The organism is Bradyrhizobium prioriisuperbiae, from assembly GCF_032397745.1.
Taxonomy (GTDB): Bacteria; Pseudomonadota; Alphaproteobacteria; order Rhizobiales; family Xanthobacteraceae; genus Bradyrhizobium_A; species Bradyrhizobium_A prioriisuperbiae.
Map to the genome: position 1 here is coordinate 8,826,546 of NZ_CP135921.1, position 115,343 is coordinate 8,941,888.

General features: G+C 63.5%; 103 protein-coding genes and 1 tRNA gene. 40 read left to right on the forward strand and 64 right to left on the reverse strand.

Features of this window, described 5'->3' with window-relative positions:
• Window positions 1-32: 32 nt before the first annotated feature.
• The 14 genes from RS897_RS40990 to RS897_RS41055 all read right to left on the reverse strand — a co-directional run bounded on the left by RS897_RS40990 (window position 33) and on the right by RS897_RS41055 (window position 17,120).
• Window positions 33-1,271, reverse strand: coding sequence for an acyl-CoA dehydrogenase family protein (locus RS897_RS40990; protein WP_315834347.1), 1,239 nt, complete (start codon window positions 1,269-1,271; stop codon window positions 33-35).
• 55 nt (window positions 1,272-1,326) lie between these two features.
• Complete coding sequence (locus RS897_RS40995) at window positions 1,327-1,845, reverse strand: flavin reductase family protein (protein WP_315834348.1); 519 nt, start codon at window positions 1,843-1,845, stop codon at window positions 1,327-1,329.
• A 316-nt stretch (window positions 1,846-2,161) separates the two neighbouring features.
• Entirely contained in the window at window positions 2,162-2,743 is a 582-nt protein-coding gene (locus tag RS897_RS41000; protein WP_315834349.1) for an adenylate kinase, read from the reverse strand.
• A 237-nt stretch (window positions 2,744-2,980) separates the two neighbouring features.
• Complete coding sequence (locus tag RS897_RS41005; RefSeq protein WP_315834350.1) at window positions 2,981-3,907, reverse strand: alpha/beta fold hydrolase; 927 nt, start codon at window positions 3,905-3,907, stop codon at window positions 2,981-2,983.
• 10 nt (window positions 3,908-3,917) lie between these two features.
• A complete protein-coding gene (locus RS897_RS41010; RefSeq protein WP_315838913.1) occupies window positions 3,918-5,864 on the reverse strand; it encodes an acyl CoA:acetate/3-ketoacid CoA transferase in 1,947 nt (648 codons plus the stop codon).
• Window positions 5,865-5,874: 10 nt separating this feature from the next.
• The gene (phaC, locus tag RS897_RS41015) at window positions 5,875-6,972 is read right to left on the reverse strand and encodes a class III poly(R)-hydroxyalkanoic acid synthase subunit PhaC (RefSeq protein ID WP_407654395.1); all 1,098 of its coding nucleotides are present in this window, start codon (window positions 6,970-6,972) and stop codon (window positions 5,875-5,877) included.
• A complete protein-coding gene (locus RS897_RS41020; RefSeq protein WP_315834351.1) occupies window positions 6,969-7,631 on the reverse strand; it encodes a poly(R)-hydroxyalkanoic acid synthase subunit PhaE in 663 nt (220 codons plus the stop codon). The genes phaC and RS897_RS41020 overlap by 4 nt, the downstream gene beginning before the upstream one ends.
• Window positions 7,628-8,818, reverse strand: coding sequence for an iron-containing alcohol dehydrogenase (locus RS897_RS41025; protein ID WP_315834352.1), 1,191 nt, complete (start codon window positions 8,816-8,818; stop codon window positions 7,628-7,630). Before RS897_RS41025 ends, RS897_RS41020 begins: the two co-directional genes overlap by 4 nt.
• A gap of 42 nt (window positions 8,819-8,860) precedes the next feature.
• The gene (locus RS897_RS41030; protein ID WP_315838915.1) at window positions 8,861-10,243 is read right to left on the reverse strand and encodes an aldehyde dehydrogenase family protein; all 1,383 of its coding nucleotides are present in this window, start codon (window positions 10,241-10,243) and stop codon (window positions 8,861-8,863) included.
• Between the two features lie 28 nt (window positions 10,244-10,271).
• Entirely contained in the window at window positions 10,272-11,924 is a 1,653-nt protein-coding gene (locus RS897_RS41035) for an acetolactate synthase large subunit (RefSeq protein WP_315834353.1), read from the reverse strand.
• 53 nt (window positions 11,925-11,977) lie between these two features.
• Entirely contained in the window at window positions 11,978-13,021 is a 1,044-nt protein-coding gene (locus RS897_RS41040; RefSeq protein ID WP_315834354.1) for an isocitrate/isopropylmalate dehydrogenase family protein, read from the reverse strand.
• Window positions 13,022-13,081: 60 nt separating this feature from the next.
• Window positions 13,082-14,407 (reverse strand): MFS transporter, encoded by a 1,326-nt coding sequence (locus RS897_RS41045; RefSeq protein WP_315834355.1) that lies wholly within the window; start codon window positions 14,405-14,407, stop codon window positions 13,082-13,084.
• Window positions 14,408-14,481: 74 nt separating this feature from the next.
• Entirely contained in the window at window positions 14,482-15,882 is a 1,401-nt protein-coding gene (locus RS897_RS41050) for a 2-hydroxycarboxylate transporter family protein (RefSeq protein WP_315834356.1), read from the reverse strand.
• 155 nt (window positions 15,883-16,037) lie between these two features.
• A complete protein-coding gene (locus RS897_RS41055; protein ID WP_315834357.1) occupies window positions 16,038-17,120 on the reverse strand; it encodes an ABC transporter substrate-binding protein in 1,083 nt (360 codons plus the stop codon).
• Window positions 17,121-17,191: 71 nt separating this feature from the next.
• Here RS897_RS41055 and RS897_RS41060 point away from each other — a divergent pair, with 71 nt between their 5' ends.
• Both RS897_RS41060 and RS897_RS41065 read left to right on the forward strand, forming a co-directional pair.
• A complete protein-coding gene (locus RS897_RS41060; RefSeq protein WP_315834358.1) occupies window positions 17,192-17,857 on the forward strand; it encodes a response regulator in 666 nt (221 codons plus the stop codon).
• Window positions 17,854-19,263 carry a sensor histidine kinase gene (locus RS897_RS41065; RefSeq protein ID WP_315834359.1) on the forward strand — a complete coding sequence of 470 codons (1,410 nt, stop codon included), beginning with the start codon at window positions 17,854-17,856 and terminating at the stop codon, window positions 19,261-19,263. Before RS897_RS41060 ends, RS897_RS41065 begins: the two co-directional genes overlap by 4 nt.
• Before the next feature lie 14 nt (window positions 19,264-19,277).
• On the opposite strand, the gene RS897_RS41070 is transcribed toward RS897_RS41065, so the two are convergent.
• Both RS897_RS41070 and RS897_RS41075 read right to left on the reverse strand, forming a co-directional pair.
• Entirely contained in the window at window positions 19,278-19,997 is a 720-nt protein-coding gene (locus tag RS897_RS41070) for a hypothetical protein (RefSeq protein WP_315834360.1), read from the reverse strand.
• Window positions 19,998-20,067: 70 nt separating this feature from the next.
• Window positions 20,068-20,886, reverse strand: a complete 819-nt coding sequence (locus tag RS897_RS41075; protein WP_315834361.1) for an SDR family NAD(P)-dependent oxidoreductase — start codon at window positions 20,884-20,886, stop codon at window positions 20,068-20,070.
• Between the two features lie 160 nt (window positions 20,887-21,046).
• Between RS897_RS41075 and RS897_RS41080 the strand changes: the two genes are divergently transcribed.
• Complete coding sequence (locus RS897_RS41080; RefSeq protein WP_315834362.1) at window positions 21,047-21,994, forward strand: GlxA family transcriptional regulator; 948 nt, start codon at window positions 21,047-21,049, stop codon at window positions 21,992-21,994.
• A gap of 168 nt (window positions 21,995-22,162) precedes the next feature.
• Here the strand turns inward: RS897_RS41080 and RS897_RS41085 are convergent, their stop codons facing one another.
• The 5 genes from RS897_RS41085 to RS897_RS41105 form a co-directional block, all read right to left on the reverse strand.
• Window positions 22,163-23,110: a substrate-binding domain-containing protein gene (locus RS897_RS41085; protein ID WP_315834363.1), complete on the reverse strand. Its 948-nt coding sequence runs from the start codon at window positions 23,108-23,110 to the stop codon at window positions 22,163-22,165.
• A gap of 65 nt (window positions 23,111-23,175) precedes the next feature.
• Window positions 23,176-24,180: an ABC transporter permease gene (locus RS897_RS41090; protein ID WP_407654396.1), complete on the reverse strand. Its 1,005-nt coding sequence runs from the start codon at window positions 24,178-24,180 to the stop codon at window positions 23,176-23,178.
• A 2-nt stretch (window positions 24,181-24,182) separates the two neighbouring features.
• Window positions 24,183-25,727: a sugar ABC transporter ATP-binding protein gene (locus RS897_RS41095; RefSeq protein WP_315834365.1), complete on the reverse strand. Its 1,545-nt coding sequence runs from the start codon at window positions 25,725-25,727 to the stop codon at window positions 24,183-24,185.
• Window positions 25,724-26,899: a Gfo/Idh/MocA family protein gene (locus RS897_RS41100; protein ID WP_315834366.1), complete on the reverse strand. Its 1,176-nt coding sequence runs from the start codon at window positions 26,897-26,899 to the stop codon at window positions 25,724-25,726. The genes RS897_RS41095 and RS897_RS41100 overlap by 4 nt, the downstream gene beginning before the upstream one ends.
• A 33-nt stretch (window positions 26,900-26,932) precedes the next feature.
• Complete coding sequence (locus RS897_RS41105; protein ID WP_315834367.1) at window positions 26,933-27,985, reverse strand: sugar phosphate isomerase/epimerase family protein; 1,053 nt, start codon at window positions 27,983-27,985, stop codon at window positions 26,933-26,935.
• A 149-nt stretch (window positions 27,986-28,134) separates the two neighbouring features.
• On the opposite strand from RS897_RS41105, the gene RS897_RS41110 reads away from it, so the two are divergent.
• Window positions 28,135-29,136, forward strand: coding sequence for a LacI family DNA-binding transcriptional regulator (locus tag RS897_RS41110; protein WP_315834368.1), 1,002 nt, complete (start codon window positions 28,135-28,137; stop codon window positions 29,134-29,136).
• Window positions 29,137-29,153: 17 nt separating this feature from the next.
• On the opposite strand, the gene RS897_RS41115 is transcribed toward RS897_RS41110, so the two are convergent.
• The 4 genes from RS897_RS41115 to RS897_RS41130 form a co-directional block, all read right to left on the reverse strand.
• Window positions 29,154-29,819, reverse strand: coding sequence for a hypothetical protein (locus RS897_RS41115; protein ID WP_315834369.1), 666 nt, complete (start codon window positions 29,817-29,819; stop codon window positions 29,154-29,156).
• Window positions 29,820-29,906: 87 nt separating this feature from the next.
• Window positions 29,907-31,961: a phospholipase C gene (locus tag RS897_RS41120; protein WP_315834370.1), complete on the reverse strand. Its 2,055-nt coding sequence runs from the start codon at window positions 31,959-31,961 to the stop codon at window positions 29,907-29,909.
• Window positions 31,962-32,180: 219 nt separating this feature from the next.
• The gene (locus RS897_RS41125; RefSeq protein WP_315834371.1) at window positions 32,181-33,560 is read right to left on the reverse strand and encodes a cytochrome c peroxidase; all 1,380 of its coding nucleotides are present in this window, start codon (window positions 33,558-33,560) and stop codon (window positions 32,181-32,183) included.
• Entirely contained in the window at window positions 33,557-34,348 is a 792-nt protein-coding gene (locus RS897_RS41130; RefSeq protein ID WP_315834372.1) for an EfeM/EfeO family lipoprotein, read from the reverse strand. Before RS897_RS41130 ends, RS897_RS41125 begins: the two co-directional genes overlap by 4 nt.
• A gap of 100 nt (window positions 34,349-34,448) precedes the next feature.
• On the opposite strand from RS897_RS41130, the gene RS897_RS41135 reads away from it, so the two are divergent.
• The 3 genes from RS897_RS41135 (at window position 34,449) to RS897_RS41145 (ending at window position 37,191) form a co-directional block, all read left to right on the forward strand.
• Window positions 34,449-34,616, forward strand: a complete 168-nt coding sequence (locus RS897_RS41135; protein WP_315834373.1) for a hypothetical protein — start codon at window positions 34,449-34,451, stop codon at window positions 34,614-34,616.
• Window positions 34,617-34,734: 118 nt separating this feature from the next.
• On the forward strand, window positions 34,735-36,591 hold the full coding sequence (locus tag RS897_RS41140; RefSeq protein ID WP_315834374.1) for a phospholipase C: 1,857 nt from the start codon (window positions 34,735-34,737) through the stop codon (window positions 36,589-36,591).
• A 132-nt stretch (window positions 36,592-36,723) separates the two neighbouring features.
• Window positions 36,724-37,191: an A24 family peptidase gene (locus RS897_RS41145; protein WP_315834375.1), complete on the forward strand. Its 468-nt coding sequence runs from the start codon at window positions 36,724-36,726 to the stop codon at window positions 37,189-37,191.
• Between the two features lie 20 nt (window positions 37,192-37,211).
• Here RS897_RS41145 and RS897_RS41150 read toward each other — a convergent pair whose 3' ends face one another.
• Window positions 37,212-38,021: an amidohydrolase family protein gene (locus tag RS897_RS41150; protein ID WP_315834376.1), complete on the reverse strand. Its 810-nt coding sequence runs from the start codon at window positions 38,019-38,021 to the stop codon at window positions 37,212-37,214.
• A 76-nt stretch (window positions 38,022-38,097) separates the two neighbouring features.
• On the opposite strand from RS897_RS41150, the gene RS897_RS41155 reads away from it, so the two are divergent.
• Both RS897_RS41155 and RS897_RS41160 read left to right on the forward strand, forming a co-directional pair.
• The gene (locus RS897_RS41155) at window positions 38,098-38,535 is read left to right on the forward strand and encodes a MarR family winged helix-turn-helix transcriptional regulator (RefSeq protein WP_315834377.1); all 438 of its coding nucleotides are present in this window, start codon (window positions 38,098-38,100) and stop codon (window positions 38,533-38,535) included.
• Between the two features lie 122 nt (window positions 38,536-38,657).
• Window positions 38,658-39,143: a PaaI family thioesterase gene (locus tag RS897_RS41160; protein WP_315834378.1), complete on the forward strand. Its 486-nt coding sequence runs from the start codon at window positions 38,658-38,660 to the stop codon at window positions 39,141-39,143.
• Window positions 39,144-39,188: 45 nt separating this feature from the next.
• On the opposite strand, the gene RS897_RS41165 is transcribed toward RS897_RS41160, so the two are convergent.
• The 10 genes from RS897_RS41165 to RS897_RS41210 form a co-directional block, all read right to left on the reverse strand.
• Window positions 39,189-39,863, reverse strand: coding sequence for a hypothetical protein (locus RS897_RS41165; protein WP_315834379.1), 675 nt, complete (start codon window positions 39,861-39,863; stop codon window positions 39,189-39,191).
• Window positions 39,860-40,432, reverse strand: coding sequence for a type II secretion system protein GspM (gene gspM / locus RS897_RS41170; RefSeq protein ID WP_315834380.1), 573 nt, complete (start codon window positions 40,430-40,432; stop codon window positions 39,860-39,862). The genes RS897_RS41165 and gspM overlap by 4 nt, the downstream gene beginning before the upstream one ends.
• Entirely contained in the window at window positions 40,429-41,508 is a 1,080-nt protein-coding gene (locus tag RS897_RS41175) for a PilN domain-containing protein (RefSeq protein ID WP_315834381.1), read from the reverse strand. The genes gspM and RS897_RS41175 overlap by 4 nt, the downstream gene beginning before the upstream one ends.
• Entirely contained in the window at window positions 41,495-42,370 is an 876-nt protein-coding gene (locus RS897_RS41180; protein ID WP_315834382.1) for a type II secretion system minor pseudopilin, read from the reverse strand. The genes RS897_RS41175 and RS897_RS41180 overlap by 14 nt, the downstream gene beginning before the upstream one ends.
• Window positions 42,371-42,435: 65 nt before the next feature.
• Window positions 42,436-43,170, reverse strand: coding sequence for a PulJ/GspJ family protein (locus tag RS897_RS41185; RefSeq protein ID WP_315834383.1), 735 nt, complete (start codon window positions 43,168-43,170; stop codon window positions 42,436-42,438).
• Window positions 43,167-43,580, reverse strand: coding sequence for a PulJ/GspJ family protein (locus RS897_RS41190; protein WP_315834384.1), 414 nt, complete (start codon window positions 43,578-43,580; stop codon window positions 43,167-43,169). The genes RS897_RS41185 and RS897_RS41190 overlap by 4 nt, the downstream gene beginning before the upstream one ends.
• Complete coding sequence (locus tag RS897_RS41195) at window positions 43,552-44,016, reverse strand: prepilin-type N-terminal cleavage/methylation domain-containing protein (RefSeq protein WP_315834385.1); 465 nt, start codon at window positions 44,014-44,016, stop codon at window positions 43,552-43,554. The genes RS897_RS41190 and RS897_RS41195 overlap by 29 nt, the downstream gene beginning before the upstream one ends.
• Window positions 44,009-44,485, reverse strand: a complete 477-nt coding sequence (gspG, locus tag RS897_RS41200) for a type II secretion system major pseudopilin GspG (RefSeq protein ID WP_407654397.1) — start codon at window positions 44,483-44,485, stop codon at window positions 44,009-44,011. Before gspG ends, RS897_RS41195 begins: the two co-directional genes overlap by 8 nt.
• 33 nt (window positions 44,486-44,518) lie before the next feature.
• Complete coding sequence (locus tag RS897_RS41205) at window positions 44,519-45,733, reverse strand: type II secretion system F family protein (protein WP_315834387.1); 1,215 nt, start codon at window positions 45,731-45,733, stop codon at window positions 44,519-44,521.
• Window positions 45,734-45,741: 8 nt separating this feature from the next.
• On the reverse strand, window positions 45,742-47,418 hold the full coding sequence (locus tag RS897_RS41210) for a GspE/PulE family protein (protein WP_315834388.1): 1,677 nt from the start codon (window positions 47,416-47,418) through the stop codon (window positions 45,742-45,744).
• A gap of 357 nt (window positions 47,419-47,775) precedes the next feature.
• Here RS897_RS41210 and gspD point away from each other — a divergent pair, with 357 nt between their 5' ends.
• Window positions 47,776-50,091: a type II secretion system secretin GspD gene (gspD, locus tag RS897_RS41215; RefSeq protein ID WP_315834389.1), complete on the forward strand. Its 2,316-nt coding sequence runs from the start codon at window positions 47,776-47,778 to the stop codon at window positions 50,089-50,091.
• A gap of 35 nt (window positions 50,092-50,126) precedes the next feature.
• Window positions 50,127-50,612 (forward strand): tetratricopeptide repeat protein, encoded by a 486-nt coding sequence (locus tag RS897_RS41220; protein ID WP_407654398.1) that lies wholly within the window; start codon window positions 50,127-50,129, stop codon window positions 50,610-50,612.
• A gap of 6 nt (window positions 50,613-50,618) precedes the next feature.
• Here the strand turns inward: RS897_RS41220 and hutC are convergent, their stop codons facing one another.
• On the reverse strand, window positions 50,619-51,350 hold the full coding sequence (gene hutC / locus RS897_RS41225) for a histidine utilization transcriptional repressor HutC (RefSeq protein WP_407654603.1): 732 nt from the start codon (window positions 51,348-51,350) through the stop codon (window positions 50,619-50,621).
• 2 nt (window positions 51,351-51,352) lie between these two features.
• Window positions 51,353-52,708 carry a formimidoylglutamate deiminase gene (locus RS897_RS41230; RefSeq protein WP_315834391.1) on the reverse strand — a complete coding sequence of 452 codons (1,356 nt, stop codon included), beginning with the start codon at window positions 52,706-52,708 and terminating at the stop codon, window positions 51,353-51,355.
• A gap of 102 nt (window positions 52,709-52,810) precedes the next feature.
• Here RS897_RS41230 and hutI point away from each other — a divergent pair, with 102 nt between their 5' ends.
• The gene (gene hutI, locus RS897_RS41235) at window positions 52,811-54,019 is read left to right on the forward strand and encodes an imidazolonepropionase (RefSeq protein ID WP_315834392.1); all 1,209 of its coding nucleotides are present in this window, start codon (window positions 52,811-52,813) and stop codon (window positions 54,017-54,019) included.
• 66 nt (window positions 54,020-54,085) lie between these two features.
• Window positions 54,086-55,750 (forward strand): urocanate hydratase, encoded by a 1,665-nt coding sequence (gene hutU, locus RS897_RS41240; protein WP_315834393.1) that lies wholly within the window; start codon window positions 54,086-54,088, stop codon window positions 55,748-55,750.
• Between the two features lie 7 nt (window positions 55,751-55,757).
• On the opposite strand, the gene RS897_RS41245 is transcribed toward hutU, so the two are convergent.
• The gene (locus RS897_RS41245; protein ID WP_315834394.1) at window positions 55,758-57,044 is read right to left on the reverse strand and encodes a Zn-dependent hydrolase; all 1,287 of its coding nucleotides are present in this window, start codon (window positions 57,042-57,044) and stop codon (window positions 55,758-55,760) included.
• On the opposite strand from RS897_RS41245, the gene RS897_RS41250 reads away from it, so the two are divergent.
• The 3 genes from RS897_RS41250 (at window position 57,034) to RS897_RS41260 (ending at window position 59,320) form a co-directional block, all read left to right on the forward strand.
• Window positions 57,034-57,162: a hypothetical protein gene (locus tag RS897_RS41250; protein WP_315834395.1), complete on the forward strand. Its 129-nt coding sequence runs from the start codon at window positions 57,034-57,036 to the stop codon at window positions 57,160-57,162. The two genes, RS897_RS41245 and RS897_RS41250, sit on opposite strands and share 11 nt — an antisense overlap.
• Window positions 57,163-57,200: 38 nt before the next feature.
• Window positions 57,201-58,244, forward strand: a complete 1,044-nt coding sequence (locus RS897_RS41255) for an alpha/beta fold hydrolase (RefSeq protein ID WP_315834396.1) — start codon at window positions 57,201-57,203, stop codon at window positions 58,242-58,244.
• A gap of 206 nt (window positions 58,245-58,450) precedes the next feature.
• A complete protein-coding gene (locus RS897_RS41260; protein ID WP_315834397.1) occupies window positions 58,451-59,320 on the forward strand; it encodes a DUF3313 domain-containing protein in 870 nt (289 codons plus the stop codon).
• Between the two features lie 9 nt (window positions 59,321-59,329).
• Here RS897_RS41260 and RS897_RS41265 read toward each other — a convergent pair whose 3' ends face one another.
• Window positions 59,330-60,703: an ATP-binding protein gene (locus RS897_RS41265; protein WP_315834398.1), complete on the reverse strand. Its 1,374-nt coding sequence runs from the start codon at window positions 60,701-60,703 to the stop codon at window positions 59,330-59,332.
• Window positions 60,700-61,431: a response regulator transcription factor gene (locus tag RS897_RS41270; RefSeq protein ID WP_315834399.1), complete on the reverse strand. Its 732-nt coding sequence runs from the start codon at window positions 61,429-61,431 to the stop codon at window positions 60,700-60,702. The genes RS897_RS41265 and RS897_RS41270 overlap by 4 nt, the downstream gene beginning before the upstream one ends.
• A 427-nt stretch (window positions 61,432-61,858) precedes the next feature.
• Here RS897_RS41270 and lpxD point away from each other — a divergent pair, with 427 nt between their 5' ends.
• From lpxD to RS897_RS41295, 5 genes are all read left to right on the forward strand, one after another.
• Entirely contained in the window at window positions 61,859-62,887 is a 1,029-nt protein-coding gene (gene lpxD / locus RS897_RS41275; RefSeq protein WP_315834400.1) for a UDP-3-O-(3-hydroxymyristoyl)glucosamine N-acyltransferase, read from the forward strand.
• Between the two features lie 131 nt (window positions 62,888-63,018).
• A complete protein-coding gene (locus tag RS897_RS41280) occupies window positions 63,019-63,867 on the forward strand; it encodes a 3-hydroxybutyryl-CoA dehydrogenase (RefSeq protein ID WP_315834401.1) in 849 nt (282 codons plus the stop codon).
• A gap of 90 nt (window positions 63,868-63,957) precedes the next feature.
• Window positions 63,958-64,965, forward strand: coding sequence for an iron ABC transporter substrate-binding protein (locus RS897_RS41285; RefSeq protein WP_315838917.1), 1,008 nt, complete (start codon window positions 63,958-63,960; stop codon window positions 64,963-64,965).
• A gap of 10 nt (window positions 64,966-64,975) precedes the next feature.
• Entirely contained in the window at window positions 64,976-65,977 is a 1,002-nt protein-coding gene (locus RS897_RS41290) for a FecCD family ABC transporter permease (RefSeq protein WP_315834402.1), read from the forward strand.
• Window positions 65,974-66,771 (forward strand): ABC transporter ATP-binding protein, encoded by a 798-nt coding sequence (locus tag RS897_RS41295; RefSeq protein ID WP_315834403.1) that lies wholly within the window; start codon window positions 65,974-65,976, stop codon window positions 66,769-66,771. Before RS897_RS41290 ends, RS897_RS41295 begins: the two co-directional genes overlap by 4 nt.
• Window positions 66,772-66,796: 25 nt before the next feature.
• On the opposite strand, the gene RS897_RS41300 is transcribed toward RS897_RS41295, so the two are convergent.
• Entirely contained in the window at window positions 66,797-68,026 is a 1,230-nt protein-coding gene (locus RS897_RS41300; RefSeq protein ID WP_315834404.1) for an LLM class flavin-dependent oxidoreductase, read from the reverse strand.
• A 207-nt stretch (window positions 68,027-68,233) separates the two neighbouring features.
• Between RS897_RS41300 and htpX the strand changes: the two genes are divergently transcribed.
• Window positions 68,234-69,154, forward strand: coding sequence for a zinc metalloprotease HtpX (gene htpX / locus RS897_RS41305; protein WP_315834405.1), 921 nt, complete (start codon window positions 68,234-68,236; stop codon window positions 69,152-69,154).
• A gap of 26 nt (window positions 69,155-69,180) precedes the next feature.
• Here the strand turns inward: htpX and RS897_RS41310 are convergent, their stop codons facing one another.
• The 7 genes from RS897_RS41310 to RS897_RS41340 form a co-directional block, all read right to left on the reverse strand.
• On the reverse strand, window positions 69,181-70,506 hold the full coding sequence (locus tag RS897_RS41310; protein WP_315834406.1) for an aminotransferase class III-fold pyridoxal phosphate-dependent enzyme: 1,326 nt from the start codon (window positions 70,504-70,506) through the stop codon (window positions 69,181-69,183).
• Window positions 70,503-72,092, reverse strand: coding sequence for a hydantoinase B/oxoprolinase family protein (locus RS897_RS41315; protein ID WP_315834407.1), 1,590 nt, complete (start codon window positions 72,090-72,092; stop codon window positions 70,503-70,505). The genes RS897_RS41310 and RS897_RS41315 overlap by 4 nt, the downstream gene beginning before the upstream one ends.
• A complete protein-coding gene (locus tag RS897_RS41320) occupies window positions 72,089-74,089 on the reverse strand; it encodes a hydantoinase/oxoprolinase family protein (RefSeq protein ID WP_315834408.1) in 2,001 nt (666 codons plus the stop codon). The genes RS897_RS41315 and RS897_RS41320 overlap by 4 nt, the downstream gene beginning before the upstream one ends.
• 16 nt (window positions 74,090-74,105) lie before the next feature.
• On the reverse strand, window positions 74,106-75,710 hold the full coding sequence (locus RS897_RS41325) for an ABC transporter substrate-binding protein (RefSeq protein WP_315834409.1): 1,605 nt from the start codon (window positions 75,708-75,710) through the stop codon (window positions 74,106-74,108).
• 21 nt (window positions 75,711-75,731) lie between these two features.
• Window positions 75,732-75,884, reverse strand: a complete 153-nt coding sequence (locus RS897_RS41330; protein WP_315834410.1) for a hypothetical protein — start codon at window positions 75,882-75,884, stop codon at window positions 75,732-75,734.
• Window positions 75,885-75,896: 12 nt separating this feature from the next.
• The gene (gene pdxR, locus RS897_RS41335) at window positions 75,897-77,399 is read right to left on the reverse strand and encodes a MocR-like pyridoxine biosynthesis transcription factor PdxR (protein ID WP_315834411.1); all 1,503 of its coding nucleotides are present in this window, start codon (window positions 77,397-77,399) and stop codon (window positions 75,897-75,899) included.
• A 38-nt stretch (window positions 77,400-77,437) separates the two neighbouring features.
• A tRNA-Gln gene (locus tag RS897_RS41340) sits at window positions 77,438-77,512 on the reverse strand.
• Window positions 77,513-77,844: 332 nt separating this feature from the next.
• Here RS897_RS41340 and RS897_RS41345 point away from each other — a divergent pair.
• The 8 genes from RS897_RS41345 (at window position 77,845) to RS897_RS41380 (ending at window position 87,427) form a co-directional block, all read left to right on the forward strand.
• Complete coding sequence (locus RS897_RS41345) at window positions 77,845-79,626, forward strand: acyl-CoA dehydrogenase family protein (RefSeq protein WP_315834412.1); 1,782 nt, start codon at window positions 77,845-77,847, stop codon at window positions 79,624-79,626.
• 110 nt (window positions 79,627-79,736) lie between these two features.
• Window positions 79,737-80,492 (forward strand): crotonase/enoyl-CoA hydratase family protein, encoded by a 756-nt coding sequence (locus RS897_RS41350; protein WP_315834413.1) that lies wholly within the window; start codon window positions 79,737-79,739, stop codon window positions 80,490-80,492.
• Window positions 80,493-80,559: 67 nt separating this feature from the next.
• Window positions 80,560-81,489, forward strand: coding sequence for a histone deacetylase family protein (locus tag RS897_RS41355; protein ID WP_315834414.1), 930 nt, complete (start codon window positions 80,560-80,562; stop codon window positions 81,487-81,489).
• Between the two features lie 67 nt (window positions 81,490-81,556).
• The gene (locus RS897_RS41360) at window positions 81,557-81,808 is read left to right on the forward strand and encodes an exodeoxyribonuclease VII small subunit (RefSeq protein WP_315838918.1); all 252 of its coding nucleotides are present in this window, start codon (window positions 81,557-81,559) and stop codon (window positions 81,806-81,808) included.
• Between the two features lie 99 nt (window positions 81,809-81,907).
• Entirely contained in the window at window positions 81,908-83,176 is a 1,269-nt protein-coding gene (locus tag RS897_RS41365) for a hypothetical protein (RefSeq protein ID WP_315834415.1), read from the forward strand.
• A 245-nt stretch (window positions 83,177-83,421) separates the two neighbouring features.
• Complete coding sequence (gene dxs / locus RS897_RS41370) at window positions 83,422-85,368, forward strand: 1-deoxy-D-xylulose-5-phosphate synthase (protein WP_407654399.1); 1,947 nt, start codon at window positions 83,422-83,424, stop codon at window positions 85,366-85,368.
• A gap of 102 nt (window positions 85,369-85,470) precedes the next feature.
• Window positions 85,471-86,196 carry a TlyA family RNA methyltransferase gene (locus RS897_RS41375; protein ID WP_315834417.1) on the forward strand — a complete coding sequence of 242 codons (726 nt, stop codon included), beginning with the start codon at window positions 85,471-85,473 and terminating at the stop codon, window positions 86,194-86,196.
• Complete coding sequence (locus RS897_RS41380; protein ID WP_315834418.1) at window positions 86,189-87,427, forward strand: class I SAM-dependent RNA methyltransferase; 1,239 nt, start codon at window positions 86,189-86,191, stop codon at window positions 87,425-87,427. The genes RS897_RS41375 and RS897_RS41380 overlap by 8 nt, the downstream gene beginning before the upstream one ends.
• A 27-nt stretch (window positions 87,428-87,454) precedes the next feature.
• Here the strand turns inward: RS897_RS41380 and RS897_RS41385 are convergent, their stop codons facing one another.
• Window positions 87,455-88,294, reverse strand: coding sequence for a DUF1194 domain-containing protein (locus RS897_RS41385; RefSeq protein ID WP_315834419.1), 840 nt, complete (start codon window positions 88,292-88,294; stop codon window positions 87,455-87,457).
• A 401-nt stretch (window positions 88,295-88,695) separates the two neighbouring features.
• Between RS897_RS41385 and RS897_RS41390 the strand changes: the two genes are divergently transcribed.
• Window positions 88,696-90,378 (forward strand): methyl-accepting chemotaxis protein, encoded by a 1,683-nt coding sequence (locus RS897_RS41390; RefSeq protein ID WP_315834420.1) that lies wholly within the window; start codon window positions 88,696-88,698, stop codon window positions 90,376-90,378.
• Between the two features lie 277 nt (window positions 90,379-90,655).
• Entirely contained in the window at window positions 90,656-92,338 is a 1,683-nt protein-coding gene (locus RS897_RS41395; protein ID WP_315834421.1) for a methyl-accepting chemotaxis protein, read from the forward strand.
• Window positions 92,339-92,402: 64 nt separating this feature from the next.
• On the opposite strand, the gene RS897_RS41400 is transcribed toward RS897_RS41395, so the two are convergent.
• From RS897_RS41400 to fabI, 4 genes are all read right to left on the reverse strand, one after another.
• Window positions 92,403-92,777 carry a hypothetical protein gene (locus RS897_RS41400; RefSeq protein WP_315834422.1) on the reverse strand — a complete coding sequence of 125 codons (375 nt, stop codon included), beginning with the start codon at window positions 92,775-92,777 and terminating at the stop codon, window positions 92,403-92,405.
• 174 nt (window positions 92,778-92,951) lie between these two features.
• Window positions 92,952-94,040 (reverse strand): chorismate synthase, encoded by a 1,089-nt coding sequence (gene aroC, locus RS897_RS41405; RefSeq protein WP_315834423.1) that lies wholly within the window; start codon window positions 94,038-94,040, stop codon window positions 92,952-92,954.
• A 40-nt stretch (window positions 94,041-94,080) separates the two neighbouring features.
• A complete protein-coding gene (locus RS897_RS41410; RefSeq protein WP_315834424.1) occupies window positions 94,081-94,680 on the reverse strand; it encodes a histidine phosphatase family protein in 600 nt (199 codons plus the stop codon).
• Window positions 94,681-94,691: 11 nt separating this feature from the next.
• Entirely contained in the window at window positions 94,692-95,510 is an 819-nt protein-coding gene (fabI, locus tag RS897_RS41415) for an enoyl-ACP reductase FabI (RefSeq protein WP_315834425.1), read from the reverse strand.
• Between the two features lie 158 nt (window positions 95,511-95,668).
• Between fabI and RS897_RS41420 the strand changes: the two genes are divergently transcribed.
• Entirely contained in the window at window positions 95,669-96,157 is a 489-nt protein-coding gene (locus RS897_RS41420; RefSeq protein ID WP_315834426.1) for a sigma-70 family RNA polymerase sigma factor, read from the forward strand.
• A gap of 30 nt (window positions 96,158-96,187) precedes the next feature.
• Complete coding sequence (locus tag RS897_RS41425; RefSeq protein WP_315834427.1) at window positions 96,188-96,955, forward strand: anti-sigma factor family protein; 768 nt, start codon at window positions 96,188-96,190, stop codon at window positions 96,953-96,955.
• Between the two features lie 21 nt (window positions 96,956-96,976).
• On the opposite strand, the gene RS897_RS41430 is transcribed toward RS897_RS41425, so the two are convergent.
• From RS897_RS41430 to RS897_RS41440, 3 genes are all read right to left on the reverse strand, one after another.
• Window positions 96,977-97,285, reverse strand: a complete 309-nt coding sequence (locus tag RS897_RS41430) for a hypothetical protein (RefSeq protein WP_315834428.1) — start codon at window positions 97,283-97,285, stop codon at window positions 96,977-96,979.
• A gap of 190 nt (window positions 97,286-97,475) precedes the next feature.
• A complete protein-coding gene (locus RS897_RS41435) occupies window positions 97,476-98,438 on the reverse strand; it encodes a DnaJ C-terminal domain-containing protein (RefSeq protein WP_315834429.1) in 963 nt (320 codons plus the stop codon).
• Window positions 98,439-98,550: 112 nt separating this feature from the next.
• Window positions 98,551-98,997 (reverse strand): RT0821/Lpp0805 family surface protein, encoded by a 447-nt coding sequence (locus RS897_RS41440; protein ID WP_407654400.1) that lies wholly within the window; start codon window positions 98,995-98,997, stop codon window positions 98,551-98,553.
• Window positions 98,998-99,099: 102 nt separating this feature from the next.
• Here RS897_RS41440 and pdxH point away from each other — a divergent pair, with 102 nt between their 5' ends.
• Together pdxH and RS897_RS41450 are read left to right on the forward strand one after the other, a co-directional pair.
• Window positions 99,100-99,738 (forward strand): pyridoxamine 5'-phosphate oxidase, encoded by a 639-nt coding sequence (gene pdxH / locus RS897_RS41445; protein WP_315834431.1) that lies wholly within the window; start codon window positions 99,100-99,102, stop codon window positions 99,736-99,738.
• Window positions 99,739-99,821: 83 nt separating this feature from the next.
• Window positions 99,822-100,577, forward strand: coding sequence for an SDR family NAD(P)-dependent oxidoreductase (locus RS897_RS41450; RefSeq protein WP_315834432.1), 756 nt, complete (start codon window positions 99,822-99,824; stop codon window positions 100,575-100,577).
• A gap of 218 nt (window positions 100,578-100,795) precedes the next feature.
• Here the strand turns inward: RS897_RS41450 and RS897_RS41455 are convergent, their stop codons facing one another.
• On the reverse strand, window positions 100,796-101,434 hold the full coding sequence (locus RS897_RS41455) for an HAD family hydrolase (RefSeq protein WP_315834433.1): 639 nt from the start codon (window positions 101,432-101,434) through the stop codon (window positions 100,796-100,798).
• Between the two features lie 9 nt (window positions 101,435-101,443).
• Window positions 101,444-102,418: a magnesium transporter CorA family protein gene (locus RS897_RS41460; RefSeq protein ID WP_315834434.1), complete on the reverse strand. Its 975-nt coding sequence runs from the start codon at window positions 102,416-102,418 to the stop codon at window positions 101,444-101,446.
• A gap of 538 nt (window positions 102,419-102,956) precedes the next feature.
• On the opposite strand from RS897_RS41460, the gene RS897_RS41465 reads away from it, so the two are divergent.
• Together RS897_RS41465 and RS897_RS41470 are read left to right on the forward strand one after the other, a co-directional pair.
• A complete protein-coding gene (locus RS897_RS41465; RefSeq protein ID WP_315834435.1) occupies window positions 102,957-103,628 on the forward strand; it encodes a L,D-transpeptidase in 672 nt (223 codons plus the stop codon).
• Between the two features lie 270 nt (window positions 103,629-103,898).
• The gene (locus tag RS897_RS41470; RefSeq protein ID WP_407654401.1) at window positions 103,899-104,576 is read left to right on the forward strand and encodes a L,D-transpeptidase; all 678 of its coding nucleotides are present in this window, start codon (window positions 103,899-103,901) and stop codon (window positions 104,574-104,576) included.
• Between the two features lie 222 nt (window positions 104,577-104,798).
• On the opposite strand, the gene RS897_RS41475 is transcribed toward RS897_RS41470, so the two are convergent.
• Window positions 104,799-106,082, reverse strand: a complete 1,284-nt coding sequence (locus tag RS897_RS41475) for an extensin family protein (protein ID WP_315838919.1) — start codon at window positions 106,080-106,082, stop codon at window positions 104,799-104,801.
• A gap of 351 nt (window positions 106,083-106,433) precedes the next feature.
• On the opposite strand from RS897_RS41475, the gene RS897_RS41480 reads away from it, so the two are divergent.
• The gene (locus RS897_RS41480) at window positions 106,434-108,062 is read left to right on the forward strand and encodes a fatty-acid--CoA ligase (protein WP_315834437.1); all 1,629 of its coding nucleotides are present in this window, start codon (window positions 106,434-106,436) and stop codon (window positions 108,060-108,062) included.
• Between the two features lie 459 nt (window positions 108,063-108,521).
• A complete protein-coding gene (locus RS897_RS41485) occupies window positions 108,522-109,388 on the forward strand; it encodes a DUF1499 domain-containing protein (protein ID WP_315834438.1) in 867 nt (288 codons plus the stop codon).
• Between the two features lie 316 nt (window positions 109,389-109,704).
• On the opposite strand, the gene RS897_RS41490 is transcribed toward RS897_RS41485, so the two are convergent.
• The 4 genes from RS897_RS41490 to RS897_RS41505 form a co-directional block, all read right to left on the reverse strand.
• Entirely contained in the window at window positions 109,705-110,637 is a 933-nt protein-coding gene (locus RS897_RS41490) for an MBL fold metallo-hydrolase (protein ID WP_315834439.1), read from the reverse strand.
• 470 nt (window positions 110,638-111,107) lie between these two features.
• On the reverse strand, window positions 111,108-112,322 hold the full coding sequence (locus tag RS897_RS41495; RefSeq protein ID WP_315834440.1) for an acyl-CoA dehydrogenase: 1,215 nt from the start codon (window positions 112,320-112,322) through the stop codon (window positions 111,108-111,110).
• A gap of 388 nt (window positions 112,323-112,710) precedes the next feature.
• Complete coding sequence (gene ribB / locus RS897_RS41500) at window positions 112,711-113,787, reverse strand: 3,4-dihydroxy-2-butanone-4-phosphate synthase (protein WP_315834441.1); 1,077 nt, start codon at window positions 113,785-113,787, stop codon at window positions 112,711-112,713.
• Between the two features lie 498 nt (window positions 113,788-114,285).
• Window positions 114,286-115,203 carry an Ntn hydrolase family protein gene (locus RS897_RS41505; protein ID WP_315834442.1) on the reverse strand — a complete coding sequence of 306 codons (918 nt, stop codon included), beginning with the start codon at window positions 115,201-115,203 and terminating at the stop codon, window positions 114,286-114,288.
• Window positions 115,204-115,343: the final 140 nt, after the last annotated feature.

Consider the following 115,343-nt stretch of genomic DNA (forward strand, 5'->3'; position numbering starts at 1 on the left):
TGCATCACAGCACAGCACGCCAATGCAGCCGATCAGTATTGACCGAGCGGAGTCAAACCGAGAGCCTGCTGGCCATACATGGTCCCGACGGCGTCCCAGTTCATGCTGATGTGCCGCCCGACGGCATTAGCATCGCGCCAGGCCCTCTGAACGGGATTGCTCAAGTCAAGCCCCAAGCCTCCGGTCGACGCGTTCAAGGCCTCGCTGGCCCGGATAGCGAGCGACACCGCAAAGGCCTGCCCGCGGCGGCTCTTGATGCGATCCTCGATTGTGACCTCCGTCCGATCATGAACCGTCGCCGTGCGATCGCGGAGATCGCGCAGCAGGATTTCGCGCGCCGCATCGGTGCAGGCCGCAGCATCCGCCACCCGCAGCTGAATGGTCGGAAATTCTGCCATGCGGTTGTTGCTGCCGGCCACCGCGCCGCGGGTGACCCGGCGGCTGGTCACGGCGAGATAATCATCAAGCGCCCCGGCCGAGGTCCCCACCGCAACCGACGCGAGGCATGACGGGATGGCGCACAACATCGGTATCGCGAACGAAGGATTTTCTGCGTAAAGCGCGGCTCCGGGGGTCTGGCCCGACGTCGTCTGCGGAAAGGTCAGACTGCGATGCACCGGCACGAACACATTCTCGAGCTGCAACGTCTTGCTGCCGGTCCCAGCGAGCCCGACGACATCCCAGGAGTCCAAAACCGCGTACTGCGCGGCCGGAACCAGCAGGAATGCCGGTACCATCGCAGCACCTTCGGTCTCGGCCGGCAGCAATGCCGCACACAAGCCCCAGTCCGCATTTTCGCATCCGCTGGCAAACGACCATCGGCCGGAGATGACATAGCCTCCCTCGGCAATCGATGCTTTCGCGGCCGGAGCGTAGGACCCGCACACCAAAGCGTTCGGATTTTGGTCCCAGACATCGTGCTGCGCCTGGCTGGGAAAGGCGGCCACCAGCCACTGGTGCGCGGACAGCAGTCCTCCGACCCAGGCTGTGGACGCGCATGCCTTTGCGAGTTCGATATTGAGGTCGACGAGCACGTCGAAATCATGCTCATAGCCGCCGAAGCTGCGCGGCCTGACGATCTCGAAATAACCGATGCCGCGCAGCAACGCGATATTGTCGTCGGGAACCCGCTGCAGCATTTCCGTCGACCGTGCGTGCGCCTTGATCGCGGGCGCGATGTCGGCCAGCCGCTGCTTCAATTCCCCGAGAGTCGGCCGCGACAGAGAATCGCTGATGCTCTCGTTTCGCGCAATCCTTGCTGATGCCGCCATGGGGGTCCTCCGTGACTGTTGTTGTTTCGAGATTTTTCGCCGAGACGCCGGATTCTCAGACCGCCGAGCTGTCGACCGGGATCGACGAACAATAAGCAGCGTCCTGATAGATCAGCGGATCGATCGGGTCACGGGCATGCACCCGCTCCACCTCTCCGATAAAAATCGAATGCGATCCGAACGGAATGGCTGCGACTTTCCGGCAGAACATGTTCGCCTGCGCGTTGGTCAGGAACGTTATCCCGTCGGTCGAAATGTCCCACGCCCCCACGCGAAAACGCTGATCGGGTGGCATGCCCCCGCTGAATGCTGCCGACAAATTCACCTGCTCACTGCGCAGGACGTTTACGCAGAAACCCCTGGCCAGCAGCAGAATGTCATGAAGCAGCGTCTTGCGATTGAGACAGACGATGAGGGACGGCGGGTCCATCGACAGCGAGGTAACGGCGGTGACGGTCATGCCGTGCCGCAGCGTTCCTTCCGCCGATGTGATCACGGTGACGGCGGCGGGCACGCGGCGCATGGCCGTCTTGAAGGCGGTGCTGACGTCCTGAACTTCGGGCACGATCGCCATGATTTTCCCCCGACATCGTCGTTCTTGTGTTTGAATATTATTTGCAAATGCAAATAATTGTCAAGCGTGGCTTGAGACAGCCGCGCGCGGCCACGCCGCGGCGGCGACCTCAACCCGTTGCAATTACTTGCAAAATCAAAAGATTTAAGGAGACAGGACGCAGCGTGAAAGACCGCTCAAGGCTCGAAGGCGCTTGGCATCAGGACGACAGGACTCGGTCTGTAGCCAGCATGCGCGAAGCGACATGCGGGAGCAGCGTTCAAAGGGTCCGGGGGTTCGCTTCGCTCACCCTGGCTACGGATGGTCGATACCAGCGTCAGGCGCCGATCGCCTCGACCAAGGCTGCGGTGACGAGATCGATCGACTGCAAGCCATCGACACTCGTGAGCAGCCCCCTGTTGCTGTAGTAGTCAATCAAGGGGCGCGTCTGATCGCCATAAGCGGTCAGGCGGACGCTGAGCGCGTCCTGGGTGTCGTCCTTTCTGACCGGAAGACCATTGGCCTTCGCTTCGGCCGCACGCCGCAGCACGCGATCGAGCAACACCTTCTCATCGACCTTGATCTCCAGTACGCGGTGTAGCTCGTGAGCATTGATCGCCAGAACGCCGTCAAGCGCCTCGGCCCGTCCCACCGTGCGCGGGAAACCGTCGAGGATGAATCCATCCGCCGCATCGGGCTGCTCGATCCGCTCGACAATCACGGCCACGACGACGTCATCGGGAACAAGCTCGCCCCGCTTCATGATGTCATCCGCCTTGTGGCCGATCGGCGTGCCGGCGGCGACCGCGGCGCGCAGCATGTCGCCGGTCGACAATTGGGGAATGGCGAACCGCTCGGACAACCGCTCCGCCTGAGTTCCTTTCCCCGCCCCCGGCGGCCCCAGCAATACGATCCGCATCCTGTTCTCCCCTCGAACCGATTGTCCCGATGTCAGCCTATGCCATCGCGCCGTGGACGCAATGCATCAGTCCTAGTGCCCCGCATCCGAAGCTCGTGATACATCGCAGCACTCTCTGACACGAACTTCGGATGCATCAGGGGCACTAGCAAATCTATGATTCTAGTGCCGCTTCTCGATCTGAAGTCCCTGGGACGAGTTTGCAGCAAGTGGTGCAGGGACTTCAGATCGGCGGTACTAGTCCCTGAGAAGGAACCGCGTCACCACATCGATCTGATCCGCCGCCATCAGCGGCGGCACATGGCCGCAATCGTCGAAGCTGAACACACTGGTGTGCCGGTTGCGCTTCTTCATTTCCTGGGTCAGATCGAACGAGAGCAGATCCGAATGCGCGCCGTGCAGCACCAGCACCGACCCGCCGACCGCTTCCCAGTAGTTCCACAGATTGAGCGGATAGAACCAGGTCGAGCGGAATGCCGTGGCGATCGCCGGGTCGCACAACATCCGGTAACGCTGCTCCCCGTCGTCCCGCAACACGCTATGCTCGGCGAGATGGCGCCAGTGCGCGTCAGCGAGCGCGCCATAGGGCGCCAGCACGTTCCGCAAATAAGCTTCCGCCTCGTCAATGGTGGCGAACGACGACGGCATGCTGCCGATGTATTGACCGATCCGCTTCAGTCCGGTCGCCGACACATACGGGCCGATGTCATTGATCACCAGCCTGCGCACCATGCTGCCGGAGAAGCCGGCCATGATCATGCCGATCATCCCGCCCAGCGACGTGCCGACCCAATCCACCTCGCTGACGCCAAGGCGAGCGATCAGCGCATTCATATCCGCGCAATATTGCGGCAGCGCATAATCGTCGGAATTGGCAAGCCAGCCGCTGCGGCCACGCCCCGGCAGATCCGGACAGATCACGCGCCGCCCGGCGGCCGCCAGGCTCCGGGCGAGATAATCGAAGTCCCGCCCCTGCCGGGTCAGGCCGTGGACACAGATGATCGGCCTGGCATCATCGAGCGGCCCCCAGTCGGTGTAGGCGAGATCGTGAAAACCTTTGGGCGATAGACCATGCAGCCTGCCGACGCGGTGCGCCGGGGCGGGAGTTTCAGGGTCGATTGCACGCACAGCCACACTCATAGCAGTATCAGCGTCTTGACTCATCGCTCTCTCGTCAGGCGGGGATGGCCCGCCGATGGGCATCGGCGAAACCCTGGGCCTCGGCTTGGGTTTCGAAAATATGCGGCGCGACATGACGATCAGCCAGGCCTTCGCCCAGCTTCAGGCGCATGAAAGCGCTGGTGGTGTAGCGCGACGCCGAGCTGTAATAGCGCTTCTCCAGATAGGCGATCATGGAGAAATACGTGTCGCTGACAATCGGGTCGAGGTAGAAGCCGTCATAGTTGGCGACCAGTGCCACCGGCTTGCCGACGCTCTGGCACAGACGCTCGACCTCGCGCCGCACCAGGTCGACGTCATCGAAGGTCTTGACCTCGAAGCCTTCGAAATTGACGAACATGGTGTTGCGCTCGGTATCGTAGCTCAGTCGGTCAGCCAGGCTGCGGCCCAGCAGGGCATGCATCAGGCCCATCGGGCCGTCGCGGAAGATGCGCGCATCCATGGGCCGCACGTTGCGAATCAACGGCTTGAAGTCCATCTGCCCCAGAATATCCCGCTCGATATCGATCCCCGGCGCGACCTCGATCAGTTCGACGCCGGCGGGCGTCCGTTGCAACACGCAGCGCTCCGTGACGTAGTACACCGGCTGGCCGATCTCGGCCGCGTAATCGCCGCTGAATGTTACCTGCTCCACCTTGTCGATGAACTTCTTCGAGGAGCCTTCGCGCAGAATGTGAACGGCGCCGTCTTCGATCGCGATTTTCAGGCCGCCGCAGGTAAAGGTGCCGGCGAATACCAGTTTCTTGGCGCTTTGGGAAATATTGATGAAACCGCCAGCGCCTGCGAGCCGTGGCCCGAAGCGGCTGACATTGACATTGCCGGCGGCGTCCGACTGCGCCATGCCCAGGCAGGCTAGATCGAGCCCGCCGCCATCATAGAAATCGAACTGCTGGTTCTGGTGAATCACCGCATCCGGATTGAGCGCGGTGCCGAAATTCAGGCCGCCTTGCGGCATGCCGCCGATGATGCCCGGCTCCGCAGTCAGGGTCAGGTATTTCAGCATATGCTCTTCGGTCGCGACCGCGGCAACGCTTTCCGGCATGCCTATGCCGAGATTGATCACCCCGCCGGGCGGCAGCTCGAACGCGCAGCGGCGTGCAATGACCTTGCGTTCGTCCAACTCGAGCGGCTGAACGCGATCCATCGGCACCCGCTGCCGCCCCGAAAAAGCATGGCTGTATCCGGTGCCATAGGTCTGCACATGGTTCTCGGGCTCAGCCACCACGACGCAGTCGACCAGGATGCCGGGGATCTGCACCTCGCGGGGATTCAGGGAATTGGCGGCTGCGATCCGCTCCACCTGGACGATGACAAAGCCGCCGGAATTCTTCGCCGCCATCGCCATGGCGAGATTATCCAGGGTCAGCGCTTCCCGCTCCATGGTGATATTGCCGGCGGGATCGGCGGTGGTGCCGCGCAGCAGCGCGACATTGATCGGGAACGCCTTGTAACGCAGCCATTCCTCGCCATTGATCTGCAGCAGCTCGACCAGATCTTCGGTGGTCGCTTCATTCAGCTTGCCACCCTCCAGCCGCGGATCGACGAACGTGCGCAAGCCCACCTTGGAAATGGTGCCGGGACCGCGTGCGGCGATGCTGCGGTACAAATGCGAGATGCAGCCGAGCGGCAGATTGTAGGCCTCGATGCGATTGGAGAGCGCGAGTTCGCCGAGTTTCGGCACCAGCGCCCAATGGCCGCCGATCACGCGTTTCAGCATGCCGTCCTGGGCCAGGCGATTGAGCCCCCGCTCCTTGGAATCGCCCGGCGCGGCCGCAAACATCAGCGTCAGCGCAGCCGGATGGCGATTCTCGCGGTAACGTTTGGCCAATGCGATCAGCAGTTCGTCCGGTGTCCCCACACCGACAAAGCCGGACGTACAGACGGTGTCGCGATCCCTGACAATGGCGACGGCTTCATCGGCCGAAACGATCTTGTTTTTCATCATCGCGATATCAATCCCGCGCTGCCAGCCACCCGGAAATGTCCTTGCTCAAGACCCCCTGTGACTTGCTGGAGACGAACAGGCCGACATGACCGCCCGGCAATGGAATTTCGGAATAGTCTCCACCGCCGACATGACCGCGCAGCGCCTGGGAGCAAGTCGGCGGGATGATGTGATCGTTGAGCGCGTACACGTTCAGTACCGAGGCCGAAATCGCCCCGAGGTCGACGCGGCGGCCGGACATCTCAAACTCGCCCTTGACCAGCTTGTTGTCCTGATAGAGATCCTTTAGCCACTGCTTGGCGGCTTCGCCCGGATGGGCGGGCCGGTCGGCGAGCCATTTTTCCATGCGCAGGAAGTTCATCAGCTTGGCTTCGTCATCGACGACATCCAGCAGGTCGACATTGTATTTGGTCAGCGACCGCATCGGCGTCATCATCGAGAACACCGAGCTCATGAACTCGCCGGGAAGCCCGCCATAGGTGTCCACCAGCTTGTCGACATCGGCGCTGCTGAGGCTCCGGGTCCAGACATTAAGGAAGCCATGGTGGATTGCCGGATCGTCGCGATCGGCATGAAAGTCGATCGGCGTGATGGTGAGAACGAGATTTTTGACCTTGTCGGGATGCAGTGCCGCATAACATGTCATGAACACGCCGCCCTCGCAGATGCCGAGCAGCGTGATCTTGTCATGGCCGGTCTCGCGGCACACCCGCTCCACCGCCGCATGGATATAGTCGTCGACATAATCGTCGATGGTAAGCCAGCGCTCGGTCCGGTTCGGCTGGCCCCAATCGACCAGCCACAGATCGAGCCCCTGCGACAGCAGGCTGCGCACCAGCGAGCGATCCGGCTGCAGGTCCGCCATGGTGTAGCGACCGATCAGGCCGTAGGCGACCAGCACCGGCGTTTTGACCGCCTGCGGCGCGATCGGCTCGTAACGAAACAGCTCCACCTTGTCGCGGCGCATCACCAGCTTCTTGGGCGTGGCGCCGACATCGACATCCTCGTCCTTGATCTCGGACAACAGTTTGGTCGCCTTCAGCATCTTGTCGGCGAATTCGGAAAATTCGCGCGCGCTGCGCTCCACCGTCCCCTCGTTGCTCACGATGCGGCTCCCTTCTCGCTGTTCGCGTCGACCCGGCGTGCCAAAGCCCGCACTTCGCGCCGCAACTCGGTGAGCTGACGCGTGACGTCGTCGAAGTCGCTCTGGGTCGGCAGTCCGAAAATCCTGGCGATGGTTTCGTTGATCTCGGTTTGCCGTGCGCGAAATTCGGTCGCGGACTGCAGTAGTTCTTTCTGGGCGCTGAGAAAATCATCCGAGCGCTGGTTGCGGATCATCTCGTCATTGGCAAGGGCATTCCAGGCGCCGAGGCGGTCGCGCCAGCCATCGGCGGGTTCCCCGCCCTTGGCGCCCGATGCCGCGTACTGCTCGGCCGCGCGTATCCAGGGACGCGAGGCGATCACATTGTAAGCGGCGAGCTTGCGCTGCATCTCGCTCCAGGCCGCGAAGGTGCCGGCGAGCTTGCGGTCGAAATCCATCACGTCGGCGAGCCGCGGCCCCTGCGCCAGGCGCTCGATCGCCTCGCCCAGGTCATTGCCGGCGCCGGAGCGGCTTTCCGCCGCGCGGGTCATGATGAACGGCAGCACCGATTTCGACCAGGCGTCGCCCATCTGGGTCGAGGCTCCGGCCATCGATTTCCAGAATTCGCCCCACTGCGCGGTGGTCTGCGCGATGGCGTCAATGCGGTCGTCGCCCTCGCTCATGGGACCGCCCGCACGGAACGGTTGCTGCGCTCGTCATAAGCGGCGCTATAGATGGCGTAAGCGTCGTCATAGGTGAGAGGCCGCGGGTTGTTGACCAGCAGCCGGGTCTGTTTCATCGCGTCTTCCGCCAGCTTCTTCAGATCGTCCTGGCCGATGCCGACGGCGGCGAGCGACACCGGCACATGGCAGTCACGGCCGATCGAGACCATCTCATCAATGAAGACCCGCGCGCGGTCGGCCTGCGAGGTGGCGCCCGACCCGGGTTTAACGAGCTCGGCCAGCTCCGCATAAAGCGCCTCCGCCGCCGGCAGGTTGAACTGCAGCACATGCGGCAGCACCAGCGCGTTCGACAATCCGTGCGGCACATGGAAAATGGCGCCGATCGGATAGGCCAGTGCATGTACCGCGGCGACGGGAGAGTTGGCGAAGGCCATTCCCGCCAGCATCGACCCCAGCAGCATCTGCGAGCGGGCCTCGATATCCCGGCCGTTACGGCAGACCTGCCGCACATTGGCCGCCAGCAACGTCAGCGCCTGGCGCGCCAACTGGTCGGACATCGGGTTCTTCTTGACCTTACTGGTGTAGGCTTCGATGGCATGCACCATGGCATCAATGCCGGTGGCGGCGGTGACATTGGCCGGCAGCCCCAGGGTCAACTCCGGATCGAGCACCGCCCAATCCGGAATCAGTTTCGGCGAGACCACGCCCTTCTTCTCTGTCGTCGGCGTGGTGACGATAGCGATGGGCGTGACTTCCGAACCGGTGCCCGCGGTGGTCGGCGCCAGGATCAGCGGCAGCCGCTGGCCCTTGGCGAGGCCGACACCATAAATGTCGTCAAGCCGGTCCGGCGTCTTGGCCAGATAAGCCACGAGTTTGGCGGTGTCGAGTGCGCTGCCACCACCGATCGAGACCACGAGGTCGACCTTGTTGTCCCGGCACTGCCCAACCGCGGTCTCGATGACATGCGATGGCGGATCAGCCACCACATCTTCGAACACCGTCAGCGAAATCCCGGCTGCGGTGATAGCGGCTTCGGCGTCCCTGGTCAGTCCGGCGGCGCGCACGCCCTTGTCGGTCACCAGCATGACGCGTTCAGCGCCATACTGCTGGACGAGGTCGGCGATTTTGCGCGAAGCGCCGGCTTCAAACAGAATGTTGGACGGCGACTGGAAGGTGAAAGGCGTCATGATGCGTGATCCTGCTGTGGTCTGACAACGTAGGCGAGCCGGTCAATGCCGTCGCAAAACAATCATCTTCTCCTGGCTCATTTCTCTCATCGTGAAGGGAATGCCGCCGATGCCATAACCCGACTGCCGATGACCGGCGAACGGCATCCAGTCCACCCGGAAGGCCGTATGGTCGTTGATCATCACCGCGGATCCGGCAAGCCGCTCCGCCGCACGCAGCGCCTGATCGATGTCTTGCGAGAAGATGCTGGCCTGGAATGCCACCGGCAGGCTGTTGGCAATCTCGATGGCCTGATCCAGCTCCCTGAATTTGTAAACGCAGGTCAGCGGACCAAACACCTCTTCCCGTGACACCTTCGCATCCAGGCTCGGGCCACGCAGGATCGCGGGGGCCAGCGTCGTCTGCGAGAGCCGTTCGCCGCCGACAACCAGTTGCGCGTCGCCGGCCACGGCTTCGCTGATCCAGGACGCGACCCGATCCGCTTCCCGCGGCTGGATCAGCGGACCGACATCTGTCTGCGGAGATTGCGGATCGCCGACATGCAGAGCTTTCACCGCCGCGGCAAAACGCTCGACAAACTGGCTCTCGATATCCTCGTGAACAAAGATGCGCTGGGTCGACACGCACACCTGTCCTGCATGGTAATAGCCGCCCTTGACCAGCAGCGGCACGATCCGCTCGATATCGGCACTGCGATCGACAATGGCCGGTGCGGCGCCACCATGCTCCAGCGCGGACCGCGTGCCGGGCGCCAGCATGCTGTGCAGCCGCCAGCCGACCTTGCCCGACCCGATGAAACTGAGGAACGAAACACGCGGGTCCGTCGCCAGACGTTCCGCCAGGTCGACCTGCGCGGGCACGAAACTCTGGCACCAGGGCTCCGGCAGCCCCGCCTCCCGGACAAGCTTGACGAACTCCAGGCAGCACAACGGCGTCGCGGAGGCCGGCTTGACAATGACCGGGCATCCCACCGCGATCGCAGGCGCGACCTGATGAACAATCAGATTGAGCGGATGGTTGAACGCCGAAATGGCGAAAACGACGCCGATCGGCTCCTTGGTGGTGAAGGCCCACCGGCCGTCGCTCGCCGCGGTCAGCGCCATCGGAATTTCGCGGCCGCTGAAATTGCGCAATTCATCGGCAGCGTTGCCGACACCGTCAATGGCGCGGTCCACTTCGACGCGCGCGTCGGTGATGGGCTTGCCGCCCTCCTCCGCAATCAAATGACTAAAATGGTCGCGTCGCTCTCGCACCAGCTCCGCCAGCCGGCGCAGGATCTCAATGCGCTGGAACGGCTTCAACCAGCCGCCGCGATTGCGGAACGCACGCTCGGCCGCGCTCAATTTCAGTTCGAGCGCGGCGGCGTCATCGGTGGCAATTTCGGTGACAGGTGATCTGTCGAAGGCACGCACGACCGTCAGCATCACTCAGCCCTCCGAACCGACGATCCGCTCAAGTCCCGGGTGCTACGGGCAAGCGGGCACGCAGCTCATCGACAAGGACGCGCATATTCTCGGAATAGTCGATCGGCACCGCGATCAGATGAACGCCGCCGCTGTTGAACGCATTCTCCAGCGTCGGGATGAAGTCGTCCAGCTTCTCGACCCGTGCCCCCTTGGCCCCGTAGGACTCCGCATACTTGACAAAATCCGGGTTGCCGAAGGTAAGGCCGAAGTCCGGGAAATTATCCACTGCCTGCTTCCAGCGGATCATGCCGTAGGCGCTGTCGTCGAGGATCAGCACGACCAGGTTCAGCTTGAGTCGGACGGCCGTCTCCATCTCCTGGCTGTTCATCATGAACCCGCCATCGCCGCACACCGCCATGACGCGGCGCTTGGGATAGAGCATCGCCGCCATCATTGCCGAAGGCAGCCCGGCGCCCATGGTAGCGAGCGCGTTGTCGAGCAGCAGCGTGTTGGCGACGAAGGTGCGGTAGTTGCGCGCGAACCAAATCTTGTACATGCCGTTGTCAAGCGCGACGATGCCATCACTGGGAATGACCTGGCGCACATCGTGCACCAGCCGCTGCGGCGTCGGCGGCCAGCGGTCCTCGGTGTTGCGATCGGCGATCCGGCTCAGGATGCCGTCGCGCAGCGACAGCAGCGCGCCGGCGCGTGGCAGCTTGCCCTCGACACGGTCGGCCAGCAACTCCAGGCTGGGTCCGACATCGCCGACCACTTCGGCATCCGGAAAATACACCTGCTCCACGTTCGCCGGGGTGTAGCTGACATGGATCACCTTCGGTCCGTTCGGCCCCATGATGAAGGGCGGCTTCTCGATGGTGTCATGGCCGATAGCGATGATGAGATCGGCCTTGTCGACCGCCTCATGCACATAGTCGCGCTCCGACAGCGCCGCGGTGCCCATGTAGAGATTGGTGCCACCGGGCACGGTGCCCTTGCCCATTTGCGTGGTGAAAAACGGAATGCCGGTGCGGCGCACGAAGCCGGCCAGCCCGAACGTCGAGCGCGGACGGCTGGCGGCGGCGCCAAGCATGATCAGGGGACGCTCGGCGCGCATGATCATCTCGGCGGCGCGATCGAGCGCGGCGCGGTGGGCCACCGGAATCTCGATCGGATGGATCGGTACCATCGGCACGTCCGCCACCTCCTCACCGGCGATATCCTCCGGCAGTTCCAGATGCACCGGACCCGGGCGCTCTTCCATCGCCACCCGGAACGCGTCGCGCACCAGGGTGGGAATGCTGGCAGCGCTGACGATCTGCCGCGACAGTTTGGTCAGCGGCTTCATCGACGCGATGACGTCGACGATCTGGAAACGCGCCTGGCGGCTGCTCATGATCGCCTTCTGGCCGGTGATCATCAGCATCGGCATGGCGCCGAGATGGGCATAGGCAGCGCCAGTGGAAAAATTCAGCGCGCCGGGGCCAAGCGTTGAAATGCAGACGCCGGGCTTGCCGGTGAGCCGGCCATGGGTGGCTGCCATGAACGCAGCGGCCTGCTCGTGGCGCGTCAGCACCAGCTCGATCTTGGAGTTGCGCAGCGATTCGACGACGTCGAGATTTTCCTCCCCCGGCACGCCGAAGATGCGGTCGACGCCTTCATTTTCCAGCGCTGCAACGAGCAGATCGGAGCCCTTGGTCATTCTGAAGTCCTCTTGCTAGGTCGTCATCGATCGGTGAATTGGAATAAGTGTCGTCATCCGTTCGCCAGCCGCTTGATGATGGCGGCCGCGAAATCGTTGGTGCTTGCCTTGCCGCCGATATCACCGGTGCGCACGCCGTCGACTTTCAGGGTCTGGTCGACGGCGGTCTGCAGTCGTGCGGCGAGATCGGCCCTGTCGACATGTTTCAGCATCAGACAGGTAGCCAACAGCAAGGCGAGCGGGTTGGCAATGCCCTTGCCCGCGATGTCGGGTGCCGAGCCATGAACCGCCTCGAAGATCGCGGCCTTCTCGCCGATGTTCGCGCCGGGCGCCATGCCGAGGCCGCCGACCAGCCCCGACATCTGGTCGGACAGGATATCGCCGAACAGATTGGTGGTGACGATGACGTCGAACTGCCAGGGATTCATCACCAACTGCATGGCGCAGGCATCGACGATCCGGTCGTCCATTACGACCCGCCCCTCGTATTCTTTCGCCATCTCGCGCCCGACTTCGAGGAAAATGCCGGTGAGCGCCTTCAGCACGTTGGCCTTGTGCACGACAGTGACTTTCTTGCGCCCATGGCTCAGGGCGTATTCAAACGCATAACGAATGATGCGCTTGGCCCCGGCGCGGGTGTTGACCCCCGACGAAATCGCCACCGCATGCGGATCGTCGCCGACTTCGATGTAATGCTCGAACGCCACATAGAGGCCTTCGAGATTCTCGCGGATCAGAACCAGGTCGATATCGTCGTAACGCTGGCCCGGAATCATGGTGCGGACCGGGCGCAGATTGGCATACAGATGAAATTCCTCACGCAGCCGCACGTTCACCGAGCGGAATCCGCCGCCCACGGGCGTGGTCAGCGGTCCCTTCAGCGCAAGTTGTGTGCGGCGGATGCTGTCGATCAGCGCTCCAGGCAACGGATCGCCGGCGCTCTTGATTCCGGCCAAGCCGCCCTGCTGCACATCCCAGGCGAATGGCGCACCGAGCACGTCGAGGATGCGGACGACCGCGTCCATGATTTCCGGGCCGATGCCATCGCCGGGAATCAGCGTTGCCGGGATTTTGTTCTCGATGTTTGCGAAGACCATGGCGGCAATCTCTCCGTGGCTGGACGATAATCGTTTGCGGGACTTAAGTTGCGTGAACGTTCAATGGACGGCTTCCAGACTTGCGGCAGGCTCCCGCCGCTGGCCGCGACCGAGCAGCATCACAAGAATGCATCCGGCAGCCGACAGCCCGGCGAGCGGCAGCAGGCCCAGCGCGTAGCTGCCCGTGGCGTCCTTGATGGCGCCGAGGAGGTAGCTGCCGAAGAACCCGCCAAGATTTCCGATCGCATTGACCTGGGCGATCGCCGCCGCGGCGACGCCTGCCGACATCCATTCCGTCGCCAGCGCCCAGAACGGGCCCTTGACGATGTAGGTCGCGGTGACCGCGACGCAGAGCACAAGGATAGTCGCGGACAGCGAGTCGACCAGCGGCGCGACAGCGAGGCTGCCGGCGAGCAGAAACAACGGCAACGCCGTATGCCAGCGGCGTTCCTGCGACCGGTCGGAACTGCGTCCCCACAGGATCATCAGCACCGATGCGACGCCGAACGGAATGGAGTTCAGCAATCCCGTCTGCATGTTGGTCAGGCCGAACGACTTGATGATCTGCGGCTGCCACAATGACAGGCATTGGCTGGCGCCGGACGCACCCGCATAGATCAGCGATGCTGCCAGCACGTATTTGTTGGACATCACCTGCCAGAGCGACAGATGCTTCGCCGTCGCCTTGGGCGATGAATTCTCGTCGGCGAGACGGCTCGCCAGCCATTGCCGTTGGGGATCGCTCAGCCAGCGCGCGCTCGCCGGCCCGTCGGCGAGGTAAAAGAACGAGATCACGCCCAGGATGATGGCCGGAATAGCCTCCAGCACGAACATCCACTGCCAGCCATGAAAACCGAGCGCACCATCGAGCTGCAGCAGCGCCGCCGAAATTGGCGAGCCGAAAAAGCTCGAGAGCGGGATCGCTACCATGAACAGCGCGACGATGCGGCCACGATACTTCGCTGGGAACCAGTAGGTCAGGTACAGAATCACGCCAGGGAAGAAGCCCGCTTCCGCAGCGCCCAGCAGCAGGCGAACAGCATAAAACGAATAAGGACCGACCACGAGCGCCATGCAGGCCGCGACAATGCCCCAAGAGATCATGATCCGCGCGATCCAGAGCCGCGCGCCCACCTTGGCCATTGCCAGATTGCTCGGCACCTCGCACAGCACATAGGTGATGTAGAACAGGCCGCCGCCGAGCCCGAACGCGGCGGCGGACAAGCCGATGTCATGGTTCATCTGCAGCGCGGCGAAGCCCGCATTGACGCGATCGACAAACGCGATGAAGTAGCAAAGCATCAGGAACGGAATGATGCGCCAGGTCACCCGCCGCATGGTTTCGACTTCCAGGGGCGACGTTTCCGCTGTGGCAAGGGTTGCCATGATCTGCAAATCCTCGAAGAAGTTTGAGAACGCCAGGAGGCGGATCGCGAGATCCGTCCGCCGGCGTCAGGGGGTCATCTGAAGTAGCCGAGGATGATCAGCACGGCGGTGACCGTGATGGCGCCTCCGATACGGGTCGCGATCTGGGCGAACGGCATCAGCTGCATGCGGTTGGCGGCGGTCAGGATCGCGACGTCACCGGTGCCGCCCTGCCCGCTGTGGCAGGCGTTCACGATCGCGGTCTCGATCGGATACATGCCCATGAAGCGACCGACGAAGAAGCCGGTCACCATGATGGTCACGACCGTCGAGACAATGGTGATGATGTTGGCGATATGAAACGCCGCCACCAGCTTGTCCCACGGCGTCAAAGCGACGCCGATCGCGAACAGCAGCGGATAGGTCATGGTGGTGCGCACGAAATCGAACACCACAAGACCGCCCTGCTGTAATTGCGGCGAGACCGCGCGGGTCAGTTTGGCCAGCACCGCCAGAAACAGCATGGCCACCGGCGCCGGCAGCCCGAACAGATGGTGACAGATCACACCGAGCAGATAGAGCGTGATCGCCGTGAGCCCGGCGGCCGCGATCACCGACACGCCGACATGGCCGACGCCTTGTTCCTTGCCGTCTTCCTCACGCACCGCCTGGATGTCGATCTCGCCCTCCTTGAGCGGCTGCAGCCGCCCTTCACCGGTGAGATGGGGATACTTTTTGCCGACGAAATTCAGCAAGCCGGAGAGCAGGATCGCGGTCAGGCTGCCGAGCATCACCGGGGGCAGGACCTGGGCGAACACCTCGCCCTGGGGCACGCCGGTCAAGGCTGCGTAGCCGATCGACAGCGGGATGGCGCCCTCGCCGACCCCGCCGGCCATGATCGGTACCACCACGTAGAAGAAGGTGTGATGGGTGCCGAGCCCGAGTGCGGTACCGACGGCGGTGCCGACAATGGCGGCGGCGATCGAGCCAATCACCAGCGGCGCGAAAATCTTGACAAAACCCTTGATCAGCACGTCGCGATCCATCGCGAAAATGCTGCCGACGATAATCGAGGCGATGAAGAGATAGAGGAAGTTGGTGGCCTTGGTGAAGTCGACGATCGAACGTTCGATCTGGGCTGGGATCAAATGATAATAGGCCAGCGCCGAGGGAATGAAGGTCGCAAAGATCGCACCGGCGCCGATGCTGCGCAGGATCGGAGTGCGTTTGCCGATCTCGGCACAGGTGAAGCCGCCCAGCACCAGGACCGCGATCATGGTCGGGCCGTCGGACTTGACCTCGCCGGTCAAGACCAGCGTGGCAACGAGAATGACCAGAACAATATAGATCGGGAGGGGGATGATTCCGACGCGGAAGTCCACCAGCTTCCACCACCGCTCCGGCCAGAACCGCGACGACGGCTTGTCAAGAGAATCCGGAGTCGATTGAAGATCACCCGCCCGTGTCGGGATTGCGCCCGCATCATGTGCCGACATGTCGTTTCCCCTGATGTTTTTAAGCGGAAGGCCGGTCACGCGCGGGCTGCCTGAACGGCAGGAATGCTGACCCTTCCATCTCTATTTAGACGCCACGATAGATCGGCTTACCTGTCACTAACCTGTCGCGCCGGCTAACCGAAGTTTATCAGGTCTCATTGTCCCTGGAGCGTCTTCTTCCATTGCGCCAGAAACCGGTTTCGCTTGGCCCGGTCGAGGTATGTCAACAGATCGATGTTGAGTGCAATCGGCCGCAGCGACTTTGCGACCCGATCGGGGACGGCCGGCTGAATATCGGTGCGCACCGAACTCAGGGAATGCCCGGCCAGTTGTGCCTGCCCCGCGCGGGACAGCAGATAATCCATGAACCGCCGGGCCGCGGCGGGGTGCAGCGCGGAGCGGGGAATCAAGGCAATGCGCGACATCAGCAGGGTGTAATCGGCGGGAAAGACGATGCCGAGATCCGGATCCTGCTTGGCACGTTCAAGCGCATAGGCGCCGAGCACGTTGTATGCCAGGACGAATTCACCTGTGATCACACGATCGATCATCGGGTTGGACGACGTATAGAGTTTCACGCCGGCCCGCCCGAGCGCGGACACGAGCTTCCATGTCAGCGGCGTGATGCGGACATCCTGGGTGATGAACAGCAATCCCGTTCCGCTGAGTTCCGGATCGTAAGTCGCGATCCGGCCTTGGAAGACAGCGGGGTGATCGGTCAGGACCTGCAGCAGCCCGGCGCGGTCCTTCGGCACCATGTCGTCGCGCAGCAACCGTTTATTATAGACCATCACCACCGGTTCGGTGGTGATGCCATAAGCGATGTCCTTCCACTGCGCCCAGGCCGGAATGCTGTCGGCCTCCGCGGAGCGATATTCCGATGCAAAGCCGTCATTGGCGAGCTTGATCTGCAGGTCCATCGCCGAGCTCCAGACCAGATCGATCGGGTCTTTCGCGTCGGCCGGCCCGGCCACGCCGTCGAACAGGCTGGTCGACAGGGTCTTGGAATAACGAACGGTGACGTCCGGATTGAGTTTCATGAACCCGGCGATCAGGTCCGCGGCCTCGGGACTGTTGGTTGTCGATTTGACGAAAAGATCGACCTTCGCCGCAGCCCCGGACTCGCTCGCGTTTTCAGCCGCCGCGCAGCCTGCCACGAACACGCAGGCGAAAACGAAGGCGCGGGCGATGGTGCGATACATCAATGCAGCTGGATTCCGTGATCCGATGGACGACATCAGGCTTTTGACCTAACGGTAAATTTGAACGTACATTACCGACTTGGCAATGGTGCAGTGCGGCGACCGTCTTGCGAATTCTCATCATCGAAGATGACTTCTCTCTGGTGGCCGGCCTGAAGAAGGCGCTGGCGCCGGCGGGCATTGCGGTCGACCACGAAGCCAGCGGCGCGGGCGGAATCGAGATCGCGCCGTCGGAAGCCTATTCGCTGATCGTGCTCGACCTCGCACTGCCGGACATGTCGGGCGAAGAGGTGCTCAGCCGGCTGCGCGGCCGCGGATCGGACGTGCCGATCCTGATCCTGACCGCACAAGACGCTGTGGCCGAGAAGGTCAAATGCCTGAATCTCGGCGCCGACGACTATCTGACCAAGCCATTCGATCTCCACGAATTCGAAGCGCGGGTGAAGGCACTGGCACGGCGCGGCAAGGGGCGGCCCGCTCCGGTTCTCAAATGCGGCTCCCTGGTGTTCGAGACTTCGACGGCGACGGCCAGTGTTCGTGACATCCCGTTGTCACTGCGCCGGCGCGAAGCCGCCGTTCTCGCTATCCTGATGTCCCATTCCGGCAAGCTGGTGCGCAAGGATCGACTGATCTCCGAGGTGTTCGGCTTCGACGAGCCGGTCGCGCCAAATGCGATCGAGCTCTACGTCGCGCGCCTGCGCCAGAAACTCGGACCGGATGGCCCGCCGATCCGGACCATTCGCGGACTTGGCTATCTGCTGGAGGAGAGGTGACGCAGCACGCTCCCTCGCTTCGCCGTGTCCTGCTTATCAATCTGTTGGTCCCCACGAGCGTCCTCGCGATCGCGCTTGGCGTCGCCGGCGCACTCTTGATTGACCGCACCGTCGAGACGGCGTTCGATCGGGTGCTGGACGGCTCGGTCCGGGCCATCGCTGAGCGCATCACGGTGGAGGACGATGAAGTGAGCGTCGACCTGCCCCAAGTCGCGCTGGGCATGCTCGAGACCCGCGCCAACGACAGCGTCTATTACAGCGTCTCCTACAACGGGGTCCCGGTGACCGGCTACCAGGACCTGCCGCTCGCCGAGTTGCCACGGCAGGCGCGAAGCGCGGTCACACATTTCGATTTCATCTACAAGAACGCGCCCATCCGCCTCGCCGCCCTCGCCCAGCCGGTCTATGGCAAGCCGGAGCCGGTGCTGATCGAAGTCGCCGAAACCCGCAACGGACGCAACGCCACCCGGCGCGAACTGCTGCTAGCGCTGGCTGGCCTGGAAGCCGGGATCATCCTCACCGCTGCGCTGCTCGGATGGCTCGCCGTCAAACGCGGACTCGCCCCGCTGGTCGATCTCGGCCGCGAGATCGACGCCCGCCAGATCAGGACCGGCGAACGCCTGCAGCCGCTCAATCTCGCGGCAGTGCCCGAAGAGGCGCTTCCGCCGGCGCGCGCGATCAACCAGCTGTTCGAGCGGCTCGAGGCCGCGATCAAGGTTATTCGCGACTTCATCGGCGACGCGTCGCATCAAATGAAAACGCCGCTGGCCTCGTTGCGGGTGCACCTCGCTTTGCTCGAGCGCAGCGGACCGCGGCCGGCCGACCGGGACACCATAACCGAGATCGAGAAATCGACCCGGCACCTGGACCGGTTGGTGGCGCAATTGATTGCGCTGGCGCGCGCCGAGGAAAGCGCCATCAATGACGACAGCGGCCAGGCGCGATGTGACCTGGTGGCGGCAGCGGCGGATGCGGTCAGCGCGCTGGCGCCGATCGCCGCAACCAAGGATGTCGAGATCGCGTTGGAAGCCGGAACGCTGCCGGTGTTTGCACAGATCGAACCGACGGTGCTGCACGAGGCGCTGATCAATTTGATCGACAATGCGATTCAGTACAATCGCAGCGGCGGCTCGGTCATTGTGCGCGTGCTGGCTGGCGAGCGAAACGCGATTCAGGTTTGCGACGACGGACCGGGCATTGCACCCGAGCTGCGCGCGCGGGTGTTCGATCGGTTCTATCGGGTGCCGTCGGTGGACCGGCCGTCCGGTTCGGGCCTTGGACTGTCGATCGTGCGAACGCTGCTGCAGCAGAGCTCCGCCGCGATCCAATTGGCCGATGGTCCCGATGGCAAAGGGCTCACGGTCACGATCGACTTTGTCGCGTCGATGCATGCCCCTCAGCCATAGTCCGGCTCACTACGTCATGTGAAGCTGATATCGCTGAGATCGATGGCGACCATGACCACGTCGGTCAGCGCCCGGCCATCCGGCCCGCGCCGGTAGGCCCGCCGCCTGGTCTGCACACGGATGCCATCAGCATCGACGGTGTCATCGACATACTGAGCAGCATCGAAACCGCCAGCAACGTCGACATTATAGTCATGGCGGCGGAGATTCAGCTCAGAATCGAAAAAGAAGTCCTGCTTGTCGCTGTGCGTGGCGATGCCAGCGGGAAACGTCGCGCGCAGCCGGCGCCACACCTGTCCGCCTTCATTCCACGGTTCGACTTCCTCGACCCCAACGCCGGGCAACGCCAGCAGGAACGGCGAGGTCAGATAGGTCCATAATGCATAGCCGTTGAAATAAGCGCGATGCAGCGGAGACCATGGCGTGGTCATCTCGTGGCCGTCAAACATGGCGCGCGGATTGGAACGCTCCGCGACGATCGTTCCGTCCAGCTTCTCGATCGCGATGCGATCGGCGCTGAACGCTGTCTTCTGGTCCGGCGCACCGAACGGCGTCACCGACGCACGCTGCTGACGGAGCCCAACCGTCATCCGACGCGGCGCCTGATCCTGCACCAGGCCTTTGATGCCCCAGAACGCCCCATCGGTCACGATGGTCGCGCGCACTTCCGTGAAGTTTCTCCAGCGCGCGAGGCCGCCATGGGCCGTGAGAATCCTGTCCAGCAATTCGTTCATGTCGATGCCCCCCATTTGTGGCTGGGATGTCGACCCCAGCCACTGCTGTTTTGCGATTGAACCCGGCGTCTCAGGCAGCCGCGCCGATCTTGACGCCATAACGTTCCGCCGGCGTCTGCCGCGACAGATTTGGCTTCAGCTTCTGCCGCGCCGCCTCGTACGCCTCCCAGTCCGCCGCATCCGGCAATGAGGGGATGGTGACGAGCTCGCCCTGGTCAAAGCCGGCCAGCGCGGCGTCGACCATGTCCTCGGCTCGCATCACGATCTGTCCCGGCAGATGCTCCACCGGCGTGCCGGCCAGTTGCCAGAAATCCGTTGCGGTGGCACCGGGCAGAACGGCCTGCACACGCACATTCTTGTCGGCGAGCTCATGCTTGAGCGACTGCGTGAACGCCAGTACGAAAGCCTTGCTGCCGCCGTAGACGCCGTTGAGGAGCTCCGGCGACACGGCAACGATCGAAGCGATGTTGATGATGGTGCCGCCGCCCCGCGCAACAAATCCTGGGGCCACCGCATAGGTCAGGTGTGTGAGCGCACGCACATTCAGCGTGATCATGTCATCCATCTTGTCGATATCGGACGCGAGCAAGGGGGCGGTGGCGCCGACACCGGCATTGTTGACCAGCAGCGTGATGCTGGTGTCGGTGCGCAGCAGCTGCTCGATCCGCGCGAGATCGGCCTTGTCGTTAAGATCCGCTGCGACGACCTCGATGCTGCGACCGGTCTCGCTCGCCAGCCGCTTTGCCAGCGCATCGAGACGTTCGCGCTTGCGGGCCACGAGGATCAGGTCATAGCCGCGGCGCGCCAGCCGGTCCGCATAGATGGCGCCGATGCCCGAGGACGCGCCTGTCACAAGCGCGGTGCCCTGCTTGGCTGAGGTGACGCTCATTGTCGTTCTCCGTTGTTTTTGCCGGGCGGCCCGGACCCGGAATTGGACCTCAGGACGTCGCCCTACCCGTCCAAGCTAGGCGCTCTGGCCTTTGTCTTAAATGTCATATATACACCTTTTTAGGACATTCCGGTTTCACGGCCAGTGAAGAGACCACGCCATGCAAGAGATTGGTTTTGTTGTCTTTCCAGGCTTCCAGGTGATGGGCTTTGCCGCCATCACGGTGTTCGAGGTCGCCAACCTCGCCACCGGGAACGAGATCTACAGAGTGCATCTGCTGTCCGAACATGGCGGCCCGGTGCGGGCCTCGGCCGGCTTCAATGTCGAGACCGAAGCGTTTGGCGTCCGCGCGTTCGACACAGTCATCATCGGCGCCGGCACCGACCTGCATTCCACCACGCCGGGGCTGGTCAAATTCATCCAGCAGGCGATGACATCGGCGCGACGGGTGGCGGCGCCCTGCACCGGCGCATTTTCGCTGGCGGAAGCCGGCGTTCTCAACGGCCGGCGCGCCACCACCCATTGGGCCTTCGCGCGTGAGCTGCGAATGCGGTACCCCGAGATCGACATCGACGAAGACCGCATCTTCATCATCGACGGCCAGGTCTGGACCTCGGCCGGCATGACGGCGGGTGTCGATCTTGCGCTCGCCATGGTCGAGAAGGATCTCGGCGCGGAGGTCGCACGATCGGTGGCGCGCAAGCTCGTGGTTTATCACCGCCGCGCCGGCGGCCAGTCGCAATTCTCGGCGCTGCTTGAGCTCGAACCGAAGTCGGATCGTATCCAGAGCGCGCTGGATTATGCCAAAAACCACCTGCGCAACGAATTGTCGGTGGAGGAACTGGCCAATGCCGCGCGCCTCAGTCCGCGCCAGTTCAGCCGCGCCTTCCGCGCGGAAACCGGACAGTCGCCCGCCAAGGCGATCGAGAATTTACGAGTCGAGGCCGCACGGATGATGATGGAGCAGGGACGGCTTTCGATGGATGTGATCGCCAACGAGACCGGCTTTGCCGACCGCGAACGGATGCGCCGCGCATTTCTGCGCGCATTCGGCCAGCCGCCCCAGGCGATGCGGCGCAATGCCAAGGTGATTGCTGAAGTCGCTTAGAGCGCAGTCTCATAAAATAAGAGATTGACGCAGAGTCTGTTTTCGAGATGTGTGAATCCTGTAGGGCTTGTCCCGGCCATCCACGTCTTTCTTATTCGCGATGCTGCTAAGACGTGGGCCCGGCACAAGGCCGGGCATGACGCAGAAAACGATCGCAACCGCCCTCGATCAGAACGGCGAATCCGGGAAATAGAATTCCTTCGCGTTCTCCTTGGTGATCAGCGTCGCATCCAGGATGTAGCTGCCGCGAACCGGGACCTGGCCGTAGAGGTTGGCGACGGTCAGCTCCAAAGCGGTGCCCACCATGGCCGGCGGATAAAGCACGTCGACCGGAATCAGCTTGTCGCCGTCCAATACCTTCTTCACCATCTCCTTGGAGCCGGCACCGGCGATGACGTACTGGATATCCGTGCGTTTGGCCTGTGCGATCGCCTGCAGCACGCCCACCGCCATGTCGTCGTCCTGGCACCACACCACGTCGATCTTCGGGAACTTGGTCAAATAGTCTTGCATCACCTTGAAGGCATCGTCGCGATTCCAGTTGCCGAACTGCTTGGCCAGCACCTTCACATTGCTGCCGGCGACGGCCTTGTCGAAGCCATCCTGGCGCTGCTGGTCGATCGGGATCGGCAGGCCGCGGATCACCGCCACCATGGCCTCCGGTGTGCGTGACTTGATATACTCGCCGGCCGTGGCGCCGAGCGCGGGGTTATTGCCGGCGACATAGAGATCGCGCACGGAGTTGTCGTTGTTGCTGGGCGCACGATCGACCAGGGTCACGAACACGCCCTTGCCCTTCACCCGCTTGATGGCATTGACCAGCGGATCGGGATCGGACGGCAGGATCACCAGGGCGCCGATGCCCTGGGTCGCCAGGTCTTCCAGTGCATTGGCCTGTGTCGCCGCATCCGGCGATGTCTTGACGATCACGTTGAGGCCGGGGTGCCGGGCCATCAGCGCCTTGGCGACACGCTGGGCATGAAAGACCACGCCGGCTGTCCAGCCGTGATCGGCGGCCGGGATCGATACGCCGATCGTCACCTTCTTGTCTTGCGCGTGAGCCGCGCCGGCCAGCGTAGCCAGAGCGACCGTCAAACCGATAAGTGCCTTCCGCATGCCGTCCTCCCATTCGACCCGGACCTTTTGCATTATCGCCAGGCGACCCGGTTGGCCTGACTCATTCAGGATTTTCGCATCAGCGACCGCTGCACCAGCATCGCAATGATGATGATCGCCCCCTGGATGGCGCCAATCAGGTACTCGCTGACGAAATTCGACAGCAGCATGATATTGCCGACGATTTCGAGAATGAACGCACCGCAGACTGTGCCCCAGATACGCCCGACGCCGCCGCGCAGCGCGGTGCCGCCGATCACCACCGCCGTGATCGCCTGCAATTCCCAGAGTGTGCCGCTGGTCGCCGAGGTGGAGCCCAGCCGCGGCACGTACAACAGAACCGCGATGGCTACGCAGAGGCCCTGGATGACATAAGTGACGGTGCGAACCCGATTGACCGAAATGCCGGAATAACGCGCGACCTCTTCGTTCGAGCCGACCGCGACGACATGGCGGCCAAAACGCGTGCGGTAGAGCACGAAGGCGCCGATCAGAGCCACGGCGAAGATGACAATGATGGGCACCGGCACGCCCAGCACCGCGCCGAAATAGGCCGGGTGATACAGGTTCTGGATTTCCGGCGAACGCAAGGTGATTGCGCCACCTTGCGACAGCCAGGTGGTGAGGCCGCGGAAGATCCCCATGGTGCCGAGCGTCACGATAAAGGGTTCGATCCCCCCGATCGTCGTAATCCATCCATTGGCCAAGCCGCAGACCGTGCCGATGGCCAGAGACAACAGCATCGCCGCGACGAGCATCATCAAGGGATCAGCGATGACACCGCTGTTCATGAACATGATCATCAGACTGGCGACGAATGCCATCATCGATCCGACCGATAGATCGAGCCCGCCGGCAGCAATGACGAAGGTCGCGCCGACGGCGATGATCGCGATGAAGGCGCTGCGGGTCGCCACATTGAGCAGGTTATCGAGGCTGATCACGTTGGGATTGGCGAACGCACCAACGGCCAGCAGCAGCGCGAGCGCAACAAATGGCGCAACGGCCCTGAGGTCGACATCGATCGGAAATCGACGTGCAGTCGTATCCCGGGCTAAGGTGTCGGCCATGGTCATTCCGCCACCAGGGCGGCCTCCTGCGATGTCGCTCCGGTCGCCATCATGACGATGTCATGCTCGGTCATCCCTGCTCCCGCGACGTCACCAACCGTGCGACCCGCGCGCATGACAACGACGCGATCACAGAGGCCGATCAGTTCCGACATCTCGGACGAGATCACGATCACCGCGCGCCCCTGCTCCGCCAGCGGCGCGATGAACTTGTAGATCTGCTCCTTGGTCCCGATGTCGATGCCGCGGGTCGGCTCGTCGATGATGACGATGTCGGGGTCGAGCATCATCATCTTGGCCAGGAACAGCTTTTGCTGGTTGCCGCCGGACAGCTGGCCCGCGAGCATGCCCTGACGCGCGGCGCGGATGTCGAATTCGGCGATCGCCGTGTCCAGCGCAGTACGTTCGCGCGCGCGATCGACCTGCAAAGCGCCGATAAATTTCTGCAGCGCCGCGAGTGTCAGGTTGACGCGCAGGTTCTGGGCGAGCAACAAGCCTTTGCCCTTGCGGTCTTCGCTGAGATAGACGATGCCGGCCTGCATGCTGTCGTGAACGTTCGAAAAATGCACCGGCGAGCCGTTGAGCCTGACCGTGCCGCGGCCGCGCTTCAAGCCCACGATGCCTTCCATCAGTTCGGTCCTGCCCGCGCCGATCAGCCCGGCAAAGCCGAGGATTTCGCCCTTTCCGAGTTTAAACGAGGCATGGCTGACAAAGCCGGGAACGGAAAAATCCTCAACCTCCAGCACGCGATCCTGAGCGATCGACACCTCTCGGGCCGGATAGAGTTTCGACACATCGCGGCCGACCATCAGCCGCGCCATGTCGGCTGGTTGCAGATCATTTGCCGAACGGCTGGCGACCAGGCGCCCGTCCCGCAGCACCGTCACCTGGTCGGCGATGGCCTTCACCTCCGGCAGGCGGTGCGAGATGTAGAGAACCGCGGTGCCCTTCGCGCTGATGTCGCCGATCACCTCGAGCAGAGCCTCGGTCTCGGTCGGAGTCAGCGAGGCGGTCGGCTCGTCGAAGATCACAACGCGGCGCGGCACCAAAAGCGCCCGTGCAATCTGCACCAGTTGCCGCTGTGCGATCGACAGCCGGCCAACCAGCGCTTTCGGATCCAGCTCCGAGCCAAGTTCGCGGATCGCGCGTGACGCACGGGCGTTCATCGCGCGATCGTCGACCACAAGGCCTTTGCGCAGCTCACGCCCAAGAAACAGGTTCTGCGCCACGGTGAGATCCGGCGCGAGCAGGATTTCCTGGTGCACCAGCACGATGCCGCGCCGCTCGGCATCCGCCGGGCCGTCAAACGTCACCAGTTCGCCGTCAAGCCGAAGCGCGCCCGACGTCGGCACCAGCAGGCCGGCCAGGATCTTCATCAGGGTCGACTTGCCGGCGCCGTTCTCGCCGATGATCGCATGCACCCGGCCGGCATCGATGGACAGCGCGATGTCCTTCAGCACCTCGACCGGTCCGAAGGACTTGCCGAGCCCGTCGGCTTGCAGAAGCGGCGGCGATGCCGATGGGGATGTGAGCGTGTCCGGCCTCATGCGAGCCTGGTCCAGACGCTGCCCTTGCGGGAAGATTCGACCGCGGCCTCGATGAACAGCATGCCTTCGAGCCCATCCTCCACGGTCGGATAGAGGACATCCCGATCGGGCGTGCCGCCGGCACGTGCCGCGCGAATGGCGCGGGCGGCCTCGGTATAGATGGTGGCGAATGCTTCGAAATAGCCTTCCGGGTGGCCGCTCGGCAGGCGCGTCACACGGATGGCTTCAGCACGGGCACCCGCGCCGCCGCGCGTCAGCAATTGCTTGGGTTCGCTAAACCGCGTGAACCACAGATAGTTCGGATCGGCCTGCGTCCATTCGAGACCTGCTTCGGTACCGTAGACCCGCAGCTTCAATCCATTTTCGTTGCCGACCGCCACCTGGCTCGCCCACAGCATGCCGCGCGCGCCGCCGCGATACCGCAGCAGGATCTGCACGTCGTCGTCGAGCTGCCGTCCCGGCGCGAAGGTTGTCAGTTGCGCCAGCAGTTCCTCGATTTCCAGCCCGGTGACGAACGCGGCAATGTTGTAGGCATGGGTGCCGATATCGCCGATGCTGCCGCCTGCGCCGGAGCGCTTTGGATCGGTGCGCCATTCCGCCTGCTTGCTGCCGGATAGCTCTGCGCGCCGGGTGAGCCAATCCTGCGGATATTCCACCTGCACCAGGCGGATGGTCCCGAGCTCGCCGCTGGCAACCATGGCGCGCGCCTGCCGGATCATCGGGTAACCGGTATAGTTGTGGGTGAGACAGAAGATCTTTCCGGAACGGCCCACCAGATCCACCAATTCCCGCGCCTCCGCCACGGTCGTGGTCATAGGCTTGTCGCAGATGACGTGGATGCCCGCATTGAGGAAGGCGCGCGCGGCGGGCGCGTGCAGATGGTTCGGTGTCACGATCGACACCGCCTCGATGCCGTCGGGACGCGCCGCTTCGGCTTTTGCCATCTCCTCATAGGAGGAATACGTGCGGTCCTCCGCAAGCCCGATCTCGCGCGCCGAGAGCTTGGCCCGTTCGGCGTCGGACGATAGCGCGCCCGCCACCAGTTCGAACTGATCGTCGATCCGCGCCGCAGTGCGATGGACGGCGCCGATGAAAGCCCCCTGCCCGCCGCCGACCATGCCGAGACGGATGCGTCCGCTATGGGCCTGCTGCTGACGTCCTGCGATGGTCATTCCGCGCGCTCCTCTCGATCAAAGCCCAATCTCTTAGAGTCCAAGCATCTTGCGATTGGCTGCGTCGTCGGAGCCGGCGCCGGCGAAATCATCAAAGGCGCGTTCGGTCACTCGGATGATATGCCCGGCGATGAACTCCGCGCCCTCGCGCGCGCCGTCTTCCGGATGCTTGAGGGCGCATTCCCACTCCAGCACGGCCCAGCTGTCGTAGTCGTAAGTCGCGAGCCTGGAGAAGATGCCGCCGAAATCGACCTGCCCGTCGCCCGGCGAGCGGAAGCGCCCGGCGCGATTCACCCAGCTCTGAAAACCACCATAGACGCCCTGGCGACCGGTCGGATTGAATTCCGCATCCTTGACGTGAAAGGCCTTGATGCGCTGGTGATAGATGTCGATGTAGTCGAGATAGTCGAGTTGCTGCAGCACGAAGTGCGAGGGATCGTACAGCAGATTGGCGCGCGCATGCCCGCGCACCCGCTCCAGGAACATCTCGTAGCTGACGCCGTCGTGCAGGTCTTCGCCGGGATGAATCTCGTAACAGATGTCGACGCCGTTCTCCTCGGCGCAATCCAATAGCGGAGTCCAGCGCTTTGCCAGCTCATCGAAGGCGGCCTCGACCAATCCGGCCGGTCGCTGCGGCCATGGATAAATATAAGGCCACGCCAGCGCGCCGGAGAATGTCGCATGTGCATTCAGCCCTAGATGCTGCGAGGCGCGCAGCGCCCGCTTGACCTGGTCAACCGCCCATTCGGTGCGCGCCTTCGGATTGTCGCGGACCTCGGCCGCTGCAAAACCGTCGAAGGCGATGTCGTAGGCCGGATGTACAGCCACGAGCTGGCCCTGCAGATGGGTCGACAATTCGGTGATGACGAGGCCATGGTCGGCGGCAATTCCCTTGATCTCATCGCAATAGGTCCTGGAGTCGGACGCCTTGACGAGATCGAACAAGCGCCCGTCCCAGGTCGGGATCTGCACGCCCTCGTAGCCGAGCGACGCCGCCCAGCCGCAGATCGCATCGAATGAATTGAACGGCGCGGCATCGCCGGCGAACTGCGCCAGAAAGATCGCCGGGCCCTTGATCGTTTTCATTGATTGCTCCTCCGGGCATCTCGAACCGATTTGTAATCGATTACATTTTTGCCTAGATTGCCATAGGCATTGACCGTGTCAATCCTGCCGTGAAGGGATGACAACACGCCAAGAAGGAACCAGGACGATTTCCGTTGATGGATAAGCGGTTGAACAGGCCAACGATCGGCGATGTCGCGGCACGCGCGGGGGTGTCCACCGCGACGGTCAGCCGCACGCTTGCGACCCCCGAGCAGGTCACGCCCAAAACCCGCGATGCCGTTTTGAAGGCGGTGCGCGAGACCGGCTACGTGCTGAATCTTGCGGCGCGGCATCTGCGCACCAACCGCGCCCATGCGGTGCTAGCGGTTCTGCCCGACGCCTCGAACATCTTCTTCTCGCAGGTGTTGCGTGGCATTTCCGATACCCTGCACCAGGCCGGCTATAGCCTCGTGATCGCCGACACCGCCAACGACCCGGAGCGCGAACGCGAACACGGCGAGTTCATCCAGGGCGGACGGGTCGATGGTGTGCTCCTGCTCAATGGCAGGCTGCTGCCTTCCCTTTCCGCAAAACGTGGCCGCACCATCCCCACCGTGAGCCTGTGCGAGCGGATCCCCGGCTCGCACCTTCCCCATGTCGAGACTGCCAACCGCGAGGCGGCGCGCGCCATCACCGAATGCCTGATTGCGCAAGGGCATCGCCGGATCGGCTATATCGCGGGGCCACCCACCAACGTGCTCGAGCATGACCGGTTCGCCGGCTATCGCGATGCACTCACGGCGCGCGGCATCGCATTCGATCCGCAGCTGGTCTGTCCCGGTGACTATTCGATTAGGGCTGGCGAAGCCGCGGCGACGGCCTATCGGGCGCTTCCACAGCTGCCGGACGCGGTGTTCGCCTCCAGTGACACCATGGCGATGGGCCTGATCCGGGGTTTCACCGCTGCGGGACTCTCGATCCCCGACCAGATTTCGATCGCGGGTTTTGACGACATCGAATTTGCCGCCGCCTACAATCCCGCCCTGACCACCGTGCACCAGAACCGCCACGACATCGGCGCGCGCGCGGCCGGCATGCTGATCGACCTGATGGCGGGCAAAAAGCTCAGCCAGCGCGAGATCCAGCTCCCCGCGGAGATCGTGATGCGCGAGAGTACGCGCGCGCGATAAGGACAGTGGCTTGCGACTCACCGCGGGGGTTCAACCCACACATCGCTCTGCTTGATCCGCTCGATCAGCAGCCGGGGATCGAATTTGCGGAAGGTCGCCGGAATTTCGAACATCTCCGCCGGCTGCGGCGCTTGCCGGAGATTGGCGGCCGAGATGGTCAAACCGTCGTCCATACGGATCTTCAGCGGAAATCTCAGCTCCGGATCGATCCAGCCCACGATGGTTCGATGCGGCGGCACGGTGGCGCGCACGACATCGACGCTGCGGCCATCGATCGTCGCCTGACCGGTCCGTTCACAGTGCCAGCCTTCGCCCTGCTCTGTTGCGCCTGATAGTTTTGCCATGTCCTGCCATTGCCGGCAGGGATCGGATGGATCAACCGACACGAACATCTGAGTCAACCGGCTCGATTGCCTGGCATCCATGAACGTCCGCACCACCGGCCGTGCGAAATAGGCGTGATCGGTCGCCTCGACCAGGAAAAACCCGTCGGCGAAATCCGGTGTCTCGATCCGCACCTTGTCGCCCGACACCCACAATTTCGCGGTTCGCGACTCCGCGCCGCCGTGATCCGACATGGTGACGAGATCGGCTGAGAATTGCTGAGCCGACGCCGACGCGCTGAACAAGCCGCCGACAACACCGAACAACACAGCGCAAGCGAGGGTAGGATATCCAGGCATCGGATCCAGCCTTGATTGACGTTAAGAAAACCGTGACGCCGGCCGAGCCGTCAGGCCCGGTCGGCGTCACAAGATCAGGGTCATGCCTTATTGAACGAGGGCCTGGGTGACGGCGTGATCGAAGTCGAAGGCGTCGAACAGATCAGACAGCGCCGGGCTGTTGGTCGGCACGTACGGATTGTTCTTCTTGACGATCGGGTTCGGGAAATTGTCGCGGCTGCGAACGGTCAGCGGCTGCAGTTTCCAGTTGCGCTCGATGAACTTCAGGATCGACGCGTGGTCCGCGTAACCGTGGTTGACCTTTCCGCCAGTCGAATAAGGCGAAACGATCAGCAGCGGAATGCGCGGCCCGTCACCGAAGAAGTCCATCGGCTGAACAAAACCCGAGTCCCAGTAACCGCCGGCCTCGTCCCATGCAACGAACACCACGGTTTCCGCCTTCAGCTTCGGATTGTCGTCCAGCGCCGCGAGCACGTTGAGCACGTAGGCCTCGAACAGATCGACCTTCGAGCTTTGCGGATGACCGTCGAGCAGGCCATCGGGCTTGCCGAACGACACCGCAGGCAGGGTGCCCTTTCCGATCGACGTGATCAGATCAGCCGTGTCCTTGATATGCTCACTGCGGACCGCGGGGTCTGCCATGATCGACTTTGCGTACTGGAACGGATTGCAGATCTGGCAATAGGCCACGCCGAGGGCATGGGCCGGGTCCGCAAGCGCTGCCGCACTCAAATTCGGACTGGTCGGATTCGCCGCGACAGCTGCATTCGAGAGCGCCACGGCGTCATTATACGCACCGCCGTAGTAGGCCCACGAAATCTTCTTCTCGATCAGGGCGTCACCGATCGTCCGCACGCTCGACGGAGGCAGGTTGCTGCCACCGGCAAGCGCACCGTTCGGCAGGTAGCCGGGATTGGTGTTGTTGAGCATGTAGTAATAACGCGGCTTGCAGTTCGGTTCCGCGGCATAGGGCAGATGCGAGAGGAAGTTCACGATCGGCTTGACGCCGGGCTGGAACACGTCGGCGCAAGCGCTGAAATTGCCGTCGACGGTGTACTGGTTGATGGTGTTCGGCTTCGGATTCGGATTCGCGATCACGTTGGCGGGCGGCGTCACGGCGTTGCCGTTGCCGTCGCTCCAGAATGCCGCGTCGCCGGTGCCGAGCATGAAGTGGTTGGCACCGGTGCCACCATGGAACGACTGATGGAAGTTGTCGCTCAGGGTGAAGCGGTCAGCCAGCGACTTCAGGATCGGAGCCTGCTCCTGCTCCGCATTGTAGAAGCCCATCGAGTTCCCGAGGCTCTTGTTGGTCGCGGAATAGGTCGCCATCACGAACGGGAACAGATCGTTCTTGCAGCCCGAGGGATTGTCCTTGGATGCGTTGTCGATGCTGCAGTCACCCTGCTGCCAGTCCTGGTAGAAGCGGTGAGTGGTGTCGGCGGTGTAGTCGTCGTCGGAGAGGATCGGCCCCTGCAGCGGGAACGGACCCGCCAGAGTGCCGGCGCCGGGAACGCGGGTATCCAGCGAGTTCGCCGGCAGGTTGGTGGCGCCTGTGGTCAGGATATCGAGATCGGACGGATCCATGTCCTTTTCGACGCTGGCTTCGGCGACGGTCTTGAACGGCGGCGAGGTGTCGCTCTGCTGCGACGGCGTTCCCGACGTGTTGGGCTGCGGCATCAGATTGGCCGGGCTGTACGGGAACTTGGCGACATTCGGCGCGCCGACATAATAGGCGGACTGAGCGGCGGCCGAGTACTGCTGCGCCAGCGCATAGTTCGGGCCGGGCGAGCCGTCCTCGTTGACAATGCCCTTCGACAGCAGGTTGGAGATCGTCTGCCCCTTGCCCTTCGGACGATACACACCGAAGGTGTGATCGAGACCGCGATTTTCGCCGATCAAAACGATAACGTGCTTGATCGGAGTTTCGGTCTTCGCATCGGCGTCGCCGCCATGATGGCGATCGTTATCATGATCGCGACCGAAATCCGGCAGCACGCGATGATGCGGATGGTGCGGACGCTTGTCCCAGCTGCTGCGGCCCCACTCAGCGCCGTAGCTGGCATTGGCAAACGTCATTGTCGAAACGAGACAGAGCGCAGTGGTCGCGCGCAGCCTTCTCTTCACATCGAACGTGATTTTCATAGGTCGACCCCAAAGGTAAAAGTTAACCTTTGCAGCAGTAATGATCGAACATGACGCGTGCGTTTCGTTGCTGTGAAACGCGATGAAAAACTTAGAACGATCCCAAAATATTTTTCGTTGAAGACATTCCAACGAACGAGACGTTCGCAAAACAAAAATCCGCGCGATTCAATCGCGCGGATTTAACTCACAAAATAAAGGGATAAACGTGATTCTCGATCAGCGCGCGGAATTTTTGCTCTGCAAAATTTCTCGCAACGCAGTGTAGTGCGCGTCGTGCACTTCAGGATTGAACAGCGAAAATTTTTCGGCATTGCTCAGCAATGCAGGAACTGCTGCGAACATCAGGTAACGATAGCTTTTGTATTCGGCGGCCGCGTCAGCGAAGCGCCCTTCGCCGGCGGCAAGATCGATTCGACGCAATGTCAGCACGAGTTCCTTGAGCGACAGGCGCGCAAGCCCGCGCTCGTTCTGTCCTCCCGACACATTGGTGTTCTTGCGATCCGGATAACGCTCGGTCAATTCGCGCAACTCGTTGCCGAGCGTGTCGACAGCAAGCGAGATGATCTCCTTGTCCTTGGCGGGGATCGCAGTTTCCAGCACGGTTCCGAAATCGTTGATCTCCTTGAGCACGGCGCCGGCGCCGTCGCGCTCATAAGGCTGCACGCCGTCGCCGACCGCAGTCAGGTAGGCAACCAGATCGCGCCGGTCCTGCACCGACAGCCCGAGCTTGAAGATGCGATCGAAATACTCCACGACCTGATCGTAACTGTCGAAGCGGCCGTCATGAAAATACGGCGCATTGAAATCGGCATTGCGCAAGGTCGGCGTCTTGAACAGCCCGCCCGAACCGATGTCGTGCTGCTGATGATCGACAAACGCAGCTGACGGCACGTGGCAGCCGGCGCAGCTCAGGCCGGGATTGTGCGGAAACGGCTTCATGAAGAGCGCTTCGCCGCGGCGCTCGGCGTCGCTGATTTGCCCGGTCAATCGACCGCCCGGCCCCAGATTGGGGTTGGGCAGGAAATCGATGTCATGGATGTAGGCCACGATGGCATCGAGCACGACCGGCGTCGGCTCCGACCCGGCAAATTCATTGACGATGACGTTGCGCACGAAATCACGCAGCGATCCCATCCGGCCGTCGTGGCCATAAGGCGCGAGGTAGCGCGCGCCACGCAGCGACGGAATCCTGATCGGATCGAGCTTCTGGTTGTCGGCCTTCGGATTGAACAGCGGACCGGTGGTGTCGAAATTGCCGGGGCGCGTCGACATATTCGGAACAAAGAGCTTGGCGTTGCCGGCGCCGTTGACGTGGCAGGTCTCGCAGCTCATGCCGGCCTGCCGCGCGACACCGCCCAGGATCGACGGCGAGCTGAACGCCAGGTTTCCCAGATTGACCAGGTAAGACCTGCGCGCATCCACCGTATCGGATTTGAACACCTCGCGCGGCTTGTCGAGCGCATCCTCGTTGAGCTCGGTCGATTTCGGCAGCGTTGTCTGATCGCCATCGACCGGAAATGCGTCGACCTGCTGATGCCATCCAACCAGCATCACGCCGAGCGCAACAACGGACAGCCATGATTTCCGAATCATCATCGCGACGCAGCCTCCAGGGTCGGCCGGCGCAGTCCGAGCTTTTGCGCGGCCATCTGCAGAGCGACGATCAATTCCTCGGTGGTGCGGCGCAGCTGCGGGATATCGACATGCTGCAAATCACGCACGACCAGCAAATTCTTCAGATCCGAGATCTTTCCGTCTGCCGTATCGGCCAGCTTGCCGTCGCTGGCCCGCAACGAGGCGGCAAAGATCGTGTGGTAGGCAAAGTCGATGCCGGCCACGTTGTTGCGCATGTCATCCAGCGATGTGCCGCTGATCCGGGACTCGCCGCCGTCAGCCTTGCTCTCACCCACCTCGTAGGTCAGCCGCACCGTGCCGTCGAGAAGGCCCTGCGGGGTCAGCGGCATGTCGCGCAGTTTCTTGTGCAGATCGTCGAGATGCCCGACCAGCGCATCGGTTTCGCTCATCGCGTCCGTGCTCTTTGCGCCAAAAAGCTTGGCCTCGATGGCATGAAAGCCGGTGACGCCGTTCGGCCAGGCGTCGATCTGCTCGTCCAGCTCGGGAACGAAACCGGCGGTGAACACTTCCGACCGTTCCCAGCCGGCCCGCGCCGAAAGCCAAGCTTTCCTGGCTCCTGCCAGATCGCTGGCCGCCAATCGCGCACGTAAATCACGCACACCCGCCAGCGCCTGCCCGATTCCCTCGATCATGTAGGGCCGATAGCGCTCCGCCGCGTCATCAAGCGGCGCCGCACGCACCGGCTGCATGTGTCCCGCAAGCACAACGAACAGGACGCCGGCTAGAAATCCGGGACAACGGCGAATCATGATTCTCAAAACCCATCGGCAGCGCAGCGCAGGTGCTGCGACTGAGTGTCGCTGATGTGCAATATTGTCGCATTCCTTTGCTGTTTTGTGACGAGACGGTGTGCTCGACAGTTTTCACACCACCAAAAATTTTTATTTGACCGTGCTCGCGCAGCACCGAATGACCCGCGCAAGACGTCGCGTGCGCATCTACTTCCCTTATCATTTCAAACAGAAGGCTGACGCAGCGCGCGGCAACTGCGATTGCGAAATCCAGCGCCACCTCTGACTCACCTACACTGCGTGTCATCGCTCTGAAAAATTTTTCGCGCATGAGGTCAATGCCTGCGACCAAAAGACCCAAGCACTCAGTTTTCATCAAACCGCAATAAATGGGGCAAATCTCAATGCGCTTGCCAACACTTCTCGGATGCGTGTCGGTTCTGGCACTAGCAGCCGCGACGGCGGCCGTAGCGGCCGACGACTACCGCGGTCATGGTAACAATGACCCGCTCAACAACGACCCGCGCCGTGTGCACACGGCGACGCCGATCAAGCACCTGGTCATCATCTTCCAGGAGAACATCTCGTTTGACCATTATTTCGGCACCTATCCCAAGGCGCTGAACTTGCATGGTGAAACGCGGTTTGTGGCGTCACGCAACACACAGAAAGTCAACAATCTCGTCACGCCGCTGGATGTAAATCACGACTTCCGGCCGCTCAACGGCGTCGACCTGCTCAACCACAATCCCAACAATAACGCCGATGGACCTGTCGCGCCCAATAACACCGTGAAGAACGCAGCCGGCGCATCAAACCCGTTCCGGCTGTCGCCGTCACAAGCCCTCACGGCCGATCAGGGCCACTCCGAAGGTCCCGAGCAGAGCGCCTACAACAACGGCCACATGGACGGCTTCCCAGCCTTCGTCGGCCGCGGCGGCCCGCCGCCCACCGGAATCGGCACCAAGGCGCTGGTGATGGGTTATTTCGACGGCAACACCGTCACCGCGATGTGGAACTACGCCCAGAACTACGCCATCAATGACAATCACTACACCTCGCAGTTCGGCCCATCGACGCCCGGCGCTCTCAATCTGATCTCCGGACAGACTGATGGTTTCTCCTTCACCTTGAACGTGCTCGACGGTTCCGGCGGCATCATCAACGGCAACCAGGTGTATGCCGACACCTCGCATCTGCCGAGCCACCTGACCATGGTGGGTGACGACGATCCGATCGACGATGTCTGCTCAAATCCGAAGGGCGCGCAGGTCACGATGGCCGGCCGCAACATCGGCGACATGCTCAATGACCGCGGCCTCACCTGGGGGGCGTTCATGGGCGGCTTCGACCTGAGCCTCGTCAACGCCAACGGCACCACCGGCTGCCTGCGGCAGACCAACCCGGCAGCGCCCGGCGAGCCAGCCTCCACCTCGGTCGACTACATCCCGCATCACGCCTGGTTCCAGTATTATGCGTCGACCCGCAATCCCACTCACGCCCGCCCGAGTTCGGTGCAGGCGATCGGCCACAGCATGATTCCGAACACCAACAAGGCCGAGCCGGCCAACCACCAGTATGACATCAACGACTTCTTCACGACACTGAAGGCCGGCAATCTCCCGGCGGTCAGCTTCCTCAAGGCGGCGGCGTTCGAAGATGGCCATGCCGGCTATTCGGATCCCACCGACGAACAGCATTTCATCGTTCGCGTCGTCAATGCCCTGCAGAAGAGTCCGGAGTGGGAGGACACCGCCGTCGTCATCATGTATGACGATTCCGACGGCTGGTACGATCACCAGATGCCGCCGATCGTGAATCCGTCGTTTACCACCGGTGACAACCTCAACGGCCTTGGTGTCTGCAAGGACAGCAACGGCTCCCAGCAGGGCATCCGGACTCCGACCACGCCGCTCAACGGCGCGTTCGGTCAGCCGGCGTACGGCCGCTGCGGCTACGGAACCCGCATGCCGCTGCTGGTGGTGTCGCCGTTCGCCAAACGCAACCATGTCGACCACACCCTGACCGACCAGAGCTCCGTGCTCCGCTTCATCGAGGACAACTGGCTCAATGGCGAGCGCATCCAGCCCGCTGGCTCGTTCGACACCATTGCCGGCTCGATCGAGAACATGTTCGACTTCCATGGCTGGGACGAACGGGGTCCGCGCAAGCTGATCCTGGACGAGAACACCGGCGCGGTGGTCTATGCCTCTCACGGCGACGACGATCATGACCATCACGATCATGACGGCCACCGCTAGGCTGTTTGCTTAAATAGGGGCTCATCCACGGGACTGGTGGATGGGCCCTCTGTGTTCCGGCCGCCGGGGGCTTGCAATCGGCGGCCGGGCCTGTTTCTGCTGCGGCAGCAACCTGGCCCCGAGCCCGCACGCATGGATATCGCCACCGGATTTTTTGCCGTCCTCTGCCTGCTGGGCGGCGTGCTCGCCTGGATCGATATCCGCCACGGCATCATTCCGAATGAACTGAACCTGACTATCGCGGCGCTGGGGCTTGCCAAAGCCGTCCTGCTCGGCGGCTGGCACGCCGGCCTGCTCGCGGTCGTCACCGGCGTGGCCATCGGCGTCATCGTGTGGCTGTTCCGGCGGCTGTATTACGCGCTGCGCCGCGTGCAGGGCCTCGGGCTCGGCGACGTCAAGTTCCTCGCCGCCGCCGGCACCTGGATCAGTGTCTTCGAACTGCCGATGCTGCTGCTGGTCGCCTCCCTCGTCGCATTAATCGCGATCGGCGTTTTGCGCCTGACCGGACGATCGATGACACGCCAGACCATGATCCCGTTCGGGCCGTTCCTCGCGCTCGGCCTGCTGGTCACCGTAGCGCTCCAGCTCTGGCCACGCTGACGAGCGATCCCGTCAGATCTTCACAGCGCGAACACGCGACGCGCATTGCCGGACAGAAACGCCTCCGACTGCTCCGGCGACAATCCCAGGCCACGCAGACCCTCCAGACACTTGCGTGGCGACAGCATCGGCCAGTTGGTGCCGAACATCACGCGCGACCTGCCTACGCCCTTCATCCAGTCGACGAACGCCGGCGGCAGCCGGTGCAGCGCATAAGCCGATGTGTCGACATGGAAATTGGGAAACTTGATCGTCAGCGTCACCAGTTCATCCAGCCAGGGGAAGCCGACATGACCGCCGACTACCACAAGCTCGGGAAAATCCAGCAGCACGTCTTCGAGATAGGGAATAAGCCGGCCGGTCTCCGATCGCTTGAGCGGCCCGGTGTGGCCGATCTGGGTGCAGAATGGCACGCCGGCCTCGATGCAGGCAGCGTAAATCGGATAATAGCGCCGGTCGTTCGGCGGCAGGTCCCACAGCCAGGGCACCACGCGCACGCCGACGAATGTTTTCCGGTCCACCCAGCGGCGAATCTCCCGCACGGCCGACATCGGGTTGTGGAGATCGACGCTGGCGAGGCCGCGAAACCGCGTCGGCGCGGCCGCGATCTGGCGCGCGACCTCCTCATTGCTGATGAGATCGCCCTCAGGGCCATGCCACGCCGAGAGCAGCGTGATGTCCACGCCGGCGGCGTCCATCGCCTGAAGCGTGCTGTCGACGCTCTCCAGCATCCCCTGCTCGCGTCCGGTCCAGCGCATCAGCGTCTTCAACCAGGGCCGGTTCGCCATCCGCTCCGTGGTGATCTGCGCCCACACGTCGATCGCACCCATCGCACACCTCCAAATTACTTCATTAGTGAAGTATAAGCCGATGGATGCCGACACGCAAGCGGGTTATTGAAGTGGCATGTCCTCCGCTTCGAAGACGCGCGTTTATCACCGCCTGCAGCTCGCGGCGCACCGGGCGCAGAAGTCAGCCGACCGCGCCCTGATGGCGGCCGCCGACATCACCACGGCGCAGTCCGCGGTGCTGCTGCTGACGTCAGCCAAGGACGGCGGTGTCACCCAGCGCGAGGTCGCCGCCCAACTCGGTGTCAATGAATCCGGCATGACCGCCATGGTCCGCCGTTTGCTCGACATGGGCTTGCTGGAGCGCATCCGCGACGAGACCGACGCGCGCGCCTGGCGGCTGCAGCCGAGCGACGAGGGGCGCGCGGCGCTGAAGCGGATGGAGCAGCCGTTCCGCCGGATCAATCAGACCATCGAGGCGGCGCTGAAGCCCGATGAGATCGCGCAACTCGCCGATTACCTGACCCGCATCGCCAGTGCATTCGAGGACGGCTAGCGGCGGACTGCAAGAGTGCAGCCGTTTTCGGACCTCATCATCGCCGGCAACTCGCGTGATCGCCGCAAGCGGCATATAACGATGCCCGTTCGAGGTTATCTTTCAGCAATGCGGTTGAAACCATGCCGGGTGGCATCGCCAGCAAGACATATGGAACCGTCAGCGCCGACCGCCAGAAAGAGATGAGCGGCCTGGAGTTCGTTCGGGGATTGGTCGACGGCACACTGCCTCTGAACACAATCGCACAGACCCTGGGTTATGATGTGAGCGAGGTGGAGCGTGGGCGCGTCGTGATCACCGCGGAGCCGAGCAACCTCCATCTCAATCCAGCCGGCACTGTGCATGGCGGCTTCACCGCCACTTTGCTTGACAGTTGCATGGGGCTCGCTGTCCAGTCGACCCTGGAGAAAGGCATCGGCCAGACGACGCTTGAGTTCAAGATTTCGCTGGTGCGGCCGATCACGCCTGAGACAGGAACGATCAGGGCCGAGGGTGTTGTGTTGAATTGCGGCCGTCGCGTCGGCACCGCCGAAGGACGCGTCACCGATGCCAGGGGTCGCCTGCTCGCCCATGGCACGACCACATGCCTGATTTTCGGTAGTACATAGCCTGGCGTGGTCATATACGCGATCCCAGCCTTGCCACTATGAAGCCTAGCGGGCCGGCGCTGCGGATTGTTGCGACGACAGCGGCCTGACCGCGCTCACCGGCATCAAGTGAACTTCGCCCTCACCCGTTCCATCGGGTTGCGGCAATGTCATGACGGCTGCCTGCTGATCCCTGACCAGCGTGGCTTCGCGGCCCCGAACGGAACGCAATTTCCATCCCTGATAGTCCTCGCCGACTTTCAGCCGCAGCGGCGTCTTGGTCGATTGATCGAGAAAAATCCCGAACCCTTCATCGCCGCTGGCAATGGTGCCGACCAGTTCGAGATCCGGGCGTTCCGGCTCCCGCGGTGGCGGCGGTGGGCGCGGCGCTTCGGCAACGAGGTCGGCGGCGACCGCGGTGGGCGGCGGGCGCCGCGATGGCGAAAAGATCGGTCGCTCCCGTGTCACCGGCAATTGAGCGAGAGGAAGCGACCACAACGGATTGGCGCTCAGCGGGCGTTGGGGGGCCGGTGCCAGTGCCGAGGGTCGTGGCATCACCATCGACGGCACGGCCGGCGCGGGATCCGCGGCATCGATCCTGGGCGAAACCGGCAATCCCGAGATCGGCGCATCGTCGGACAGATCAATGTCCATCGGATTGGTCGATACGGCGAAAGCTGCCTGCGCCCCCAGTGCCGACAGCCCCACAATCACGACATAACGCGCGAGCTTTCGGATCATTTCGCGCCCCGCCATTGGCCGGACACCGCCAGCAGGATGCGCAGCCGTCCCTCGCCGGCCGATGATGAGGGCGCCTGCACCGTCAATTGATCGACAAAGAGGAACGGCATCGCAGCCTCCAGATCGTACAGCAGCGGCTGCAGCGCCGGCTGGTCGATTTCGCAACTGGCGATCACGCTGATGAAGCCGGCCTTGGCCTGACCATTTTGGGACTGGCTGCCTTGCAGGTCGACTTGCGACGACAGCACATTGCCTCCGACCTTGGTCACCGCGCCGGCAACCCGCTGCAGCAGCGCGGCGCCCGCGACGGTGACCGTCGCGCCTTCCAGGAACGCCGAGCCCGCGGGCATCGCGGCATTGGCGGATCCGCCCGCGACCGCGGGACGGCCATGCCCTTCGAGCTGCGCCAGCATCGCGGCCGACGACGCGACCGCCGCGCGCTGATCGAGAAGATCGGAGATCGCACCGATAGCCGTCACCAGCAGCAGCACCACAACCCCGGCATAAACCGCCACCGCCAGAATTGGCGATGTGGTCAGTGTCTTCCTCATGAGAACGGTCGCGTTCATGTGCCGGATCCGAAATAGGGCTTGAGGCGCGCCTCGATGTGGAAACGCTCGGCGGGATCGTTCTGCGAGCGGGTGGTCGGCGCGAAGAACGTGGCCTGGCTGAACTGCGGCGACTGCTCCATCAGCCGGACCAGCGACGGCGCATCCTGGGTCAGACCGACGACCTGGACCTTGTCGCCTTCGATGCGGAATTCGGTGACATAGGTGCTGTCGGGCAGCACACGCGACATCGCTTCGAGCACGATGACACTGGATGGCGTGGTCTGCTTGCGCTTCGCCAGCAGATCCAGCGCCGATCCACCGTCGGCTCTGTTCAGACGCAATGCCGCCCGTCGCTCCGTGATGCGGCGCTGCAATTGCTGCTGCTCGGCGTCGAGCCCGCTGCCGAGATAAGCCGCCACCAGCATCGAGGCGACGGTCGCAAGACCGCCACCCAGCAGGACGAGACGCAGCAGCCGCGGCACGTCGATCCTCTGTCCGGCGGTCCGCTGCAGCGATGTTTCGAACATCTTGATTCTGGCTGAACCGCCCTCACCGCCCGCGGGTTCTGCAAATGCCGCAACCGATGCCACGCGAAGACCGGTAGCGAACTGGACAAGCGGCTGTATCCGCGCCTTTGATGTTGCGGCGAGTTGCAACTGGATGCGCTCGTTGGCAAGCTCAGCCGGCGGACTCCAGCCAAATATCGCATCGCCCGCCGCCCACGGCGTCAGGCGATCGATCTGCGAGCGGATCATGCCGTCGAGGAAATCGACGGCACGCTTGGGAAAATCGAGCGAGCGCAAGAGCACCTGATCGGGCTTCAGCAGCACATCGAGGCGGCTGCCACGCAGCGCAGCGTCCCAATCCGCCGATAGCGCCGGTTCGGGGTGGCCGTTCGCCAAACGGAAGACCGCGTCGGGCAACACCGCGCCTTTTGGACCGGCGGTTGCGGTAGCCGTAAAGGTGTTGTCCTCACCTTCGACCAGTTGCACCTGACGCGGACGCACCACACGACCCACGGCCGTATCGATGGCCGCAGCAACGGCGGTGATCCAGTCACCGAACAGGATCTTCGCATCCTCAATTATTGCCATCAGAAGTCCTCCGGCTTGCGTGAGCGCGTATCGGAACGCCGTCCTGCCATGCCAGCACGCGATAGGGATCGTCGTCGTTGCCCCGGGTAATGACCGCCTCTGACGCGGCAAGCCGGCCGTCGTCGAACCTGATTGTGGTCAGTACCCGATAGGCGTCGCTGAGCTGCAGGGGCGTATCCTTCGCCGCATCTGGGTTTGTCGAGGGACCGTTCGGCGAGCCTGAGCGCTGCCTCGGGGCGAAGTCCTGATCGGATGGTGTCGCGCCGGACACCGCGGCCACCACCTCCGGCGCCGCAACCGTCTTGTCGACATCACTCACGCCGCTGAACACCGTCACGAAGGACAGCGCCCGCTCGACCATGGCCGGCGGCAGACCAAGGACCAGATGCAGCTCATTGACGTGAGTAAACAAACTCTGACGTGGCGGATAAGGCAGGCCGGCGGCGGCATAAAGCGCCGCCTCCTGATTGGCGGTATTGGCAATCGGGCGCGTCCGCCATCCAACGATACGCTCGGCATATTCCTTGGCATCCTCCTTGCGCGCGCCCAGCACGACGAACAAGCCGGCCAGCGTCTCTTTCGACCCAACGTTGAGGTCGATGCGGGCCGCTTCCGAGGTGAACGCCACCTGGACGCCGGCGCCATTCATCCGAAACCGGAATGACCCGCTCGGAGGGCGCTTCTTGTCACCGGCTAACAACAATTGATAGGCGGTGAGTTCGAGGCTCGCCGACACCAGTGCTTCCGTGCGCAGCCCGCGGTCGCCGACGGCCAAGGCCTGCGCCGAATTGGACATATAGGCGGCGAAGATGCCGGCAAGGCCGGCGAGCGCCGCCAGGATCCACAACACAGCGACAATCACAAAGCCCTGCTCCGAAAAGCTCTGTTTAAGAGAGAATCGCCTGGAGATATCTTGCGGGCATCGTGTCATAACGATCTCCTCTGCCCGGTCGTGGCGTCCTCCGCCGAGGGATCACGCTGGCCCGGCACCTTGCCGCAATCGCCGCCGGCCTGTGCGCAATCGCTGCTCGCCGGCGCCTGCACATGGACCGGCGTCACCGTCGAGACCGAGAGCACCCGCTCGGTCGCGGCATCGCGCACCGTCAGCCGGACCGCGACCGGCAAGCGATTGCTGTCGCGCCAGCTGCCTTTCCAGACCCGATCCTTGCCGGCATAGGCGAACGACAGGCGGAATGGCGCCCGCAACAGCACGACCGGATCGCCGAAAGTGACCTGCTCGGACAGCGTCGACGCCGCGGGCAGAGGCCGGAACGGCGTGCGCGAACGCACGGTGGCCAGTCCCTGGCGATCGGAGCCCTCGCCGATCCGCACCACTTCGAGACCCGGCTTGGTGTTCGGGCCAAGCGCGACACGCACGAAGGTCACCGACAATTCGGTGCCGTCGAACAGCGGGCGCGGCGTGTCGCGATTGGCGGAGACATATTCGGCCGCCGCGAGATCGGCGCCGATCCGTTGCAGCGCGATGCCGACCGCCTCGCTGCGCTGGATACGGTCGAAACCGCGGTTCCAGTTCGGCAGCCATTGCGCGGTGATGTGAGCCAGCGCCGAGAGCAGCAGCCCCATCAGCGCCAGAGCCACCAGGGTTTCGATCAGCGTGAAGCCGCTCTCGTCCCTTCCCGCTTGAATACGCACGCCCGTCATTGCGTGGGCCTCCGCATTAGGCGAACCGTCGAGACATCGACGGCCGCGCCAGAGGGCGATCGGACCCGAACCTTGACCAGTTCGGGCATCCAGGCCACGTCCGCGCCCGGCACCACCCAGTCTTCGCCCAGTGGCGAGACGTCGATCTGCCATCGATAATCGCCGGTTCGCCCGGACGACGTGCCGGAGGCGAGATCGGCGTGGGGTGCAATCTCCGACGTCATCACGGCTCGCGTGGTCTGCATCAGCGCGACATGGCGCTCCATCGACCCGACGCCGCGCATGTTGGTCGCCATCACCGATCCGATCGCAACAATGCTCACGGCAACGATCGCCAGCGCAATCAGCACCTCGATGATCGTGAAGCCGGCTTCGCTGCCCTCAATTGATGGCGGTGTTGCGCGAGACAATCTCGATCCTTCCGGTCAGCCAGTTGACGCGCACCTCGTAGCCGGCATCGAACCGCGTCAGCGCGATGGTGCCGCCGCACGACATGCCGTTGGCGAAAAAATCGATGGTCGACAGCGCCGCACGCCGGTTGCAGGTCTGCGGCAGCAGGGTGTCGAAGCGAACATCGTCGGGAATGCGCAGCACCGCCGACGTCGCGCCGGAACGGATCGAGCGCGTGCCGGCGTCGACCAGGGTCGCAACGTCGATCTGGCGCCGGATTGCCGCATTACGATCCGCCTTCAGCAGTGTCGCGGCTTCCAGCGCATAAGCCTGCAACCGCGAGCGTGAGGTCTGGCGGGGAATGAAGGGCAGCAGCACGGCCGCGAGCATGGCGATGATCGCCAGCACGCACACCATTTCAAGCAGGGTGAAGCCCTGCTCTGCCCGGTCACTCATTTTTCGCGCTGGTCTGGGTGTCGGAGGAAAGATCCGCCGCAGTGCCGCTGCCGCCCTCCTGACCGTCCGCTCCGTAGGAGACGATTTCATAGGGCCCGCGCTCTCCGGGCGCGCGATAGACATAGGCATGGTTCCAGGGGTCGGCGGGCACGTTGCCGCCCTTCAGATAGGGGCCGTTCCAGGCGGCGACGCCGGGTGTCCGTCGCACCAGGGCAGCCAATCCTTCCGAACTCGACGGAAACCGGCCGGCATCAAGATAGAACAGGTCGAGCGCGCTGCCGAAGCTCTGCAACTGGATCTTGGCCGCCTTGACCTTGGACTCGCTGAGATAGTTGAGCACGCGCGGACCGATCAGGCCCATGATCAGGCCGATGATGGTGATTACCACCAGCATCTCGACCAGCGTAAAGCCCTGCTCGCTCTCTCTGCTACGCACCGAGCGTCTGTCGAATTGACCTGCCGACTTCATCGCAAACCTACTTTCATGTCGTATAGTCTCGTCCTAGCCGACGAGTTGGGTGACTGACAGCAGCGCCGTCATGACCGAAACGATCAACCCGCCGACAACCGCACTGATAAAGACGATGGCGAGCGGACCGATGATTCCCACGATGCGGTCGAGATTGCGCTGCAGTTTCGCTTCATAGAATTCGGCAACTCGTCCGGAGAGAGTCGGCAACTGCCCGGTTTCTTCGCCCAGCCGCAGCATCCGCAGCGCCATCGGCGGCAGGCTGTTCGAGGCGGATAAAGCATCCGACAGTTTGCCGCCATGCCGCACCCGATCGGCGACGGCCATCCAGGCCGACGCGCTACCGGTCACCGACATGATGTCGACAAGGATACGTAGCGTGGCCGTGAGATTGACTCCGCTGCCAAGCAGCACGCCGAGATTGCGGCAAAACAGACTGGTGCGGTAGAACTGGAAGATGCCGGCGATGCCAGGTATTTGCGAGATCGCATTCACCATCGCCGCGCGGGTGTCTGGCCGGCGCAACAGCCACCACATGGCGGCAATCACCGCGACCGACCCCAGCATCATCACGGCGCCGTTGTCGCGAAGAAAATCGGACAGCTTCATGAAGACGCTGAGCGCGGAGTCCGATTTGGAGCCGAAGTCCTGCAGCACCGAGGAGAATTGCGGCAGCACGAACAGGATGAAAAACAGCATGACGCCGACGGCGGCGACCAGAACGAACGCCGGATATTGCATCGCGTCCGTCAGCTTGCGGCGCATCTGTTCGGAGCGCGCGCGTTCGGTTCCCAGCATTTCCAGCACCTGGTCGAGAGTGCCTGATACCTCACCGACTTTCACCAGCGCCACATACATCGCGGGAAACAGCGCCGGATGGGCCGCCACCGCGCTTGCGAAATTCTCGCCACTGAGCAGCGCGGCCCGCAATTTCGCAACCACCGGGCGCAACCGCCCGACATCGGCATCGCTGGCGAGCAGTTCCAGCGCATCGTCGAGGCGCGCGCCGGCTTTCAACAGCAATGCCAGGTCACGGGTAAATGTCGTCACTTCGGCCGCGGACGGCTTGTTGAACAAACTGAATCCGCCGGACGACGCCGCAGCTGCGCCCTTCTCCTCGATGGTCTCGATCGGCAGCAGCTTGAGATATTCGATGCGCTGGGCGACCTCCTTCGCGGTCGGCGCCGACAGCGTGCCGTGCACGATCTCCCCGTTCTGTGTCAGCGCCCGGTAGCGGAAATTTGGCATGATTGGCCTTACCGCACGGTGGTGACGCGGAGGATTTCCGCAGGCGAAGTCAGACCGGCGCGGCATTTGGCGATGCCGTCGTCGAGCATGGTGGTCATCCCCTCGCGGATCGCGGTCTGGTCGATCTTCAGGCCGTCGGTCCGCTCGCCGATCAGTTCCCGAATCTCGTTGCTCAGTTCGAGCACCTCGAACACACCGAGCCGGCCGCGATAGCCGGTGCCGCCGCAGCGCTCGCAACCGCAGGGATCATGCAAGGTTTCGCCGGCCTGAAAGCCGAACGCACTGAGCCGGGGATCTTCGGTGATATCGGCCGCAGTCAGAACTCTCGGTGTCTTGCAGCGCTCACACAACTGGCGAACCAGACGCTGGGCGATCACCGCACGCAGGGTGGAGCGCAGCAGATAGCCTTCGACACCGAGATCGAGCAGGCGGGGCACCGCCGCGGCGGCGGTTTCGGTGTGCAGCGTCGTCAGCACGAGATGCCCGGTCAGCGCGGCGTGAACGGCAACATGGGCGGTCTCGGTGTCGCGGACTTCGCCGACCATGATTACGTCAGGATCCTGGCGGACGAACGAGCGCAACGCCGCGGCGAACGTCAGCCCGATGGCGGGCTTGATCTGTGCTTGATTGACGCCGGGAATTTCATACTCGACCGGATCCTCGACGGTGAGGATTTTCCGGGTCGGTTCGTTCAGGATCGACAGGATGGTCGCCAGTGTCGTGGTCTTGCCGCTGCCGGTCGGACCGGTGATGACGATCAAACCGTGGGGCAGCTTCAGCAGCCGCCGCAGCTTGACGTCGTCGGCCGACGAGAACCCCAGCTTCTCGACCACCAGCAGGCCACGATCCTTCGGCAACAGGCGGATCACGGCGGATTCGCCGTGCTGCATCGGCATGATCGCAACACGGATATCGATGTCGGAGCGCCCCGCCCGCAGCCGCGCCGCGCCATCCTGCGGCAAGCGCCGTTCGGCGATATTGAGATTGGCGAGAATCTTGATGCGGGAAATCACCGCCTGCGGCAACACACCGGCTGGCGCCGCCACCGGCCGCAGCAGGCCATCGATCCGCATGCGAACAACAAGCCCGCTCTGAAAAGGCTCGATGTGAATATCGCTGGCGCGCAACTCGACAGCTTTTTCCAGGAGATCGCTGACGGCCCGAACCACCGGCGCGCCACTGGCGAGATCGCGCAGGCTCTCGATGTCGTCTTCGCGCGGCTGATGGGCTTCACCGGCGCCATGGGTCTCGACCGCCTCGTCGCCGAGGCGCTGGTTGAACGCGACGTTGAGATCCTCGACCGACGCCACCTTGATCGCAATATTTGCGCCGAGCACGATTTCAGCCGCCCGTCGCGCCGCCAGATCGGTCGGATCGGCCATGGCCAGCACCGCGCGGCCATCGTCGGATCGATAGGGAAACACCATCATCTCGCGCAGGAAGCGCTGCGAGAACGACGCCGCCAGAGGAGCCGCGGACAGGATGTTTTGCAAAGCGACCCGCTCGAGCTTCAAGAACCGCGCTGCCTCGTCGGCGAATTCATTCGCGGTCAGGTCGGTCAGTTCCCACAGTTTGCCTGCGAACTGTTCCGCGCCGCCGCGATCCACCGGCGCATCGCCAGCCGGCGCCAGACGATTGATCTGGCGAAGGTGCGCAACGAATTGCAAGGACTCGTCGCTGGTCATGCGTCTTTCCAGGCGTAATCGATCGCTCCCGCGCCCATGCGTCGGGTCGCGGAGTGTCGGATCGCGAAGCTTCGGCCGGCCATCCTGCCGGTCTCGGTGGAAGGTGTTTTATTGATCCGAAGTGTGACACCTGTACGAAGCAGGCCACTTGGCGCGTCTTAAAAAAAATTTACCACAGCTCATTGATACGAATTTCTAGCAGGATGTTTGACGCAAATTGCTGGAACCCGGCGAGTGTAGCCTGCAACCCGCATCACCAATTTATTACTGTCATACTCCATCGCTAAGGATTGCCTACACGTTTGGATCAATCGCTCGCATGATCCGTCAGGCCGAGCATTAGAGAGCGGCACAAGCATGGTATGCGTCGGCAACCGAAGCCGGTACCCGACGGCGGGTCGAAGCATCTGCACGGCATTCGTGCTGCTGTGTGTCGGCCTGCTGGCATCCTGCAACTCCGCGACGGTGACGTCGAACACCTCAGGCGATATCGATGTGCTCGACAAGGTGCGCTCGATCGACACCCTGCCCCGCAATCCACAGCCGATCGGCAATGACACCACGAACACCGCGTCGCGCAGCCGCGCGGCCGTGTTCGAAGGCACCGAGGTCTCCGAGATTCCCGAGGCGCGACCGCGGCCGACCGCAAGTGGAAGCGGCTTCGACCTGAATTTCGAGAACACGCCGGTCGCGACCGTGGCAAAGGTGGTGCTGGGCGACATTCTGGGCACCGGCTACACCATCGATCCGCGGGTGCAGGGCACCGTGAGCCTAGTGTCGGTCAAACCTGTGCCTAAATCGGACATCCCTTTCGTGCTGGAAAACGCGCTGCGACTCAGCGGCGTCGTGCTGGTCCGCGACACCGCCGGTTATCGCCTAACGCCGCTCGGTGATGCGGTCGGTGCCGGCCGTGTCGACGGGGTTGCCGCGAACCCGGAACCCGGCTACGGCGTCTCCGTCGTTCCATTACAATATGTGTCTGCGCCGACGCTGCTGAAGCTGATGGACAGTTTCGCGACCAAGCCCGGCATGGTGCGCGCCGATTCCACCCGAAACATCCTGCTGATTCAGGGCAGCGGCGCCGAGCGTCGCACCGCAGTGGATACCGCACTGAGCTTCGACGTCGACTGGATGCGTGGCCAGTCGGTCGGAATCTACCCGATCTCCAGCAGCAGCCCCGAGCCGATCATTGCCGAACTCGAGAAGATCGTGGACTCCGGCGAAAATGGCCTCAGCCAGAACGTCATCAAATTCCAGCCGGTCAGCCGCCTCAACGCCATCATGGTGGTGAGCCGGAAGCCCGCCCTGCTGCAGACCGCCGCGACCTGGATCAAGCGGCTCGACCGCTCCGACACCGCCCGCACCAGCGTGCACGTCTACCGGGTAAAATACGGCGACGCCAAGCAGATCGGCAAGGTTCTCTCCGACATGTTCATCGGTGGATCGTCGTCGGGCTCGCTCGACAGCTCCGATAGCCAGATCGCCCCGGGATCCGGCACGTCGTCGAGTTCCAGCACCGATCGCCTGTCGATGAATCAGAACTCGCAGTCATCACCCGGTGGATTCGGCGCCCGTGGCGGAGCCGGCGGCAGCGGCACATCGGGCTTCGGGTCAGGCTTCGGCGCCTCGCCGGCAACGGTCCCGGCTGCCGCCGCGGCCGGCACGGGAACCGACACCACCGCCCGAAGCTCGGGTTCGGGCTCCCCGATGATGCAGGGCGTGCGGATTACACCTGACGTGGTCAACAACACCCTGTTGATCTATGCGGACCAGCAAAACTACCAGATCATCGAAGCGACGCTGCGGCAGGTCGACCAGCCGCAGCTGCAGGTGGCGATCGAAGCCACCATCGCCGAGGTCACCCTCACCAACGAGCTGGCCTACGGGGTCCAGTTCTATCTGAGGAACAAAAACGGCTCGCTCCTCAACACTCAAGCGGCATCCGCGCCGGCCACCACCACCGACCCCGTCACCGGCGTTGTATCGGCCGCGGGATCGCTGACCAATGCGTACATCAACCAGGCCTTTCCGGGATTCAACTTCCTGGTCGGTTCGGCGACACAGCCCAACGTGATCCTGGATGCCCTGCACACCGTCACCAGTGTCAAGGTGCTGTCCAACCCGTCTCTGGTCGTGGTCAACAACCAGAAGGCAACGCTGCAGGTCGGCGACGTGGTGCCGGTGTCCACCGGCAGCGCCACGGTGCTGACCACCAGCAACACCGTGGTCAACACCATCGACTATCGCAACACCGGCATCATCCTGAACGTGTCGCCCCGCATCAGCGTCAACGGCACCGTGCGGCTCGACGTCGAGCAGGAGATCAGCAACGTCTCCACCGCGACCGCCGCCAGCCTGACGCCGACGGTGTCGGAGCGGAAGGTCAAGAGCTCGATCTCGGTCGCGAACGGCCAGACCGTGCTACTGGCAGGCCTGATCAGCGAGCAGCAGAACGGCAATCGCAACGGCATTCCCGGGCTGGACCAGATTCCCGGCCTCGGCGACGCCTTCGGCCATCAGGACAAAAAGACCACCCGCACCGAGCTGATCATCTTCATCCGCCCGCAGATTATCCGGGATGGCACAGACGCTCATTCCGTGGCGGAAGAACTGCGGTCGAAATTGCGCGGCAATATCGGCGTCAGTTCGGTATCGGGCCCCAGTATTCGCTGACGTCGCGCACCCCAACGAGTCGAAGGATCAATCCCGTGTTACGCGCCGCTTCCGTACTGTTGTTGGCGATTTGGCTGCTCGGCATTGCGCCGATACAGCCGGCTGGCGCCGGCGGGCTGTCGCGCGGAACCAGCGCTTATGCGCAAGGTGACTATGTCCGTGCTGCGAAGGAGCTGTCCCCGCTAGCGCGGCGCGGCAATGCGCGAGCACAGGCGATGCTCGGCTTCATGTACGAGCACGGCTTCGGCGTACCTCAGGCCTATGAGGTGGCCGCCGATCTCTATATGCAGGCGGCACAACGCGGCGATCCGTTTGCGCAATGCGCGATCGGGCTGCTGTACGACAAGGGCCATGGCGTCCCGGAAAACGTCGAGCTCGCCTACATGTGGCTGTCGCGGGCGACCGCCCACGCACCCAGGCGCCAGCGCGACTATTATCAGCGGCTGCGCGATGCGGTGGCATCCAAGATGACACCGGGCCAGATTCGCGAGGGGCAGCGGCTGTCCTTGATGGTGTATTGAGGCCGGTCAGCCGGCCGGCGTGAAACGCGCGACCAGATCGTACAGATGCCCGGGATGGGTGATGCGCACCGCGGTGATCGGCTCGCCGCCGCGCCAGGTCCGCCGCTCGATCACCAGGCATGCGGCGCCGACATCGATTTTCAGCGCGGCCGCCAGCCGTTTGTCGGCATTGCCGGCGGTGATCCGGTGCTCGGCTTCGGTCCACGGCACATGGCCGACCAGCCAGGTGTTCGGTGGCGTCACCGTAAAATCCTCTTGCTGGGCTTCGGGCACGGCGCGCAGATTGATCAGCCGGTCTTCCAGCGCGAACGGCTGGCCATGCGCATCATGGCGGCACTGCAACGCCAGCACCGGCGCACGCACGGCAACGCCGAGCCGGGCCTTGTCATGTGACGAGGCCGGACGCTTGGTAAATTCAAGCAGCCGATAGCCATATTGCTCACCACGCTGCTCGACCTCCGCCTTCATATCCGGAATCTGCAGGATGGCGGACTGCACCCGCGGCCGCGCCACGAAACTGCCGGCACGGCGACGCCGCTCGACAAGCCCCGCCGCCGCAAGCCCGGACAACACCTTGTTCACGGTCATGCGCGAGCAGGCATAACGCACCATCAGCTCATGCTCGACCGGTACGCGATGTCCCGGGGGCCACGCGCCGGACAGGATCTTGCCTTCGAGATCGCTGCGAATGCGCTGGTAGAGCGCGGTCACCCCGTTCGTCACCGGCTTCGGTCGCATCGTCATGCCGCAAGCAGCCGTTCCAGCCGCTGACGGAAGCGCGCGGCAATCTTGTCCTTGTCGTGATGCCGACCGCCAGCCACGACCTTGCGGCCACCAACCCAAACGCAATCCACGGCCGCCCGCCCGGCGGCAAAAATCCAGCTGTCGAGAATCGCATCATGCGTGCGGCCGGCGAAGGCAATATGCCCGGTTTCGAGGCTGGCGATGTCAGCGAAATGTCCGACGGCCAGTCCCGCCTCAGCGCCGAGCGCCTGCGCCCCACCCGCGAGTGCGCCATCGAACAGCGTGCGGCCGGTCGAGACCGACGCTCCGGTGACGACATTGCGCGCCCGGTTCCCGAGACGTTGTGAATATTCCAGTAGCCGCAATTCGTCGGCAGCCCCGATCAGGACATTGGAATCCGATCCCACGCCATAACGTCCGCCGTGCGCGAGGAACTCGGGTGCATTAAAAATGCCGTCGCCGAGATTGGCCTCGGTGATCGGGCACAGGCCGGCAATGGCGCCGGCCTCGGCCATGCCGCGCAACTCGTCAGGCGTGGTGTGGGTGGCGTGGATGAAGCACCAGCGACGATCGATCGGTGCGTGATCCATCAGCCAGGCGACCGGCCGCTGGCCACTCCAGGCCAGGCACTCCTCGACCTCGCGCGTCTGCTCGGCGACATGGATGTGAATCGGGCCGTTCTCGGCCAGCGGCACGATCGCGATCAGCTCATCGGGCGTGACCGCACGCAGCGAATGCGGCGCGATGCCGACGATGGCGGCCGGCTGTCCGGCAACCGCTTGCCGGCTCTCCTCCATCAGCCGGGAAAAACGATCGAGATCGTTGATGAAACGCCGCTGGCCAGCATCCGGCGCTCGCCCGCCAAAGCCAGCATGGGCATAAAACACCGGCAGCAACGTCAAAGCGATGCCGGTGGCCTGTGACGCCGTCGCGATCCGCACCGCGAGCTCGGCGATGTTCTGGTACGGCGTACCGGAAACATCATGGTGTACATAGTGAAATTCACCGACCCGGGTGAATCCTGATTCCAGCATCTCCACATAGGCCTGCGCGGCAATCGCCTCGATATCGTCCGGCGTCATCCGCTCGACGAACCGGTACATCACCTCGCGCCAGGTCCAGAAACTGTCGGACGACGATCCCCGCACCTCCGCGAGGCCGGCCATGCCGCGCTGGAAGGCGTGACTATGAAGATTCGGCAGCCCCGGCAGCGCGAGCGCGTGATGCTCGTCGCCCGGCTCGGGCCGACTGTCCGGCGCGATATCTGTGATGCGGCCGGCTTCGATACTCAGCCTGACATTCCGCGCCCAGCCCTGCGGCAGCAATGCGTCTTTGAAGAACAGCCCTGTCACGGCAGGCTCCCTATCCCTGGCGAAGCTCTGGACAGCTTTCAGCGGATCTAATATGTATAGACAAATAGACGGCCTGCCAAGCACCCGTGAGCTTCGACCATCATGACCGTTGTTGATCGCATCTGGCACCGGTGTCGCCTTGCGACGCTGTCCCCTTCCCGGCAAGGTCTTGGGATCGTCGACGACGGCCTGATCGCCGCGCGCGACGGCCGCATCGTCTATGCCGGCCCGGCCGCGGACGCCCCCGCATTCGACGCAAAAGAGCGGATCGACTGCGGTGAACGCTGGATCACCCCGGGCTTGATCGATTGCCACACTCATTTGGTCTATGGCGGCAACCGCGCCCACGAGTTCGAGCAGCGCCTGGCCGGCGCCAGCTATGAGGAGATTGCCCGCGCCGGCGGCGGCATCGTCTCCACCGTCAAGACGACGCGCGAAGCCAGCGTCGACGACCTGGTGGCAACAGCCAAGCCGCGACTTGATGCTTTGATCGCGGAAGGGGTCACCACCATCGAAATCAAGTCGGGCTACGGCCTCGAACTCGTAACCGAACGCCGGCAGCTTCAGGCCGCACGACGGCTTGGCGAGGAGAACACGGTGTCGGTCCGCACCACGTTTCTCGGGGCGCACACCACCCCGCCCGACATGAAGGGCCAAAGCGCCGCCTATATCGATCGCGTCTGCAACGAGATGCTGCCGGCAATTGCTGCGGATGGCCTGGCAGACGCCGTCGACGCCTTCTGCGAGACCATTGCGTTCTCGCCGGAAGAAACTGCGCGGGTTTTCACCAAAGCCCGCGAGCTCGGTCTTCCAGTGCGCCTGCATGCGGACCAGCTTTCCAACCTGCACGGCGCGGCGCTGGCCGCAAAATTCGGCGCGCTGTCGGCGGACCATCTCGAATATGCCGATGAGGCCGGCGTCGCGGCGATGAAGGCCGCCGGCACCGTGGCCGTGGTGCTGCCCGGCGCCTACTACTTCATCCGCGAGCATCAGGTGCCGCCGATCGCTCACATGCGCAGCAATGGCGTGCCGATTGCGCTTGCGACCGATTGCAATCCCGGCACCTCACCGCTGACCTCGATCCTGCTCACCATGAACATGGGCGCCACGCTGTTTCGGCTCACGGTCGACGAATGCATTGCCGCGGTGACGCGGGAAGCGGCACGCGCGCTCGGCCAATTCGATGAGGTCGGCAGCCTCGAGGCCGGCAAGCGCTGTGATCTCGCGATCTGGGATATCGGACGACCCGCCGAGCTGGTGTACCGGATGGGGTTCAATCCGCTGCATGCGCGGGTCTACCGCGGCCAATAACCATCGACGTTTGCACCGGCGGCGACGCACTGCCGCAGAGGCCACCGATATCAAGGGATAACCAACATGACCCGTATCGACAATGCCCGCATCATCCGCGCCCCGCGCGGCAACACCCTCTCCGCCAAATCCTGGCTCACCGAAGCGCCGATGCGAATGCTGATGAACAACCTCGATCCGGATGTGGCGGAAAAGCCTGGCGAGCTCGTGGTCTATGGCGGCATCGGCCGCGCCGCGCGCGACTGGGAAAGTTTCGACCGCATTGTCGCGGCGCTGCAGCGGCTGGACGCCGACAAGACCCTGCTGGTGCAGTCCGGCAAGCCGGTCGGCATCTTCCGCACCCACGCGGACGCGCCGCGGGTGCTGATCGCCAATTCCAACCTGGTGCCGCATTGGGCCAACTGGGAGCACTTCAGCGTACTCGATCGCAAGGGCCTGATGATGTACGGCCAGATGACCGCCGGCTCCTGGATCTATATCGGCAGCCAGGGCATCGTGCAGGGCACCTACGAAACTTTCGTGGAGCTGGGACGCCGGCACTATGGCGGCGACCTCTCCGGCAAATGGATTCTCACCGGCGGCCTCGGCGGCATGGGTGGCGCGCAGCCGCTTGCCGCCGTGATGGCCGGCGCATCGTGCCTGGCCGTCGAGTGCCAGCCGTCGCGCATCGAGATGCGGCTGCGCACACGGTATCTCGACCGGCAGGCCACGAGCCTCGACGAAGCGCTGGCCATCATCGCGCAAGCAGGCCGCGACAAAAAACCGGTGTCGGTCGGCCTGCTCGGCAATGCCGCGGAAATTTTCCCCGAGCTGGTGCGCCGCGGCGTGCGGCCGGATGCGGTCACCGACCAGACCTCGGCGCACGATCCGGTCAACGGTTATCTGCCGAAGGGCTGGACCATCGCCGAGTGGGAGAGACGCCGCGAGAGCGATCCCAAGGGCGTCGCGACCGCCGCCCGCGCCTCGATGGCCGAACACGTCCGCGCCATGCTGGACTTCCATCGCATGGGCATTCCCGTGGTCGACTACGGCAACAATATCCGCCAGATGGCGCTGGAGGAAGGCGTCAAGGACGCGTTCGACTTCCCGGGCTTTGTGCCGGCCTACATCCGCCCGCTGTTCTGCCGCGGTATCGGCCCATTCCGCTGGGCGGCGCTGTCAGGCGACCCCGAGGACATCTATCGCACCGATGAGAAGGTGAAGGAGTTGCTGCCCAACCATGCGCATCTGCACCACTGGCTCGACATGGCGCGGCAGCGCATTGCGTTCCAGGGCCTGCCGGCGCGAATCTGCTGGGTTGGCCTTGGCGACCGGCATCGTCTCGGCCTCGCCTTCAACGAGATGGTGGCGCGCGGGGAATTGAAAGCGCCGATCGTGATTGGCCGCGATCATCTGGATTCCGGCTCGGTCGCCTCGCCCAACCGCGAGACCGAAGCGATGCAGGACGGCTCCGACGCGGTCTCCGACTGGCCGCTGCTCAACGCGCTGTTGAACTGCGCCAGCGGCGCGACCTGGGTGTCGCTGCATCATGGCGGCGGCGTCGGCATGGGATTCTCCCAGCACGCCGGCATGGTGATCGTGTGCGACGGCACGAAAGAGGCTTCGGAACGGATCGCGCGCGTGCTGTGGAACGATCCGGCCACCGGCGTGATGCGCCACGCCGATGCCGGCTACGACATCGCGATCGATTGCGCCAGAGAGAACGGCCTCGACCTGCCGGGCCTCGCCTGAGACTCTGTTACTTGGTCTCGTCGCTGGAGGTCGCTGGACGCGCCAGCGACCGATCAAGCGCCTTGAGCGCCTGAAGCATCACAGCCGCACCGGCGGCGATTTCATCGCGATCCGACCATTCCTCCGGGGCGTGGCTCTTGCCGTTGCGGCACGGCACGAAGATCATCGCGGACGGGCAGATCCGGCTCATGAACGCGGCGTCGTGGCCGGCGCCGCTGGCGAGATCGGTGGCGCTGAGGCCAAGACTTTGCGCGCCCTGATGCAGGGCATCCCTGAGAACTGGATCGCAGGTCACCGGTGATCCCTCAGACAAGGTCGTGAGGGCCGCACGTGTCACCTTTGCCGCGACCGCATGTTCTGTGCTGGCGCGATCGATGATCTCGACAAAACGCGCGGTCGTTGCCAGGTGGGTGGTACGCACATCGATGACCAGGCGGCAGCGGCCGGGGACCACATTGGAGGCATTCGGTTCGACATTGAGAATGCCGACGGTGGCGACGAAATAGCCCGATGTCTCGGCCGCCAGTTGCTCGGCAACATCGCGCACCGATGCGACGGTGCGGGCCGCCGCCACCAGCGCATCATGCCGCAAGCCAAGCGGTGTGGTGCCGGCGTGATCGGCGGCGCCATCGAAGATGACCTCGATGCGACGAATGCCGACGATCGAGGTGACAATGCCGAGATCGATGGACTGGGATTCCAGCACAATGCCCTGTTCGATGTGCAGCTCCAGGAACGCCCTGATATCGTCCCGCCGGGCGGTATCGAGACGATCGGGATCGCCACCGACACGGCGCAGCGCGTCGCGCAGCTTTTCGCCACCGGGCTCCGTCAATTCCAGCATCTTGCCGTCGAGCAGGCCAACCATGCCGCGGCTGCCGACACAGGACAGGCCGTATTCGCTCGGCTCTTCCGCCAGGAAATCGACTACCTCGATACTATGCGCAAGGCGAATGCCGGCGTCACGCAGCGCCCGCACCACTTCCAGACCGGTGGCGACTCCGGCGATGCCGTCAAAACGGCCACCGGACGGCACGGTGTCGCTATGCGAGCCCAGCGCGATGACACCGAGCGCGGGATTGGTGCCGTCAAGCCGGCCGATCAGATTGCCGGCGGTATCGATATGCGTGGTCAGGCCGGCCTCCGCGAAACGCTTCACCAGCAGTTCGCGCCCCTCCAGAAACAGCGCAGTGAATGAGCGCCTCGTGTAGGGCCGCGCCGGATCGGTGATGTCAGCCAGCGCCATGACATCGCTCCAGAGGCGGTCGGCATCGAGCGGAAGATTGGCCTTCATCCTGTTACCTCTGCAGTTTCATCAACGTGTCATACCCGGCCAGATCGTCACCGGTTTCACGATCGATCACAAACAAATCATCGAAAGCCTGCTGGATACCACCGAAGTGATGGGCTAGTCCGGGCCGCCGGCTATTCCCTCCTGCAGGACTTCCTGATGTTCCGTTTTGCTACCCTGTTCGGTCTCGCATTGTCCACCGCTGCGGGCCTGTGTGCGCCCGCCTTCGCGGCGCCCGCCGACGAGCCGGCCTATGGAGCGGAACTGCAGGGCTTTGAATACCCCTACCCGGTCGCGCGTTACAGCTTCAGCTCGCAGGGCCAGCAACTGGAGATGGCTTATCTCGACGTCAAGCCGTCGACGCCGAATGGCCGCACCGTGGTGCTGCTGCATGGGAAAAACTTCTGCGCCGCCACCTGGGACGGCTCAATCAAGGCGCTGACGGCGGCGGGTTATCGGGTGATCGCGCCCGACCAGATCGGCTTCTGCAAATCGAGCAAGCCGGAGCGTTATCAATTCACCTTCCAACAGCTCGCCGGCAATACCCGCGCGCTGCTTGCCTCACTCGGGATCGACCATTCGGTGATCATGGGCCACTCGACCGGCGGCATGCTGGCGATGCGTTATGCGCTGATGTATCCGGCTGATGTCGACCAATTGGTGCTGGTCGATCCGATCGGCCTCGAAGACTGGAAGGCGAAGGGCGTACCGTGGCTCAGTCTCGACGGCTGGAACGAGCGCGAAAAGCGCGTCACTGCCGACGCCATTCGCGCCTATGAGCGCTCTACTTATTACGCCGACACCTGGGATCCGTCATACGAGCCCTGGGTGCAGATGCTGGCCGGAATGTATCGCGGTCCCGGGCGCGAAGCCGTGGCGTCGAGCTCGGCGCGGCTCTATGACATGATCGCGACCCAGCCGGTGTTCTATGAATTCGAGCGTATCGGCATGCCGGTGCTACTGCTGATCGGCGACAAGGACACCACCGCGATCGGCAAGGACACTGCGCCGCCGAACGTGCGCCCGACACTCGGCAACTATCCGGTATTGGGCAAGGAGGCGGCCAAGCGTTTCCCGCGCGCGCAACTGATCGAATTTCCCGATCTCGGCCACTCGCCGCAGATCCAGGCGCCGGCGCGCTTCCATGACGCCGTGCTGGGATGGCTGCAGCACCCGGAAACCGGCGCGACGCTGACAAGATAGAGAACGAGCTTCGGTCCGAAACAACAAGACAACCGGCAGTCACCTTGCCGGGACATGGCGCATCCGGAGAAAAACGCCCCGGAAATATTTCTTAACATTTCGAACATCAAGACGCCGCGAGCTGCGGCGAAAGATGACACCGCCTGCTCCGACGAGAGTCCGCAACCGAGACCTCGCGGAGTGGCAACAGGGCGAAGTGTCATCCCATGGCCAGAGATTTCGAGACCCAGGGCAAGCTGCTCATCGCGCTTGCCGTGCTGCCGTTCGTGGCCAACTGCGCCGCGGTCCCTCTTGAACAGAAGGGCGCCCTCTCGTCCTATGACCGCCTGGCTGCCAGCAACGGCGTCCTGACCCAGGCGAAGGTCAGCGTCAGCAAGGAGGACGTGCTGGCGGCAAAGACGGTTCGCATCATGCCGACCACCTTCGCGCTCTCGGCGCTCGACGCCAAGCTATCGGATACGCAGCGCGCCCTGGTGGCCAATGCGGTCAACCGATCCCTGTGCATCGGCTTAAGTGACCGGTTCGAGATCGTGGCGCTTGCCCAGCCGGCCGACCTGACGGTACACGCCTCGATCACGCGGATCATTCCGACCGACGAGAACGCCGCCGCCGCATCGAAAGCGCTGTCGGTCGCCACCACGGTGGCGACAACAGCGCTCTCGGTATCCGTCCCCATTCCATCGGTGCGGGTGCCGATCGGCCTCGGTGGCCTCGCGCTGGAAGCGGAGGCCGTCGACGCATCACGCACACAAAAAGCGGCGATGATATGGGCCCGTGGAGCGGATTCCTTCACCAGCCAGCCCCGGGTCTCCCAGGCCGGCGACGCCTATGACCTCGCATCGTCGTTCGGCGAGGACTTCAGCAAACTGCTGGTGACCGGTGCCAGCCCATTCCAGACCTTGCCGTCGCTGCCGTCCATGCAGCGCATCGGATCGATGCTCGGCACGGCCCCCAAACAGTCCGTGTGCGACGGCTTCGGCCGGTCCGGACTGACAGGCATGGTGGCCGGTCGACTCGGAATGCCGCCGGAATGGACCGACAAGGGGGCCGAGGTCGCCGTCAGCGAGAGGAAATAGAACTGCAGTTCACGCAGCGCTCAATGCGGGCGAGCAGGCATCACCACACGATGAGTCCTTCAAAGGCGGCAGCACAATCCGCACCATCAGTCCCTGGGGCGCGCGATCATCGAGCGTGATCTCGCCCGCGTGATCCCGCACCACATCGCGCGCGATCGAAAGCCCGAGTCCGAAGCCGGACTGTCGCGCCGTGGCAGCCCGAGAGGAATCCACCTTGAAGAACGGTTCGAACGCTTTTTCCCGGAATTCGAGCGGTATGCCCGGCCCGTCATCGGCAACGGCAATCTCGATCTCATCGCTGTCACGGACCCGAAGGCTGACCCACACCTCGGTGCCGTGCTTGATCCCGTTTTCGATCAGGTTCGTCATCGCCCGTCTCAGCGCATTGGGACGGCAGAGATAAACCACCCGGTCCGGCCCACGGTAAGATACGGGGTGGCCAACGTCGCTGAATTCAGAACAGATCGTCTGCAGCAGGCTGGGCAGGTCGATTGAAAGCGTGGCTTCGACCCGCCGGTCATCCCGCAGGTAGGTCAGCGTCTCGCCCAGCATGTTGTCGATGGTTGCGATCTCGCGGATCATGTTCTCCTGCACCGCGGCCGAGCTCGGCCATTCGGCGTACAGCCGCAGCCGGGTCAGCGGCGTTCGCAGATCGTGGCCGATCGCCGCCAGCATCCGGGTCCTGCTCTCGACGATGGAGCGAATGCGGGTGCGCATGTCGTTCAACGCCTGTGCCACCTGGACGATCTCGCGTGGCCCCTGTTCGGGCAGCACCTGGTTGTCATTCATGGACAAGCCGAACGCCCGCGCCGCATTCGCAAATGAAGACAGCGGCGAAATGATCCAGCGCGCGGCGTAGATCGCCGGACCGATCAGCAGGATGACAACGATCATCATGATAACGGCGCCTCGCATGGTCAGCACCTGGAACAGGCCCATATCCGGCGGCAGCCGAAACACCAGATTGCCTTGCTTGAGCCGAACCAGGATCATGGAGACATCGTCATCCAGCGCCACTGCCGTCCTCAGGATCACAGCTTCTTTCGCGTCGCTGAGCCTGTCGAGCATCGCCATCAGTCGCGCCTGCCCGACAGGTGTCGGCGAGGTTGCGAGCTGAGCAGCGGATGCCTTCTCGACACGTATTCCGGCATTGCCCGCGGACGTGACGAGCGTATCGATCTCAGCGTCCGGCAGCGCGCTGGCGAGCTGGGAGAAAATCGCGGCCCGCACGATGGACGTGGTCTGGATGAAGCGCGGCGACGGCGGAAGAAACTGGACAAGACCGGCAATGATCACACTGACCAGCGCGAGGGAGATGATGATCAGACCGCTGACCTGGCCCCGGATGGTTTGCGGCAAGATCCGCCATACCAATCGCGTCATTGCAGTTCGACTGCCGGCGTAAACAGATAGCCGCCGAGGCGCACGGTCTTGATCAGCACCGGATCGCCCGGCTCCGGTTCGATCTTGCGGCGGATCCGGCTGACATGGACATCGATGCTGCGCTCGATCGGACCGGCGAGACCGCCATAAGTCAATTCGAGCAGTTGCTCGCGGGACAGGATCTTCCCGGGGTTGCGGCAAAATGCGGCCAGCAGATCGAACTCGGCACTTGTCAACGAGACGCGCGCGCCGGCGGGATTGAGCAATTGGCGCGCGGCGCAATCGACCTTCCAGCCGGAGAAGCACAGCGCTTCCATCTTGTCCGGATGAGCCCGCATGTCGCTCTGGCTGCGACGCAGCAGCGCACGGATTCGCGCGACGAACTCGCGCGGACTGAACGGCTTGGTCATGTAGTCGTCGGCACCGATCTCAAGTCCGATGATACGGTCGACTTCTTCCTTGAGCGCGGTCAGCATGATGATCGGAATTTCGGAGGTATCACGCAGCCGCCTGCAGATGCTGAGCCCATCCTCGCCGGGCAGCATGATGTCGAGCGCCAGCACATCGACCTGATGCCGCGCCAGGCAGGCATCCATGTCGGCAGCAGACGCCGCCACCAGAACCCTGAATCCGCTCTCGCCGAGCACGTCGGCGAGCATGCGGGATATCTCCGCGTCGTCCTCGACGAGCAGAACGCAGGCGGGTGGACTTAGGGGTGCCGAGGTCATCGATTTCGAAGTCCAGCGCCGGTGGTGAGTCATGGTTTGCGAGCCGTTTGTTGATCCCCGGGGATCAGGTCTCGCCTGCCAATATGGCCGAATATGGCCGGGCACAGGGCTCACCGTCCACTCAATCAAGGCAAAAACAGCCCTCCGGAAACATTTCTTAATACCGCCGAAAGCAGAGACCGACCTGACGCGTCAGGCCCTAACCCGCTAAGACCTGACGCATTAACCTGCTATCCTGGCATCCTGCCCTGAACCGAAGCGGCCTCACTGGCCCGCATTCGGACGCAAGGCAGCTGGAGGTCACTATGCGACGCATTGTCTTTCGGCATGAATCGAGACTCCTCTCCAAACTCTCTTTGCGGCCGCTCTCGCGGCAAACACGATGTGCCAACCGGGCTCGCACGACGTTTTTGATCGTCGGTCTCTGATGGTCATCGCATCGACCGGCAACTCTCGTTTTTATCACCGTGACGGCCCCTACGATCTGGCAACCATCGTACAAGCGGCGCACGGCAGCGCGTTGCACAGAGATGTTTGGTTCAGCGGCGTGGCGCCATTGCAGCACGCGACCGTCAATGAGGTGAGTTTCCTGGACAACCGGCGTTATGCGGCCACGCTAACGCAGACATTGGCGGGTGCGGTCATCGTGCACCCGGACCTGGAACACAAGGTCCCCGACACAACCACCGCAATCGTGACAAGCGAGCCTTACGCTGCGTGGGCGCGGGTCGCGGCCCTGTTTCATCCGCGTCGCGCCGCGCGACCGGGCATTCATCCCTCGGCGATCGTCTCACCCCAGGCCACCATCGACCTGACAGCCGAGATCGGGCCATTGTCGATCATCGAAGACGGCGCCGAGATCGGCCCCGGCTGTCAGATCGGCGCCAATTGCGTCGTCGGCCAAGGCGTCGTCATCGGCCCCGATTGCCGAATTGGTGCACAGACCAGCATCAGCCACTGCCTGATGGGAGCCCGGGTGCACGTCTATCCCGGCGCGAAAATCGGCCAGGACGGTTTTGGCTTTGCGACCGTCGGCAGCGGATTTCTGTCAGTCCCTCAACTGGGGCTCGTCCTCATCGAGGATGACGTCGAGATCGGTGCGAATACGACCATCGATCGCGGATCGATACGAGACACCATCATCGGCGCAGGCTCCCGTTTGGATAACCTCGTGCAGATCGGTCACAACGTCACGATCGGCCGATGCTGTGCGATCGCTGCTCAAGCCGGCATTGCGGGATCGGTGACCATCGAGGACTTCGTCCAGATAGGCGGCCAGGCGGCGATCGCCGGTCATGTACGGATCGGCCGTGGCGCCCGGATCGCCGCGCAGGCCGGCGTCATGTCCGATGTCGCGCCGGCATCGGCCGTTGTCGGCAGTCCGGCCCAGCCCAGAACCGAATTTTTCCGCCAGGTCGCCACGCTCAAGAAAATCACACGACGTCGGGAAACCTGACGTCACGAGGAGCTGTTATCGCCGCCGATCCCGCTTCGCCGGGCGCGGCTGCTCTGTCGCGCGTTGCCTTGATCGAACAGGGGTTTTGTGAACAGTATCTGATAACGTCATTCAACGCTTAAGAGACCATCATGGCCATTGAAACTGTCGGCATTATCGGCTCCGGATTGATGGGGACCGGCATCGCGCAAATCTGCGCCGTCGCCGGCCTCAAGGTGATTGTCCGCGACATCAACGAGGACGCACTGGCGCGCGCAATCAAGTCGATCACGGCCAGCCTGTCCAAGCTTGTCGAAAAGCAGAAGATAGAGGATAGCGTCAAGACCGCGGCGCTGGCCTCGATCACCACCACCACCGAGATGAAAGCGTTGGCTTCGGCCGATTTCATCATCGAGGCCGCGACCGAAAATCTCGGGTTGAAGCAGACCATTCTCAAGGAGATGGAATCCATCGCGTCTCCGTCCTGCATCATCGCAACCAACACCTCCTCGGTCTCGGTCACCAAGCTCGCGGCCACGCTGTCTAAGCCGGATCGTTTTATCGGCATGCACTTCTTCAATCCCGTGCCAGTCATGAGCCTGGTCGAGATCATTCGTGCGGTGCAGACCAGCGAAGCCACCTTCGCGGAGACCGAGGCATTGGCCCGCCGTGTCGGCAAGACGCCGATTGGCGTGAAGAACGCGCCCGGCTTCGTCGTCAACCGCATCCTGTGCCCGATGATCAACGAGGCGATCTTCGTGCTGCAGGAAGGACTGGCGTCCCGCGAGGAGATCGACGCCGGCATGAAGCTCGGCGCCAATCACCCGATCGGACCGCTGGCTCTGGCTGATCTGATTGGCCTGGACACCATGCTCGCGGTCATGAACGTGTTCTATGCCGACTTCAAGGATCCGAAATACCGTCCGGCGCCGCTGCTGCAGGAAATGGTCGATGCCGGCTACCTCGGCCGGAAAACCGGCCGCGGCTTCTATCAGTATTGAGACGATAACGCCTTCGGTCGTTACGCCTTGTTATCTCCGGAGATCCGGGACGTGAAAACATTTTGCCGCCGCGTCGCTCTCGGCCTCGTCATGGGCCTTGGTCTCGCTCTGCTCACGGTACCGGCCATCGCACGGACCGTCACCGACTCCGCGGGGCGGCAGGTCGAGGTTCCCGACAAGATCTCAAGGGTCTTTGCCGCCGGACCGCCGGCTTCCACCCTGCTCTATGTGCTGGCGCCACAAGACATGGTGGGCTGGGTGCGCGCGCCACGGGACACTGAGAAGCCGTTTCTGCTGCCGGCGACGCGCGAACTCCCAGAACTCGGCCGTCTCACCGGCCGGGGCGACACCCTCAATCTCGAGCGGTTGGTCGCCGAGAAGCCGGACCTGATCGTCGATTTCGGCAGCATCAACGACACCTATCGATCCCTCGCCGATCGGGTCCAGACACAGGCCGGTATCCCTTATCTCCTGATCGATGGACGCTTCAGCAACACGGCGGCAGCGCTGCGACTGCTTGCCGATGTACTCGGCGTCAAGGAGCGCGGCGAAACGCTGGCGCGCGCCACTGAAGAAATCTTCGGACAAGTGGATCGCGTGCTCGCGCAGGTCCCTGCCGACAAACGGCCGCGCGTCTATCTGGCCCGCGGTCCGGAAGGACTCGAGACCGGCTCGCGCGGCTCGATCAACACCGAGATCATCGAGCGCGTCGGTGCCATCAATGTGGTCGAAGGCCTGCGCGCGAAGGGCGGCATTACGCCGGTCTCACCGGAGCAGCTGATCGCATGGGCACCTGACACGCTGATCACGCTCGACCGCGGCTTCCGGCGGAGCGTGGCGCAGAAGGCGGAGTGGCAGCCGGTGCCTGCGGTGGCAGCCGGCCGCGTCTTCCTGGCGCCAGGTCTGCCCTATGGCTTCATCGACGCGCCACCATCCGTGAACCGGCTGATCGGCCTGACCTGGCTGCTGCATACACTCTATCCGGACAAGGCACCCGGCGACCTGCGCGAACAGGTGCGGACATTCTATCATGTGTTTTACCAGGTCGATCTGACCGACAGTGATCTCACCCGGCTGCTCGACAATTCCGGAGGCTGAGGACCCCGTCTTGCGCACGGCAACTGTCTTCGTTCTGCTGACGATCCTTCTTGTCGCGATGGCTGCGATCGCGTCAGGAATTGGCCCCTATCATATTTCGCTGCCGACGGTGCTCGATGCTATCCTGCAGCGGCCCTTCGGTGACGGATCGAGCCCCGTCGACACCGTACTCTTCAACATTCGTTTTCCGCGCGTCGCGGCTGCAGGTTTCGTGGGCGCTGCGCTCGCGGCCGCCGGGGCGGCCTATCAAAGCCTCTTCCGCAATCCGCTGGTCTCTCCCGACATTCTCGGCGTCTCGACCGGCGCCGGCCTCGGCGCTGTGCTCGGCATCCTGCTTGGCTTGCCTGTGATGGCGATCCAGGTGTTCGGGTTCATTGGCGGTCTGGTGACAGTGATGGTTGTCGCGACACTCGCCCGCGCACTGCGCGGCGGAGGCGACGTGCTGGTTCTGGTGCTGGCCGGCATCGTGGTCGGCGCGCTCGCGGGCGCCGCCATCTCGCTGGTCAAGGTGCTGGCCGATCCCTACAACCAGCTTCCGGCGATCACGTTCTGGCTGCTCGGCAGTCTCGCCGGCATCAAGGCGAGCGACATCGCAGCGACCGCTCCGCTGGTGGCGCTTGGGCTGGCACCGCTGCTGCTGCTGCGCTGGCGCATTGGCGTGCTCTCGCTCGGCGACGACGAAGCCCGCGCACTGGGCGTCAACGTCAGCGCATTGCGGATCGTGGTGATCGCCGCCGCGACCCTTGTTACCGCAAGCGCGGTGGCGATCTCCGGTGTGATCGGCTGGGTCGGACTGATGGTGCCGCACATGGCGCGGATGCTGGTCGGGCCGCGCTTCGACCGATTGCTGCCCGCGGCGATCCTGCTCGGCGCGTCCTTCATGATTGGCGTCGACACGCTAGCGCGCTCGGCCGCGCGCATTGAGATTCCACTCGGTGTGCTGACTGCCGTGATCGGCGGACCGGTGTTCGTCTGGCTGCTCGCCCGACGCCGCCGGGAATTGTTGCCATGACGGCGCTGCTTGAGGCCCGCAAACTGTCGATCGGATATGGCGCCACGCGGATCGCCGCCGGCCTCGACCTGTCACTCGCGGCGGGCACCGTCACCTGCCTGCTGGGGCCGAACGGCATCGGCAAGACCACGCTGTTCAAGACCCTGCTCGGCCTGATCCCGCCCCTCGCAGGCTCGGTTCAGATCGATGGCAAAAACCTCGAGCAGCTTGATCGCCAGGCCATCGCGCGCCAGGTCGCCTACGTTCCGCAGGCGCGCCCACCCGAGTTCGCCTACACCGTGCGCGATCTCGTGGTGATGGGACGAACCGCCTATCTCGGTCCGTTCGGCGTGCCCGGGCCGCGCGACCATGACGCAGCGACCACAGCTCTCGAAACACTGGGCATCGCAGCGCTGGCGGAACGGGATTCGACACGGATCTCGGGTGGGCAGCAGCAGCTTGCCCTGATCGCCCGGGCGCTGGCGCAGGAGGCCCACGTCATCGTGATGGACGAGCCGACCGCAAGCCTCGACATCGGCAATCGCAGCCTGGTGCTCGACACGGTGCGCCGGCTAGCGCGCAGCGGTCTTGCGGTGGTGCTGTCGACCCACGACCCCGAACATGCGTTCGTGGTCGCCGACCATGTCGCGATCCTCGGGCGCAACGACCGCTTCATCACCGGGCCGGTCGAAACCGTCATGACCTCGCAGGAGCTGTCGCAGCTTTATGGTTTGGCGTTGCGCGTCGAGCAGACCCCGTCCGGCCGCCATGTGGTCGGCCCCGACCGAACGGAGATGGCCCCACCAGCAGTGTAGGCCGGTTCGCCCAACGCGATCGCGTCTACCGCTTCGCCTTCTGCAGGTCCGGAGCGTTCACGGCAGGGATCGCGACACGGCCGGGGCCCGTCACCGACAGCGCCGCGGCCGCCTTCTCGTTCTCCATGATCTTGGCCATCACCGCCTGTCCGGCGCGCTCGAAGATCGCCCGGTTCTCGATCACGAATGTCTGCGACTTGCGCAGGCCATCGATATACCCGTTGATCTCCGGCACCACATAACGCGCCACCATGTCCCAGCTGCGACGGGTGTTTTCCGGATTGGCCCAGTCGTGGGCGAAGCCGATGACCACGCCAACGCCGCCGCTCGCCTCCATCAGGTTGCGGATCATTGTCACCAGATCATCGGGCGTGCCGATCACCGAGGCGGCACCTTCGACAAAGGCGGTCTTGTCCACCGCGTCGTCGGGCGAGGCGAATGCTGTGAGCCCGGGCCGCTGCAGGGTGCCAACGTTATACTCATTGTGCCAGCGCATCAGTCCGGGGCCGGCTTCGCGCCGCGCCTGCTCCCGCGTCTCGGCGACGTGCCAGCTCAAGAGCACGCGCCAGTTGGCGCGGCTCACGGTCTGGCCATGCTTCTTCGCCGCATCCTCGGCAAAGCCCCATTGCGTCGGCAGCGCCATCAGCCCCTGGGTCGACATCGAGCCCAGCGAGATGATGCCGATGCCGTATTTGCCGGCGAGCGTCATGCCCGAGGGAGAGATCTGCGACGCCACCACGAACGGCATGTCTTCCTGCAGCGGCCGCATCTGCAGCGCGGCGTCGTTCATGGTGAACCAGTCGCTTTTCGCCGTCACGCGCTCGCCATTGAACAGGCGGCGGATGATGGCGATGGCCTCGTCCTGGCGATCACGCTGGGTCATGGGATCGATGCCCAGGGTGTGCGCATCGGAAGCCAGCGCACCGGGACCGGAGCCGAAGATGGCGCGGCCACCGGTCATGTAGTCGAGCTGCACCATACGCTGCGCCACATTGAAGGGATGGTGATACGGCAGCGAGATCACGCCGGTGCCAAGCTTGATGCGCTTGGTGCGCTCGCCGGCCGCGGCCAGGAACATTTCCGGCGACGCGATCATTTCCCAGCCCGAGGAGTGGTGCTCGCCGCACCAGAACTCGTCATAACCGAGCGCATCGAGCTGTTCGACAAAGTCGAGATCGCGGCGGAACTGGAGCATCGGATGCTCGCCGATCGGATGATGCGGGGCGAGAAAGGCTCCAAACTTGATGCGCGGCATGACGGGGATTCCTCGTATTTTGTTATTGTTGCAGAGGTATTCGTAAGCTACCCGCTGCGGCGGCGCAATAAACCCCGATGCGATGCAGGGCGGCATCTGTGTCGGATTGACACGGTGCTGTGAACCGCAAGCGCGACGCGGCGACGCATCCCAAACCCTTGAATCGCCACGGATCGGTCCCAACCTGTTCCGCACGAGGAAAAAATCATGAGTTATCTGCGAACAGCGATGCTTTTGGCCGGCCTTACCGCACTTTTCATGGGCGTAGGCTACCTGATCGGCGGCAGCGGCGGCGCGATGATCGCGCTGTTGATCGCGGCTGCGACCAATCTTCTCGCCTACTGGAATTCGGACCGCATGGTGCTGTCGACATACGGCGCCCAGGAGGTCGATCAACGCACGGCACCTGACCTCGTGAACATGGTGGCGGATCTGGCCCGCCGGGCCAAGCTGCCGATGCCGCGGGTCTACCTGATGGACAACCCACAGCCCAATGCGTTCGCCACCGGCCGCAACCCGCAGAATGCGGCGGTGGCCGTGACCACCGGGCTGATGCAGTCGCTGAGCCGCGAGGAACTCGCCGGCGTGATCGCGCACGAGCTTGCGCACATCAAGCATCATGACACGCTGCTGATGACCATCACCGCGACCATCGCCGGCGCGATCTCGATGGTGGCGCAGTTCGGCATGTTCTTTGGTGGTAACCGCAACAACAACGGCCCCGGTATCATCGGCTCGATCGCGATGATGATCCTTGCGCCGCTCGGCGCCATGCTGGTGCAAATGGCGATCAGCCGCACCCGCGAATATGCGGCCGACAATCTCGGCGCGCGCATCGTCGGTCAGCCGATGTGGCTGGCATCAGCCCTGGTGAAGATCAGCAATGCCGCCCACGCCGTGCCGAACATGGAGGCCGAGCGCAATCCGGCCACTGCGCACATGTTCATCATCAATCCGCTGTCCGGGCACGGCGTCGACAACCTGTTTTCGACGCATCCATCAACCGAGAACCGCATCGCCGCGCTGCAGCAGCTTGCCGCCGAGTTCGGCTCGGTGCCGTCGGCGCGTCCGACGGCCCGTGATTCCCGTGCGGGCGGCTCGTCGCAATCACGCGGCCCCTGGGGTTAAGGCACCGGACTATCCCGGCCACGCTATCAGCCATGCCGCATTGATGACCGCTGCGAGCGCTCGTGATGCTTGTCCGCAACCTGCAGCCCGTGATCGAGCGCATCCAGAAGCTGTCCAGATTCGTGTTCGGAGATCACCAGCGGCGGCGCCAGAAACAGCGAGGTCTGTTCGCCGCTGGTGCCGATCACCGCGCCGGCCTCCAGGGCGCGCAGTGCGACCCGCGATGCGATCGGCTGCTCGGTGGTGTCGGCACTCCATAAGCGCCAGTCCGGTCCGTGCAGCTCGACCGTCCAGTGCAGGCCCTGCCCCGCGACACGGCAAACACTGGGATGCCGCCGCGCGATCTCGAGCAGACGGCGCGCGAACAATGCCTCCAGCGTCCGCACCCGCGACAGGATATCCTCTTCCACAACAGCACGCAGATAGGCGCTGACGGCGGCCATACTGATGGGATGACCGCGCAGCGTGCCGTAATTCTGCCAGCTCGTGCCCTTGAGCTGTTCGACGATCGCCTTCGACACCACGACGGCCGCGACGGACGCGGCACCGCCGCCGAGCGATTTGCCCAGTGTCACAATATCCGGTCGGCTGTCAGCGCCCTGAAACGCAAACCAGCGCCCTGCTCGTCCGGCGCCCGTCACCACCTCGTCGGCGATCCAGATCGAACCGGCCTGGCGTGCATGGCCAGCGACTTCGTCCTGATACGCGCCGTCGTAGTAGATGCCGCCCTGGGTATAGTCGATGATCGTCGCCGCGGTCTCCGACAGGGTCTGCGCGGCACCGGCGAGCAATTCCTTTGCGGACGCGGCATTCGGCGGGGCGCCATAAATCGCGCCCTCCGGAGCCGGCAAAATCCGGACCGGCGCCATGGCCGCGGGCCGGCGCGACCCACCGGCATGCACGGCAAGGCCGCCGTGCCACTGCGGCTGCACCGTCATGCTGCGCGACAGGCCGACCAGACCATGATAGGCGCGCTCCCGCGTCGCGAGCGGAGTGCGCTGGGTCAGAGCCTGGCACAACGACAGCGCCATATCGTTGGCTTCGCTGCCGCTGATGCAGAAACGCACGGCACCGACCCAGTTTTCCTCGCCCTTGAACGCCGTACCGATCAGATCGTCCGCGGCCTGTTCACGCCCGATCCAGGTCCAGCCTTCGTTGACCACCGGCGTATCCGCGGCGCGGCGGATCGCTTCTACCATCGCCGGGTGGCGATGGCCGAGACCGCCGCCGGTGTTGCTGCCGTCGATCAGGCGGCGGCCGTCGTCGAGATGGAAATAGACGCCCTCGCCGCCGACCACCGTCAGCGGCGCGCTGTCGCCGGCATTGAGGCCGGTCCGCAACAGTCTGCTCATTGCTGTCTTTCCATGTCTGCCACGCGATAACCACCACCGCCGCAGCTCTCGATGGTGACGAGATCATCCCGCTGCAACACCAGATTCGACTTGCCGTCGATCTCGATATTTTCGCCTTGCCTGACCAGCGAGATCCGGCATGCCTGCCCCGGCGCGCCACCCTGCAAGCCGAATGGCGCGATCACCATGCGCTCGACACACGTCGTCAGATGCATGGAGGGTGCCAGCACGCGATAGGCGCGCACAACGCCGTCGCCGCCGCGATGCCGGCCGGCTCCACCGGATTGCCGGCGGATCGCCTGTCGCTCGACACGGATCTTGTAGTTCGCCTCGATCACTTCCACCGGAGTGTTGGAGGTGTTGGCGAGATGCACGCGGGTCGCGGACACACCGGCGCGATCGTGCCGCGCACCCTCACCACCGCCATGCACTTCGTAGAGCATCTTCCAGGAACCGTCCGCCCGTGGCTCGGCGAAAAACAGCATGCCGGAGGTGGTGGCGCCGCCGGCCGACAGGCGCTCCGGAATCACGTCCTGCATGGCGCGGAACACTGCGTCGACAATTCGCATCGAGGTCTCGTGGTTGCCGGCCGCAACCGCCGCGGTCCAGCCCGGCTCCAGGATGGAGCCCGGACGGGTGATGATGGTAAGCGGACGGAGCGCGCCGGCATTCTGCTGCATGTCACGCCCGCTCATGATGCGGGCGGCGTAGGCCACCGCGGAGCGGGCGATGAACGGCGTAGTGTTGCAGAAATTCGAGACCCGGTCGCAGCTTCCCGACAGGTCGAAGGTGGCCTCATCGCCCGTGATGCTGATCTTGACATGGATGCGTGCGGGCGCGCCGCCGATGTCGCCGTCGTCGAGAAAATCCTCACCCTGATAGACCCCGTCAGGCAGCTCGCGGATCGCGTCCCGCATCTCGATCTCCGACAGATCGTGCAGGCGCGACAAGGAAGCAAGGAACATCTCCGTGCCGTGTTGCCGGCAGAGCTCCACAATCCGCTTCTCGCCGGCTCTGGTGGCGGCGATCTGTCCGAGCAGGTCACCTTCGCAGGCCTGGGGATCACGCACGTTAGCGATCAGCAGCTGCAAAATCGGTGTATTCACGCCGGCCGCGGTCGCAATCAGTACCGGCGGAATCCGGATCGCCTCCTGAAAGGTATCGATCGCCTTGGCAAAATAACTCCCGGGCCAGGTGCCGCCGACATCGGGCCAGTGCGCAAGGCTGATCGCAAAGGCCACGATGCGGCCATCGACAAACACCGGCCGCACCACCTTGACGTCGTTGAGATGATTGCCGCCGAGCGCGCCGAGGTTGTAGATCAGCACGTCGCCATCGTTCAGACCGGCTGATGGGACGACCTTCAGGAGCTCGGGAATGGTATAGGCCATCGCACCGAGATGGATCGGGATATCGCGCCCCTGCCCGACCAGCCCTCCTTTCGCATCGGTGATCGCCGATGACAGGTCGCCGGCTTCGCGCAGCAGCGGCGAGCGGGCCGAGCGTGTCATCACCAGGCTCATCTCCTCGGCGGCCGCGGACAGGCCGTGCCGGATCACTTCGACGGCAAACGGATCGAGTTTCATGTCGCCACCCTGGTGAGGAAGAGGTTTCCAAGAGCATCGGGTTTCGCCTGCCACCCCGGCGGCACTACCACCGTTGACCAGGCGTCTTCGATGACTGCCGGCCCGCTGACCATATCCGCAAGCGCCGCCCGGTCCACGATCAGAGTTCGAACCTCCGGTGCATTGTCGAACGAGCATGTGCGCCAAACGGCGGAAGCCTGTCGCACCGTGGTCGCCGGCCGACCAATCGCGGTCGTCGACGGCTGGCGTGCCTGCACCCGCACTGATTCGATCACACAGCTCTCCCCAGTCGCGTACCCGAACAGCTCGCGATGCCGGGTCAGGAAATCGTCTTGCAGGCGCGCGACGTCGAGCGGCAGTACGAACGGCACCGGAATGGCATCGTTCTGTGCGGCATAACGCATCAGCGCCACCAGCTCGATGCCGATCGAGGCCTTTGCGATGCCATTGGCGATAAGCGGCTCCGACGCAAGCCCGATCAATGTGTCGATCCGCATTGACACCTCAGCGAGATCGACGCCGTCCAGCGCCACGCGCAGTGTCTGTTGCTGCAGGAAGCTGAAGTCGGCCGTGAGGCAGCCAAGTGCGGAAAACGCACTGGAGGCGGCCGGCACCACGATCGCGCCGATGCCGTAGATCTCCGCAAGCCCGGCCGCATGCATCGGTCCGCCGCCGCCGAAGGCAAGCAGCGTGCAATCGCGCCCATCGATGCCGCGTTCCACCGTCACCCGGCGCAGCGCTCGGGCCATTGTCGCATTGGCAACCCGGACAATACCAAGCGCCGTCTCGGTCAGGCCCAACCCGAGCGCCTGGGCGATCGGCGCGATGACACGCTCGGCAGCCGCGACGTCGAGGCCGATCTCATCACCGAGCCTGGTCTCCGGATTGAGATAGCCGAGCAGCGCATTGGCATCGGTAATGGTCGGCGCGGTACCACTGCGGCCATAGCAGGCGGGGCCTGGCTCCGATCCCGCGCTCTCAGGGCCAACCGTCAGTCCGCCGGGGCCGTTGCGCACGATCGAGCCACCACCGGCACCGATCGAATGCACCGCCAGCATCGGTTGACGCAACGGCCGGTCGCCAAGCATGCGCCCGTCGGCCATCTCGGCCTGGCCATCGACGATCAGGCAGACGTCGGTGGTGGTGCCGCCCATGTCGAAGGTCAGCATGCGCGCCGTGCCGAGCTGGCGCGCAATGCCGACCGACGCCGATACGCCGGCGGCGGGGCCGGACATCGCCATCACCAGCGGACGGCGTTTCACCGCGGAAATCGGAATCATGGCGCCGGCGGAATGAAACACCTGCAGTCCCGGCCCGATCGGCAACCGGTGTTCCAACTCGCTGAGGTACTCGACTGCGATCGGCATCGCCGCCGCATTGAACACGGTCGACGATGTCCGCTCGTATTCGCGCGCCTCCGGGTTGATCTCGTGGGACAGCGAGACGTGCGGCACGATGCCCGCAAGGCGCTGCGCCAGTTTCTTCTCATGCACCGGATTGGCATAGGCATGAAGCAGGGCCACCGCCACGCTTTGCACACCAGTCGCTTTTAGCCAAACCAGCAGCCGCTCGATCTCGTTCTCGTCCAGCGGCTTGAGCACCTCGCCGTCATGATCGAGCCGCTCGGCAAGGCCGAAGCACAGGTCGGGCGGCACCAGCGGGGGCGACTTCGGCGGAATGTCCAGGCGATAAAGATCGCGCCGGCGATAACGCGCGATCTCCAGCACGTCCTCGAAGCCTTCTGTCGCCACCAGCGCAACCTTCGGCAGCCTGCCTTCCACAATCGCGTTGGTGATCCGGGTGGTGCCGTGGATGAAACGCTTGACCTCGGTCTTGCGCAGCCCGACGGCTTCGATCGCTTCCAGCATCGCCTGCACTGGCGCATGCGGACGCGACGGCACTTTGGCAATGCGGGTTTCCGCGGTGTCATGCCGGATGGCGATGATGTCCGTGAAAGTGCCGCCGATGTCGGTGCCGATTTCCCAGAGTCTGTCCACGTCGATTGTGCCCCGTTTACTTGCGGCTGAGATCGCGAAAATCAACCTGGCGGTGGAACCAGTAGGTATAGCCCTCCAGGTTCAGCGCCATCACGGCCTCCTGATTGGCCTGCCACAGCAGCACCAGCGGCATCTCCCGGACGTATTCCGCAATCATCTGCCTGCTCATGTCTTCGTATCTGGCCGCGTCCAGCTCGAAACGTGCCTTGGCGCCGAGGTCAGCGACGGTGGCGTCGTTCCACGAACTGTAGTTCCAGCGCTGGTTGGCGGTGAAGAAGTTTCGGAAGAAATAATCGGTGGTCGGCAGCCACGCGTTGGAAGACTCCGTGAAGAACGGCAGCTTCTTCTCGGTGATGTTTGTGCTCATCTGCGCATCGGGCAGCTTCTGGATTTCCACTTCGACCCCGACTTTGGCCAGCGACTCCTTGATCAGGGCGGCCATTGGTTCCGTGATGGACGCCGAGCCGACATTGATGGTGAAGGTGGTCTTGAAACCACTGGCGAACCCCGCCTCGGCCAGTAACTGCTTCGCCTTGGCGAGATCGGTCGTCACCGGCATCGGCTGCGGGAAGTTTCCGCTTGGCGGCTGCGTCCAGGCAGCGTTGAACAGTGGAAAGCCTCGCTTGAAGATCGCGGCGCTGAACATGCCGTCATAGGGCAGCGCGGCCGCGACCGCCTGGCGCACTTTAACATTATCGAACGGCGGCATCTGCGTGTTGAAGACGATCATGGTGAAGCCGTTGCTCTGCGGCGTCGAATCGACCCGAAGCTTGCCGCCCGACTGCAGCGACACCACATCGCTGGCCTGCAGATCGATGGCGATATCGGCGTCACCCTTCTCGATCAGGTTGGCGCGGGTGGCGGCTTCCGGAATCGTCTGCTCGATCACGCGCTTGAAAAACGGCAGCTTGCCGTCGCGCCCGCCGGTCCAATTCTCATTGCGCCGGAGCACGATCTGCTCGCCGGGCTTGAAGGCTTCGACGGTGTAGGCGCCGCTGCCGGCGGTATTGGTCTTCATCCAGTCCTGCGCCCACGGATCTTCCGCCGTCGCATGCTGCCGGGCGAGCTTGCTGTTGATGATGGGCGCCAGCGGCGTCGCCAGATTGGCCAGCGCCAGGCGGTCGGGCTTGGGCAGCGTCACCTCGACCGTGCGGTCGTCAACAACCCTGAACTGCTCCGGCATGGTCAGCGATCCCGTCCCGATCTGCCCCGCGGCAAGCGACTTGGCACTGACGGCGCGATCCAGCGACCATTTGACGTCTTCGGCGGTGACCGGCGTGCCGTCATGCCATTTCGCAGGACGCAGCTTGAAGGTGATCTTGAGGCCGTCCGGGCTCACCTCGTAGCTTTCGGCGAGTTCGCCGCGGATCCTGGCGCGATCGAACACCCAGACATTGCCTTCGCGCTTGCGGTCGAACGCGACCAGCCGATCATAGATCGAGACCGACACGCCGAATGCCTCGCGTGTCGCCCCCAGCATGGTCGGATCCAGGGTGTTGATGGTGTTGCCCGTCACCTGGCGCAACGTCTCCGCGCGCGTCTGGGCCTGCACGGCAGCGGGCGCGGACAACAGACATGCCGCGATCAGGATCTTCAAGACGAAACTGCGATCAGCCATCATCACACTGCTTCTCCTGCTGGATCATCCCGCCTGAATTTCTGACAGATCCATTGCGCCGCGGACCAGAGCCAGAGTTGCTGTAAACTCGTAGGCCAGCCGGATAGACATGTCGCCCTGTTCCTGCTCTGGCGACAGTTGCACATCTCGGTGCAACACTGCCTTCAGATACGGCATGCCGTCGCATTATCAGGCATCGCTGCCGAGGCATGTCGCGATCCTGGCGATCAGCCGGAACACATCATCGGTTTGCAACCGTCCGTAGCCGAAGACCAGGCCTTGCCGGGTCGGCGGCTCCAGATGGTTCTGCGACAGCGGCTGGACGTGAATGCCCACCTGCCGGATCAGCGTCGCCGCCTCCACGTCGCTCATCCGCGCCCGCATACGATCGGTGAACAGGGCCACCAGGTGCAATCCGGTGGCCGCCGCAGACACGGTCAGGTCGTTTGGCATCTGCGCGGCGATGGCGTCGATCAGCGCCTGCCGCCGCGCGGCATAAACCTTCCGCATCCGCCGCAAGTGCCGCAGCAGATGTCCCTCGCGCATGAACTCCGCCAACGCGAGCTGGCCGATACCGGACGTGTGCACGTCGATCCGCGCCCGGCCCTTGGCGAAGGTGTCGACGAACCGCTTATCTGCGACCATGTAGCCCAACCGCAGGCTCGGCATCATGATCTTGGAAAAGGTGCCGAGATAGATCACCCGCCCCTCGCGGTCGAGCGACCGCAGCGACGCGATCATGCTGTCCTGATGCCTGAACTCCGAATTGTAGTCGTCCTCGATGATCCGGAGATCGTTCTTGTTCGCCCAGTCCAGGAGTTCGAGGCGCCGCTCCAGTCCCATGCTGACGCCGAGCGGATACTGATGCGATGGCGTCACCACGATCAGCTTTGCCCGTGGCGCACGACGAATGCCTTCGGACACGCGCAGGCCCTGGTCGTCGACCGGGATCGGCACCAGCCTAGCGCCGGCGGCGGTCAGTGCCCACCGTGCCTCGACAAAACCCGGCTCCTCGACCCAGACCTCGTCGCCAGGATCGAGGATCATCCGACTGCAGACATCCAGTGCGCCGGAGGTGCCCGAGGTCACCACCACCTCGTCTGGCGTACAGACCAAACCGCGCACCGAACCCAGAAAGTTCGCGATTTCACGCCGCAGCGACGGATGTCCCTGCGGCGGAAGGTCGAGACAATCTGGATGTCGTGGATTCTGCCAGCTCTGACGCAGCAGCCGGGACCATTCCCTGAAGGGAAAATGCGAGATATCCGGTGCGCCTGGAGCGAATTCGGACGCCCAGTTGGTCTCGTATTCGGACGCCAGCAGCGACCGCCACCGCGCGGAGATGTGTGCGGTCGTGCCGCCGGTCGACGCCCCCGCGGCGGACGCGGCTGGAACGGGCCGCGCATGGGCAGCCGTGACCGACGCCACCTTGACGCCGCCGCGTGGCGTCGATTCCAGATAGCCTTCGGCATAGAGCAGATCCCACGCCGTCAGCACCACCGTTCGCGAACACCCCAGTTCTCGCGCGGTTTCCCGCGACCCGAGAAACTGCGTTCCCGCCGGAAAAATACCCTGGAGGATGCAGCTGCGCAGATAGGCGGCGATCTGCAGATGAAGCGGAACCGCCGAGGCGCGCTCGATGTGGATTCCGGCGATGGATACGCGCTTATTCAGGAGGCGGGACTTTTCCATGTGGGGAGGATTTGGCCTCCGAACGGACCACTAAAACCTGGCTGGGGCGGGAGGATTCGAACCTCCGCATGGTGGAATCAAAATCCACTGCCTTACCACTTGGCGACGCCCCAACGGGCCTGGAGGCGGCGGGGCTTGGGCCGCGCAGATATCCTCAGGCACCGCCGGTGTATAGGGGGAAATCGGCCATTTCAAGCACGCGATCATGGGTTTTACGGACTGAAGGCGGTTGTTCTCGGCTCTCCGTGACAAATCCGCCCGCGGCCCTGGCTGCCGGGGCGGCCTTGGGCCGCTTTTGTTTGAAGCGACCCCGCCGGCATGGCAATTTGCGGACAACGGGGACCGTCTGGCCCTTCACATTATATGTGGCATACAGGGCACTTATCCCGATAAATGGCACGAAAGAGCCGGCGGTCACCGCCGCCCATCAGGAGAGAACACGCTCATGACCTACCGCGCACCGATCAACGACATGCTGCTGGCACTCAACCACGGCGCCGGCCTTTCGGCAGCGGTCAAGGGCGGCCATTACGGTGATTTCGACGCCGACATGACGGCCGCCATTCTCGAGGAGGCCGGCCGCTTCGCAACTGACGTGCTGGCGCCGCTCAATCGCGAAGGCGACAAGGCCGGCATCAAGCTGAACGACGGCAAGGTGACCACCGCCCCCGGCTGGCCCGACGCCTATCGCCGCTGGACCGAAGCCGGCTGGAACGCGGTGTCCGGCTCCGAGGAATGGGGCGGCCAGGGCCTGCCATTGGTCATCAATGCCGCCTGCACCGAAATCTGGAGTGCGTCCAACATCGCCTTCGGCCTTTGCCCGCTGCTCACTGCCAGCGCCATCGAGGCGCTGGAGGCGCACGGCAGCGAAGAGCTGAAAAAGATCTATCTCGCCAAGCTGGTGTCGGGCGAATGGACCGGCACCATGCAGTTGACCGAGCCGCAGGCCGGCTCCGACGTCGGCGCATTGCGCAGCAAGGCCGAGCGTGCTGCCGACGGCAGCTATCGCCTCAGCGGTACAAAGATCTTCATCACCTATGGCGAGCACGATATGACCGATAATATCGTGCACTTCGTGCTGGCGCGCCTGCCAGATGCGCCCGCCGGCACCAAGGGGATCTCGCTGTTCCTGGTGCCGAAGTTCATGGTCAATGCCGACGGCTCGCTCGGTGCCCGCAACGACATCTACGCCAGCGGCGTCGAACACAAGCTCGGCATGCATGCTTCGCCAACCTGCACCATGACCATGGGCGACAAGGGTGGCGCGATCGGCTACCTGATCGGCGAAGAGAACCGCGGCATGCTCTGCATGTTCACCATGATGAATCAGGCCCGCCTCGGCGTCGGCCTGGAAGGTGTCGGCATTGCGGACCGCGCATATCAGCAGGCTCTCGCCTTTTCTCACGAGCGCCGCCAAGGCAAGGCTGTCGGCAGCAAGGACGCATCCGATCCGATCTTCGTTCACCCCGACGTCAAGCGCATGCTGATGCAGATGCGCGCACTGACCGCCGCGGCGCGAACCATCTGCTACGCCACAGCGGTCGCCATCGATGTCTCGCAGCGCGCGACCGATGCCAAGGTGCGCGAGGCCGCCGCTGCCCGCGCCGCACTGCTGACCCCGATCGCAAAGGCGTTTTCCACCGACATCGGCAATGAAGTCACTTCGCTCGGTGTGCAGATCCATGGCGGCATGGGCTTCATCGAGGAAACCGGCGCGGCGCAGCACTATCGCGACGCGCGCATCACCTCGATCTATGAAGGCACCAACGGCATCCAGTCGATCGATCTCGTCACCCGCAAGCTCGCGGCCCAGGGCGGCGCGGCGGTGTGGGCGCTGATGGACGAGCTCACAAAAATCGTCGAACAGATAGAGCGCTCCAACGATCCGGCGTTCGGCACAACTGGGGCGAAACTACGCGATGCGCTGGGTTCCCTCGACCGCGCCAGCCGCTGGCTGCTGGAGCGCGTGACATCGGCGCCGAACGATGCGCTTGCCGGCGCGACGCCTTATCTGAGGTTGTTCGGATCGACACTTGGCGGCTGCATGCTGGCCAAGGAAGCGCTGGCCACGCCGACCGACGGCCAGAACCAGTACGACGGCCAACGTTATGCCACGCTCGCACGCTTTTTCGCCGAGAACATCACGGTGCAGGCAGGAGGACTCGAACGCATGGTGATCGACAGTGCGGACGCGGTGAACGGCGCCGACGCGGTGCTGGTGACATAAGGCTGTCCGCCATCCTTGTGTACACGCAGACGCAAATTGGACATGGCCAATCCCGACATCTTGGCCGATGATGGCTCCCGCCCGGCGGATTGCGAAAGACTGGACTGATCATGGCCGACCACATCATTGTCACCGACGAGGACGCGACCAGGATCATTCGGCTGCGGCGCCCGGAAAAAAAGAATGCGCTGACGCAGGACATGTACAGCGCCATGAGCCGCGCGATCGATACTGCGCAGAACAATCCGGCGATCCGCTGCCTGATCATCACCGGCGGTTCCGGCGTGTTCACCGCCGGCAACGATCTGGACGATTTTCTGCAGGCCAGCCGCGACAAGTCCGAGCGGCCGACCAACGCCATCAAGTTCCTGCATTCGCTGGTGCAGAATGTGAAGCCGCTGGTCGCGGCGGTCGACGGCATCGCGATCGGCATGGGCACCATCATGCTGTTCCATTGCGACTATGTGCTCGCCAGCACGACCGCCACCTTCTCGACGCCGTTCATCCAGTACGGACTGGTGCCGGAGGGCGCGTCAAGCCTGCTGATGCCACAGATGATGGGCCATCAGCGTGCCTTCGCCATGCTGGCGATGGGCCGCGCGTTGAATGCTGAGGACGCCCACACCGCGGGCTTTGTCAACGCGGTGGTCGCACCCGGCCATGCCGAAACCGAGGCCCGGAAAGCCGCGCGCGAGATCTGCGCGCTGTCGCCCGAGGCGGTGGCAATTACCCGAAAACTGCTTAAATTACCGCCTGACGAGATGGTGCGCCGGATCGAACACGAAGGTCATCTGTTCGGCGAGCGCATGAGGTCGGACGAAGCCATCGCAGCTTTTGACGCGTTCTTTGCGCGCAGGAAGACCTGATGGGCCAGATGAACGCTGGAACCGGTTCACCTTCTTTTCGACCCCAACCGATGGGATTGACGCACTGATGTCCACACTTCTGGTTACACATTCGGCCTGCCTCGATCATGTCGTGCCACACGGCCACCCGGAACGCCCGGACCGGATGCGGGCGATCGAACAGGCGCTCTCGCCGGACAAGTTCAATTCGCTGCAGCGGATCGAGGCCCCGATCGGATCGCTCGACCATGTCGCGCTCTGCCACAACGAGCACTACGTCAACGAGCTGCATCACATCGCCCCGTCCGAGGGGCTGGTCTACATCGACGGCGACACCTCGATGTCCCCCGGCACCTGGGAAGCGGCACTGCGCTGCGTCGGCGGCGCCATTGCCGCGACCGATGCCGTGCTCGGAGGCAAGGCGTCCAACGCCTTCGTTGCGACGCGTCCGCCCGGACATCACGCCGAGGTCGGCAAGCCGATGGGCTTCTGCTTCTTCGACCATGCCGCGATCGCGGCACGGTATGCCCAGCGCAAACACGGCCTCGGCCGCGTCGCCGTGGTTGATTTCGACGTTCATCACGGCAACGGAACCCAGGACATTTTCTGGTCGGATCCGACTGTGATGTATTGCTCGACCCACGAAATGCCGCTGTTTCCGGGCACCGGGGCGGCCTCGGAACGGGGCGAGCACGACACCGTGGTCAATGCGCCGCTGCGCTCCGGCGAGGGCGGCGATAAATTCCGTGAGGCCTTCACCGCGCTGATTCTGCCGCAGTTGAAGACGTTTGCCCCGGAACTGATTGTGGTGTCCGCCGGGTTCGACGCCCACTGGCGCGACCCGCTGGCCAATATCCAGCTGCAGGAAAGCGATTATACGTGGGTAACGCAGCGGCTGATGGATCTCGCATCCGAGACCGCGGGGGGGCGAATTGTCTCGGTGCTCGAGGGAGGATATGACCTTCAGGGTCTGAAAGATTCGGTGAATGCGCACGTGACGGCATTGATGGGCGCTTGACAGCCCGTCGCACCCCGCCGTCAAGGATCGCATGGAAGCCGAAGATGAACGGCTCGAGGACACAGGTATGGCCGAGAATATCAATGCCGACGTCAAGCGTTTGAGCTTCGAGCGCGCGATCGAGGAGCTCGAATCGATTGTGAAGCGACTCGAAGAGGGCAAAGTTCCACTTGAGGAATCTGTCGCCATTTATGAACGCGGCGAAGCCCTGAAGCGACGCTGCGAGGAACTTCTGCGCCAGGCCGAAGCGCGTGTCGACAAGATTACCACTGATGCGTCCGGCCAGGTGGCCGGCACCGAACCGCTGGACGTGCAGTAAGCACAGCCTCCTCGTACGCGAAGGAACATATTATCCTGCCTGGCCCGCGGCACCATTTCGCTGACAGCCAAACAGACCGCCGCCATTTCGGGGACCTGCGTGCGAGTTGAGCGTCGTCACATCATCTACGTGCAAGGCTACGATCCCCGCGGTCTGGCACAGTACTATCGCATGTTCAGGACCGAGCTGCGGAAATTTACCGCTCTCTCCGGCGTCAAGTCCAATGTCGGCCGGCCCGTTTCGGACGCCGCCAACCCGATTGCAACCTGGACCATCGACAGCCAGGGCCCCGACTGGCAGACCCGCACACGCTACGATTTCCTGCGCTGGGAAGACCTGATCAAGCCTGATCTGGAATGGCCGATCTGGCGCACGGTGATCCATGCGGTCGCGATTTACTGCCAGTTGATCGCGGCCGGCACGATCACCAAATTCCGCAAGGCGCATTGGCGCTTCGCCTCGTTCATCAGCTATCCGCAATTCATGCTGGTGGTCGAAGCGCTGGCCTGCCTGCTGATCACGCTGCTGTTCGAACAAGCCCTGCGGCTGGCGGGACTACCGATGCTGATATCGGTGATTGCGGCGGCGGCATGTTTTGTCGCTCTGCTGGGATCGCTGCTCAAGCTGCTCGAGAGCCGGACCTATGTGCTCTATTTGATGGCCGATACGATTTTCACCTGGCAGTTCGCCCACCGCAGGCGACCGGACTGGGACCAGCGCATCGCGCAATTCGCGCAACGTCTCGTCACCACCGTCCGCGGCAGCGACGCCGATGAAATCGTGATCGTGGGCCACAGCTCCGGCTCGTTCCTCGGCGTGGAAATCCTGTCGCAAGCGCTTGCGATCGATCCCGATCTCGGGCGCCACGGGCCACGCGTGATGCTGCTCACCCTCGGAGGCAACCTGCCGATCATCGGCTTTCTGCCGGTGTCGCATCGGTTCCGCGAGGACCTCAAGCGTCTGGCGGTCGAACCGTCGATCGACTGGGTCGATTGCCAGTCACGCAAGGACGTCATGAATTTCTATCCGTTCGATCACGTGACCGGTCACGGCATCGATGTCGGGGCCGCGAAACGCAACCCGAAAATCATGACGGTGCGTTTTCGCGATATCATTGCGCCGGAAAACTACACCGCATTTCGTCGCCATTTTTTCCGCATTCACTTCCAGTTCGTGATGGCGAACGAGCGACCGAACGCCTACGATTTCTTCATGACGGTGTGCGGACCTGTCAGTCTGCGCGATCGTGCCGACCATCCCGCCGCGGCCCTGGCCATCGCCACCGGCGACGGCGCCGCCCGCAGTGAGGCCTGGCGGCAGTTGCAGGCGTCGCCGACCGACATCGCCCCGGCAGACGGCGCTAACTAAACAGACACTTTGTGACAGGTCTGCAAACCAGCCATGCGGTTCCGGGTAGTCGGCGGTTGCCGCCTGTCGGGCCGGGAACCGGCTATCTGTCCGGAATTTGAACCTTTTTTGGCTTTGGCTCGACCAAAGTTCACTCGCCGCGGAACCGGGTTCCCGCCCGCCAGATTGGCATGTTTCCAAATATTGGTATAAGCCTCTGGATCATCTTGCCATTTCGAGATTTGTCGTGGGTCGACAGGCCCCTCATGACCTTAAGGAAGGCCAACCCATTGTCCACGTCCAGCTCAACCCCCCTCCTCGATCGCGTCCGAACTCCCGATGAACTGCGGCGGCTGAAGCCCGAGCAGTTGCGCCAGGTCGCCGACGAATTGCGCCACGAGACCATCAGCGCCGTGTCGGTGACTGGCGGCCATCTCGGCGCCGGCCTTGGCGTCGTCGAGCTCACGGTTGCTCTGCACTATGTTTTCAACACGCCCGCGGATCGCCTGATCTGGGACGTCGGTCACCAGGCCTATCCGCACAAGATCCTGACCGGCCGCCGCGACCGCATCCGCACGCTGCGCACCGGCGGCGGGCTGTCCGGCTTCACCAAACGCTCCGAAAGCGAATACGACCCGTTCGGGGCGGCGCACTCGTCGACGTCGATTTCCGCTGGCCTCGGCATGGCCGTGGCGCGTGACCTGTCGCACGGCAAGAACAACGTAGTGGCCGTGATCGGCGACGGCTCGATGTCCGCCGGCATGGCCTATGAGGCGATGAACAATGCCGGTGCGATGAACTCGCGCCTGGTGGTCATCCTCAACGACAACGACATGTCGATCGCCCCGCCGGTCGGCGCGATGTCGGCCTACCTGGCGCGATTGATGTCCGGCCACACCTACCAGTCGATCCGCGAGATCGCCAAGAACATCGCCCACAAGCTGCCGAAATTCTTCGAGGAGCGCGCCATGCGCGCCGAAGAGTACGCCCGCGGCATGGTCACCGGCGGCACGCTGTTCGAGGAGCTCGGCTTCTTCTATGTCGGCCCGATCGACGGGCACAATCTGGACCACCTGCTGCCCGTGCTGACCAACGTGCGCGACGCCGTCAACGGGCCGATCCTGGTTCATGTCGTGACGCAGAAAGGCAAGGGCTACGCCCCCGCCGAAGCCGCGGCCGACAAGTATCACGGCGTGGTCAAGTTCGACGTCCTGACCGGCACCCAGGTCAAGGCAAAGTCCAACGCACCGGCCTATACGTCGGTGTTCGGCCAGAGCCTGATCAAGGAAGCCAAGAAGGACGACAAGATCGTCGCCATCACCGCGGCGATGCCGGGCGGTACCGGCGTCGACATGTTCAACAAGGAATTCCCGGAACGCACTTTCGATGTCGGCATCGCGGAGCAGCACGCTGTGACCTTCGCAGCCGGGCTTGCGACCGAAGGCTACAAGCCGTTCTGCGCGATCTACTCCACGTTCCTGCAGCGCGGCTATGACCAGGTCGTCCATGACGTGGCGATCCAACGGCTGCCGGTGCGTTTTGCCATCGATCGCGCCGGCCTGGTCGGCGCCGACGGCTCGACCCATGCGGGCTCGTTCGACAACGCCTATCTCGGCTGTCTGCCGGGCTTCGTGATCATGGCCGCGGCGGACGAGGCCGAACTGGTCCACATGGTCGCGACGCAGGTCGCCATCAACGATGCGCCGAGCGCGCTGCGCTATCCGCGCGGCGAAGGCCGCGGCGTGGAAATGCCGGAATTCGGCGTGCCGCTCGAGATCGGCAAGGGACGTGTACTGCGCGAGGGCTCCAAGGTAGCGCTGTTGTCGTTCGGCACCCGCCTCGGCGAATGCCTGAAGGCGGCAGACGAACTCGACGCCCATGGCCTCTCGACCACCGTCGCCGACGCCCGCTTCATGAAGCCACTCGATATCGATCTCGTGCTGCGGCTGGCGCGCGAGCATCAGGTGCTGCTCATCATCGAAGAGGGCTCAGTCGGCGGTTTCGGCTCGCATGTGCTGCAGGCGCTGTCCGATCACGGCATGATGGACAACGGGCTCCGCGTCCGCATGATGGTGCTGCCGGACGAGTTCCAGGATCACGACACACCCGCAGTGATGTATGCAAAAGCCGGCCTCGACGCCAAGGCGATTGTCGCCAAGGCGTTCGAAGCGCTCGGCAAGGACAGCAAGACCGAGACCATCAAGCTGGCCTGACAGGTACGCTCCGGAAATTTTCCTCGAATTTCGAGGGAAATTTCCGAACCAGACGCCACGTCTGACCAGACATCACGCCTGAACGACATTCGGGACACTCACATGCGACAACGTGCAGACCTCCTGCTGGTGGAGCGGGGTCTGTTCGCAAGCCGTGCGCGTGCGCAGGCCGCGATTGAAGCCGGCCTCGTCACCGCCGACGGCCGTGCTGTGGCCAGATCGTCCGACATGATTGCCCGCGACGCGGTGCTGGAGGCGGAGCCGGCGCATCCCTGGGTGTCGCGCGGCGGCACCAAGCTTGCCGGCGCGCTTGACCGCTATCCGATCGCCATCGACGATCATGCCTGCCTCGACGTCGGCGCCTCCACCGGCGGCTTCACCGACGTGCTGCTGGCGCGCGGAGCACGGGTGGTTTATGCGGTGGACGTCGGTCACGGCCAGTTGCATGACACGTTGCGTGGACACGCCCGGGTCCGTTCCATGGAGACCACCGACATCCGCAGCCTCACCCCCGACCATCTGCCGGAGCGGCCCGACGTCGTGGTGATCGACGCGAGTTTCATTTCCCTGAAACACGTGCTGCCGGCCACGCTGTCGCTCGCGGCAACGCCGACGCACTTGCTCGCGCTGATCAAGCCGCAATTCGAGGCCGATCGGCGGCATTCCAAAAAAGGCATCATCCGCGACGCGGCCGTGCACGACGCCGTCTGCGGCGACATCGCCGAGTTCGTGCGATCACTTGGATGCAAAGAGATCGCGGTATTTCCGTCGTCGATCACCGGCGGCGACGGCAACAGCGAGTTTTTCATCGGAGCCCGGCATGGCTGAGCACCTCCTGATCGACCATGTCGGCCATCGCGGCGACGGCGTCGCCTTCGTAGAGGGGCAGGCCACCTTCGTTCCCCGCGCGCTTGCCGGCGAAGAGGTGATGGTCGATCCGGCCCCCGGCCAGCCCGACCGCCGTCAGTTGCTCGAAATCACGCGCCCAAGTCCGGACCGGACCGCTCCGTTCTGCCCACACTTCGGCCACTGCGGCGGCTGCGCGATCCAGCACTGGCAACCGCAGGCCTATCGCGCCTGGAAACGCCAACTGGTCCTCGACACACTGCGTCAGGCCGGTCTCGACTGCACAGTGAATGAGCTCGTCGATGCGCACGGCGCCGGCCGCCGCCGCCTCGTCGCCCACGCCCGCCGCGGCCAGCAAGGCCATTTGCGAGTCGGCTTTGCTGCCGGCGGCAGCCACGAGATCGTCGCGATCGAAAAGTGCCCGATTCTCGTTTCCGCGCTCGACGGTGCATTCGACACGGCGCGTGCGCTCGCGAACGCGCTCGGGTCAGTCGGCAAGCCGCTCGACATCCAGATCACGGCCACATCCAACGGCATGGACATCGATATTCGCGGTTCCGGTCCCCTCGCCGCACCTGCCATGGCGGAGCTGTCCAACCTCGCCGCCCGCCATCGGATCGCTCGCCTCACCCGGCACGGCGAGCTCGTTGTGATGCACGGTGCCCCCGTGGTTCGCATGGGACTGGCCGACGTCACGCTGCCGCCGGGCTCTTTCCTGCAGGCCACGGTCGCCGGAGAAGAAGCACTTGCAACCCTTGTTACCGCTCACTGCAAGGGCGCAAAGCACATTGCGGATCTGTTTTGCGGCGTCGGCCCGTTTTCGCTGCGGCTTGCGGAGCGAGCCCGCGTCACCGCCTGTGACAGCGATGCCGGCGCGGTGGCCGCGCTGCAAAAGTCCGCGCCGGCCACCCGCGGCCTGAAGCCGGTCAAGGCCTCAGTGCGCGATCTGTTTCGCCGGCCACTGGTGCCACAGGAATTGCGCGAGTTCGACGCGATCGTGTTCGACCCACCGCGGCAGGGCGCCCAGGCCCAGGTGAAGCAGCTCGCAGCCAGCAAGGTTCCGATGATCGTCGCGGTGTCCTGCAACGCGGCAACGTTTGCGCGCGATGCGCGGGTCCTGATCGACGGTGGCTATCGGTGCGAGGGCGTTACACCGGTCGACCAGTTCCGTCACACGCCGCATATCGAACTGGTGGCACGCTTTACGCGGTGAGTTAGCGCCGCTTGACCGGAAGCAATGCTATCGCCCCCAGCGATCCTGCCAGATCTGCTCGCCGATCATGCAGGTGATCCTCGGCGCATTGGCCGCCGCAGGCACGATCCGGTGCTCGGGAACGCGGTTGGCCACCTCGAGAACCAGCTTGGTGCGAATCGCTTCCCTGAATTTATCGCGGGTCTTGATCGGCACCACGAACGATCCGGCGCCGCCGATGACACAATCCTCATAATAGAAATCCAGGTTCTCGATATCCATCGTCGAATAGGACGGCTCCTTCAGCATGATCGGCAAGCCGTTGATGGTGATGCCCTTCTCCAGCGCCGCATCGCGCGCGATGGTCACCGGCGTGCCGTTGTTGTTCGGCCCGTCTCCGGAGATATCGATCACCCGGCGCAGGCCGCGATGTCCGCTGTCGTCGAACAGCGGCACGGCAAAATTGATGGCTCCGGAAATCGAGGTGCGGGACGCGCGGCGCAGCGGCGCCTTGAGGATTTCCGCCGCCACCGCATCCGCCGTTTCCGGACCGTCGATCACACGCCACGGGATCACGATCTTCTGGTCGGTGGAGGCCGCCCATTCGAAATAGGTCACGACCACCTTGCCATTCGGCCCGGTCTTCAGCGCCTGCAAGAATTCCTTGGATGTAATGGCCTGCGCATAACCTTCGCGTTGCAGCGCGAGCTCGTCCATGTCCATGGAGTAGGAGACATCCACTGCCAGGATCAATTCGACATCGACGGACGGCAGGTCGGCACTCTTGTCGGCGCGCACTCCGGGATTTGGCGCAGCCACACCCGCGACATCCGCGCTCATGACCGCACTCGCGATCAACGCCGCTCCGATCGAGACACACCAACGCATCGTGGCCTCCCGTCGTTAACGCCGCAATCGTCGCACGCCGCAGGACAACCGAGAAGCAACATTCGCGTGGGCGAGGTTTGTCTCATGTGGATGATGCAATGATATATCTAAATATAAGGTACTATATTACCGCAATGCATTAACGAATTTACGAACAATTCATTCAAATTGCTCACAATTTGGGCGCGACCCTGATGTCATGGGACGCGGCAAGGACTTAAGGCCGGCTTGCTTCGGCCACCCGCTTCGCAGCGAAGCCGACCGATCCGCATGCCGTCCCACGACCAGCCGGTTCGACTGGAAATTGTTGCCAAACTTTCCGCGCCGATCGCGCTCACACTTGAAGTCGGTCGGCCCCGAAGCGGCCCGAGCGAGACGTCAGAACGACGAGGACGCCGATAATGTTTTCCAAGCTATCGATCCGAGCCAAAATCATTGCCGTGGTCTCGTTCCTGTTTGTCGCGATGACTTTCATGGGCGTCTTCGCCTTCGTTCAGTTGCGGGCGATCAACCAGTCGGCACAGGAAATTCAGACCAACTGGCTGCCGAGCGTTCGCTGGCTGAGTGAGCTGCGCATCCAGTCGTCGCGCTACCGCGCCATCCTGCGCGACCATCTGCTGATCAGCGACGTCAAGGCCAAGGCCAGCATCGACAAGGCGCTCGACGATCGCGTCAGGGAATATGAGCGCGCCACCATCAAGTATCAGGCCTTGATCAGTTCGCCGGAAGAAACCGCGCTGTTCAGCGATCTGACCAAGCTGTGGCAGGACTACCGCACCGCCGCCAATGAAGTGATCGAGCTGTCAAAAAAGGGCGACTTCGCCCAAGCCGTGCTGGTCAACACCGAAAAGGCGACCCCGCCGGGGCGCGCCATGGATACCGCGCTGTCCAAGCTCGTCGCGATCAACGACAACGCAGCGGAGATCGCCGGCAACAAGGCGAACAGCGACTATGCGTTCTCGACGCGGGTGCTGCTGGTGACGCTCGGCCTCGCCATTTCGCTGAGCCTGTGGGCGGCCGTCTATCTGGTCCGCGACATCACTCGTGGCATCGGCTCGGTGATCAAGCCCATGCAGGCGCTTGCGGACGGCGATCTCACGACTGAGATCCTGCGCCAGGGCGAGCGCACGGAGATCGGCCAGATCGCGGACAAGATTCAGGTGTTCAAGGACGCGCTGATTGCCAAGAAAGCATCCGACGCCGCGGCGTCGGACGACGACGCGCTGAAAGTCAGCCGCGCCCAGAAGATCGACCAGGTCACCCGCAATTTCGAAGCCATGATCGGTGACATGGTTGCAGCGCTGTCGGCGGCCTCCACCGAGCTCGAAGCCTCCGCCGGAACACTGACCCATACATCCGATATCACCCAGCGGTTGTCGGGCTCGGCGGCATCGGCATCCCAGGAAGTGTCGCAAAACGTCCAGTCGGTCGCCGGCGCGACCGAGGAAATCACCTCGTCGGTGCAGGAAATCAGCCGCCAGGTCCAGGAAGCGAGCCGCGTTGCCGGCGACGCGGTCCGCCAAGTCCAGCAGACCGACGCCAGCATCATGGAACTGTCGAACGCGGCGAGCAGGATCGGCGACGTGGTCAAGCTGATCACCGCGGTCGCCGAACAAACCAACCTGCTGGCGCTGAACGCCACGATCGAAGCCGCGCGCGCGGGCGAGGCCGGCCGTGGCTTCGCCGTGGTGGCATCGGAGGTGAAAGCGCTGGCCTCGCAGACCGCGAAAGCGACCGACGAGATCACCGCCCAGATTGACGGCATGCAGTCAGCGACAAGGCTGTCCGTCGACAACATCAAGAAGATCAGTGGCACCATCGGTCTGATCTCGGAGATCTCGGCGACCATCGCCGCCGCGGTCGAGGAACAGGGCGCCGCGACCCAGGAAATCGCACGCAACGTCCAGAACTCCGCGCAACTGAGCGTTCAGGTCGCAAATGACGTCAGCGAAGTCAGCCGCGGCACCGGCGAAACCGGTTCGGCATCCGCCCAGGTGCTGTCGGCGGCACAATCGCTGTCGGTGGAAAGCACACGGCTGAAGACCGAGGTCGACAAGTTCCTCGAGGCGGTCCGCGCGGCGTAAGCACCGCGGGACATTGGCCACTTTCCCACCTTTCGGCCCACCGTCCGACACATGAGTCCGTCATGGCACTTACAGCCGGGCGGAGGACGAACTTTGCGGTCGGTATGTCTGTGCCGTTTACCAAGATTTTAGCTAATTGATTAACAATCCGATAGCGGATGAGGAAGCCGACGGCTTCGGAATTCGACTTGAATGCCCAATCACACAATCCCCGCGACGTTCAGCCGCCGGATGCATCCGGCCGTCAACAGGTCAGAACGACCTCAAGGATCTCCCGATGCTTTCGAAGTTTTCCATCCGCACCAAGATCACGGCGGTCATCGCTGTGCTGCTGATCCTCATGACAGGCATGGGTGCCTTCGCAATCCGGCAGATGCATGCCATCAACGCCAGCACCGTTGATATTCAGACCGTCTGGCTTCCGAGTGTTCGCGTTCTCGGGGAGTTGCGTGCCAATACCATCACCTACCGATCCGTGGTCCGCGCCCATGTGATGGCAACCGACGAGGCCGGCAAGGCCGCTCAGGAGAAGCGCCTCGCCGCGATGATGGAAGCCATGGACAAATCACGCCGCGCCTATGAACCCCTCATCGCCTCGCCTGAGGAACAGGCCCTCTACGATGAGTTCAGGAAAACATGGACTGATTTCTCTTCCGGCGTCCAGGATCTGCTGGTCATCTCGCGCAAAAGCCAATTTACCGAAGCACGCGATTACAACGACAGCAAGGTCAATCCGCTCGGGCTGAAGGCTGACGAAATCCTGAAGAAGGACATCGACCTGAACAATCGCGGCGCCGATACCGCGGCAGCAGAATCCGCCAGTTCGTTCTCGCTCGCCTTCAAGATGGTCGTCGCGATGCTGGTGCTCTCGATCGTCTTTGGCATCGCGATCGGCTTCTATCTTATCCGCGACGTGTCGCGGGGCATCGCCTCGATCGTGACCCCAATGCGGGCGCTCGGCACCGGTGATCTGACCGCTGAGGTCCCGCACCAGGGCGAAGCCACCGAAATCGGCCAGATGGCGGATACGCTGCAGGTGTTCAAGGACGCGCTGATCGCCAAACGCGCAGCCGATGCCGCGGCGGCCGCGGACGCCGAAGCGAAGATCGCCCGCGGGCAGCGGGTCGACGGCATCACCCGGCAGTTCGAAACCCTGATCGGCGAACTGGTCGGCTCGCTGTCATCCTCATCGACCGAACTGGAAGCCGCCGCCGATACCCTGACGACCACCGCGGAAGCGACCGGCAAGATTTCGAGCGAGGCCGCACTGACCTCGGAAGAAGTCTCCAGCAACGTGCAGTCGGTTGCCAGCGCCACCGAGGAGATCACCTCGTCGGTGCAGGAAATCGGCCGCCAGGTGCAGGAAGCCAGCCGCGTTGCCGGGGAAGCGGTCCGGCAGGCGCAAAAAACCAACAGCAGCATCGTCGAACTGACGACAGCTGCGGCCCGCATCGGCGATGTCATCAAGCTGATCAGCGCGGTGGCGGAGCAAACCAACCTGCTCGCACTCAATGCCACCATCGAAGCCGCACGGGCCGGCGACGCCGGACGTGGCTTCGCGGTCGTCGCATCCGAGGTCAAGGCACTTGCGGCGCAGACCTCAAAGGCCACCGAGGACATCAGCCAGCAGATCGCGGGAATCCAATCCGCGACCGAAGCGTCGGTGCAGACGATCAAGGAGGTCGGCGCGACCATCGACCTGATCTCGGAGATCTCCTCGACCATTGCAGCCGCGGTCGAAGAACAGGGTGCGGCCACCCAGGAAATCTCCCGCAACATCCAGCATGCTGCGCAGCGCAGCAACAGCCTCGCCGGCAACATCAACGACGTCAGCCGCGGCGCCGGCGAGACTGGCTCGGCATCGAGCCAGGTGCTGTCATCGGCGCAGATGCTGGCGAACGACAGTGGTCGCCTCAAGATCGAGGTCGAGAAATTCCTGGCCACCGTGCGCGCCGCTTGACCCGACGTTCACGACCTTGATTACAGCCGGCGGCTCACCAAGCCGCCGGCTTTTTTGCGCCTGATCAGTTGCAGACGTCGACACGCCGCCAGCGCCAGCCGTAGGACGTCAACACCCGCCGCACCTGGTAGCAGCCATCGGTGGAAGGATAATCCCAGTAGCCGGTGTATGGCCCGACGAACGCGAAGCGCCGGAAATGGTGATGATGGTGGCGGTAACCCGGACCGGCTACGCGCATCCCACCTCCGACAAACGACCCCGCAGCCATCGGCCTGATGACGCCGGCGGGCCGCCCCATCCCAAATCCTCCGGCGCGCAAGCCTCCGCTTCGCATGCCGCCACCACCTCCACCATGGCCGCCGCGAGCCAGCGCGTCGGCCGGTATTGCGGCGACACCCACTGCGGCCACGGCGACAAGGGCCAACACAGTCTTGATCATCATGTCACTCCAACATCAAGCAGCCCCGCTCGATGTGAACACCTCGCGCAAAGAAATATTTCGCGCCGGGACAATGGAGCGGGGATTTTTACCTGATCGGGCGTGCTTGACGCGCAGCGCATCGGTCAGTGATCAGGCGATCAGGCGATCGTATGACGTCCGGAAAGCGGCGGATCAGCCGCCGACCTGTCCGCGGTGCCGCAACAGATGGTCGGCCAGTACGCAGGCCATCATGGCCTCGCCGACCGGCACGGCACGAATGCCGACGCAGGGATCGTGACGTCCTTTGGTCAGGATGTCTGTCTCGGCGCCCTGACGGTCGATCGTACGACGCGGCGTCAAAATCGATGACGTCGGTTTGACGGCAAACCGCGCGACCACGGCCTGCCCGGTCGAGATACCACCGAGAATCCCGCCGGCATGATTGGAGGTGAAAACCGGGCCATTGTTGCCCATGCGCATCTCGTCAGCATTCTGCTCACCGCTGAGTTCGGCCGCACCGAAGCCCGCGCCGATCTCGACGCCCTTGACCGCGTTGATGCTCATCAGCGCCGCAGCGAGGTCGCTGTCCAGCTTGCCGTAGATCGGCGCGCCGAGACCAGCGGGCACGCCCTCCGCCACCACCTCGATCACCGCACCGATCGACGAGCCGCTTTTGCGGATGCCGTCGAGATAATCCGCATAGAATGCGGCACTGTCCTTGTCGGGGCAGAAAAACGGATTCTGGTCGACTTGCTCCCAGTCCCAGTTGTCGCGATTGATCTTGTGCGGCCCCATTTGCACCAGAGCGCCCCGCACCGTCACGCCCGGCAAGACCTTGCGCGCGATCGCGCCGGCCGCAACCCGGCTCGCGGTCTCGCGCGCCGACGAGCGCCCGCCACCACGATAGTCGCGCAGGCCGTACTTCGCCTCATAAGTGAAATCGGCATGTCCCGGTCGGAACTTGTCCTTGATCTCCGAATAATCCTTCGATCGCTGATCGGTGTTCTCGATCAGCAACGCGATCGGCGTGCCTGTCGTCACCTGCTCGCCGGTGTCGTCATTGATCATGACACCCGACAGGATCTTCACCGCATCGGCTTCCTGCCGCTGAGTGGTGAAGCGCGACTGTCCGGGGCGGCGGCGATCGAGATCGCGCTGGATCTCATCCAGCCGCAGCGGAATTTTCGGCGGGCAGCCATCGACCACGCAGCCGATCGCCGGCCCGTGGCTTTCGCCGAAGGTCGTCACGCGGAACAGCTGGCCGAAAGTATTGAATGACATTGTGTCGATCGATCCGGATTGCAGGGACTAGATCACGCTCTCACGCGTATTTGCTACAGGCCCCATCGGCAAAAACGTACACCACTCCCTGTTCGATGGTCAGGTCCGATGCGCCTTCCGGCGTCTCGACGCCGAGTGCGACCAGAAGCGCCCGGGCGGTGCCGCCATGGGCCACGGCAACCGTATCGGCTTTCAGCGAGTCATACCAGTCGCGCATCCGCACCGTGACCGAGGCATAACTTTCGCCGCCCGGCGGCGGCACGCCCCATTTGTCGCTTTCACGCGAGGCGAAGATCTCCGGATCGGACGCCCGCATCTGAGGCAGCGTCGAGCCTTCCCAGCGGCCATAGGCGATTTCGCGCAGCCGATCGTCGATCGCATAGTCTGCCAGCGGCAACTGCAATGCCCCGCGCAGCAATTCCATGGTCTGGCGCGCCCGCCCCAGCGGGCTTGCAACAAACGGCAGTGTCTCGACGCCGCGTTCGTCGCGGCTGAACAGGTCACCCAGGATGCCGCCGGCCTGCACCGCCTGCTTGCGTCCAACGTCGTTCAGCGGAATATCCTGACTGCCCTGAAAGCGGCCGGTCGCATTCCATTCGGTTTCGCCATGGCGAATGTAATAGACAACAGGCTTGGACATCACGCGGCGATCTAGTCCTTGCCGAGCGAAATGTCCGGTGCGTCCGGACGCTTCATGCCGACAACATGATAGCCGGCGTCGACATGGTGCACTTCACCGGTGACGCCGCGCGACATGTCGGACAGGAGATACAGCGCGCTGTCGCCGACATCCTCGATCGTCACCGTGCGCCGCAGCGGCGCGTTGTATTCGTTCCACTTCAGAATATAGCGGAAGTCACCGATGCCCGATGCCGCCAGCGTCTTGATCGGGCCGGCCGAGATGGCGTTGACGCGAATGTTCTTCTCGCCGAGGTCGGCGGCCAGATAACGCACCGAAGCTTCGAGCGCGGCCTTGGCGACGCCCATCACGTTGTAGTGCGGCATCCACTTCTCGGCGCCGTAATAGGTCAGCGTGATGATCGACCCGCCATCGGTCATCAGCTTTTCCGCGCGCTGCGCGATCGCGGTCAGCGAGTAGCAGCTGATCAGCATTGTCTTGGAGAAATTGTCGGCGGTGGTCTCGAGGTAGCGGCCGTCGAGCTGGTCCTTGTCGGAGAACGCGATGGCGTGAACGACGAAGTCGATCTTGCCCCACTGCTTCTCGAGCTCCGCGAACACCGCGTCGATGGTCGCGGCATCGGTTACGTCGCAATGACCGAGCGTGATGGCGCCGAGCTCTGCTGCCAGTGGCTCGACACGCTTTTTCAGCGCGTCGCCCTGCCAGGTCAGCGCGAGCTCCGCGCCTGCGGCACGGCAGGCCTTGGCGATGCCGAAGGCGATGGAACGGTTGTTGGCGACACCCAGAATGACGCCCCGTTTGCCCTTCATCAGACCCGACACATCCGCCATTCGCTCACATCCCTGCCTCGATATAGACGTCTCTCAATGACACAGCCCTCCTGGGGCTTCAAGCCGGCGAATAGCGCGTATCATCCCTTAACCGGCGGAATAGCTGCAGCTTTCAGGTGTTCTGATCGGTATACGACACTAACGGCCCGGGACCGTCCATGAGCGCCTTCCGCCAGAGCATCGAAACCGTCATTCCGGCACTGCGCCGGTATGCCCGTGCGCTGACCCGCGACAGCGATATCGCCGACGATCTCGTGCAGGACACGCTGGTGCGGGCGCTGCGCTCCGAAAAACTGTTCGTGGGTGGTGACCTGCGGAGCTGGCTCTACACCATCCTGACCAATCTCAACCGGAACCGACGCCGGTCACTTGCGCGCAAGCCGTCGATGACCACGCTTGTCGACACCGCGATCGACGCCAGCGGCACGGAAGCGGAAAGCCGGGATATCGCAGCGGCGCTCGCCACGCTCGTGGAAGACCAGCGGGCGGTGCTGTTGCTGGTGGTGCTGGAGGGACTGAGTTACCGCGAGGTCGCCGACATCCAGAGCGTGCCGATCGGCACGGTGATGTCGCGCCTCGCCCGCGCCCGCGCCCATGTCAAAGCCTACCTCGAAGGCGAGCGCCCTGCGCTGCGCCGGGTGAAATAACGATGTTCAGAAGATCAGGGGACCACGATCATGACTGAGCCCAACATCCCCGTCACGGAAGATGAACTGCACGCCTATGTCGACAACGAACTGCCTGCGGAACGCAGCCAGGCCGTGCAGGAGTGGCTGACAGCGCATCCCGAAGACGCCGAACGCGTCCGCGCGTGGCGCGCCTTGGGCGACGAGTTGCACCGACGCTATGGCGGCGTGGTCGACGAACCGGTGCCGCAGCGGCTCGATCTGGATCGGCTGGTGACGCGCCCGCGCACTTGGATCTGGAGCGCCGTGGCCGCCACGTTGCTTGCGTTCATTATCGGCAGTGGTGCGGGATGGATGGCTCACAATGCCTGGGCAACCGAACTCAGCCCCAGCGAAGCGCTGCGTGACGAAGCGATCACGGCGCACAAGCTCTATACCGGCGAAGTGCGCCATCCGGTCGAAGTCACGAGCAACGAGCAGGAGCACCTGCTGTCGTGGCTGTCACGCCGCGTCGGCACCACGTTGCGCGCACCCAATCTGGCAAAATACGATTTGAAATTGCTGGGCGGACGGCTGCTGCCCGGCATCAGCGGCCCCGCCGCGTTGTTCATGTATGAGAGCGCATCGGGCGAGCGCATCACGCTGTACTGCACACCCGTGAAGGCGCCGAACAGCACGCTGATCTACAAGGACGCCGACGACACCGGATCGGTGCAGTGGATCGAGAACGATTACGGCTGGGTGGTCAGCGGTCCGGTCAACAGGGACAAGCTGAAGGTCGTGGCCACGGCGGCGTATGAGCAGCTCGAAACCCGATAAAGGCGGCGCAAAAGCGGACGTTCAGTTCGAACGGCCGCTGTCCCGCTGGCTGGCAAGCCACTCCGACAGAGGCGTGGCGGCCTTCGGCTTTGAACTTTCCTTGGCGCCCTTCGACGCAGCCTTCTTTTTCGGCGCTGCCGTCACGGCCGGCGCGCGCGCGGCCTCCTCGGCTTCCTTCGCCAGACGCAGGGCGCGCAGGCGCTCCATGTTCTTGCGCACGGCGACGGCGCCGGCCTCATAATCGGCCAGTGCCTTCGCGCCCTCAGTGGACGCAATCTTCTGCTTTTCGAGACGTGCCGCTTGGGCGGGATTCGACGGTTTGCTGCTCATCCACTGCATATAGGCTTTTATACGCCAATTACCAGCATCTGGTGTGCCGCTTCATGCCTTCCCGGCTTCTGCTCAGAGGCAGGGAAAACATCGTAAGCCGATGATTTCAATTAAGTTTTTGATCCATCCCGGCGCATTAACGCCGTTGCGCGGAAGATGAATATCAGACTCACCGCACCGGCCGCCCCGATCACTCCATCCCGCTGCGCGGGTTGTAGGGATGCTGGCTGCGCCATTTCTCCATCAGGGCCTCCAGTTCAGCATCCGAGCCGTCCGGCAAGGCAATCCGCACCGCGATGAAAAGGTCGCCGGCGGTGCCTTTGGCTTTTGGCATGCCCTTGCCCTTCAGCCGGAAGGTCCGGCCGCTGGTGGTGTTCTTGGGGATCGACAATTCCACCGCGCCGTCGAGCGTCGGCACGCGGACCTTGGCCCCGAGCACCGCCTCATAGAGCGTGATCGGCAGGTCGGCGCGCAGATTGTCGCCGTCTACCTTGAACACCGGATGGGGCGCGATGTTGAGGGTGATCAGCACATCGCCGGGCGGATGTCCTGGCGCGCTTTCGCCCTGCCCCTTGAGCCGGACCTGCTGGCCCGCGGTGACACCTTTCGGAATCCGGACATTGAGTTCCTTGCCGGTCGGCAGCCGAATGCGTTTCTCGCCGCCGTGCACGCTCTCTTCGAGAGACACGTTCAGCGCGACGCTGAGGTCGAGATCGGGGGCGGATGGCGCGTCGTATTCGAAGGTCCGCGCGCCTGCGCCGCCACGGCCACCGCGCACGCCACCGGCCGCGCCGCCGAACATGCTGTTGAGGATGTCTTCAAAGCCACCGCCGCCGGCACCCGGCCCACCGCCGCGGAAGCTGTACTCGAAGCCGCCGGGACCGCCGGCGCGGCCGGCACCGCCGCCTCCGGGAAACCCCTGGAAGCGTGGCTTGCCCTCGGCATCGATCTCGCCGCGGTCGAACTGCTTGCGCTTGTCCTCGTCGCCAACGATCTCGTTGGCCGAATTCACTTCGGCAAACCGCCCGGCAGCCTTCGGATCGTTCTTGTTGGCATCGGGGTGATGCTTCTTGGCGAGCTTGCGAAACGCGCTTTTGATCTCGGCAGCGCTGGCGTTCCGCTGCACCCCCAAGACCTCATAGGGGTCGCGCATCCGTCTCGTCTCCTTCGGGAAATGAAATCAAAGTCCAGAATCGAGCTGATTAGCCCTTCAGCCCCTCATCTGGGAAGCCCGTGGCATTTCTGCAACGGGTTCGAGGGGCCCATCAGCTCCGTTTCCAGGGCTGCATGGCGCGGATTTCCCAGCGGCTGCCGGCTTTGCAGGCTTCGCCCTGCAGCCAGGCCTCGGAGCGGCCCTTCACGTAGCTCGCCAGGAAATCCCGGCAGGTGCGACCCTCGGCGGTATAGGAACTGGCGAGCGGCGTCACCGATCCCCGCGCTCCGGTTTTGGGGTTTTCCCACGGCTGGCTGGAATCCTTGGCACCGCGGGTCAGGACGTCGGACGCCGCGTTGCGCGCGAATGCCATGTCGCTGTCGGTCGGCCCGTCATCGGCCGCGGGCGTCGGCGCGGGTTGCGACACCGGCGTGATCGAACCGGTGACCTCCGCCGGATCCACGACAGGCTCCGCCTTGGGCGTGGCCATCTGGCTCTGGCCGATCCGGTAGGAACAGCCGCCGCAGGTGGCCACCACAATCGCGGCCAGCACCGCCATCGCCCAGCGCGCACCGGATAGGCTATCGCCGTTCGATCCCCTATATAGGAGCGGTGATGCGTTCCTGAACGCTGGCCGATGCAACACGGGTACTCCACGCAAATGACTGATACGCCGACCATGGAACACCAATCCCAGTTAACAGCCGGTGATTTTACGGCGGCCGAGGAGCCGCTTGGGTTGTTTTCGGCCTGGTTTGCCGAGGCGAAGGTGTCCGAGCCGAATGATCCCAATGCGATGGCGCTGGCGACCGTGGGCGATGACGGGCTGCCGGACGTGCGCATGGTGCTGCTGAAGGGCTATGACGCTGATGGTTTCGTGTTCTACACCCACATCGCGAGCCAAAAGGGCCGCGAGCTTGCGGCCAATCCGAAGGCGGCGCTGTTGTTCCACTGGAAGTCGCTGCGCCGGCAGGTGCGTATCCGGGGTGCGGTGACGCCGGTCACAGCGGAGGAAGCCGACGCCTATTTCGCGACAAGGCCGAAACAGGCGCAGATCGGCGCCTGGGCCAGCAAGCAGTCGCAGCCACTGGAAAGCCGCTTCGCCTTCGAGCAGGCGATCGCCAGGGAGACCGCCAAACACCTGATCGGCGCCGTGCCGCGGCCGCCGGGCTGGAGCGGCTACCGGATCGCGCCGCTGGCCTTCGAGTTCTGGCACGACCGCCCGTTCCGCCTGCACGACCGCATCGAATTCCAGCGCAACTCTGAAGGCGGCTGGAGCAAGACCCGGCTTTATCCCTAACGCCAACCGGGCCTTGATGTGGCCTCGAACTTGCCCTCTGACACTGCCCGCGCCTGCAACCGAGAAACGAGACTTACCCCCCAATGGCCACCGCTCCCTCCAACACCCCGCGCCGCACGCTGCTTCTGACCGGCGCGAGCCGCGGCATCGGCCATGCCACCGTGATCCGCTTTTCCAGCGCCGGCTGGCGCGTCATCACCTGCTCGCGGCATCCGTTTCCCGAACAGTGCCCGTGGGACGCCGGCCCGGAGGATCACATCCAGGTCGACCTCTCCGACCCCGACAACACGCTCGACGCCATCAAGGAGATCCGCTCGCGGCTGGAGACCGGCGAACTGCATGCGCTGGTCAACAATGCCGCGATCTCGCCCAAGGCCAATGGCGGCGGCCGGCTCGGCACGCTCGACACCGACATGGAGACCTGGGCGAAAGTGTTCCGCGTCAACTTCATGGCGCCGATCATGCTGGCGCGCGGCCTGGTCGATGAACTGAAAGCCGCCAAAGGCTCGGTGGTGAACGTGACGTCGATTGCGGGCTCGCGCGTGCATCCGTTCGCGGGCGCGGCCTATGCGACATCAAAAGCGGCGCTGGCGTCGCTGACCCGCGAGATGGCCTCGGACTTCGGCCGCGTCGGCGTCCGCGTCAACGCCATCGCCCCCGGCGAAATCGACACCTCGATCCTCTCCCCCGGCACCGACAAGATCGTGGAGAGCCAGATCCCGATGCATCGCCTCGGCACGCCCGATGAAGTGGCCAAGATCATCTATGTGCTGTGCACGGAGACGAGTTCGTATGTCAACGGCGCGGAGATTCATATTAATGGTGGGCAGCATGTGTGAGGTGGGGCGCGGCTGTAACGGCTGATGAGTCGGAAGGCCGTGCTCCAATTTCTGCGTCATCACCGGGCTTGACCCGGTGATCCAGCTTCACTGAAGCTGCCGATAGAAAGCTGGATTGCCGGATCAAGTCCGGCAATGACGGAGTGGGGATGATGCGCATCGCCCCCACCGGCCATGACGCGGAATAGGGCGCAGCGCCTCGCTCCGTAGTCCCCCGCCTACAACAAATCCTCGACGATCTCCTGCGGCGTGGCGCAGAGGCGGTCGGCGCCGGCTTCCACAAGCTCGGCGTGGGTGCCGTAGCCGTAAAGCACGCCGATGGTGCGTTTCAGGGCGTTCTTGCGCGCGCCGATGATGTCGTGCTTGCGGTCGCCTATCATCACGGCGCTGGCCGGATCGACGGTGGCTTGCGCCAGCGCGTAGGCCAAAAGTTCGCCCTTGTCGCCACGGGTGCCGTCGAGCTCGGCGCCGAACACCCGCTCGAACGGGGCGCGCAGGCCGAAATGATCGATGATGCGCTCGGCGTACACCGCGGGCTTGCTGGTGGCGACGAACAGGCGCGCGCCGGAGGCCTGCAGCGACGACAGCACGGCTTCGATGCCGGGATAGACGCTGTTCTCGTAGAGCCCGATGTCGGCGAAGCGTTCGCGATACAGCGCGATGCCACGGTCGGCCTCGTCTTCATTGCCGAGCAGCGTGACAAAACTCGCGCGCAGCGGCGGGCCGATGCACCAGGTCAGTTCGTCCTGCGTGGGCACCACGCGACCCAGACGTTGCAGTGCGTACTGGATCGAGCGGGTGATGCCGGGCTTGGGATCGGTCAGCGTGCCGTCGAGGTCGAAGAAGATGCTGTCCATGGGATGCCGCTACAGCCACTTCTTCCACTTGAAGAACACATACGGCAGCACCGCGGCCAGCACCATGGCGCAGAGCGCGAAGGGATAGCCGTGCGACCATTCGAGTTCGGGCATCAGCTTGAAGTTCATGCCGTAGATCGAGGCGATCAGCGTCGGCGGCATCAGCACCACGGCCATCACCGAGAACAGCTTGATGATGTTGTTCTGCTCCAGATTGACCACGCCCAGCATGGCGTCGAGCACGAACTGGATCTTGTTGTTCAGGTATGAGGCGTGATCCGTCAGCGACTGCACGTCGCGCTGCATGGTCTTGAACACCGCCTTCTGTTCCTTGCTCCAGCGGCCGTTGTCGGTTTCCACCGCCACGAACGAGATGAGACGGCCGACCGACACCAGACTCTCGCGCACCTTGGAGACGAGGTCGCCCTTCTTGCCGATGATCAGCAGGATCTGCGAATAACTGCGGGCGTGGCCGCGCTCGGCGGAGGGCTCGAAGATCTGGTTGGAGACGCTGTCGACGTCGGCGCCGGCACGCTCCAGAATGTCGGCGTCCCGGTCGATCACCGCATCCAGCAGGTCGATCAGCACGTGGTCGCCGGTGATGCTGGCGGCGCAGTTGCGGGCGAGCTTGCCGGCCACCAGCAGGAACGGCTTCGGCTCGTCATAACGCACCGTGACCAGGCGATGGTCGGTCAGGATGAAGGTCACCGGCGTGGTGCGCGGGCTGCCTGAGTCGGTCGCGCACATCAGCGTGGCGGTCATGTAGCGGGCAGCGTTCTCGATGTAGAGCCGGCTGGAGATCTCGATCTCCTGCATGTCCTCGCGGGTGGGGATCTCGATGCCGACCAGCTTCTCGACCGCCTTGTCCTCGCCGGGCGACGGGGTCTTGAGGTCGATCCACACCGCCTCCGGCGGCAGCGCATCGAGGCTGAGATTGTCGATCCTCTTCAGCGTTCCGTCGGTGGGGACGTAGGCGGTCAGCATTCGTGAAACTCTCCAACTCGCGGCACATCGGCCGCCCCGTCCGGGACCTGAATACCGTCTCAGGCGATCCCTGCCAAAGCACAAATCACGACGATTCGTGCAAGCGTCCGATGGTTGAGCCCCCGCCTCTCTCCTCATCCCGAGGGGAGGGACGAGGCCACCGATGTGGCGGTGTACGGGCCTCATGGTTCGAGACGCGGCCATAGCAGCCGCAGGCTGCGTAAACTTGCCTGCGCGGCCGCTCCTCACCATGAGGAGAAAGTGGCAAGCGCCTGGATAGCACCCCAGGTTCAAAACCATTGTTTTGCAACGCAAACATGACACCGCGGGTAAGCCTTGCCGGATTTGCTCAAACCCGCGGCAACTGCCGCGAAAACTCCGCGGCATAAATGCCACAGGTTGTCCCTTGCATCGCGTCGAAGGGGCGGAACCGCTGGAATTACGACGCATTTTCGCGATAATCGGGACCAGCGGAATCGGCGGCTGGGGGCTGCCAGTCCAGCCAAAATGCGCTGGAGATTCAACGGGAACGTGGTCCATGCGGTCGTTCGGGTCGATAGTCGGATTGGTGGCCGCCGGTGTGCTGCTCACAAGCTGCATGCAAGCGACCTATGAGCAAACCAGTGACGCCGCCTTCACGCCGAGGGACAAGGCGTATCTCGCCAAGGTGAGTTACCAGAAGACCCCGGTGGCCGAGCCGTTCCGGCGCGCCATTGTCGATTATCACCGCAAGGAATCGCCGGGCTCGATCCTGGTCGATTCCGACAATCACTACCTCTACTACGTGCTGGATAGCGGCAAGGCGATCCGTTACGGCATCACGGTCGGCGAGGAAGCCATGGCGTGGTCGGGGATCGCGACCGTCGGCAACAAGGCCGAATGGCCGGCCTGGCATCCGACCAAGGGCGAGATCGAACGTCTCGGCGTACCCACCTTCGTCGCCGCCGGGCCGGACAATCCGATGGGCTCGCGGGCGATGTATCTTTATGCCGGCGGCAAGGACACGCTGTTTCGTATTCACGGCACCAACCAGCCGGAATACATCGGCGCCTCGATTTCCTCGGGCTGCATCCGCCTGACCAACGAAGACGCCATCGATCTCTACAACCGGGTCAAGGTCGGGTCCGTGGTCGTGGTGCTGCAGCCCAAGCAGGGCGACTCGCCGTACAATTCCAAGATGGCGCTTTACGGCGGGGGCAATGGCTACTGAGACGGTTTGTGCACATACAGCCAATTGCGCGCGTCAAAAGTGATGTGATGCGGTCACACCGCACCACAAAGTGATGCATTGCACACGTTCCAGGAGGCGAAAGGCTAAGCTTTTTAAACCGGATCGCGTAACAAGATGCTCGCGGTGGGCGAAGCTGCAACAAGACGGCGAACTGCAAGCAAAAAAGACGGCAAGCAAATAAAACGTAAGACGGTGTGGGACCGGACTTAAACAGACTTTGAGATCAACTGATCGTTTGGGAATGATGTGATGTCTATCGGAAGCAAACTGGGTCTGCTGCTGGTCAGCCTGACACTCGCCGGCTGCATGCAGGCCACTGTTTATGAGAAGTCCCCCGAGGCCAGCCTGAAACCGCGCGACAAGGAACAGCTCGCGAAAGCGCGCTATGAGAAAGTCGCCGTGGCCGAGCCGTTCCGCCGCGCCATCGTCACCTATCACCGCAAGGAAGCGCCGGGCTCGATCCTGGTCGATTCCGACAACCATTACCTCTACTACGTGATGGATGGCGGCAAGGCGATCCGCTACGGCGTCACCGTGGGCGAAGAGGCCCTGGCCTTCTCCGGCATCGCCCGCGTCGGCAACATGCAGGAATGGCCGAAGTGGACCCCGACCGCGGACATCCACAAGCGCATCGAAGGCCTGCCGCAGCAGGTCGCCGGCGGCGTCGACAACCCGCTCGGCGCACGCGCGCTGTATCTCTACCAGGGCAACAAGGATACGCTGTTCCGGATTCACGGCACCAACCAGCCGGAATACATCGGCTCCTCGATCTCGTCCGGCTGCATCCGCATGACCAACGAAGACGTCATCGACCTCTACAGCCGCGTCAAGCAGAACGCAGTGGTGGTGGTGCTCGAGCCGAAACAGGGCGACTCGCCGTACAATTCCAAGCTGGCGCTGCAGGGCGCGGGCGGTTCGCCGTACTGATGCGGTGAGGCGAGGCTGAGATTGAAGAAAGCGCTGGATGAGTCCGGCGCTTTTTTTGTTTTGGGGGGCGTGACGAAGGCGCTTTGGCCGTGTGTGCGATGCGCCACATCCCCACTCCGTCATCACCCGTCGGTGATGTGGTCGGACTGAACATCAAGCCCGGTGATGATGCAGAAATTGGTGATGCGCCTCGACTCCATCAGGTTAGGCGTCCCGCCCCCCTCAAAACTTCGGCAGCGGCAGTCCGAAGAATGACGGTTGCTGGCGGCGTTTGCGTTTTTTCTTGGCGGGCGGCGGTTTGGCGGCGGCGGGAGGTGCGGCGTTTGGCTGTGGCGGGGTGGGCTCGGCCGGCTGCGCTGAGGTGTCGGGCTGCGCGGTCTCGCTGGCGGCAGGCTCGCTCGTGTCCGGCTGAGACGGCGCGGACTCAGCCGGTGTCGGCGACGTTGCGGCTTCGGGCGTCCTGGATTTCGGCGCTCTGGATTTCGCGGCCGCTTTGGCCGCCTTCGTTTTCGACTGTTTGGACTTGGCCGCCGGCGCGGCGGGCACGGGCTCAGCGACCTCAGCCTCGGTGGCTTGCGGCTCGGCCTGCTGCTGTTGCGCGGGCGCCGGCTGGGACGGCTGTTGCTGCACGGGCGCCGATTGCTGCTGTGCCGGATGCTCCGCCCCCGCCACCTCGCGTGGCGGCGCCTCATCGGGACGCTCCGCCGGCAGCAGCGGCGCGACGGCGGGCAGCGGGTCGTACACGTTCCACTGGCAGATGCGGTAATTGCCGCGGCGCTCGGCGAGGTCGAGGTGGATGTGGTCCTCGTGGTACCAGTCGGAGCCCGGGCCGAGCACGGTGGCGAAACGTTTGCAGACCGACAACAGCACCTGCTCACGCACCTCGCGCGACTCCGAACGATCGGTCAGCGAGATGAACCTGCCGCTGGCGAGTTTCACGCCGCGCACGTCCAGCGCATTGGCTTTGCCGTGTTCGGAGAGTTGCGCGCCCTTGATGCGGTTGCGCCCGCGGCATTCGAAGGAATCGAAATTGTCGACCTCGCTGAGGCCCGATCCAAGCTTCTCCGCCAGCGCGGCCATGTCGGAACGCACCCAGTCGGCGATCGCGCTGGCCATGGTGCAACGGAGAATCGCCGCCGGCTTCATCGGCACCCGCTTGCCACCGGCCAGCACCACCGCCTCGAGCCGCACCAGGTCCTCGCCGCCGCAGGCGCCGGGGCCGCGGATCGGCGGGAGGCTGGGGGCGATCGCGATGGCCTCGGTCAGCGCCAAGCGACAGGGCGACGGCGGTGGCTCGGCGGGCTTGTGAGCGGCCTTCTCATTGGTGGTCTGCTCACTGGCTTTCTCGTCCGCGGACGACGGCTCGGCCTCTGGCCCACCGCTCCGCGGGAGATTATTTTTCTCCCGTTGCCCCCCTCTGGAATCTTGCACGCCAGGCGCATCCACCGGCCGCGGCTTCGGCAACGGCACGGCGCCTCGGCCATCGGCCGAGTACGCCCAAAACATCGGCAACAGAACGACGGCGACAGTCGCGAGAGCACGGCGGTATGAGGCGAAAACACCGTGATCCGTCACCCTGAGGTGGCCATCCACAGGATGGCCCTCGAAGGGCGACGGCCGCGGGCTCTCGGGCCGTCGTCCTTCGAGGGCCGCGCTACGCACGGCCACCTCAGGATAACGGGAAAAATGGCGGAGCCAGTCTACACCAACAGCCAATGTCCTTTGGCCGCAGAGCGTTAGCCGAGATGCCCATTTGCCACATCCCCCGTCCGTACTAGACTTCATTCCAAATTCAATCCAATTCGAATCCCCGCCAACAGGGGATGACATAAACAGCCTGCCAGGAGGAGACGTCGGATGCTCGGTTTGATGCAAAATTGGCCACTGCTGACCCATCGGATTATCGATCACGCAGCTCGGATCCACGGCAAGCAGGAGGTGGTGACCCGCTCGGTCGAGGGACCCATACATCGGACCAATTACGCCGAAATCCGGACCCGTGCGCTGAAAGTTGCGCAAAAACTCGATCGCGAAGGCATCAAGCTCGGCGACCGTGTCGCCACCATCGCCTGGAACACCTGGCGTCATCTGGAATGCTGGTACGGCATCATGGGCATCGGCGCGGTCTGCCACACCGTGAACCCGCGGCTGTTCCCGGACCAGATCGCCTGGATCATCAATCACGCGCAGGATCGCATCGTCATCACCGACCTCACCTTCATGCCGATCCTGGAGAAGATCGCAGGCTCGCTTCCGAGCGTTGAGCGCTACATCGTGCTCACCGACAAGGCGCACATGCCGCAGACCACATTGAAGAACGCGGTCGCCTATGAGGACTGGATTGCGGATGCCGACGGGACCTTCAAGTGGAAGGAGTTCGACGAGAACACCGCGGCCGCCATGTGCTACACCTCCGGCACCACGGGCGATCCGAAGGGCGTGCTGTATTCGCACCGCTCCAATGTGATGCACGCGCTGATGGCCAACACCGGCGACTCGCTGGGCGCTTGCGCCGCGGACACCATGCTGCCGGTGGTGCCGCTGTTCCACGCCAACAGCTGGGGCATCGCCTTCTCCGCACCCTCGATGGGCACCAAGCTGGTGATGCCCGGCGCCAAGATGGACGGCGCATCGATCTATGAGCTGATGGACACCGAGAAGGTGACGTACACCGCCGGCGTGCCGACGGTGTGGCTGATGCTGCTCAATCACATGGCCAGCAACAAGCTGACCCTGCCGAACCTGAAGATGGTGGTGTGCGGCGGCTCGGCGATGCCGCGCTCGATGATCAAGGCGTTTGTCGACATGGGCATCCAGGCGCGCCACGCCTGGGGCATGACCGAGATGAGCCCGATCGGTACCCTCGCCGCACTCAAGCCGCCGTTCGACAAACTCGAAGGCGACGCCAAACTCGACATCCTGCAGACGCAAGGCTACCCGCCGTTCGGCGTGCAGATGAAGATCACCGACGACGAGGGCAAGGAACTGCCGTGGGACGGCAAGACCTTCGGGCGGCTCAAGGTGAGCGGGCCTTCGGTGTCCCGGGCGTATTTCCGCGTCGACACCAACATCCTGGACGACGACGGCTTCTTCGACACCGGCGACGTCGCCACCATCGATGCCGACGGCTACATGCGCATCACCGATCGCTCCAAGGACGTGATCAAGTCAGGCGGCGAGTGGATCTCGTCCATTGATCTGGAGAATTTGGCGGTCGGCCACCCCAAGGTGGCGGAAGCCGCCGTCATCGGCGTGGTGCATCCGAAGTGGGACGAGCGGCCGCTTTTGATCGTGCAACTCAAGGAGGGCCAGAGCGCCACGCGCGAGGAGATTTTGGCCTACATGGACGGCAAGATCGCCAAGTGGTGGATGCCGGACGACGTGGCGTTCGTCACCGCGATCCCCCACACCGCCACGGGCAAGATCTTGAAGACGGCGCTGCGGGACCAGTTCAAGGATTATTCGCTGCCGACTGCCGCGGCGTGAGGCTTTGCTGAGACGATGAAGTAGCCCGGGTGAGCGACAGCGACACCCGGGACAGGCCCGCCCCGGATATCGCGCGAGAGCGCTCATCCGGGCTACGAGGCTGAGAGACACGCAGCGCCTCTCCACACTCGGTGTCATCGCCCGGCCGAAGGACCGGGCGATCCAGTATCCGGGAGCAGATGTGAGAGAAAGGATGCGCCGGCAAAGCCCGGTGGCCGCCGCTTCGGACTTCGGCGTTTGGACCATGAGCGTCACCGCCTACTGGGTCCCAAGCGACTCGGCTACGCCGAGTCGCAGAGGTCAAGCCGGGGGACGACACTGAGGGAATCGGAACACCTTGCAACTCATCACCGTCACCCCTTGTTTTTGCCACCCCGCCGTGGTCTCAACCGCCATTCTTCAGCCCCGGCCACCCGCCGGGCCCGCATGATTGACGCTTCAGGATTGACCAGGACTCCCATGGCCCGCAGGTTTGCCGCGCCCTATCAGCTGGAACCGGTGTCGGTGCTTGCCACCTGGGCACGGTATCTGGCGGTGTTTGCGCTGGTGGCGGGCGCGGGGTCGATCATCATCATCCGGTTCGGGTTCCTGGAATTCCGGCCGGCGCTGATCACGTTTTTCGGGGCGCTGGGGCTGGCGGCGCTGTCGATCCTGGTGGCGTTCGCGGCGTTTGCGGCGATCTGGCAGAACGGCTCGCGCGGCATGGGGCGTATCCTGGTGGCGCTGCTGCTGGATATCGCCATCCTCGCCTACCCGGCCTATCTCGCGGTCCAGTACCGCAAGCTGCCGGCGATCCATGACATCACCACCGACCCGATCGACCCGCCGCGGTTCGATGCGCTGGCGCGGCTGCGCGCCGGCGACGGCGCCAACCCCGCGGCTTATGCCGGGCTCTATTCCGCCGAGCAGCAGCACACGGCGTATCCGGACATCGAACCGGTGACGCTGGAGGCGACGCCGCAGAAGGCGTTCGACGAGGTGCTGAAGCTGGTCAACAAACGCAAGTGGCTGATCATCGACGAGCGCGCGCCGCAGCCGCCGCGCCTGGTCGGCCGCATCGAGGCGGTGGCGCGCACACCCATCATGGGCTTTCGCGAGGACGTCTCGATCCGGGTGCAGCCCGACACCGACGGCGCCCGCGTCGATATCCGCTCGTCGTCACGTTATTTCGAGCACGACCTCGGCACCAACGCGGCGCGGGTCAGCAAGCTGATCGATGATCTCAACGATGCGGTGGACAACGCCACCTCGCGGGCGATGAAGAAGCAGCTGGCTCCGGCGAAGGCGGCACCGGCGCCGAAGGCGGCCGTGAAGCGGACGCAGTGAGGGATGGGTGGGCGGAGTGTTATGCGAGACACGCAGCGCCTCCCCACTCTCCGCGTCATCCGCGGGCTTGACCCGCGGATCCAGCTTCCTTCGACACACGCATTGAGCGCTTAAGCTGGATCACCGGGTCAAGCCCGGTGATGACGGAGTGGGGATGGAAGCACCCCGCCACCCACTCCCGTCATGCCCGCACCTGTTGCGGGCATCCACGACTTAACGGCACCTCAGCAAAGCAAGACGTGGATGTATCCGCGACTTGGCCAAGCCAAGTCGCTGAGGACAAGCCCGGCCATGACGCCGAATATGGAGAAACGCCTCACACCAGCCGATACACCCCGCCGATCACCGGATCGCCTGATGTCGCCACCACGTTGCGGGCGACGAGGTCTTCGAGGTGCGCCAGCACGGAGTAACCCGCAGCCCCCGTGAGCCGCGGATCGATGCCGATATAGATGGCGCGCACCAGGGTCTGGATATCGGCTTCGCCTTTGGCCAGGCGATGCAGGATGGACGCCTCGCGTGCCTTGCGATGGCGGATCAGGAAACGCACGAAGCGGCGGGCGTCGGGGATGGTGGGGCCGTGGCCGGAGAAATAGACGTCTTCCTCGCGCGCGGCGAGGCGATCCAGCGAGGCCATGTAGTCGACCATGGATCCATCAGGCGGCGCCACGATGGAGGTGGACCAGCCCATCACATGATCGCCGATGAACATCAGCTTGCGCTCGGGCCAGGCGAAGGCGATGTGGTTCGCGGTGTGGCCCGGCGTGTACACCGTCTCCAGCGTCCAGCCGTCGCCATGGATCAGCTCGCCGTCGGCGAGACGCACATCGGGGACGAAATCGCGGTCGGCGCCGGATTCAGTGGTGATCTTTTCGCTCTCATAACGCGGCCGCGAGGCGCGGTGTGGTCCCTCGGCATAGACGGTGGCGCCGGTGGCGGCCTTGATCCGCGGCGTGTTCGGTGAATGATCCCTGTGGGTGTGGGTGACCAGGATGTGCGTCACCTCCTCGCCCTGCACGGCGGCAAGCAGCGCCTGCGCATGCGCCTCGTTGTCCGGCCCCGGATCGATGATCGCCACCTTGCCGCGGCCGACGATGTAGCTGACCGTGCCGGTGAAGGTGAAGGGCGAGGGGTTAGCACAGACAATGCGGCGCACGCCGGGGACGGGTTCGTCGACGATGCCGGGGGCAAGAGGGAAGTCGCGGTTGAAGGGGATGTCGTCGGTGTCGGGGGTGGTGGTGTCGGCCATGAGGACGGCTCCGGCGTGATGTTGTTTTTCTCCGTCATTGCCGGGCTTGACCCGGCAATCCAGCTTTCTCGGCAAGTTCAGTGAAGATGGATCATGACCGCGACTTGGCGCAGCCAAGTCGCTGAGGTCAAGCCCGGTGATGACGGAGTGGGGATGATGCGCCTCGACATCCACCACCGTCATGGCCGGGCTTGTCCCGGCCATCCACGTCTTGCTTGCTGCCACGTCGTCAAGACGTGGATGTATCCGCGACTTGGCGAAGCCAAGTCGCTGAGCACAAGGCCGGGCATGACGCAGAATGTATGGCAGGGCTTTGCCCCACTCTCTGCGTCATCACCGGGCTTGACCCGGTGATCCAGCTCCAAACGCACCGCATGTGGTGAGCAAGCTGGATTGCCGGGTCAAGCCCGGCAATGACGGAGTGGGGAGGAAGCGCCGCGGCACTCACCGCGTTCCTCACCCAAAGCCCCTCACGAAAACGCCTGGATCCCCGTGATCGCACGGCCCAGGATCAGCGCGTGCACATCGTGCGTGCCTTCATAGGTGTTCACCGTTTCCAAATTCTGCGCATGGCGCATGACCTGGAATTCGCTGGAGATGCCGTTGCCGCCGTGCATGTCGCGGGCGACGCGGGCGATGTCCAGCGCCTTGCCGCAGTTGTTGCGCTTGACGATGGAGATCATCTCCGGCGCCATCTGGCCGGCGTCCATCAGGCGGCCGACCTGCAGCGAACCCTGCAGCCCGAGCGAAATCTCGGTCATCATGTCGGCGAGCTTCTTCTGCACCAGTTGCGTCGCGGCGAGCGGGCGGCCGAACTGCTTGCGGTCGAGGGTGTATTGCCGGGCGCGGTGGAAGCAGTCTTCCGCGGCGCCCATGGCGCCCCAGGAGATGCCGTAGCGGGCGCGGTTGAGGCAGCCGAACGGGCCTTTCAGTCCCGAGACATTCGGCAGCAGGTTTTCTTCCGGCACGATCACGCCATCCATCACGATCTCGCCGGTGATCGAGGCACGTAAGCTGAGCTTGCCCTTGATCTTGGGCGCGGACAGACCCTTCATGCCCTTCTCAAGCACGAAGCCGCGGATCTGGTTGTCATGCGCGGCTGATTTCGCCCACACCACGAACACGTCGGCGATCGGCGCGTTGGAGATCCACATCTTGCTGCCGGTGAGGCGATAACCGTCCGACACTTTTTCGGCGCGGGTCTTCATGCCGCCGGGATCGGAGCCGGCATCCGGCTCGGTGAGGCCGAAGCAGCCGACCCATTCGCCCGAGGCGAGCTTGGGCAGGAATTTCTTGCGCTGGGCGTCGTCGCCATAGGCATAGATCGGATACATCACGAGCGAGGACTGCACGCTGTTCATGGAGCGGTAGCCGGAATCCACCCGCTCGACCTCACGCGCCACCAGGCCATAGGCGACATAACCGGCATTGGCGCAGCCATATTCCTCGGGGAAGGTGACGCCGATCAGGCCGAGCTCGCCCATTTCGCGGAAAATCTCGCGATCGGTGTGCTCCTCGAGATAGGCCTCGGTGACGCGCGGCTGCAGCTTCTCCTGGGCATACTGGCGCGCGGTGTCGCGGATCATGCGCTCGTCTTCGGTGAGCTGGCTCTCGAGCAGGAACGGATCGTCCCACTGGAACGAGGCCTTCTCCGCCTTGTCCTTGGTCTGCGCACGCACGCTCATGGGATGTCCCCTTTCCTGCTGAAATGTTTGATCATTTAGGCCGGGCCGAACCCGCTGCCTGTTGGCGCGCAGGTTACGGCCTTAGGCTAAAGTTGCAAGGGCCCCAAGGCGCAGAGCCCTATGCACGGGTTGTTTGTATACGAATGAATTTGGTGGCGGAATTATTTTAGACTTAAAGGAATTGGATGGCAATGGGGGGATGGAGCGTGTGCCGGCGGCGTGTGGTCGATGTGTGCCGGGCGCCCTCTCCACCGCACTCCGTCATGGCCGGGCTTGACCCGGCCATCCAGCTTGTTGGCAGCAGACGCGTTGAGAAAGCTGGACCCGCGGGTCAAGCCCGCGGGTGACGCAGAGGAGATGATACGCCCCGGCCCCCAAGGGCCGCCCCCTACCCCTCAAACGGCTCGCTGCACACAATCTCGATCCCAAACCCGCCGAGGCCCTTGTAGTCGTGGGACGACGACGACAGGTTGCGGATGGAGCAGACCCCTAAGTCGCGCAGGATCTGGGCGCCGACGCCGACTTCGCGCCATTGCCGGTTGCGGTCGGCTTCCGCCGAGGACGGGGTGTCCAGCGGCTCCACCGGGACGCCGGCGGCGCCGTCGCGCAGGTAGACCAGCACGCCGCGCCCCTCCTTCTTGATCGCCTCCAGCGCCTTGATGACGCTCTGGGAGCCCATGAACACATCCTTGATGATGTTCGGCTTGTGGAAACGGGTCAGCACATTCTTGCCGTCGCCGATGCCGCCATAGACGAAGGCGACGTGATAGATCGGATCGAACGGCGAGCGGTAGGCATGGCCTTCCAGCTTGCCGATCGGCGAGTCCACCGTAAACGTCGAGACGCGTTCGATCAGCTTCTCCCGCGCCTGCCGGTAGGAAATCATGTCGGCAATGGTGACGTGCTTGAGATTATTTGTCTTGGCGAAGTCCGCGACCTGGGCGCCCTTCATCACGGTGCCGTCGTCGTTCATCAGTTCGCTGATGACGCCGACCAGCGGCAGGCCGGAGAGTTTGCAGAGATCAATGGCCGCTTCGGTGTGGCCGGAGCGCAAGAGCACGCCGCCGTCCCGCGCGATCAGCGGAAAGATATGCCCGGGGCGGGCGAAATCGGCGGCGCCGACATTGGGATTGGCCAGGGCGCGGCAGCAGGCGGTGCGCTCCTCCGCCGAGATGCCGGTGGTCATGCCCGGCTTGTAGTCGATCGATACCGTGAAGGCGGTGGAATGATTGGAATCATTGTGCGCCACCATCGGATCGAGCCGCAGCCGACGCGCATTCTCGGTGGTGATCGGGGCGCAGACGATGCCGGAGGTGTGGCGGACGATGAAGGCCATCTTCTCCGCGGTGCACAACGACGCCGCGACAATCAGATCGCCCTCGCCCTCGCGATCCTCGTCATCGGTAACCACCACGATCTCGCCGGCGGCAAAGGCTTTCAGGACCTCGGGAATAGGATGGGGCATAGGGGCTCGCTCAAAGGTCAATCTGGGGTATCCGTATGGCCCAGGATATGGGGTGGCGCAATGGGCGGGGAAGCCGGGGGGGGGGCCGCTTGCATGGCTGGGTGGCGGGGGCGTGTTTAAAATGGGAATTTGCTCGCTTGTCCCTGGCCGCCCTCGGCCTGCCCACGGCGCCGCGACAAGCGTCGAGAGACCGACCCCGGTCCCTTCGCAACTCATCGCGTCTCCGGTCGTCGAGAGGAATGGCCCAGCAGCCATCAGCAAAAGGAGAACAAACGACCCTAGAAGAAATCCAACAAACAAGCCGCCTGACGCCGCCTGCTCAATGCGAGCTCTGTCAGCCGATTACCCTCTCTGTACAGGCATCTTGAGCGCTCGCGTTAAAATGATCGAGGCGATACACTTTTCGTCGCTGCAGTGATTAGCCGCAGAGCGAATTCACGACGCAGCTACTAGACGCTTCGCGGACCCTGCTTCGCTTTGATGAGCCTCGGCTCGTCCCTACTGATCAAGCTGCGGCTCTCCCTGCTCTGTAATTGAGGTTTTTCCGGCTTCGAGTTCAGCTGGTCCGCTTTGCGCGGGAGTCGGCTCTTGAGCAAGGTTTTCGACATATTTCTTGATCTCCCGGTTGGCCTTTTCCTGAGCCTTACGCTCTCGCGCTTTGGCATTTCTGTATTCTACATCAAGCTTTCCAATAACATGGTCACCTAGTTTAACGGATTGTCCGAGTCCGGGACCAATCAACCACATATCCGTAGCTCGCCCAACGCCCGGGGCAACCTCTGCATTCTTTTTTGCAAAGTATGACAACAGAAGCGTCTCGGGCAGCGGGCTATTCCAAGCATGCCGCGAATTCATAAACGAAGTCTCTGCGTGTCGCGCACCACTTCCTATCGAAGCGAAGCCGATCGCGTCGTCACACCTGAATTCATCGTTCTGAATCGTAAATATGTGGGGGTGAATACCAAGAATGTCGACGTCAACGCCGGCTATGATTGCATGAACGGAGGGCACATCGAATCTTATAAGGTCTCGCGTAATCGTCTCCACAATTTGCTGATCCATGCCGGCTTGGCGCTCAACAAAACTTTCGCTCGTAAGTCCTAACGGCCGGAGTATTGCGGTCTCGGCCCTTCGTCGCTTTGCCTCAATGCGCGCCTCAACGTAAAGATTGACGACATCTTTGATCTCCCACCAGTCAGATGGATAGCTGTTAATCCGCGCCTCAATAATTTTGTAGATATCTGTCAAAACTTCAGTGTGAAAAGCGCTGTCACCACTGAGCATGATCGAGATAGAGTTTGTCAGGGCAGTGGTCTTTTCGAGAACCGGTTCGAATTGAATGTCGCCGGATGTCAGCATTCGATCCGACGTCAGTATGATGAACCCTTGAGATCGTGCAGCAATACAAACCGTCATCTGTTACGAGCCTCATTGAGAAAAATCGCGGCTGGGCACTACGGTGATGGGGTGGACGGCGCCCCGAACGGCATCGATGTGCCAAGATGGTCGTTGTCACAACCCATCTGAGGGAGCCGTCCATGGGCAAGTCTACTGAT

Excerpts from the sequence above, each read along its gene's own strand:
- RS897_RS41270 (WP_315834399.1), bottom strand. The coding sequence starts at position 61,431 with ATGACCTCGGCACCCCTAAGTCCACCCGCCTGCGTTCTGCTCGTCGAG.
- RS897_RS41460 (WP_315834434.1), bottom strand. The coding sequence starts at position 102,418 with ATGCTGACCGCCTACGTCCCCACCGACGGAACGCTGAAGAGGATCGAC.
- gspG (WP_407654397.1), bottom strand. The coding sequence starts at position 44,485 with ATGAAGTCGGCAGGTCAATTCGACAGACGCTCGGTGCGTAGCAGAGAG.
- lpxD (WP_315834400.1), top strand. The coding sequence starts at position 61,859 with ATGGTCATCGCATCGACCGGCAACTCTCGTTTTTATCACCGTGACGGC.
- RS897_RS41140 (WP_315834374.1), top strand. The coding sequence starts at position 34,735 with ATGCGCTTGCCAACACTTCTCGGATGCGTGTCGGTTCTGGCACTAGCA.
- RS897_RS41085 (WP_315834363.1), bottom strand. The coding sequence starts at position 23,110 with ATGCGGAAGGCACTTATCGGTTTGACGGTCGCTCTGGCTACGCTGGCC.
- RS897_RS41165 (WP_315834379.1), bottom strand. The coding sequence starts at position 39,863 with ATGATCCGAAAGCTCGCGCGTTATGTCGTGATTGTGGGGCTGTCGGCA.
- RS897_RS41155 (WP_315834377.1), top strand. The coding sequence starts at position 38,098 with ATGTCCTCCGCTTCGAAGACGCGCGTTTATCACCGCCTGCAGCTCGCG.
- RS897_RS41485 (WP_315834438.1), top strand. The coding sequence starts at position 108,522 with ATGGCCCGCAGGTTTGCCGCGCCCTATCAGCTGGAACCGGTGTCGGTG.
- ribB (WP_315834441.1), bottom strand. The coding sequence starts at position 113,787 with ATGCCCCATCCTATTCCCGAGGTCCTGAAAGCCTTTGCCGCCGGCGAG.
- RS897_RS41350 (WP_315834413.1), top strand. The coding sequence starts at position 79,737 with ATGGCCGACCACATCATTGTCACCGACGAGGACGCGACCAGGATCATT.
- RS897_RS41330 (WP_315834410.1), bottom strand. The coding sequence starts at position 75,884 with ATGCCGTATCTGAAGGCAGTGTTGCACCGAGATGTGCAACTGTCGCCA.
- RS897_RS41255 (WP_315834396.1), top strand. The coding sequence starts at position 57,201 with ATGTTCCGTTTTGCTACCCTGTTCGGTCTCGCATTGTCCACCGCTGCG.
- hutC (WP_407654603.1), bottom strand. The coding sequence starts at position 51,350 with ATGCGACCGAAGCCGGTGACGAACGGGGTGACCGCGCTCTACCAGCGC.
- RS897_RS41115 (WP_315834369.1), bottom strand. The coding sequence starts at position 29,819 with ATGCCTGGATATCCTACCCTCGCTTGCGCTGTGTTGTTCGGTGTTGTC.
- RS897_RS41185 (WP_315834383.1), bottom strand. The coding sequence starts at position 43,170 with ATGACGGGCGTGCGTATTCAAGCGGGAAGGGACGAGAGCGGCTTCACG.
- RS897_RS41300 (WP_315834404.1), bottom strand. The coding sequence starts at position 68,026 with ATGCCGCGCATCAAGTTTGGAGCCTTTCTCGCCCCGCATCATCCGATC.
- RS897_RS41345 (WP_315834412.1), top strand. The coding sequence starts at position 77,845 with ATGACCTACCGCGCACCGATCAACGACATGCTGCTGGCACTCAACCAC.
- RS897_RS41025 (WP_315834352.1), bottom strand. The coding sequence starts at position 8,818 with ATGACGCCTTTCACCTTCCAGTCGCCGTCCAACATTCTGTTTGAAGCC.
- RS897_RS41045 (WP_315834355.1), bottom strand. The coding sequence starts at position 14,407 with ATGGCAACCCTTGCCACAGCGGAAACGTCGCCCCTGGAAGTCGAAACC.
- RS897_RS41455 (WP_315834433.1), bottom strand. The coding sequence starts at position 101,434 with ATGGACAGCATCTTCTTCGACCTCGACGGCACGCTGACCGATCCCAAG.
- RS897_RS41360 (WP_315838918.1), top strand. The coding sequence starts at position 81,557 with ATGGCCGAGAATATCAATGCCGACGTCAAGCGTTTGAGCTTCGAGCGC.
- RS897_RS41070 (WP_315834360.1), bottom strand. The coding sequence starts at position 19,997 with ATGAACGAATTGCTGGACAGGATTCTCACGGCCCATGGCGGCCTCGCG.
- RS897_RS41145 (WP_315834375.1), top strand. The coding sequence starts at position 36,724 with ATGGATATCGCCACCGGATTTTTTGCCGTCCTCTGCCTGCTGGGCGGC.
- RS897_RS41325 (WP_315834409.1), bottom strand. The coding sequence starts at position 75,710 with ATGATGGCTGATCGCAGTTTCGTCTTGAAGATCCTGATCGCGGCATGT.
- dxs (WP_407654399.1), top strand. The coding sequence starts at position 83,422 with ATGACCTTAAGGAAGGCCAACCCATTGTCCACGTCCAGCTCAACCCCC.
- RS897_RS41080 (WP_315834362.1), top strand. The coding sequence starts at position 21,047 with ATGCAAGAGATTGGTTTTGTTGTCTTTCCAGGCTTCCAGGTGATGGGC.
- RS897_RS41410 (WP_315834424.1), bottom strand. The coding sequence starts at position 94,680 with ATGTCCAAGCCTGTTGTCTATTACATTCGCCATGGCGAAACCGAATGG.
- RS897_RS41310 (WP_315834406.1), bottom strand. The coding sequence starts at position 70,506 with ATGAGCAGACTGTTGCGGACCGGCCTCAATGCCGGCGACAGCGCGCCG.
- aroC (WP_315834423.1), bottom strand. The coding sequence starts at position 94,040 with ATGTCATTCAATACTTTCGGCCAGCTGTTCCGCGTGACGACCTTCGGC.
- RS897_RS41285 (WP_315838917.1), top strand. The coding sequence starts at position 63,958 with ATGGGCCTTGGTCTCGCTCTGCTCACGGTACCGGCCATCGCACGGACC.
- pdxR (WP_315834411.1), bottom strand. The coding sequence starts at position 77,399 with ATGGAAAAGTCCCGCCTCCTGAATAAGCGCGTATCCATCGCCGGAATC.
- RS897_RS41010 (WP_315838913.1), bottom strand. The coding sequence starts at position 5,864 with ATGAAAAACAAGATCGTTTCGGCCGATGAAGCCGTCGCCATTGTCAGG.
- RS897_RS41390 (WP_315834420.1), top strand. The coding sequence starts at position 88,696 with ATGTTTTCCAAGCTATCGATCCGAGCCAAAATCATTGCCGTGGTCTCG.
- fabI (WP_315834425.1), bottom strand. The coding sequence starts at position 95,510 with ATGGCGGATGTGTCGGGTCTGATGAAGGGCAAACGGGGCGTCATTCTG.
- gspM (WP_315834380.1), bottom strand. The coding sequence starts at position 40,432 with ATGAACGCGACCGTTCTCATGAGGAAGACACTGACCACATCGCCAATT.
- RS897_RS41400 (WP_315834422.1), bottom strand. The coding sequence starts at position 92,777 with ATGATCAAGACTGTGTTGGCCCTTGTCGCCGTGGCCGCAGTGGGTGTC.
- RS897_RS41035 (WP_315834353.1), bottom strand. The coding sequence starts at position 11,924 with ATGACCAAGGGCTCCGATCTGCTCGTTGCAGCGCTGGAAAATGAAGGC.
- RS897_RS41120 (WP_315834370.1), bottom strand. The coding sequence starts at position 31,961 with ATGAAAATCACGTTCGATGTGAAGAGAAGGCTGCGCGCGACCACTGCG.
- htpX (WP_315834405.1), top strand. The coding sequence starts at position 68,234 with ATGAGTTATCTGCGAACAGCGATGCTTTTGGCCGGCCTTACCGCACTT.
- RS897_RS41210 (WP_315834388.1), bottom strand. The coding sequence starts at position 47,418 with ATGACCAGCGACGAGTCCTTGCAATTCGTTGCGCACCTTCGCCAGATC.
- RS897_RS41090 (WP_407654396.1), bottom strand. The coding sequence starts at position 24,180 with ATGGCCGACACCTTAGCCCGGGATACGACTGCACGTCGATTTCCGATC.
- RS897_RS41075 (WP_315834361.1), bottom strand. The coding sequence starts at position 20,886 with ATGAGCGTCACCTCAGCCAAGCAGGGCACCGCGCTTGTGACAGGCGCG.
- RS897_RS41465 (WP_315834435.1), top strand. The coding sequence starts at position 102,957 with ATGCGGTCGTTCGGGTCGATAGTCGGATTGGTGGCCGCCGGTGTGCTG.
- RS897_RS40995 (WP_315834348.1), bottom strand. The coding sequence starts at position 1,845 with ATGGCGATCGTGCCCGAAGTTCAGGACGTCAGCACCGCCTTCAAGACG.
- RS897_RS41020 (WP_315834351.1), bottom strand. The coding sequence starts at position 7,631 with ATGAGCGAGGGCGACGACCGCATTGACGCCATCGCGCAGACCACCGCG.
- RS897_RS41160 (WP_315834378.1), top strand. The coding sequence starts at position 38,658 with ATGCCGGGTGGCATCGCCAGCAAGACATATGGAACCGTCAGCGCCGAC.
- RS897_RS41375 (WP_315834417.1), top strand. The coding sequence starts at position 85,471 with ATGCGACAACGTGCAGACCTCCTGCTGGTGGAGCGGGGTCTGTTCGCA.
- RS897_RS41450 (WP_315834432.1), top strand. The coding sequence starts at position 99,822 with ATGGCCACCGCTCCCTCCAACACCCCGCGCCGCACGCTGCTTCTGACC.
- RS897_RS41295 (WP_315834403.1), top strand. The coding sequence starts at position 65,974 with ATGACGGCGCTGCTTGAGGCCCGCAAACTGTCGATCGGATATGGCGCC.
- RS897_RS41380 (WP_315834418.1), top strand. The coding sequence starts at position 86,189 with ATGGCTGAGCACCTCCTGATCGACCATGTCGGCCATCGCGGCGACGGC.
- RS897_RS41475 (WP_315838919.1), bottom strand. The coding sequence starts at position 106,082 with ATGTTTTGGGCGTACTCGGCCGATGGCCGAGGCGCCGTGCCGTTGCCG.
- RS897_RS41265 (WP_315834398.1), bottom strand. The coding sequence starts at position 60,703 with ATGACGCGATTGGTATGGCGGATCTTGCCGCAAACCATCCGGGGCCAG.
- RS897_RS41505 (WP_315834442.1), bottom strand. The coding sequence starts at position 115,203 with ATGACGGTTTGTATTGCTGCACGATCTCAAGGGTTCATCATACTGACG.
- RS897_RS41435 (WP_315834429.1), bottom strand. The coding sequence starts at position 98,438 with ATGCGCGACCCCTATGAGGTCTTGGGGGTGCAGCGGAACGCCAGCGCT.
- RS897_RS41315 (WP_315834407.1), bottom strand. The coding sequence starts at position 72,092 with ATGAAACTCGATCCGTTTGCCGTCGAAGTGATCCGGCACGGCCTGTCC.
- RS897_RS41100 (WP_315834366.1), bottom strand. The coding sequence starts at position 26,899 with ATGACCATCGCAGGACGTCAGCAGCAGGCCCATAGCGGACGCATCCGT.
- RS897_RS41280 (WP_315834401.1), top strand. The coding sequence starts at position 63,019 with ATGGCCATTGAAACTGTCGGCATTATCGGCTCCGGATTGATGGGGACC.
- RS897_RS41050 (WP_315834356.1), bottom strand. The coding sequence starts at position 15,882 with ATGTCGGCACATGATGCGGGCGCAATCCCGACACGGGCGGGTGATCTT.
- RS897_RS41245 (WP_315834394.1), bottom strand. The coding sequence starts at position 57,044 with ATGAAGGCCAATCTTCCGCTCGATGCCGACCGCCTCTGGAGCGATGTC.
- RS897_RS41495 (WP_315834440.1), bottom strand. The coding sequence starts at position 112,322 with ATGAGCGTGCGTGCGCAGACCAAGGACAAGGCGGAGAAGGCCTCGTTC.
- RS897_RS41470 (WP_407654401.1), top strand. The coding sequence starts at position 103,899 with ATGTCTATCGGAAGCAAACTGGGTCTGCTGCTGGTCAGCCTGACACTC.
- RS897_RS41205 (WP_315834387.1), bottom strand. The coding sequence starts at position 45,733 with ATGCCAAATTTCCGCTACCGGGCGCTGACACAGAACGGGGAGATCGTG.
- RS897_RS41425 (WP_315834427.1), top strand. The coding sequence starts at position 96,188 with ATGACTGAGCCCAACATCCCCGTCACGGAAGATGAACTGCACGCCTAT.
- gspD (WP_315834389.1), top strand. The coding sequence starts at position 47,776 with ATGGTATGCGTCGGCAACCGAAGCCGGTACCCGACGGCGGGTCGAAGC.
- RS897_RS41040 (WP_315834354.1), bottom strand. The coding sequence starts at position 13,021 with ATGGTCTTCGCAAACATCGAGAACAAAATCCCGGCAACGCTGATTCCC.
- RS897_RS41030 (WP_315838915.1), bottom strand. The coding sequence starts at position 10,243 with ATGCTGACGGTCGTGCGTGCCTTCGACAGATCACCTGTCACCGAAATT.
- RS897_RS41125 (WP_315834371.1), bottom strand. The coding sequence starts at position 33,560 with ATGATGATTCGGAAATCATGGCTGTCCGTTGTTGCGCTCGGCGTGATG.
- RS897_RS41150 (WP_315834376.1), bottom strand. The coding sequence starts at position 38,021 with ATGGGTGCGATCGACGTGTGGGCGCAGATCACCACGGAGCGGATGGCG.
- RS897_RS41480 (WP_315834437.1), top strand. The coding sequence starts at position 106,434 with ATGCTCGGTTTGATGCAAAATTGGCCACTGCTGACCCATCGGATTATC.
- RS897_RS41430 (WP_315834428.1), bottom strand. The coding sequence starts at position 97,285 with ATGAGCAGCAAACCGTCGAATCCCGCCCAAGCGGCACGTCTCGAAAAG.
- hutU (WP_315834393.1), top strand. The coding sequence starts at position 54,086 with ATGACCCGTATCGACAATGCCCGCATCATCCGCGCCCCGCGCGGCAAC.
- RS897_RS41440 (WP_407654400.1), bottom strand. The coding sequence starts at position 98,997 with ATGGCGGTGCTGGCCGCGATTGTGGTGGCCACCTGCGGCGGCTGTTCC.
- RS897_RS41355 (WP_315834414.1), top strand. The coding sequence starts at position 80,560 with ATGTCCACACTTCTGGTTACACATTCGGCCTGCCTCGATCATGTCGTG.
- RS897_RS41385 (WP_315834419.1), bottom strand. The coding sequence starts at position 88,294 with ATGCGTTGGTGTGTCTCGATCGGAGCGGCGTTGATCGCGAGTGCGGTC.
- RS897_RS41105 (WP_315834367.1), bottom strand. The coding sequence starts at position 27,985 with ATGAAAACGATCAAGGGCCCGGCGATCTTTCTGGCGCAGTTCGCCGGC.
- RS897_RS41395 (WP_315834421.1), top strand. The coding sequence starts at position 90,656 with ATGCTTTCGAAGTTTTCCATCCGCACCAAGATCACGGCGGTCATCGCT.
- RS897_RS41055 (WP_315834357.1), bottom strand. The coding sequence starts at position 17,120 with ATGTCGTCCATCGGATCACGGAATCCAGCTGCATTGATGTATCGCACC.
- RS897_RS41175 (WP_315834381.1), bottom strand. The coding sequence starts at position 41,508 with ATGGCAATAATTGAGGATGCGAAGATCCTGTTCGGTGACTGGATCACC.
- RS897_RS41130 (WP_315834372.1), bottom strand. The coding sequence starts at position 34,348 with ATGATTCGCCGTTGTCCCGGATTTCTAGCCGGCGTCCTGTTCGTTGTG.
- RS897_RS41490 (WP_315834439.1), bottom strand. The coding sequence starts at position 110,637 with ATGGCCGACACCACCACCCCCGACACCGACGACATCCCCTTCAACCGC.
- hutI (WP_315834392.1), top strand. The coding sequence starts at position 52,811 with ATGACCGTTGTTGATCGCATCTGGCACCGGTGTCGCCTTGCGACGCTG.
- RS897_RS41005 (WP_315834350.1), bottom strand. The coding sequence starts at position 3,907 with ATGAGTCAAGACGCTGATACTGCTATGAGTGTGGCTGTGCGTGCAATC.
- RS897_RS41260 (WP_315834397.1), top strand. The coding sequence starts at position 58,451 with ATGGCCAGAGATTTCGAGACCCAGGGCAAGCTGCTCATCGCGCTTGCC.
- RS897_RS41095 (WP_315834365.1), bottom strand. The coding sequence starts at position 25,727 with ATGAGGCCGGACACGCTCACATCCCCATCGGCATCGCCGCCGCTTCTG.
- RS897_RS41000 (WP_315834349.1), bottom strand. The coding sequence starts at position 2,743 with ATGCGGATCGTATTGCTGGGGCCGCCGGGGGCGGGGAAAGGAACTCAG.
- pdxH (WP_315834431.1), top strand. The coding sequence starts at position 99,100 with ATGACTGATACGCCGACCATGGAACACCAATCCCAGTTAACAGCCGGT.
- RS897_RS40990 (WP_315834347.1), bottom strand. The coding sequence starts at position 1,271 with ATGGCGGCATCAGCAAGGATTGCGCGAAACGAGAGCATCAGCGATTCT.
- RS897_RS41420 (WP_315834426.1), top strand. The coding sequence starts at position 95,669 with ATGAGCGCCTTCCGCCAGAGCATCGAAACCGTCATTCCGGCACTGCGC.
- RS897_RS41195 (WP_315834385.1), bottom strand. The coding sequence starts at position 44,016 with ATGAGTGACCGGGCAGAGCAGGGCTTCACCCTGCTTGAAATGGTGTGC.